Source organism: Sorangium sp. So ce281, assembly GCF_051527395.1.
GTDB classification, from domain to species: Bacteria; Myxococcota_A; Polyangia; order Polyangiales; family Polyangiaceae; genus Sorangium; species Sorangium cellulosum_B.
Genome location: NZ_CP150322.1, coordinates 2647953 through 2763295, shown reverse-complemented (window position 1 = coordinate 2763295; position 115343 = coordinate 2647953). Strand labels below are relative to the sequence as shown.

Here is a 115343-nt window from a genome sequence, read left to right as displayed (position 1 = left end):
GAAGGCGCGGGCGTTCACGCCCTCGTGCATCCGGTAATCGAGCAGGCGCGCGTGGCGCCGCACCGAGGGCCGGAGCCGCGCCGTGTGCAGGTACGCCTCGGTCGCGACCGCGTCCTGCGCGTACGCGAGCTGGTCCGCGCGCGCCGCGATCAGATCCACGAGCACGGACCACATGCCGGCTGGGCTCTGCTCGGCGTCCGCCGCGCCGAGCACGGCGAGCCGATCCAGGAGGAGCCGCCGGAAGCCGTTGAAATCGCGGGTCAGGTAGTCGAGGACGGGCGGGGCGGGCAGCTCGGCCGAGCAGGAAGTGTCGGTCCGGCAATCGAGCGGCGACGGGCAATCGACCTTGAAGTTGACGGTGGCGGCGGAGAGCAGGACGTCGAAGAGGGGGTCGCCGGACACGCGCAGCGTGTAGAGCGAGAAGTCGCCGCGCTCCTCGGTGCACACGGCGAGCCACACCTCCGCGTCGCCCCGCGCGGCGCGCTCCGCGGCGAACGCCCCTAGCTGGGCGCGCTCCGCGGCGGTCAGCTCGGGATCGACCACGGCGGCGATGTCCGCGAGCGGCCAGGCCCAGCGCACGTGCACCTCGGGCTGGCGCACGCCGCCGGTGATGGACAGGTTCGACGCGCGCAGGTCGGTCACGCCGAACGCGCTCGCGAAGCGCACGAACACCACACGCTGGCGGAGCCTCTCGGACACGAGCGGGCGCTGATCCGCGACCAGCACGTGGTGGATCGCGTTGAGCCACGCCGCGCGCGCGGCGGCCGAGAAGGGCGGATCCTGCGCGACGTGGAGGGACGCGAGGCGCGCCTCGAATCCGCTCGGCGGGGTCGTGCTCCCCGGGCTCGCCCGGAGATCGACCGACACCGTCGCCGGCAGCGCCGCCTCCGTGTGCACGATCAGCCAGCGCCCGGGCAGCCCCGGTTGCGCGTCGATGGCCGCGGCGAGCGCGCCGAACCAGTCGAGCTCGTCCTGCTGCAGCGCGCCGTCGAGCGCCTGGACCGTCCCGAGGTCCGGGGCCGTCACCATCCAGCGCACGGTGGCGCCCGCGAGGAGCACCTCGGCCTGCGTGAGCGCCGCGACGCCGCGCGGGGTCACGAACCGGAGCAGCGCCACGCGCCCGGCGATGCGCGAGGGCAGGCCGCTCGCGGGGAGCGGGAGATCGGCCGGGTTGCGCGACGGATCCTGGCCCGGGATCACGAGGCGCTCGAGCCCGTTGTCCGGGAGGGAATAACCGGCCTCGAGGGCGCGGCGGCGGCCTTCGAAGGCGCTCATGTCACACCTCGCCCCGGACGACGACCGTGCGCGCCTCGGCGCTCACGCGCACGCGGTACCGGACGGACACGGTCAGCATCGCCTCCTCGGCGGCCACATCGACGCTCTCCACGAGCAGGCGATCGCCCAGCCATGTCTGGAGCGCGCCCTGCACCAGGTGCTGCGTCGTGGCCGCGAGCTGCTCGCCGGCCGGCGCGAACACGAGCTGCCCGACGCCGCTGCCGAGCGTGGGCCGCATGACCCGCTCGCCGGGCGCGACGAACAGGAGCTGCTCGATGAGCTCGCGCACCTCGTCGTCGGCCGAGACGGTGGCCGTGCGGCCGGTCTGGTCGATCCGATAGGGGAACGAGAGCGCCCTCATAACGCCGTCACCCGCGGCGAGACGGCCGCGACGATCGCCGGCCCCTGCGGCGCCTGGGTGGCGGCCTGGCATAGCGAGGAGCTCGACTGCAGCAGGACCGGCGTGCCGCCCGCGCGCACGCGCAGCGAGGGCACGAGCCAGCGCACCTGCACGCAGGGAGACGGCGTGGGCCCCGGGAGCTGGAACGGGCAGCCGCCCACCGTGAACGTGTCCGCCTGCGTGAGCATCGGCTGGCCGCTGAGGGTCACGCGGACCTGCGACGGAACGGCCTGCGCGGGCACGCCGTGCGGACACTGGATCTGCGCGCCCTGGTGCAGCACCGGAGAGCCCATCAGATCACCTCCAGCGCGCCGTTGTTGAGGCTCACGCGGGCCGGATCGAGCTTCACGCTCGCCGCGCCGCAGGAGATCTCGATGCCCTGCGCGTTGAGCACGATCTTCACCGGCACGCCGACGACCGGCGGCCCCACCTCGATCGTGACCCCGCCCGCGCCCGGCAGATCGTCGAGCTTGAGCGTCGCGCCCGCGGTCTTGAGGATCTTCGTGGTCGGCAGGCCGGGCAGCGCCGGCGTGCGCCCGACGTTCCAGAAACCGCCGACCCAGATCGGTTTGTCGCGATTGCCGGCCTCGAACTCGATCCACACGTTGGCGCCGATCGGCGGGACCAACCACAGGCCCTCTCCATCGCCGGCGTAGGGCGCGCACGGCATGGCCCACGCGAGGATGCTCTCGCCGAGCACGGCCGGGCAGCTGATCTGGACGCGGCCGATCTGCATCGGATCGAAGTTGTTGATCACGGTGCCGCGGTATTTGCCGAAGTAAGTGCTCATGGGATGACCGCCGGGACCGTGGCCCCCAGGCCCTCGCGCGAGAGCTGAAAGCTCTGTTTGTATTCGCCACGCTTGATCGAGTGCGAGACGCTCTTGACGTAATACAAGCCATCGAAGCTGTATCCCACGCCTCGGACGCCGACAAGCTGCCGCGCGTAGAGCACCCCGCCGTAACGGGCCGTGTCCAGCTCACCCGACGCCGTGACCGATTTCACCGTGGAGGCCGTGGTCTCGGACGAGGCCTGGAGCAGGGCGCGGACGTAGTTCGCGCGCGCGGTCGCCTCGAGGAACTTGGTCTTCATGATGGGCGCGTTGACGTAGAGCGAAGGCATCGCCGCGAGCGGCGGCGTCAGCAGCGGCACGCCGAACACGGGGAGCGGCGGGACCGTGGCCGCGGGGTTGTCGTCCTGCACCAGCCCGATCACCTGCGTCGATTGCGTGCCGTCATGCTGGAAGGAGATGCTGGTGACGTTGTTCGCCGATCCCATGCCGGTGGTCAGCGCGCGCTGCGGAAGAAACGCCGGGATGCGAGGACCGAAATACGCGATGCTCTGCCCCGGCAAGGGGCCTGGCAGGACGAAGAACACGCAGCTGTGCTGCTGCGCCTTCTGCGTGAGGATGGCCCAGGCGGTGCCCTGCGGGTGCGGCAGCTCGCGCGTCGGATCCGGCGGCACGTCCGTCGGCGGGGGCAGCACCATGGGCGTGAGGCCGAGCGCGGCATAGGGCCCGAGCAACGTGTAGGCGAGCGCTGTGTCGTTGCCCGGGAACGGCATGCGCACCTCGAGCTGATCGAGGAGCACCCCGAGGTCCTCGCCGGTGACCGTGATGGATCCGCTGCCCGGCTTGTCGCCCGGGTTGAGCTGCTGGTGCGTGATGATCCCGTCCATCAGGACCTGCGGGATCGCGTTCACCGTGACGACGAGGACGATGCGCGTCCCGACCTTCACGCGCTGGCTGAGCAGGATCGGATAGTCGAGGAGGCCGGTGACCGCATCGCGGAGCGCGCGGAACACGATCTGGAACGTCGATCGCCCCTCGTCGCTGTGGCTGACGGACACGGTGTCGAGCAACGCGGCGAGATCCGGCGCGGGCAGCGGAACCGCGGGACCGCAGAGCAGCGTCAGGACCGCGCCCGGGAGCATCCCGAACCCTTTACGGTCGCGGCACGGGCACGCGCAGGTGCGCGCCCGGCTCGGCGGTGAGCGTGGCGGGATCGAGGGCCTCGTTGGCGTCGGCGACCCGCCACCACGCCTCGGCGGAGCCCAGCGTCCGGGCGGCGATGAGGTCGAGGCGCTCGCCGCCCTGCACCCTCACCTCGGCGAGGATCTCGAACGCGTCGACCGGCGCGAGGAACCTGCGCGGGAGATAGCGGATCTCGCGCCCCGTGGCGTCGACCCAGAGGAGCGGGGCCTGGCTGGCAGCGGCGTAACGGCTGGTGGGATCGACCATGGGTTACCTCACGAGGCGCTGAGCGCGCTGGCTGTGCTCGTCACCGAGGCGAGGCCGGCCATGACCTCCTTCGCGACCTGGTGGGCGAGGAACAGGGCGTGCCCCGGGTGCATGGGACCGAGATCGTCGGTGGAAAGCACGCGCAGCCCCAGCGACACGCGCGCGCGAATCGGGTTGAGCTGAGGATCGTGCGCCTCCTCGACAATGGAGAACTGCTTGACGCTGACCGGGAGCACGCGCTTCGGCCCCCAGATGAACAGAATGAGCGGCCCCTGCGGCGGCACGACCTCGATGCTGCCGAACGCCGCGAGCACCGTGTTGGCGATGATGCGCGCCGAGGGCGGGTACACGAGCTTCTCCAGCGCCGCGAGCTGCGGGTGGATGCCGAGCGATACGGCGAGCGGGTCCTGCGTCTCCAGGCCGTCGGTCGCGTCGAGCTCGACCTCGACGTTGATGGTCTCGACCGGCGCGCCCGTGTAGCTCGTGGCCGCGGGCCCGCCGTCCGCGCCGCGCGCCTCGAGCTGGCGCGTGAGCGTGTGCGGGTTGTACTGGAAGAGCACGACCGTCGGCTGCCCGCCGAGCGGATCGATGGCCACGAGCGCCCCTTTCAACGTGCGTGGCGTGCCGGGGAAAGCGGACACGGAAGCTCCTCCGGGGACGGAGTAGACCATGGACAGAGGGGCGGGGTAAAGGGCGGCGTCTCCGGCGGCGGCCGAGGTGCGTGGAGCGCGAAAGGGAGCAGCGTCAGCTCCCTGGGGCGCTCCCGAGCCATTGATGCAATCGCTCGCGGGTCTGCTCCGCTAGGCCGTCCTCATCGATCCGTACCGCCAGCCCGGCAGGACGCGGCACCGCTAGCAAGCTCTCCAGGTCATCGTCTTGGAAGTCGTTGCCAGCCAGGTCGATCTCCTGGAGCCGACCGAACATCGAGCTTTCGGCGAGATGCCGCAGACCTCGCCCAGTAAGACCGGTTGTGGCCAGGCCGAGAGAACGGAGCGCGGGAAGCAGGGCCGGATCGAGCAGCTCCGGCAAGGTCTGCTCGATCCCCTCGATGCCTGACAGTCTCAGGGACTGGAGCCCCGCCGGTCGGCCAGCACGAAGCAGATCATGGACGTCGCTGCCCGTGACGAGGTTGGGACCGAGGTCGAGGTGCGTCAATCCCTCGATGAACCCGTCGTCCGCGAGAAACCGCATCTGCTCGAGAGAAGCCTCGTTGCCGCCGATGCCCAACACACGCAAGCCACCGGGGACGGCCAGTCGGTGAACCGCCGGGGAGAGAGCCGAGGAAAGGCCATTCATGCCGAGCTCCAGGCTCCATAGGTCCTGCGATCCATGGCCCCGTGGCAAGAACGGCCGAGACGCAGGGCCGAGCTCAAGCCTGAGAAGATTCAATCGATGCATTCGATCGATCACGCCGGCTTGGAGGCTGTGCACGAATGCTTGTCTGGCCCTCCTCGGCGGGTGCGCCGCGGAGAGGTCGAGCCCGCGCAGCTCGGCCAGGAACCGGAGCGTCAGGGTCAAGTCCGCAGGTTCCCCGAGGTTGAGCATCCGGAAATCGCAGTCCGGGTGCATCGCTTTGGACCACCCGCAGTCAGGGGACAGGCCGAGGACCTCGGGTGCGCCCGCGACGAGGCAGCGGACCAGGTTCGCGGGACGCCCGCGCAGACCGGACCGGCAGCCCAGTGTCCACCAGATGCCGCCAGGATCCCAGGGATCGAGGCTGCGCGCCACGCGCAGGCGGGCAGGCCAGACGGCGAGCGGCTCCTGCAGCCCGCGCACGACCGCTGGGACCGATCGAGCAGGCAACCCAGCGAGCCAGTTGCCGATCTCACCCCAAGCTCGCTCGCTGAGCGACGCGATGGCGGCCGCGTCGGGGGTCGGTGTCAAGCGGGTCGATGTGCGCATGCTGCTTCGCCTGTGTCTTGGGGTACATGGTCCATCGCGACCACGTGGTCGGGTGAGTCCTTACCGCAGGGAGGCCTGTCATCTAGGTCTCGGGGTACATGGTCAAAATGTACCAGCCCCCGGAGTTCGCGGCCTGCGTGGCCTTGACGACGACGAGGACCCGCCCCGAGAGCGTGTACGGCTCCGTCAACGGGCGCATCCGGGCGGACGCGCCCGAAGCCGCTCGATCTGCTTCAAAGAGCGGACGGCGGCCCACAGCAGGGGTGGCTCTACGGGGACCGTAAGTCACATAAGTCGGCATGTCCTGATCTTGATGGGGAGCCGCGCGGCGGCGGCGATATGCGACGACGTCTCCGCGGGGTACGTGGATGTGGAACCGATTCGGTTCGTAGGAGGATGCGAACCGATCGCGCAGGTATCGCACCCACGCACCGTTCATGTAGTTCCTGGCACGCTGGGCAGCTCGATTCGCGGCCGCTCGATCCCGGAACCCGGACGCCACGCGCCCTCCGTCGAGGCCGGCGCCCCGGAAAGGGCCCGGTCCGGCGGTGGCCGGGGGCGGCGCTCGCCCCGGGACCACCTCAAACGCCGCGCGCAGCGCGATATCCCGTTCGTCCTGCACGCCGAAGCCGTCGCCCAGCACGTGGTTCGCGATGGTGTGGCCGCCCGACCGCTCGTCCAGATCGAGGTCGGCGCTCCGCGGATGTGTCGCGTTGTTGGCATCACAGATCAGACCAACCACGTTCTCGTTCGATGTTTCCGTCGTCGCGTCCAAGATGCGCTGGCGGAGCCATCGACTGCGTTGATTGACCATGTTGGTCCGGAGCGCCCCGGACTTGAAACGTGGCATCGCGGTGGAGTCGGTTTTGTAGGAATCGTCCCAGTGGTAGGATTCGGGCGGATAGCTATGCGTCCTCAGGGCACCCTCCCACCGCATACGCTTGGCCCCTGGAGACGTACGTACGCGCCATGGCGGCGGGGGAGCGACTCTGAAATACGATGGGCGAACCTGTTGGGGCGACAGGGAGGCAGATGCGGTCAACGAGGGCGTGTGGTTCCATGTCATCAGCTCCCAAGGGCCAAACTCGCTAGGGGAAAGATGGGTGACGGCAGGGTGGTGCAGATCGTAGGTGGCGAAGGTGTTGGACTCACCCGGGGCCTCGACGGTGAACGTTCCTCCCAGCGTGTTCGGCTCGATCTTGTAATGATATCGTAGCGCATGATGCCTGTTGTCAGGGTCGAACCTCGCCTCCTGGACGTCGAGGCTCATCCCCTGAAGAAGGGCTGGCCGAGGCGCCCTTTCAAGACGTGACAGGAGCGGTGTCAGGGAGCGGTGCAACGCGCGCAGCGACTGGTCCCGGCCGTGGAATTGACGCGCCTCTTGATCCGCCTCGCGCTCCAGATGATCCACCGCGCGCCGGTGCCGCCGCGTCTGATCCGGCGCCGCGGAGTACCACGGTTGCCGCCGCTCGTTGCGGCCGAACCACGCGCGGCCCCGGCTGACGGTCGCGCGCCTTCCGCGCCGGCGGCCGCTCACACGGAGCGTCCACATATGGGTTCCAAGATGCCGCGTCGCCACTCGGATGGAGATCCCGCGCGCGGCGGAACGCGCGGCGCTGCGCGCGGTCCGCAAGATCTGGGTGCGAGGCACGACGCGCGTACGTGCCAGCCCGGTCACCGCACGCCACGCAGCCGTGGCAGCCAGACGTACGCGAACCGCGATCCCGCCGCGATCACGACGCCTGCGGCGCCGTCCTCTTCGACCGCGGCCACGCCCTCGACCTCTTCCACGGCCGCGCCCTCGACCTCTCCCGCGCCCTCGACCTCTCCCGCGGCCGCGCCCTGCACCGCGTCCGCGACCGCGTCCTGCACCGCGTCCGCGTCCCGCGCCTGTACGCCGCGGCCCCGTCCCTCGACGCGGCCCTGTTCCCCTGCGCGGCCCCGTCCCTCGACGCGGCCCCGTTCCCCTGCGCGGTCCGGCGCCCCTTCGCGGCCCCGCCCCTCTTCGCGGCCCCGTCCCCCTTCTCGGCGCTCCCGCTCTACGCGGTCCTCCGGGCCGCGGCCCACGCGGCCGCGGTGTGGGCGCGCGCGGCCGCGGCGTGGGCACGTGCGGCCGGGGCGCGTGCGGGCCGCGGCCGAGGAAGCGGCGCAGGGTGCGCTGCATCCATTGAACCACGTTGTCGAGCCACCCCATCACGCGTGAGAGCAACCCCTGCGCCGAGCGGCGAAGCCGGTTGATCATCTCGAACAACGGCTGTACCGCGCGCCGCAATCGAGACACCACGCTCGCAAGGCGCGCCACGCCGCGGCTTCCCTGAAGGATCGCCTTCGCCGCCGTGACGGCCGTGCTGCCGCCGCCCGTGAAGATGGCCAGCACGACCTCCACGATGACCATGCCGGCGATCGTGCCCATGGCCTCGCCGATCTGGTACGCGGCGCCGCGCGCGTTGAGCGCATCGAGGAGCGACCGCGCAGCGCTCTGCGCGAGCGAGCGCACGAGGCCGCGCGACGCCGCACGTATACCGTCGAGCAGACCGCGCACGTCCTCGCGCGTGAAGCCCTCGGTCGCGAGCTGGCGGAAGAACTCCCCGACCGATGGGAGATCGGGCGCCGCGGGCGCTTCCTCACCTGGTCCCTCCGCGCCGGTCTCCCCTTCCCCGCCGGTCGCCCCCTCGGCGCCTTCCTCCCGCTCGCCGGAGGTCTCGCCGTCGCTCTCCTCTTCTTCGGACGCGGGTTCGCCGGGGATCTCCTCCGGAGGTGCGGCCGCGGCCGCGTCAACCGTGGCGGGGAGCTGTCCTGCGACCGACGCCGGCGGCGCGAGGCGCTCCCCAGGTGACCGCGCCGCGCCAAGAGGCGGCGTCGCGACGCGGCCGCCGGCCGCTGCGGCCGCGGGCCTCCCCGGCGGCGTGCGGACCTGGGGCGGCGCCTCGGACGCGCCGGTCGCCGCGCCCTCGTCGGCCTCGTCGCCGCCCAGCTCGCCACCTTCCTCCTCGCCGGCTTCGGCCTCGTCGACGTCCTCGCTCTCGTCGTCCTCGTCCTGGCCGTCCTGTTCGCTCTCCTCTTCCTCGTCGGTGCTCGGACCGACCGCCCCCTCCGCTTCCTCGGCCCGCTCTGCGGGGCTCTCGGGCTCTGCGCGGGCACGCGCCGCCTCCTCGGCCGTGGCCGAGGGCGCGGCGGGCTGCGGCGTCGCCTCGGCGGATCGCTCCGGGCCCGCACCGCCGGCGCCCGCCCCTCCAGCTGCAGCGCCGTCCGCAGGCAACGAGTCTTCCTGCCGCGCTGGCTCGCCCGGCGTTCGCTCCTCGGCCGCGCGCAGACCCGGTGGATCGCGCGCGCGGCGCAGCGCGGTCCCGCCCTCGTCGATGGCCTCTTCGGGGCCCTCGCCCCCGCCCTCCGGAGCGGACTCCTCACCGGCCGCGCCGCCGGGGCTCACCCCGTCCTCTTCGGTCGTGCCGGTGGCGAGACCCACCGCCCACTGGACCAGGCGGACCGGCAGCATGACGAGCCACGCGACCGCTTGAACGAGGAAGACGATCGTGCCGCCCGTGCTCTCCCACACGCCCTTGAGCAGGCCTACCGCGAAGCCGGCGGCGAGCTCCGCGTTGCCCGCGAAGATGCTGGCGAACAGGTCGATCGCGCGCACCTTCTGCTCGTCGGGCGAGGCGCGGATGGTCTCCAGGAACGAGAGCGCACCGTTGTACACGGCCGCCAGGAGAAAATCGGCCGGCTCGGGCAAGAAGCGCAGCAGTCGTATGCAGACGTCGAGGAAGAAGTTGAGGAGCGGCGCCTTGAAGCACTGCGGGACGATGTAGAGCCACACCGCGCCCGCGAAGAACGTGATGAACGAGAGCGGCGGCGCCGCCAGCGCCATGACGATGCCGACGGCGATGTCCGCGAGCGTGCGGAGCCAGCTCAGGAGATCGCCGACGGCGTCCGCGATCTTGCGCCAGAAGAAGACCGCGCAGTCGGCGAGCAGGCGCAGGCCAGCCACGATGGGCGCGAAGACCGCCTGCACGACCCCCACGAGGGCGTCGAGCAGGGCAATACCCGCTTCCCACGACAAAAGGCTCTCCAGCGCGCCGAGCACGCCGTCGGCGAACGCCGCGGCGACATCGACGACCCGGCGCAGGACGCCGCTCACCGCCTGCAATACGCCCTGGAGCGCGCCGATCACGGTGTTGCGGAAGAACTCCGCAGCGGTCGCGAGCGCGGACGCAATGCCGTCGCCGATGCGGCCGACGAAGTCGGTGAGCGCGCGCCACGCCTCCGGGAGGCGGCCGAAGAAATCGATGATCGCGCCGATGGGGCTGTTCTCGCGGAGCCAGCGCCACGCAGTGCGAATGCCATCAACGAGCGGCCGGACGGCCTCGACCACGCTGTCCCACACGCTCTGGATGCCGTTCCGGAGCGCGGTGAGCGGATCGATGTTCGGGTCGATGCCGAGGAACTCCGCGACGTGCCGCCACACGGTCCGGCCCACGTCACCGAGCACCTCCATCACGCTGCCGGCCGCGCTCTCGACGGCCTGCCAGGCGCGGTAGATGGGCTGGGCGAACCGCTGGAGGAAGCCAAGGAAGCTCTCGACCGAGCTCACCTGCTCCTCGGCCGCCTGATCGCGGCTCTGCTGCAGGCGCGACTGGATCGAGCGCGCGGCCGGGCTCGCGAGCAGGCCGTCGAACCAGCCGAGCGCCCGCTGGAGCAAGGCCTCGAACGCCGCGCAGGATCGCTCCTCGGCCGCCTCGGCGCCCTCCTCGCTGCACACGTTCTGCTCGTGCAGGTCCTGGAGCCACTGGGTGAGGCTCCCGATGCCGGTGCTCTCGACCGCGGACTCCAGCCATGTGTTCACGCGATCGGCCGCCCGCTCTGCGAGCCCGTCCAGCCCTTCGTCGACCAGATCCGCGAGGCTTGGAAAGACGCGCCTCAGGATCGCCATGAGAGGGCCGCTCTCGAGGGCCTCGTCGAGGAAGTCGACGGCGCCGAGCAGGCCCTGCTCCAGCGCGTCGAGCGAGCGATCGATACGCTCCTCGAGCCCGTCGATGTGCGTGTCGATCGAGCGGTGCAGGTCCTCCGCGGTCTGATCGACGCGAGCCTGCACGTCATCGAGGAAGCGGTGCGCGTCGTCGCGCCACTCGCGCGCGATCTCGCCGAGCTCGCCTGGAAGGTTGTCCGCGATCACGTCGAGCGCGCGCCTCGTGGTCTGGATCGTGGCGGTGATCGCGCGGTGGCCGGCCTCGACGATCGCGTGCGCCGCCGAGCGCGCGGCCTCGAGGAAGGCGTGGACCGCGCGGCGGAGCGCGGCGATGAAATCCCGGATCCACGTCCGGAGCCGGTCGAGCTGCTGGCGGAACCAGTCGATGCCGCGCTGCCACCAGCTCCTGTCGTGCCCCTCGCGGGTCTTGTTGCTCGCGCGGTCGCGCCCCTCCCGGAAGCGGCGGCTCGCCTCGGTGCGCGCGGTGCGCATGCGCCGGCTTGCGCGCCCGTCCGCGTCGGTGCGCACGCGGCGGATGTGCGCTCCGCGCGTGCGCACGAGCGTCTCGCTCTCGGTGCGGCGGCTGCGCACGTGCCGGTCCGTCTCGTCGCGCCACCGGCCCCGCCGCGTGTCGACGCCCGAGCGCGCGTCCGCGGCTTGCCGATCGCGCTGAGCGCACGCCCGCGCGCACATCTGCTCGACGGTGCGCTCGCTCTGGTGCACGTGCCCGTCGACCTGCCGGCGCGTATCGGCCTGCATCTCGGTCGTGGCGCGGAACTGCTGCATGTCCTCGTCGCGCGCGACGAGCACCTGATCGAGCGGCATCTGGCCGGCGTTCGCGTCGGTCGCGACCCGATCGAGCCGCTCGCGGGGCAGCCCCTCTTCGAGCCGCACGTCGGGGATCTGGAGCTGCTCCAGCTGGCTGTCGTGGCCCACGGTGGGATCGCTCGCCGGAGCGAGCCGCCCTTCGCCGAAGTCTTCTCTGGTGCGATCCCGGGCGGTCGCTTCGCTGGCGCGGACCTCGCCGTCGAGCTCGCGCTGCCGCGCGTCGATCTGACCGGGATCCGCGTCCCCGGTGAGGGAGACCTGCGGTGTCTCCGGCGCCTCCGGCGCCTCTTCGGCCGCGACGCTCCGCTCGATCTCGCGCACCTCGCGGGCCTGCTCCGCCTCGGTCGAGCGCGCTCCGTCCGCGGACGGCGGCCCTCGCGCGACCTGCGCGTCCAGCTCTCGCGTCGCGTCCCGGAGGTGGCTCTCCTCGTCCACGCTCTCGGCCTCCGCGGCCGCCGCCGGCGCTTCGTTCGTGACGCGGGGTACCTCGACCGGTGGGCCGCGCGCGAACGGGTGCTGGCCCGGCTGCACGCCGCTGCGCGGGCACACGGACACCTCGTGCTCGCCCGCGGTGGCGCTCGCACCGTCCCAGGTCTCCTGTCCCGCGCGCAGGGACTCGCGTATCTCGGCCTGGCGATCCGGACCTGGCTCGAGCGCGGATTCGCGCTGCGCTCCGGGCCCTTCACGGTCCGTGGCGCCGCCTTCGCCCTCGGCCGGCTCCTGGGCCGGCGCCTGCTGGGCACCGGGCGCAGGCGGCTCACGCGCCTCGTTCTGCGGAGGCGCCTCCCTGCGGGCACGGGGGCGCCGCTGGGCCGTGCCGCCTCCGCCGCCACGCGCGGCTCCCTGCGGCTGCGCCCGAGCGCGCGGCGCTTCTCGCGCTGCCGGCGGATCGTCCACCTCGATCTCGTCCGCGCCCTCCGCGCCTTCCGCAGCTGCCTGCGGCCGGACGGGCGCTCGACCGGCCTTGCGCAGCGCCACGAAGCCGCGCCGCATATCCAGCGACGCCAGCAGATCGCTCGGGACCTCCGCGCCCTGTGCCGCGTGCGCGGCCGCAGCGTCCGCGCGCGCCTCGGCCTCGTGGCTCTCGCCGAGCACACCGGGCCACTGATCCTGCTCGAGCCCACCGCCGCCTTGCAGCGCGTGCGCGACCTCGTGCGCGACGGTCTCGAGCGGCGCGTCCGGTCCCGGCAGGAGGATCTGCTCGCCGCGCGTCGCCGCCTCGGCCCCGAGGGAGTCGAGCAGGGTCCGGGCCTCCGGGCCCGCGAACACCTGCAGGTGATCCAGATCGCGGCCGAACAGCGCGGAGAGCTCCTCGCGATGCGGCAGCGCGATCTCGGGCGCGGCCGTGACCTGCGACCAGCTCTCGGCGAGCGGGGAGACCTGCGGGACCGCGGCGCCGGGGTCGAGGTCCAGATGATCCAGCAGGCTGTCCTGCTCGGACAGCCCGCGATCGGGACCGGCCGACCGCGCTCGCGGGCCATCGCGACGTTTGTCACGCCGCGCGTCGCGCGTGTGCCTCGCCGCGTGGGTCCTCATCGCCAGCCCTCATAGAGAGCGCGGGCCACGGCGCGCCCGAGCTCCAGCGGGACCGCCGCGGCCCCGGGATCGAGGACGAGCTCCGGGACCACGGCCCGGCCCGCGAGCAGGCCCGCCGGTACCCCCTCGGTCGCGAGCAGCCGGGCGAGCTCGCCCTCGAGGCCCCGCGCCACGTCGAAGCGCCCCGCGGGGTCGAGGCCGGCGAGCTCCAGCTCGCCGATGTGCAGCTCCACCGCCTGCGGCCTCATGATAGCCACCCGCGGATCTCGGTGGGCGTGAGCGGCTGCCCCAGCTTCGTGTATTCGAGGCGTGTGGCCTCGAGCAGGTGCTGCATGCCCACGGGCCGGTCCTGGGCCGCCGCGAGGTACGCCGCGTTGCGCGCGATGTTCTTGATGTTGCCGCCGGCCACGGCGAGGCGCGCGAGCGTGCGCGGATCCACGCCGTCGATCGGCGTTTGCGGAGGGAAGATCGCTCGCCAGATCCGCTCGCGCTGGGAGACGTCCGGGAACGGGAACTCCACCACGAACTGGATCCTCCGCAGGAACGCGTCGTCGATGTTCTTGCGGAGATTGGTCGTGAGGATCGCGAGGCCCTGGTAGCTCTCCATGCGCTGGAGCAGGTAGCTTACCTCGATGTTGGCGTGCCGATCGTGGCTGTCCTTGACCTCGGTGCGCTTGCCGAAGAGCGCATCCGCCTCGTCGAACAGCAGGATCGCGCCGCCCTCCTCGGCCGCGTCGAACACGCGGCGCAGGTTCTTCTCGGTCTCCCCGATGTACTTGCTCACCACCGAGGACAGATCGATCCGGTAGAGATCCAGCTCGAGCGCGCCGGCGAGCACCTCCGCCGCCATCGTCTTGCCGGTACCGCTCGGTCCCGAGAAGATCGCCGCGGTGCCGCTGCCGCGCTCCCCCTGGCGGGAGAAGCCCCACTGGTGGAACACGCGCGCGCGGTGGCGCACCTGCGCCTCGATCGCGCGCAGGGTCCGGACCTCCTCGGGCGGGAGGATCAGCCGATCCCAGTCCGCGTCCGGCTCGATGCGCTGCGCGAGATCGTCGAGGCGCGCGCGGGAGAGCAGCCGACACGCGCGCCACACCGCGCGGCCCGGCGCCTCGCCGTCCGGGCGGTGCGCGAGGCTCGTCGCGGCCGAGGCGATGCCGTCGGGGCTCAGCTGAAAGCGCGCGGCGAGCCCCGCGATGTCGAGATCGTCCGCGCCCGCGGCGCCGTTCAGCGCCCGTTGCCAGAGGTCCTTGACCTCCTCGTGGGGCAAGCGCGGCAGCGACGCGCTGAAGACGCGACGCCCCTTCGGCCGTACGACCTCAGGCCCGCAGAGCAGGAGCGGGTCCGGCGCTCGGGTCGCGAAATCGACGGCGGCGCGGGCGTGCGCCGGATCGCCGGCGCTCGCGACGTCGAGCAGCACCAGCGCGCCGCAGAGGCGCGCGTCGCGCGCGCACGTCCAGAGCAGGTCGACGCGCTCCTCGGGCGGGTCGGGCAGCGCCCACGCCGGCAGCTCCCACAGCGCTCGGCCTTGCTCGGCCGCAACCGCGGCGAAGAGCGGCCGCGCCTCCTCGGCGCTCGCGACCACGAGCTGCACGTGCGGCGCGTCGGGACCGCGCAGGGTCTTGTCGATGGTGCTGGCCACGGCCAGGCGGGAAGGCGGGAGCGCGCAGCCTGGTGTCACGTCCCGGAGCCGCGCCTCCAGGCGTTCGTCGCGCCCCGGCGCGCCCAGCAGGAAGTGCAGCACGGGCTCAGGCAACGTGACGGAGCGCCCCGTGAACACGTCGCCCTCTCCCAGGCGCACGAGGCGGAAGCGGCAGAGCGGCCCGTTCGGCGAGAACGCGTCCCAGCGCGCGCCCGGGAGCCGAGCGATGCAGAGCGCGATCGTCAGCGCGTGGCGCGCCGGATCCCCGAGCGCGGCGCCGCAGCTCTTGCCGAGGCCCGGCACGAGCTCGACCGCAGCAGCGCACGCGATCACCGCGAGATCGAACGCGGAGAGGCGGAAGCGATCGCGCAGCGCCGCGAGCGGCGAGCCGGCCGGCGGCTCGGGCAGCGCGGGCGGAGGGCCGGTGTTGCTCGCGCGCTCGATGCACGCGCGCGCGGCGGCGAGCGAGGCCGAGAGCGAGCTGGATGGGCCGACCGCCGCCTGCGCTGGCTTCATGGCACGGTCAGCGTGGGGCCGGCGTACACGCCGGCGGTCATCGTGGGCAGGCTGTCCGCGCCGTCGATCGACACGCGCACGCGCCACGTCCCGTTCGGCAGATCGGCCACGTCGAACACGACGTCGGCGGCGTCGATCGTGAACTTGCGGCTGCTGCGCCGCTCCGGCCCCGTGGTCGATTCCAGCACGAGCTCCACGGACTGATCGGCCGAAGGGAGCGGCGTGACGGCGACCCGCACGCGCCGGTGCGAGAGCGCGACGACGGACGACGACATCGCGCCGAGCGTGGGCCGTACCATCAAGGCGAGCGGGTTCGACGCGCCGCCGGGGCGCAGCCCCGGCCCGGCCGCGCCCGGCACGTGCACCTGGTGTTCGACCACCACCGCGTGCACGCCGGGGAGCAGCCCGGTCACGGTCGACAGGCTCACGCGCAGCGCGCCGCCGTGCAGATCCGCGGCGCCGACGCCCACGCTCGCCGCGCCGATGAAGACACGCGAGACCTCGCCGAGCAGGCCGGTTCCCTCGATCACCAGCTCGTCGTTCACGCCGGCCACGGGCTGCCGGCTCGACGCCTCGTACAGACGGGTCAGCGCGGGCGTGATGGCGGGCCGCACCGCGAGCCCGGTGGTGGCCACCGGCAGCGCTGCCCTGGGCTCGACCGCCCCGTCGAGCAGGACCGCGGTGGCCTCCCACGCCATCGACAGCGCGAAGAAGCTCTGGTTGTAGAGCCCCCAGACGCGCGAGAGCTCCTCCGTGTCCAGGTTGAGCGGCGCGAGCTTGACGCGCTCGATCTGACGCCCGAGGTCGGACGAGAGCAGGTAGTGGCCCGCGCCGAGCGTGCCGAGGTACGTCGTGATCTCGTCGGGCGTCAGCACTGGCCGCGCATGCAGGTCGGCGAGCACCAGGCCCGCGAGCCGCTCCGCTTCGAAGAGCGCCGCGTCGCCGACGAACGAGAACAGGTAGCGCAGGCTGAGCGCGAGCACGGGGCGCTGGCTCGGCTCGCCGCTGGAGCGCCGCGTGGGCAGATCGAGGTTCCGCAGCGCGGGGTTCGGCGCGAGGTGGTAGAGCGACAGGTATACGCCCGGCGACGGGTCGGTCTTGGGGTGATCGGACGCGGCGTCGTAGCCGGTGAGCCCGACGCTGTTGATCAGGGCCTGCACGCGGTTCACGAGTGTCCCTGTGACCGTGGCGATGGCGAGGGAGTTGCTCATCGACGCTCTCCGCGGCGCTGCCCTGCCGTGTACGCCTCCAGGCTGAGCGCCGGGGGAGCAGGACGGGTGACCTCGGTCCGCGACGCCACGGGCGGCGCCTGCACGCGAACCACGATGCGACCGATCGAGACATGGACCGGAGGCGGCGGGGCCGCGGGCCCCGTCGGCGCAGCGGCCTCCTCTTGGAGCGCGCGCCTGCTGGGTCCGGGTGGGAGCGGCACGGGCGCCGGCCGAGGCGACGGCGCGAGCTCCGGGCGCGCACCCCGCGGCGGCGGAGCAGGCGCAGCCACGATCGGAGGCACCTTCACGGGCGCCGTGGCGCGCTCCACCACGCGCTCGGTGCGCCGCTCCGTGACGTGCTGCTCCGTCTCATGGACCTCACGGAGCCACCGCTCTTCGCGCACGATGCGCGGCTCCTCTTCACGCGCGGGCAGCAGAGGAGCGATCCCCGCCCGCTCCCGCCCGTCGTGCTCGGCGCGCACGACGTGCTGCTCGATCACGCGCTCGACCCGCGGCGCCCGCGGCTCGGAGGGCGCGGGCACCGGCGCCGGGGCGGCGGGGCTCCCGCGCAGCCGCACGTCCATCGAGCGCGGCTCCGCGGGCGCTGCCGCCACGGCCAGCTCCTCCCGGCCGGCCGAGCGCGCGGCGCGTGGGAGCGTCGGCTCGCTCGGAGGACGCTCGATCGCGATCCCCGGCGCTGCACGGCGTACCCCCTCGTCGTTCTGCACCCCGAGCCCGCCGTCCGGGAACACGTTCACGAACGGCACGCGCGGCGGCTCCACGACCGCCACGGTCTCTCGCGCGCGCCCCGCGAGCGACTCCAGGAAGTTCACGCCGCACCTGCAAGCCGGAGATAGGCCAGACGCCGCGGCCGCGACATCTCGAGGATCGCGAGCTCGGACCAGCAGTACGCGCGCGCCAGAGCGTCGACCTCGGCCAGCAGGCGCTGCGCTTCGGACTCGATCTCGCGCCAGAGGTAGGCCACCACGTCGAACACGGTCGTCCACGCCGCGCCGCACGCCGCGCACGACAGATCGAAGCGCACGTCCGCCTGGGGGTCGAGCCGCGCCATCTCGGCCGCCACGAGCTCGGCCGCCTCCGCCGGCACGGCCGCGGGGTCGCCCGCGGCGGCGTGCTCCGCGGTCACGCACCGCTCGAGCAGCGCCAGCACCGGATCCGCCGCGCAGGCGCTCGCCAGGAGGTCGCGGCTCGTGGCGGACCGCACGCGCAGGCGAAGATCCCCGAACGTCACGACCCCCTCGGCGGCGGCGGGGGCCGGCACGCGAAGCGCCGGGAGCTGGACGGGGAACTCCAGGGTCTCTTGGCAGATCGGGCAACGCACCACGCAGGGCGCGACAGGACCGAAGCTCCGTGCGCGCAGCTCCAGGAGCAGCGCATCACGCTGCCCGATGGAGAGATCGGCCATCTCGTCGCGCGCCACGCCCGGCAGGGCCAGCGCGAGCAGCGTGAGGGCCCGCTCCACGCTGCCCTGAGAGAGGCCTTCTTCCCAGGCGGCGAGCACCGCGGCCGGTCGCAGCGGCAGGAGCTCAGCCATCGGACAGCGTCGGCTCGGTCGGCTCGACCACCGAGACGTCGCGCTCCCACCCCTCGTGCTCCAGCTTGAGGGACTGGATCGCGATCGCGTTGGCGCTCGCGTCGAGCTCCGGCAATGCCTGGTACTCCGAGACCCAGCACCGGTAGACCTTGTACGCAAGCACGACCTGGCCGGCCTCGTTGTAGACCTCGATGAGGAGGTCCTTGCGGAAGTCCGCGAGCGACACCTCCGCGCCGAGGCCCGCGCCCAGACGCCAGACCTTCGCGGCCCACTGCTCGAAGGCCGGATCGTGCGTGACGCCACGCTCGAGCGTGATCGCTTCCCACTTGGTCTGCCCCGGCGACTTGTGCGCGCTCGAGGGGTCGCCTCCGCTGCGGTGCTCCACCACGTCCGTCGTGCGCTTGAGCGCGCTCACCTTGCTCACGCCCGCCACGTACCTGCCATCCCACTTCACGCGAAACTTGAAGTTCTTGTACGGGTCGAAGCGCTGCGTGTTGACCGTGAAGGCAGGCATCATCTCCTCCTATGTGCTCTGACCGGCGATTTGCTGCAGCTTGATGACGACGAACTCGGCGGGCTTCACTGGCGCGAACCCGATGATCACATTGACGATCCCGGCGTCGATGTCGGCCTGGGTCGTGGTGTCGGCGTTGCACCTCACGAAATAGGCTTCCGAAGGCGTGCGACCGGCGAATGCGCCCTGGCGGAAGAGCTGGTGCATGAAAGCCCCGATGTTGAGCCGGAGCTGCGACCAGAGCGGCTCGTCGTTGCCCTCGAACACGGCCCAGCGGGTGCCGCGCAGCAGCGTCTGCTGGAGGTAGCTTGCGAGGCGCCGCACGGGCACGTATTTCCACTCCGACGCGGCGCGGTCCTGGCCCACGAGCGTGCGCGCGCCCCACGCCACGCGGCCCGCCCCCGCGAACGCGCGCAGGCAGTTGACGCCCTCGCGGTTGAGCGTGCCCTGCTCGCCGTCCGTGAGGCCTCGCGACAGATCGAGCACGCCGGCCAGCGTGGCCTCGAGGCCCGCGGGCGCCTTCCACACGCCGCGCGTCCCGTCGGTGCGCGCGAACACGCCAGCGATCACGCCGCTCGGCGGGAACGTGCGCAGCCTGTTTTCCTGGAGCGGATCCGCCACGCGGACGTTCGGAAAGTACTGCGCGCCATGCGGCGACTGCAGGTTGCTCATCCACCCCGCGGCGTTCGCGAGGTCCTGGCTCACGGCGTCGAAGGTCGACCACGACGGCGGCGGATCGATCACGGCGAACGCGCCGCGCGCGCGGCACCACGGCAGCGCCTTGCCGCTCCAGAACCCGGCGCGATCCGGCTCGTCGATCACCGTCGCGTCCTCTGCGGGAAACGGGACGCAGAGCAGGTTCACCACGTCGATCTCGTCGAGCGCATACAGCCCGGTGCGGTCCGCCTCGCTGCCCTCGTAGGCGCTGATGTCCGGCGGCGTGCCGTCCGAGCCGCCCCCGAGGGTCGCGCTGGAAGCCACGGCGGGAACGGCGGTCGGCGCGGCCGTCAGCCGGAGCAGGGCAGAGCGGCTCTCGAGCACATCGCCGACGTACGTGAGCGCCCCGGGGGTGGGGACGAGGCCGTAGTAGATCTCGCCCTCCAGCTCGCGTCCGGTCACGTCGATGAGCTGCGCTTGCAGGGTGAACGTGGAGCCGGTGGGCGTGATCGTGACGTGGACGTGATCGCCCCACGTCCCCGGGTTGGCCGCGGCGAACGAGAGCGCGCCCGGGATCGGCAAGCGCACGGTGTTCCCCGTGCCGTCCACGCCCGTCGTGACGCCCGGGCGCGCAGCCGGGGGTGGGCTCGACAGCTGCGCCAGCGCGATCGGCGGGGCTGTGCCCGTCACGGCGCCGGCGATGGCAGCGGTGGGGTTGCTCGCGAGGCTCAGCGGGATCGTCACCCGGTAGGCCACGGCTCCCGCGTCCTCCAGGGCGGCGCCCGCGGCGTCCACCGCGGTGATCTGCAGCGAGTAGTCGTTCGCCGTGCCTCCGTGCGTCACGGCCACGCGCAGGTGGTGAAAGTCCGGCAGCGCGGTGGCCGCGGCCGTCGCCGTGAGCACCATGTCGCCGGGCACCGCGCCCGTCGATGCGGACGCGTCCGTGTGGACGCGCACGATGAGCGCCTCGCGCCCGCCGTTCTGAAAGAAGTGGCTGACCACGTGGCCCAGATCGCTCTGGTTCCACAGGCCGCCGAAGGTGCGATCGAACTCGCCGAAGCTCGTCACCCGCGTCGCCCGGTTCATGGGTCCGCGGCGCGCCCGTCCGATGAACGCGGTGACCGAGGTGGAGACGCCGATGATCGTGCGCACTCCGCTCGGGATCTCTTCGATATAGACGCCGGGGGCTGTCAGGTTCGCGGGCATGTCCTACCTCCGCTCAGGCGATCGCCCGGGTGATCTGCTGGAACTGCAGGATGACGAACTCGGCGGGCTTCAGCGGCGCGAAGCCCACGATAACGTTGACGATGCCGCGATCCTGGTCGGCGGGGGTCGTCGTCTCGGCGTCGCACTTGACGAAATAGGCCTCCTGTGAGCGCGCTCCCTTGAACGCGCCGCGACGGAAGAGCTGGTGCATGAACGCCCCGATCGAGAGCCGGAGCTGCGACCAGAGCGGCGCGTCGTTCGGCTCGAAGACGGCCCAGCGCGTCCCCTCCTTGAGGCTCTGCTCGATGTGGAGCGCGAGGCGCCGCACGGAGAGGTACTTCCACTCCGAGGCGAGCACGTCCGCGCCCTGCGCCGTGCGCGCGCCCCACACCACCGAGCCTGCGACACCGAGGGGGCGCAGCGCGTTCACGCCCGCGGGATTCAGCGCGCCGCACTGCGCGTCGGTGAGGGCCAGCCGGGCGCCGGGATCGGAGAGGCTGACAGAAAAGCCGTCGACGCCGCGCAGGCCCGCGTCCTGCCCGGCCGGCGCCTTCCACAGGCCACGCTCCCCGTCAGTGCGTGCGATGACGCCGGCGACCGCACCGCACGGCGCGAAGCTCGCCGGCCGGCCGGCGGCGAGCGGGTCGGGCATCACGAGCAAAGGGAAATAGAACGCTGCGTTCTTGCTCGTCAGGCTCGTGAGCCCGGTGCGCGCGGCAGCCGCCGCCGCTGTGGTCCATGAGGCCGGCGGATCCACAAGCAGCATCGTGAAGCGCTTGTCGCAGTAGCTCGCCGCCGCGGTCCACACGCCGGTGAACTGCGGGACGGTTCGCGCGGGCGGCGGCAGGCACAGCAGGTTCACCGTGTCGATCGCGTCGAGCGCGTAGATCCCTCGGCGGCTCGACTGGAAGCTCAGATCCCCGGGGTTGTCGTAGTCCGTGGCCGCGAGCGCGCTCCCGTCGCCGACGCTCGAGAAGGGAGCGTTGGCAACGTTGGTTGGCCGCTGCGTGGCGTCGGTCTTCACGCGCACCAGACTGGACTGCTGCTCGAGCACCCGCTTCACGTACCGCGGGCTGCTGCTGGACACCGATACGTTGATAAATGTCTCGGTGGCTCGATCGCGGCTCGTGTCGCTCGGCGCAGCGGGATCCACCTCGCGCACCGTGAGCGTGAAGACCTGCGTCGCTTCCGCCGGGAGGAAGGAGCCCGCCGCCGGGTCGGTCACCGTCACTCGGAGGTTGCTGCCCCAGGCCCCCTCGCTCGCTGCCTCGAGCGTCAGGTTCGGCGACGCGCCGGTCGCAAGGTCGGCGGAGCTCCTGTTCGCCCCCGGCGCCAGCCGCACGATCACGGCTTCGGTCCCGCCATTCTGGAAGTAGTGGTAGACGGCGTAGGTCATCGGGCTGTCCGCCCAGAGCCCGCCGAACTTGCGAGCGAAGTCGTCGAAGGAGAAGCACCGCGTCGCGACCTCCTTGGGGCCTCGCAATGCGCGCCCCACGAAGGCGGTCACGGACGTCGATCCTCCGACGATTGCCCGCACACCGGCTGGGATTTCCTGAATCTGCACGCCAGGGAACGGCAACGGTACGGGCATGGGTCGCGCCTCCATCGCCTGCCCAGCGATCTCTCTTTAGGCAAGCGAGGCTCCACTATATCATCACCGCCCGCCGCGACGGTTACGATCGAGGATACGCCGAGCTTCAAGGCCTGCTGGACGATACCGCGTAGACCCGACACCCGCCGGGTCTACGCGGCGCAGCGACGTCAGTTCCGCAGCCTGGTGCGCGGCGCAATGCTCGCTCGTGCTCCCCGAACGTCCGCGCCGGGTCGTCCTCTATGTTCGCGGCGCTCGCGCGAGCGCCTTTCGCCATCCGCGCTGAGGACACCTCGCCAGGCGATCGCCAGGGCGCGCGAGCTCTCCGATCATGCTCTGCCGACCAGCGCTCCGTTCGTGGTCGCCTGACGGCGCCGGCTCGTGACCGGGGGGCGCCTCCCATCACCTGTCCCCTACGCGCTGTGAGGTCCTGATCCAGACTCCCTGTGGCGTCGTCGGCCTGGCGCTTGCGACGCGGGAAGCGCAGGGCATGGAGCGCGACCTGCGCACGGCCGCCGAGCGGATGCGCGACACGGCCGTGAAGACCCTGACACCCCCAAAGGGTGGGAGGCCCAGGAGATCGCTCGATATCATCGGCTCCTCGACGGTCACATCGACACCATCGTCGCTGAGGCGACGTAGCTCCGCGAGCGGACGGTCCCGTCGCACAGCGGGATCCTGGACAGCTTGTGCGCGTGGAGCGCGGATTGGACGCGAGATCTCGCCCAATCCGCTGGATCGACCTCCACTGCGCCGGAGACGCTCTTGATGAACGAGCTCCCGATGATGCCGAGCCTCACGCGAAGCCTGGAGCTCTTCGCCAGCGCGCCAGGACTGGCTCGCTGAGATGCTCCGAAAGAGCGCCGCGGCGGGCCGAGGGTACCGCGCCGTACCGAAACGCAGGCTCGGCAAGCAGACGATCAAGAACACGCTCAACCTGCTCCGCTGCTGCCTGGAAGCAGCCGTCGAGCACGAGCTCATCCGTGAGAACCCGGCGCAGGAGCGCCACGCCACTGGAGGGAGCAACCGCTACCACGGGCATCATGGGCAGATCGATCTGCCCACAGTCTGCCCACGACCTCTGGGCCAGTTCTCGTAAGTGCCCGAAATCCTTCGGCACCCCCGGCAAGAATTGAACTTGCGACCTTCGGTTTAGGAAACCGCTGCTCTATCCACTGAGCTACGGGGGCAGGGGCAACAGCCGCTACGGGCGCCGGACCCTGGCACACCTCGCCTCACGCATCAAGCCAGATCCCGAGCCACGCCCTCGTCCAGCCCGCTCTTGCGCCGCGCCCCACCGGCCCGCGCTCCTCCGCCGGCCGCCCGCCCGCGCTCTTCCGCCTTCCGCCGCGCGCCTCGATCACTTCCACACCTCGCTCCAGAGCGCCGCCCCGATCGCCAGCGCGCCCGCGCCCCGCATCAGCCCTGCCCGCAGCGCCGCCACGGCGCGCTCGCGGTCCCCCCGCACCACCCGGGCGATCTGCTGCGCCCCCCGGTAGGCATGGGTCGGCCTCACCACCTCGACCTGCACCTCGTCCCCGAGGCCGAGATCGATCCTCTCCCCCGTCCCCTTCCCCCCGGCCCGCGCAGCGCTGCTCGCTGCGCCGTCGTCTCCCGCCCTCGTCGCCCCCGTCGCCCCCGTCGCCCCCGCCTCGATCTCCGCTGCGATCCGCTCCGCGACCTCGTCCCCCGCCCCGCTCCGCTCCCGCGGCAGCTTCAGCACCCTCGCGATCTCCAGCGCGTCCAGCGCGCACAGCCCCGCCACCACGGCGAACCCCATCGCCGCCACGAGGCGCCCCAGGTCGGGCGCCGCCGCCCCCGGCAGCCCCGACCCCAGCTGGAGCGCGACCGCGATCACCGCCGCCGTCGCCGCCCACACCGCCCGCCGATCCGAGAGCGCCACGATCGAGCCGGCGCGCGCTCGCCCGACGCGGTTCGCCGCGATCAGCACCACCGCGAGCGCCGGAACGAACGGCAGCGCGAACACCGCGCCGAACGCCGCGCCGATGATCATCCCCGCCGGCCCCACCACGAGCCCGATGGTCATCCCGTTCACGACGCCGGCCACCACGATGGCCCACAGCGCCAGCACGCCCGCCACGAACGGCCCTCGCCGGGTCCACTTCCCCGGCGCGTCGACCCACGGCGCGCCGTCCACCAGCGCATCGCCCGCGCCGAACGCCATCGATCCATCGCCCCAGACGCCTCCGATCCGCGGCGTCAGGTAATGACCCAGCAACGCCGCGACGATCGGGGTCACACCCGCGAGCAGGAAGCGGGGCACGAGCTCGTCCATCTCGAGGACGTCGGCCGTGATCCAGCCGCCCACGAGCCCGATCGCCCCGCAGGGAAACACGAGCGGCACGGGCGCATCAGGCGACATGGAATCGGACGTTGAACGCGGCATCTTGAAACCCTCCGGCTCGTTCGTTCCCCTTCGACGCGCAGGCCCTCGAGCAGCTTCCAGGTCCCTGGCGCGCCGCCCGACCTTCCATCATCTCACCACGGCGCTCCACGCGCACTGCACACGGTCCGCGCCATCATCAGCCCGGCCCCGCTTGCGGGTGCGGGTAGTGGCTGAGCGCCACCAGGTTCCCGTCGGGATCGCGCGCGTACATCGTGTAGGCGCTCTCCCGCTCGACGCCCACGCCGCCCGCGGCCAGCCGACGGCGCCACGCCTCCCGCTCGGACGGCGCGATCCCCAGGGCGACGCAGTGCCAGCCTGGCGCCTCGTCCGCGCGCATCGGCCCGGCGGCGCCCGCCCGCTCCACGGCCAGAAAGGCGCCGCCCCCGAGCTCCAGCCACACCGACCGAGGCGCTCCGGCCTCGTCCGTCCAGCGCCGCACCACCGGCAATCCGAGGACGCCCGCGTAGAACGCCTCGGCCCGCACCAGGTCGCGCACGACCACGGCCAGGTGATGGACCGACAGCGACGCGACCGTCCCGCTCATACTGCGCCCTCATTTCAGCGCCTTTCATGCGGCGACGCACCTGAAAAACCACGCGGACGCCGCGCGGCCGACGCCTCGCCGACGCCGGGCGCTCGATCGGCCGGCGTCGGGCGCTCGACGCGCTCGATCACCGGTGCGACCTGTCTTGCCCCGGCAAGGCGCCTCGTCTATGGTCCCGCTCGCGGACGCGCTCTGCCCGGGGAGTCGCACAGTCCGGTAGTGCACGAGCTTTGGGTGCTCGTTGTCGCGGGTTCAAATCCCGCCTCCCCGACCCTCTCCGACGCTCCTTGCCCCTCGCGAGCCCGGCGGCCCCGGCCCTGCGGCTCAGCTGGCTCGCCGCTCGCGTCGGCATCGCTTCCGCCATCGCCCCCGCCGCGCATCGAACTTGGCCTCCTCGGGTCCGCTGCGCATAGTCCCGCCGATGTCGACGCCCGTAAGACTCCTGCTCGGCGCATGTCTCTCCCTGTCCGTCGTCGCAGGGTGCGGCGGGCCGCAGACGGCCGCCCCGGCAGCGGCTCCGGCGCCGCGCGCGCAGAGCGCGGCGCCGCCCAAGCAGGCGGCGCCCGCCGGGCAGCTCGCCCGCGCCGACGTCGACCGGGTGCTGATGCAGGGACCGCCCTGGATCCTGCGGCGCGTGCCGGTCGAGGAGGTCGTCCGGGCGGGCGCGTTCATCGGCTGGAAGATCCTCGCGCTGCCCGCGGACTGGAGCAGCATCGAGCTCAAGACCGGCGACGTCGTCACCCAGGTCAACGGCACGACCCTGGAGCGCCCGGACGACCTGTTCGCGGCCTATCGCGCCCTGGCCAGCGCCAGCGAGCTCAAGATCACGTACGAGCGCGAGGGCGCCGCGCGCGAGCTCGTCGTGCCCATCTTCGGGGCCCCGACCAAGGAGACCGTCGAGGCCTTCGCGAGCGACAGCCCCCCGCGCCGCGCGACGACCGCCCGGCCGCGGGGAACGACGGTGATCGAGGAAGACGACGGCGGCGCGCCGCTCGAAGGCAGCGCGCCGTGAAGCGCGCACCGGCGCCGCGCGCATCGCACGGCGCCGCGCCTCACATGTCGAAGGCCAGCCCCAGGACCCACGTCGAGGTGCCGACGTGCATCTGCGGGCGCGAGCCTAGCCCGTCGAGGTTCGCGAACATCCACTCGCCGAACAGGTACGTGTGGTTGATGCCCGTCGTCTCATCGAGCTGGGAGGCCGAGCGGCGGTCCAGCCAGTTGAGCGCGAGCATCCCGCCGAACGCGAGGTGCGTGCCCCACGTGACGCCCTCGCCCCGGACGCCATCGGGCTTCGGCGTGCCGGGGCCCGACGTCGTGGTCCATAACCCCATCCCCAGGCCGACCTTCGCGTAAGGCACGATCGGGACGCCCGTCTTGCGCATCAGCTCGTCGGCGCGGAGGACGGCCGACAGGTGCATCGGCATGATGGTGAGCGAGGTCTCCTCTGCCTCGGCCCTGTCGTCGCTGCCCGCCACGAAGGCCTTCGCCGACGCCGACGTGTACCCCCAGCCGAGCCCTGGGCCGATCGCCCCGACGTACGGGATCCGGAGCGGCAGCCAGTCGACCTCGACCCCGAAATAGAAATTCTGGCCGTCGCCGAAGGTCTTCCCGTAGGGGCCCGCGCCGGAGAACTCCTCGTCGACCTCGGGAGAGTACGGGGCGAAGCGGAGCTCGAACGCGAAGCTCTGAGGAGACGCATAGCGCTCCTCTCGCTGGATCCTCGAGCGATCGTGCTGCCGCCAGTCGCCCGTCCCGTAGCTCGTTTGCGCGCCGGCCACGGAGGCGGCGAGGAGCGCCGCGCCGCCGGCGAGGCAGGCGACCAGCTGATGACGGAGATGACAGCTCATTCGCTCTCCTGCGTGAAGGAACACGCGCGCGCGTGCGCGTGGCGTCGACGACGACGACGACGGCTCCTGCGCAACAACCCGAGCGCCGCGCCGGCCGCGACGGCGGCGAGCGGCGCAGCAGCCCACCGGCCCGCCCCCACCGGCCCTTCGATGCTGCAAAAGCCCCCACCGGCTTGCCCGCCGGCGTCCCGGTACTGCTCGAAGAACCCGTCGACGTCGGTCGCGGTCGCACAGGAGATCGCCGACAGCGGCCCGGCATTGCCCACCTGGTCATAGGCCGCGACGCCGACGGCATACGATCTACCGTTGACGATGTTCTCCGTGGCCTCGCCGCGGCTGGCCCTCCCCACGCTGCCGCACTGGTACTTGGCGTCCGGGATCTCCCCCGAAACCAGGAGCGACGACTGACAACCGGCGCTGCCGCCGCCTGTCGCGCCGCCTCCGGCTCCCCCTGCGCGGTCGCCGCCTCCGGTGCTGGATCCCCCCGCGCCGTCGCCGCCTCCGGCTGCCCCGCCGCCGGTGCTGGATCCCCCCGCGCCATCGCCTCCTCCGGCTGCCCCTGCCCCGCTCGAAGCTGCGGCGGACTGCCCCCCATCATCGCAGTAGAGGTAGTAGCCCTGCACGTCCTCGTCCTCGTTCTGCGTATAGTCGACGAGGAGGCGACCATCCCCGGGGTGCGCCGCCACGCCGGTCGGCGGCTTCGGGCCCTGGAGGTCCATCTTGCTGGTATCCCACTTGGCGTGATCCGGGTTGTCCTGGTCCGAGGAGACGAGCCGCAGGAAATAGATGTTCAGCGGGACCGCGCCGGTGCTGGCCCTCGTGCTGTCGCAGCCCTCCGCGCCGAGGGCCTCCGCGATCGCCTTGGCCGACACCTTGACGACCATCGTGTCATCCAGGTTCGACTCGGCCGACACCTGCTTGCACCGCGTGCCGGTGTCGCGGTTCGAATACGCAAGGCAGTCCAGCGACTCGCTGACCCAGACGGCGAGCGTATCGCTGGTCGAGAAGCCGCTCAGCGTGAGCGTGAACTCGAGATCGTTGTTCGTCAGGCAGTCCTCGCGGCTGATCCAGAGCGGGTACTGCGCGTCTGGCCGCTGCAGCTCGGTGCGCCTCACGTCGGTGCTGATGGTCACCGTCGCGCCGGCCTGTCGCGCGCCTCCGGCGAGCGCCGCCGCCGCGAGGGCCACCGCGCACAGCCGGGGGAGGTGCCGCCGCCCTCGCGGCCGGGGCCGCACGAGATACCTTGTCGTGTCCATGGGCGCGTCCTTTCAGCACAGCTCGTACCACGCCGCAAATGCCTCGCACAGCCCTTCGAACGGCGCGGAAAACGGTCGTGCGCCCGCGTGCGCCCACGCCGGATGCCGCGTCGAACGCGCCCTCGAAGGCCCCGCGGTCCCGTCGGAGGCGTCCTTGGAGGCGTCCTCGACGCCCCACCTCGGAGGCTCGGAGGCGCGCCGCATGACGAGCTGGCCATGGTCGCCGTGCGTTCCTGACAAGTTGGCATCGACGCCGCGGAGCAGCGGGGTGAGCGGACCGCCGCGCAGCGCCATGGGCCGGCGGACGAGCTGCGTGGCCCGAAACACGCGCTCTTCGAGAGAGCTCGGCTAGCGTGAGGCCCGTGGATTCGACCGACGCCGCTCCCCCGCAGCCGGGCTCGAAGGCAGGGCCGAGCGCGAAAGAGCGCGCCGCGCCGCCGGAGACGGCGCGCGCTGGGCAGCCCGGCCAGCCCAGCGCGCGCCCGGAAGGCGCGCCCGCGTCCCCCGCGTCCGGCGCCACCCCGTCGGTGCGCCCGACCTCGAGCCGGCCCAGCCGGCTGCAGCCGAGCGGCGCCGCCCCTGACGCCGACACCGCCGTCCTCGGCGTCCCCCTCACCCGCGTCGAGCTGCACCGGACCGCGCTGCTCTTCTGCCTGCTCTTCCTCGCCGCCCTCGTCTTCGTCGTCGGCCGCTCCGCGCGGGACGCGCTCTTCCTCACCAGGTTCCCCGTCACCTGGATCGCGCCGATGTGGATCGTCTACGGCGTCGCCTCCGCCGTCGCCGCGCTCGCGTACGACCGCGTCGCCCGCCACCTGCCGCGCGCCCAGCTGTGCGTCGCCTTCGCCCTCTTCGGCGCCGCCACGTTCGCGCTGCTGCGCGTCCTCATCGGCCAGGAGGCGCGCGCCGCGATCCTGGTCTTCTACATCTGGTCCGAGATCATCGCGAACTTCACCGCCGTCCTCGTCTGGGCCGTCGCCCAGGACCTGCACGACCCGCGCAGCGCCAAGCGCCTCTTCGGCCTGATCGGCAGCGGGCGCGTCGTCGGCACCGTCGCCTGCGGCTTCGCGACGGGCGCCGTCGTCCGGTGGATCGGCACCGAGAACCTCCTGTTCGTGCTCATCGCGGCGCTCCTCGCCATGGCCGCGCTCACGACCGCGCTCGCGCGGCGCTACCCGCTCGGGCGCCCCCCGTCCGGCGACGAAGAGCTCCTCCAGGCCCGCCTTCCGCGCATGGACGTGTGGCGATCGCGCTACGCCCTCACCGTCGCGCTGCTGACCTTCCTCCTCTTCACGGTCCTCACGATCGGCGACTACCAGTTCAAGGCGATCGCCCTCACGGCCTACCCCCACGTCGACGACCTCACCCGGTTCATGGGGTTCCTCTACGGCGCCATGGGCGTGGTCGGCCTCCTCGTACAGCTCGTCGCGACCCCCCGGGTCCTCCGGCGCCACGGCGTGCTCGGCGGGCTGCTCGCCATGCCGGCCGCGTTCACCGCGAGCACCGTCGCGCTGCTCGCGGCGCCGTCGCTCGCCTGGGGCGCGATCCTCAAGCTGAGCGACAACGCGCTGCAGCTCACGATCTACGACGCGACGATGCAGCTCTTGTTCTTCCCGTTCCCGCCGGCGCTGCGGGAGCGGGCGCGGACGCTCGTCTCCACGATCGCCAAGCCCCTCGGCTACGGGCTCGGCGCGCTGATCCTGCTCGCCGTGGCGCCCACGGCCGCGACGGGCGCCGCGCTCGTCGAGGAGGCCGCGTGGATCGGCGTCTACTCGCTCCCGCTCTGCGCCGCGTCCATCGCCCTCCTGCCGCTCGTGCGGCGCGGCTACTTCGACGCCATGCGCCGGACCTTGATGCGCCGCCAGATCGAGCCGGACAGCGTCGCGTACGGCCCCCAGACGCGCGCGATCCTCAAGGAGGCGCTCTACAGCCGCGCCATGGTGCAGGTGCTCTTCGCGGTCGACCAGCTCCAGCAGCTCGACCCGACCCTCGTGCGCGAGGCCGTGCCCGCGCTCGCGCGCCACGGATCGGCCAGGGTGCGCGCACTCGCGGTGCGCCTCGCGGCCGAGCTCGAGCACGAGGAGGGGGCGAGCATCGCGCGCGCGGCGATCCACGACCGGAACACCGACGTCCGCGTCGCCGCCGTCGCCGCGCTCGCCGCGCTGCTGCGGGAGGACGCCCACGACGAGCTGCTCGCGCTCGCGCGGGAGGGCGCCGCCGCGGACGCGACCGGCGGCGAGGCGCTCCGGGCCGCCGCGATCGCCGCGCTCCTGCGCTACTGCGGCCTCGACGGCATGCTGGAGGGCGCGCCGCGGCTGCGCGCGCTGCTCGACAGCCCGTCGCCCCGCGATCGCGTCGCCGCCGCCAGGATCCTCGGCCTGGTCGGCCACGCGTCGCTCCAGCGCGCGCTCGCGCGGCTCATCGGCGATCCCGACCCCGCCGTGCGGCGCGCGGCCGTGCGCTCCTCGTCGAGCGTCGCCGACCCGCGCCTGCTCCCCCTGCTCGCGGACGCGCTCGCCGAGCGCGCCCTCGCGCCGGCCGCGGCCCGGGCCATCGAGGCGCTCGGCGACGACGCCATCCCCGAGCTCGCGGCGCGCCTCGGCGACGACGGCACCCCGCGGGCCGTGCGGCTCGCGATCCCGCGGGTGCTCGCGCGGCTCTGCAGCCACGACGCGCTCGACGTGCTGCTCGCCCGGATCGACCACCCCAACGAGGCCCTCCGCCAGAAGGTGCTCGCGTCGGCGTCGCGCCTGCGCCTCGCGCTGCGCGCGCCGCCGGCGCCGCTCCGCGTGATCCGCGCCCGCATCGACGACGAGACCGTGGAGCACGTCCGCACGCGCGAGGCGTACATCGCGGTGCGCCCCCGCGTCGCCGGCGCGCTGCTCGACCAGCACCTGCTCCGCCGGCTGCGGAAGGGGCTCATCCGCGTGCTCCGGCTGTGCGAGCTCGCCTACCCGCGCGAGGTCGTCGCCCTCGTGCGCACCCACGTCTTCGGCCCGGATCCCGCGCTGCGGGCCAACGCGTTCGAGGTGCTGGAGTCGCTCCTCGACCGCCCGCTGCGCGAGCGCCTCGTCTCCCTCGTCGAGCGGCTGCTCGAGCTGTCCGCGGCGTTCCCCCGGAGGCCCCTGCCGCCGGAGGCCGAGGTCATCTCCTGGATCCGCCACGAGATCGTGCGCGGCGACCCGTACAGCGCCGCGCTCGCGCTCGATGCGGTCGCCCGGAACTCCATCGCCGGCGCCGCCGGGGACGCGCTCGCCGCGACCTACGATCCGGACCCGCTGGTCCGCGAGGCGGCCGCCATCGCGGTCGCCGTCACGTCGCCGCCGGGCGCCCGCGAGCGGCTGGACGCGCTGCGGGCCGATGAGGATCCCGCGGTGGCCCGTTACGCACGATACTGGGCGGTCACCGGCGGCACCGGCATCGACCCCGAGGACGAGATGTACACGACGATCGAGAAGGTCCTGTTCCTCCAGCGTGTTCCGCTCTTCTCCCGCGTGGCCGGCGACGATCTGGTGGCGCTGGCGCGCGGCTCGCTCGTGGTGTCGCTGGCCCGGGGCGACTTCATCTTCCGCCAGGGCGAGCCAGGCGGCGCGCTCTACTCGATCATCTCGGGCGAGGTGAGCCTCACGCTGGATGGCCGCGAGATCGCGCGCCTCGGCGCGAACGACGTGTTCGGCGAGATGTCGCTCTTCGACAGCGAGCCGAGGGCCTCGACCGCGGTGGTGACCGAGGACGCGGAGCTGCTCCGGGTCTCCGCCGAGGATTTCCACGAGGCGGTGCGGGAGACGGCCGAGATCGCGGACGCCGTGATCCGGGTGCTGAACCGGCGCCTGCGCGAGGCCGACCGCAAGCTGGCCGACGCGCACACGCGGCTGTCGCTCCTTCCGAGCCCGCCGGCGCTGCCCGGGAGAGCGCCGCCTCCGGGGGACGAGACGCCGGCGCTCGGCGACAGCGATCTCGATTGAGGAGCGCCGACGCCTCAACCTGGGTCGGGCGCCTGGGCCTCAACCTGGGTCGGGCGCCCGGGCCTCAACCTCGGTCGGGCGCCCGAGCCTCAACCTCGGTCGGGTGCCCGGGCCTCAACCTCGGTCGGGTGCCCGGGCCTCAACCTCGGTCGGGCGCCGATGCCTCAACCTCGGTCGGGCGCCGATGCCTCAACCTCGGTCGGGCGCCCGCGCCTCAACCTCGCCGATGCCTCAACCTCGGTCGGGTGCCCGGGCCTCAACCTCGGTCGGGCGCCGATGCCTCAACCTCGGTCGGGCACGCCAGCGCGGCGCTCCGGATGGTGGCCTGCAATGTGCAACATCGGGCGCGCAGGGACGTCTGAAGAGATCTGAGGGCACCCGAGGCCAGCCCGACCTCTCCCTGGCACCCCCCTCCAGAAGGACCCATCATGCTGCCGATGCCTTTCCCGCTGTCCGCTTCCCCCTCGCGCCCTGCCCCCGCGGCGCCGGGCATCCCCGGGGCCCGGCTCCGCCGGCTCGGCGGCGCCCTGCCGCTGCTCGTCGCGCTCCTCGCCGCGCCCGCGAGCGCCGCCGCCCAGCCCGCCGGGCCCCCGTCGGTCCAGGTCGACGTCCGCGTGAACGCCGAGCTCGAGGCGGACGAGTACGAAGACACCGACCCGAGCGCCCTGGTCGAGTTCCAGCAGCCGCTCGCCGCGTACGGCACCTGGATCGACACCCCGGGCTACGGCACGGTCTGGGTGCCCTCCGCGGTCGTGGTCGGCCCGGATTTCGCGCCCTACCAGACCGCGGGCCACTGGGCGCTGACCGACGACGGCGAGTGGCTCTGGGTCAGCGACTACGCGTGGGGCCACATCCCCTTCCACTATGGCCGCTGGGTCTGGATCTCCGCCCACGGCTGGGCCTGGATCCCGGGGCGCACGTACGCCCCGGCGTGGGTCGTCTGGCGCGTCGGTGACGCCGGCTACGTCGGCTGGGCCCCGATGCCGCCCACCTACACCTGGAGCGGCGGCGTCGCGGTCTCGCTGTGGACCGTTCCCCCGGCGGCGTACGTCTTCTGCCCGACGACGCACGTGTTCCATCGCCACGTCCACACGCACGTCGTCCGCGATCGCGAGGTCGTCCGGCGCATCGCCGCGCACTCGCACACCTACAGGCCGGCGCGGCCGACCGCGAGCAGGCCCGGGCGCGCCGACGTCCGACCGCGCCGCGATGGGGACGCGGGCCGCTCGAGCCCGCCCCACGGCATCCGTCCTGCCGGCTACCGCCCGGCGTCGCCGTCGCTCGCGGAGGCCGGCGTCCCCTCCTCGGCCGCGCCGAGGCACCGCGACAGGCCGGATCCTCGCGCCCTCGCTTACGCGCGCAGGAGCACGACCCCGAGCGCGCGCCTCGCGCCCCCTCCGGCGCGCCGTCCGGCGTCGCCCGCGCGCGACGATCGTCGCGCGGCGCCCGCGCTGCGCACACCGCTGCACCTGCGGGGGACGCCCGGCGGCGACGCTCCGGCCCCGGTCGCCAGGCCCGGCCTCCCGGCGCGGGGTGTCTCCGACGCGGGCGCGCCGCCCCGCACCGGCGCGAGCCGATCGCACCGGCCCTCCCGGCCGGCGGTCACGCCGCCGTCGCCCGTCCCCGCCCCGGAGCCGCCGGCGGCGAGGGCGCCGCGCGCCGCCGGCACGCCGGCCGCCACGCGTGCCCTCCCGCACCGATCGCCGTCGCCCACGGCGCCGCGGCCGCTGCCGCAGACGACGCCGGCGCCGCAGCCGATCGCGAAGCCTCACGCGCGCCCGAGCGCGCCCCCGGCACCGGCGCGCCCCAGGATCCACCTCCCGGCAGGCCCGGCTCCGGGGAAGACGGCGCCGCCGTCCGGTCGCCCGCGGTCGAGGTAGCGCTTGGCCCACGTCTTGCGACGTCCACGAGCAGGAGCAGATCCAATGACTCTTTCCGCTGACTTTGTGAAGCGTCGTTCACTGGGACTGTGGTCGTTCCTTCTCATCCTCGTCGCTGCGCCCCTCGCCTCGGCCGGCTGCATCATCGTCGACGAGGACGGCGACCGCGATGGCCATCGCGCCCACGACGACTGGGACGACGACGACGGCAGCGTTCCCCCGCCGCCCGCGGACGACGTGCGGCGCGTCGCCATCGACACGGACGCCACCCTGAGCACCGAGCCGGGCGAGGGCGTCGGCATCTTCGTCGAGTACACGGAGGGCGGGACGTGGACGCTCTGGACGACCTGCGACACCAACACCTCCAAGGTCGTCTGCAGCTTCGATCTCTATGCCTCGGTCGACACGGCGTCCGAGCTCATCGACCTGGCGGGGATCGAGATCGAGAAGACGGACGCGACGCGCCTCATCGACATCGGCGTCGCGTACTTCCACGCCGAGACCGGCTCGGACATCGACGCGATGACGTTTGCCACCACCCCGGGCGCCGTGGTCCGGCTGGAGGCCTACCTCGACGGGGCGGAGGAGCCCCGCTTCGTCTACTGGTTCGGCGACGGCGTCCTGCACGAGGGCGCGCCCAGCAGCCCGATCGACTTCGAGCCGACCGCGCCCTGAGGGCGCGATCCTGCCGCCCGCTCCCCCCGCTGCCCGCGCGGCGGGAGGAGCGCCCGGCCAGGGCGCGCGCCGCTCAGGGCTCTCTCTTCGGCTGGATCGGCTGCCCCTCGACGTCCCACGCCTCCGGCTCGCCGAGGCCGATCCCCTGGAGCTGCGGCAGGATCTCCTGCCGCGGTCCCACCACCACGACGGTCGCCGTCTTCGGATCCACGGCCCTCGCGAGCTCCGCGAGGCTCGCCAGCGTCGCGCCCTGCCGCGCCTTGCTCGCGTCGCCGTCGAACGTCTCCGGCAGCTTCAGCCGCGCCAGCGTCCCGAGGCGCTGGGCGGTGCGGTTCACGGTCTCGTAGGCGGAGACGAGATCCGCGCGGTCCTGCGCCTGCACCTTCGCCAGCTCGTCCCGGGTCAGCCCGGAGTCGGCCATCTTGGCGAGCTCGGCGAGCATCTCCTTCAGGGCGGGTCCGGTCGCCTCGGTGACGACGGACGCCCGCGCCACGAACGCGCCCGGCAGCCTCGTCTCGGTGAACGCCGAGCCGGCGCCGTAGGACCAGCCGTGATCCTCGCGCAGGTTCTGGTTCAGGCGCGACGTGAACGAGCCGCCGAGCGCGGAGTTGATCAGCTGGAGCAGCGGCCGCCGGGGATCGCTCGCCGCGACCCCCTCCCGCACGGCCGCGATCACCGACTGCGGCGCCCCCGGGCGGTCGACGAGCACCAGCCGCGGCGGCTTCCACGCCGGCGCGGCCGCCGCGCCCTGCGCTGCGGCCGCGGCGCTCGCCGCCGCGCCCTTCGCGCCCGGCGCGGCGCCCTTCGCCGACCAGGTCCCGAGATCGCGCGAGAGCGCCTGCTGCAGCTCGTCCCGGGTGATGTCGCCGACCACGGTGATCACCGCGCGGTCCGGGCGCCACGCCGCCTTGTAGAACGCCTTCACGGCCGGGAGGCCGATCGACTTCGCGTCCGCGACCAGGCCGTCGACGGGGTGCCCGTACGGCGTGCCCGGCCCGTAGAGCGCGGCCATCGAGACCAGCCCCGAGACCCGCGTCGCGTCGTCGCCGCGCTTCCTCAGGTCGTTCTGCCAGAGCTCGCTGACGCGCTTCCACTCCTTCGCCTCGAACCGCGGGCGCGCGACGACGTCGGCGAGCAGCGAGAACGCCTTGCCGAAGTTCTTCTTCAGCACGGAGAGCGTCGCGACGCTGCCGTCGGCGCGCGCCCCGACCGAGAGCGTCGCGCCGAGGTCGTTGATCGCGCTGGACAGCTCCACCGCGCTCCGCGTCCCCGCGCCCTCGTCGAGCATGTCCGCGGTGATGTGCGCGAGCCCCGCCGCGCCCTTCGGATCGTCCGCCGATCCCGACGCGACGCCGATGGACACGGACACGATCGGCAGCGTGTGGCGCTCGAGCAGCCACACCTTCGCGCCGTTCGGCCCGTCGAGCACCACCGGCGCCGGCGGCGTGAACGGCTGCGGCGTCGGCAGCTCCGGCTTGGGCCCGAGCGGGTCCGCGGGCTTCGCGGCCGCCGGCGGGGCGCTCGGCCGCGGCGCCTCCGCCCGGGCGGCGGACTGCGCCGGGGTCCTCGGCTCGCAGCCGAGGGCCGCGGCGACCAGCGCGATCATCGCGCCTGCGTGTCTCGCTCTCATTTCGTCACCGCCTTCTTCGCCTCTTCGCTGCCCTTCGGCACGACCCGCAGGATCACGCGGGCGTTCGGGTCCAGGGTGCTCTTCGCGTACGCCTGCAGCGACTCCGCGGTCGCGTCGCGGTAGCGCTTCAGATCCTGCTCCACGAACCCGGGCTGGCCCTTCGACGTCTCGTACCGGTTGAGCATCGAGGCCCGGCCGGCGACCGACTCGAGCGCCGTCACGAAGGCGGTCTCGTACTGGTTCTTGGCCCGATCGAGCTCCTCGCGGCTCAGCTTCGCGTCCCGCACCTTGGCGAGCTCGGCGTCGATGGCGGCCTCGACCTTCTCGAGCGGCACGCCCGGCCGCGCGATGGCCTCGACGGTGAACGTCGAGCCGAGATCGCCGGAGTTCTGCACGGCGCTCACCTCCTGGGCGAGCTGCTTGTCGTAGACGAGGGCCTTGTAGAGGCGGCTCGCCTTCCCCTGCTCGAGCGCCGTGGCGAGGAGGTCGAGCTCGGCGTCGCCCGGCGCGAAGTGCGCGGGGCTGTGCCAGGCCATGATCACCTTGGGGAGGTTCACGTTGTCCTCGATCGTCCTGCGCACGACGCCGCTCAGCTTCACCGGCGAGGGCGCGGTCGCCGCGGGGACGGGCCGCTCCGGGATGCCGCCGAAGAGCCGCTCGATGAGCTCGCGCGTCTTCTGCGCATCGAAGTCGCCGGCCACGACGAGGGAGACGTTGTTCGGCACGTACCACCGCCGGAAGAACGTCGTCACGTCGTCGACGGTCGCGGCCTGGAGGTCCTCGTGCGAGCCGATCACGGGGTGGTGGTAGGGGTGTCCCTGCGGGTACATCAGCGAGGGCATGAGGAGGTCGACCTTGCCGTAGGGCTCGTTCTCGCTCGTCTGGCGGCGCTCGTTCCGCACGACGTCGCGCTGCGCGTTGAGCTTCGGGAGGTCCATGCTGTCCGCGAGCGACGAGAACCGATCGGCCTCGAGCCAGAGCAGGAGCGGCAGCGCGTGGGCCGGCGCCACCTCGTGGTAGGCGGTCCGGTCCTCGCTGGTCCACGCGTTGTTCCAGCCGCCCTCGGCCTCCATCCAGGCGTCGAACTGCTTCGTCGGGACGCGGCGCGTGCCCATGAACATGAGGTGCTCGAACAGGTGCGCGAAGCCGGTGCGCCCCGGCTCCTCGAACCGCGAGCCGACCTTGACCATGAGGTTCAGGGCGACCATCGGCAGGGCGTGGTCCTCGTGGAGGATCACGGTGAGGCCGTTCTTGAGGGTGTACTTGGTGAACGGGATGTCGAGCTTCGGCGCCTGGGAGGCCGCGGACTGAGGCGGCGAGGACGTGGCCTCGGGCGGCGCTGCTGGTGCGGGCTTCGGCCCGGACAGAGAGAGGGCCGCGGCCACGGCGACCAGGATCGGCCCGGTGGAGCGCGGGAGCGGCGGGTGACGCGCGCGGGTCTGCATGAGCCCGAGGGTTGCGCCGGTCGCGGGCGGGGCGCAAGCGGGCGGGAGCATGGATTCCGGAGACGCGCCCCGCCAACGAGTGCGGTTGTCAAGTTGTCACGGAAGAGGGACGCACCGCAGAACGGAAGGAGCGCGCGGCGCGGACGGGACGGCGCAGCTCACGAGGGCTGAGCGCCGGCCGAGCTCGCGGACGCCGCGGGCGGAGGCGGAGGCGCTGCGCCGGATCGGCTGTCCACCGCCTTGCCCGCTGCGGCCTTGCGGGCCTTTTCCCGCCGGGTTGCAGCGCGGCGGCGCCGCTCGTAGGCGCTCGTGGCCTCCCGGACGATCTCCGGATGGCGGCGGAAGACGTGCGCCGCCGTCTTCCGGATGGCGCCGACGCGCTCGACCATGAGGTGCAGGAGCTGATTGCGGATCGCGGTCGCGGCGGCCGAGGTGTCGCCGTCCGGGATCGTCGCCAGCGCTCGCCGTTGCAGGTCTTCCGCGAGCTTCCTGGCCTCGACGATGAGGCGGACATCGAACTCCTCGTCGGCCTCGACCAGGCGTTCCTCGAGCGACGCCGCGAGCCCCGCGTAGTCGCGGAGCGCCTGGGAGAGGGCGCTGGAGCGCTGGCCGTCCTGCGCGTGAAACTCCTTGATGCGCGCGAGCTGCGCGTCGGCGGGCTCGTCGACGTCGTCGTCGAGCAGGAACTCGAGGGCCGACTCGAGCTCATCGACAACGAACCTGGCGCGCTCTCCGAAGTCGGCCACGGCGGGGTCGACGATGAGGAGCAGCCGGGTCTGCGCCTCCTGCACGGCGTGGACGATGGAGAGCAGATCGTCGCTGCTCGAAGCGGGCAGTCGGCTCTTGACGCGCTTGAGGCCCGGGCGATCGCCGTCGGGCTCCCAGTACTTCTTCACGAACGCCGCGGCGGCGACCGCCTCGCGCACGGCGACGTCGTACGGCAGGCTCAGCGGGTTATCGGTCCGCCCCTGCTCGGCGGCGGCCTTGACCCAGCGATCGTAGTCCTTCCCTTGCTTTGCCATGATGATTGCTCGACCCCTCCTCCTGCGTCCGACGCCCCCTCCGGGCGCGGCGCGGAGACGCGAAGATGAGTCCGCTCGAAGCGCTGTCCAGAGCAGACGCACGATCCGGACGCGAGCGGCAAGCGCCGGAGCGAGAGAGTGGAGGTGGGATGTCCTGATGGCCGGCCAGCGTGTCCTGATGGCCGGCCAGCGTGTCCTGATGGCCGGGTGGCATGTCCGGATGACCGGCCAGCGTGTCCTGATGGCCGGGTGGCATGTCCTGATGGCCGGCCAGCGTGTCCTGATGACCGGGCCGGGCGCAGCTCAGACAAGTGATGGGCTAGAGCGACAAACGGATTGAAACCACGAGAGAAAGCAGGAATTTCACAGGGAGGCGGGGAGGCGGGGAGCGAGAGACGGCAAGAGCGAGAGATTCATTTTTTTCTTCCTCCCCGACTCCTTGCCTCCCTGTGAAAATTCTCCAGGTTTCAACGTGATCGGCATTCTAGAACGTCGACTCGGACCCGCACCCCTCGCTTCGGGTCCAACGACGCGAGCCGCGACCGCCGATGGCGACGCGCCCATAGCCCGCTGTGAAGAACCCTGCGCGCCTGGGTAATGGATTGCTCCCCATGCAGCGGTCGCCGCGCTGACCGCTTCGCACCTCGCCCTCGCGAAGAAGTCGGTACATTCTAAATTCTCGGAATTTTCGGACACGCGCGCGCGCTCCGGCACCGTGTCTCGCAGGGCACGACACGTGCTTTGTCGCCTCGCGGCGCCCGCGAAGCGCCTGATGAATCGCTCGCGTACAGCGCGGGCGGCTTTGCCGCCGTGGAGCTCCTTTGCCTCGTGAGGGTGCTTTGAGACGACGTCCGCCTTGGATTCACGCGTTGCTCGCCTCCCTGTCTGCGGCGATGCTCTGGTCCGCGCCTGCTCGCCCCGGCGAGCCGCCGCAGCTCTCCTGGGACAAGCCGGTTCGCTGCATCCGGTCGCCGGACGGCGGCGCGGTGCGCGTTCAATGCGAGCCAGGCCCGGACGGCGAGCGCTGCCTCGTCGCGCCCGATCACCTGGCCCACGACGGCGGCGCGCTCGACAAGGTGCAGCCGTGCAACGTGGTTGAAGACGCCTCGGCTTACCGGAGCCTGGCCGCGCGCGGGGCCCGCCTCGTCGCCGCGATCCCCGAGGCGCCGCCGGGCTACGCGCGCTCGGCCGAGGGCAAGGCATTTCAGGTCAAGTTCGATCTGCTGAACCGGCTTTACCTGGGCGCGTCCTGGCTGCCCACGTTCCATGGCGAGAACGGGCTCCCCGTGCCCACGAGCTTCCCCCTGGGCCGCGGGAGGGCCGAGGCCGGTATCCACGTGAGCGTGCTCTCGACGCGCTCCCGCGCCCGCCATGACCTGCGCATCCTCGAGGGGACAGCCACGTTCGACGATCTCGAGCTCTCCGGGGTGCTCCTCACCTACGATTACCAGCACCTGCACCGGCGGCCGGCCCACTGGCTCAGCACCTTCGTCGGCGAGCCGCGGGTTTACCCGATCTCGCCGCGGATGGGCTGGGGCTTCCGGGTGGTGTCGGTGAACGACCGCCCTCCCGCGCGCCGCGACACGCTCGACGTGGAGTTCGGCGAGGTGCATCTCGCGTGGAATCCGTGGCAGTCGAGCGACATGTACAGCCACATCCGGATCGAGCTGGGCGCCGATCTGGGGGAGTACTGGGAGCGCCGATCGGAGATCGACGACGGCCTGGACACCGGCGCTCTGTACGTCGGCCCGACGAGCGCCATTAAAACGCGCTTCAGCCTCGGCGAGGGCGGCCTCCACGCGCTCTCGACCGCGTTCGCCTACCGGCGCCCGAGCATCGCGGCCGGGAGCGGGACCGGAGCGGCGATGAACCGCCTCGAGGCCACCATCGCCTACGAGGGCATCCTCCTCGCGATCAACGATCAGCCCATCTCGCTGCGGCTCGCCGCGATGGGGGTGAGCCGCAACGACCTCGACAGCGACGTTCGCGACGTGGAGGTCAAGGCGGCCGCGGGCCTGCGGGTGTCGTTCTGGGCTCCCCCACGGGTGTTCGAGCCGATGCCCGTCTTCGAGGACCCGTGACGGCTCGGCGCCTCGCCGCGCTGCTCGTCATGGCGGCGGCCGCGGCGCTCCCCCCGCGCGCCGGCCGCGCCGAGCCGGCGCGCGAGGAGAGCGAGCACGCGGGCGGCGGCGATACCGCCGTTTCCGAGGAGGGCCGGCGCTTCCGCGTGCGCTTCGACCCGGCGAGCCGGGTGTGGCTCGGCGTCGCGTCCGCGCTGCACCGGGGCGCGGGCGGGGCGATCGAGGTCGAGCCCGAGATCGACGCGGGCCTGTCCTACCGCGCCCGCAGCGTGACGGGCTCCGGGCCTGGCCGCGTGGTCTGGCAGGCGGATCACCGCGTCCTCGCCGGCCGGGTGTCTCCGGCGGGGCAGGCGCTCGACGGCGTGCCCGCGCTCGACGCGGCGCTGTACGGCGCGTCGTTCTTGCGGCACGACGAGTCGCCGCGGGTGGTCTTGCCGGTGTCGCCGCCGATCGCGGTCCCCTTCCCCTTCGACATCGGCGTGGAAGCCGAGGTGGGCCGGGTGAGCATCCCCTCGATCCCGCGGCGCCAGGGCGACGGATCGCCGGCGCCGCTGGTCCGGCTCGGCGTGGCGCGCGCCACGGCGATGCTCGATCCATGGCGCACGGGCGAGGCGGGACGCAGCTTCGAGATCGGGCTCGGGGTCCGTTACGACATCGACGCGTACGCCGAGTCCCCCTCCCCCCGGGCCGCGCCCGCGCGCCGCACGCTCGGTGAGCCCAGGGTGGTCCACCGGATCGCGCCCATGACCGCGGCCTCGCTGCGGCTGCGTCTCCAGAGCGGGGACGGGCTGACGGTCTTCGACGGTCGAGGCGACGTCGTCCCGCACTGGACGAGCGAAGAGCGCTGGCGAGTCCTCGTGCGCTCGGCCGCGCACGTCGAGAGGATCCTGGCCGCGATCGACGATCAACCCATCGCCGCGGTGCTCGAGGGCGAGTACCGGCTGCTGCCGCCCGCCCTGGAGGTGCAGGCGGTCCACGATCTGCGCGTGAGCCTCGGGCTCGCGTTCACGCTGGCGCTACGCTAAGGCGGCGACCGGGTTGAAACCGCCTGACGACCGCGCCTCGCCCCCGCGCTCGTCCCCCGCGGCGCGCCGCGGGCGATCCTCTGCAGCTCACCGCCGCACACCGCGCTCCGGATGAACCATGGCGCTCGCGCTCGTCGTGGGGTTCCTGCTCGGCTATCTCGGATCGATCCCTGCGGCGGGGCCGCTGGCCGTCTTGCTGGTGGCCGCGGCGCTCGCGGGGCAGCCCCGGCGCGTCTTGCTGCTCGCCATCGGGGGAGCCTTCGCCGAGGGGCTCTGGGCGCTCGCCGCGGCGCGCGGGCTCGGGTGGGTCCTCGAGGCGCACCCCGCGATCGATCGCGCCCTGCGGACGGGCGGCGCGGCTCTCGTCGTGGCGATGGGCCTCGCCCTGGCGCTCGCGCCTCGACGCGCCGCGGAGGCGCCCTCCTCGGGGCGAGCGACATCGGCGCTCCTGACCGGGTTCGTGCTCGTCGCGCTCAACCCGTCGTTTCTGGCGTCGTGGATCGCGTCGTGCGCCGTGCTCCGCGCGTACCCGGCCCTCGCGCCCGCGGTCGCGCCGGCCCACGCGGCGGTGCGCCGGCGCTGGGACCGCATCGACTGGACGCGCCCGATCCCGCCCGGAGCGCTGGTGATCCCCGAGGCGCACTACATGGACGTCGCGGGCCTCGGGCTCACCGAGCGCCAGCGCGTCGCGATCAACCGGCTGTTCACGTGCTTCACGTGCGAGCTGTTCATCCACTTCGAGGGCTACGTGATCCGGTACCTCGAGCGGTCGGCCCACCGCGCGCCGTACCTGTCCGCGCCCGTCGTCGCCCGCTTCGTCGCCGAGGAGCGCACGCACGCGGAGATGTTCCGCCGGCTCCTGCACAGGCTCCGGCCCGATCTCTACCCGACCGACGGCGACCAGACCACGCTGCTGCCGCGCCCGGGCGCGTTCCCCTACGCCGACACCGTCGCCGACTGGCTCATCGCCAAGAAGCGCGCGCGGCCCGACGTGACCGTCGTCGTGCTCCTGGACAGCAACACGCCCGCGAACCCCGCACTGACGCGCCGCCGCGGCGCGCTGGTGCGGAGGCGCCTCGCGGACGCGGGCGTCCTCGTGCTGAACGCCTGCCTGTTCGGCGCGCGGTTCGACCGGCGCCGCCGGCTGCTGCCCCGGATGAACTTCCACCTCGACCACGCGCGCGTGCGCGTGCCGATCGAGGACTGGGTCGAGCGCCAGAACCGCTGGCAGGTGGGTGGTGGCCTAATTTGCCCCGGAGTGATTCACATGAAGGCGGTAAGGCGGGAAGAACATTGATCTTTTCTTCCCGCCTTACCGCCTTCATGTTCAAATTAGGCCACCACCCACCATTCCGCAGGCGATCGGTGACGAGGGCCGCGCCGCGCTCCACGCGCTCGTGTCCGACGCCGCGCGCGCCGCGCTCGGGCCCGACGATCTCGGGACCGAGGGCGCCTCCCCGACGCCCACGCTCGCGCCGGTGCCGGGGTACGCCGGCGGCCTGCGCGTCCCCCTCCCGCCGCCCGGCGCGCTCACCGCCGCGGGCGACGAGACGTGCGCGCTCGTCGAGCACGAGGCGATCCGCGCGCGCCTCGCGGACCTGTTCGACGGCGCGGAGGCGGGCGACGAGCTCCTCGTCGCGACCACGTACCTCTCGGACCTGCCGGTGCTCGAGACGCTCGAGCGCGCGGCGGCGCGCGGCGCCCGGGTGCGCGTGCTGATCGACTCCATCGACGCGCTCCCGCTGCCGCCCGCGGCGGCGTGGCTCCTCCGCAGCCTGGTCAACCACCACGGGATCACCCGCGCGATCGAGGCCGAGGCGCGGTGGCCGGACCGCTTCGCGGCGCGTGCCCCGCGGCCGGGGGGCGTGGGCGCGCTCGGCGCTCCTGGGCGCGTTCGAGCTGCTCGGCCTCCGGCCCTGACGCGCTCAGCGGAGCATGCCGATCACCAGGGCGGCGATCGTCGCGTCCGCGACGACGTGCGCGAGCACGGGCGCAAGGAGCCCGCGGGAGCGCTGTCGCAAGAGGCCCAGCATCACGGCCCAGCTGCCCGCCAGGAAGACGCCCAGCAGGCCCCGCGGGAACCCGTGCGCGTGCTGCGCGCCGAACGAGGCGGCCTGCAGGACCACCGCGACGCGCGCGCCCCACGCCGCCGCGAGGCTCGGCTGGAGCACGCCGCGCCAGATCACCTCCTCCAGCATGGCGTTCAGCACGGCGAAGACCGCGCCTCCCGCGATGAGCACCGGCGTCGACACCTGGAGCAGCTCCGACCCGGTGATGTCGCGGAGGTCGGGCCGGGCGAGCGCGAGCCACCCGACGAGCGCGACCGGCGTGACGCCGCCGACGAGCGCCGTCCAGCGCTTCGGGAGCCCGCCGACCGCGCGCCAGCCCTCGGGCGGGCGCAGCGCGGGCGCGAGCCGCGCGAGGCCGCCGTAGGCCGCGAGCGCCAGGATCATGGCGAGCTGCCAGACGACGCCGAGGCGCATCGCCACCACGATGCACGCCACGAGCGCCGCGACGGCGCGCGCCGGCCCCTGCGCCGCGCGGGCCGCGAGCAGCGCCACCAGGGCCGCGACCACGGCGACGGCGAGCGTCGCGCGCGGGAACGCGGGCGCGTCGAGCGCGGCCTGGAGCGCCAGGAGGCCGAGGGAGACCAGGCTCAGCGCGCGGTCGGCGCGCGCCGCCGGCTCGGAGAGGGCGGACGAGGGCTCTTGCATCGGGATCGCGCGGACGAGTCCAATCTACCTGGTTCCACTCGCCAGAAGGCCGGCCAGGGATCCGGAGGGAGAATTCAACGCAAAGGCGCAAAGGCGCAAAGGCGCAAGAAAGACAAATGTCCTGCATTTTTGCGTCTTTGCGCCTTGGCGCCTTGGCGTTGAGCTCTCTCTCTCCGCTCGCGACGCAGATCCCTCGTGGGATTCCGACCCGCGGGAACTAGTCGCGCGGCACCAGGCGCGACAGGACGACCCCCGGGATCGACGCCGCGAACGCGATCGCGAAGAACGCCGTGAACCCCGCGCTGGCGGCCAGGTAGCCGCTCGCGCTGCCGGCGAACGTCGCGGAGACCGACATGAGCGCCGAGCCGATCGCGAAGTGCGACGACTTGTACCCGTCCACGCAGCGTCGCATCAGGAACACCGCGAGCACCGCCGTCCCGACGCCGGCGGCGAGCTGCTCGAGCGTGACGAGCGCGACGACCCACGGGAGCGCCGGCCGCGCCCACGCGAGCGCCACGTACAGCAGGATCGCCAGGCTCTGCACGAGCGCGATCGGGAAGATGGTCCGCGCGAGCCCCCACCGCTTGATGAGCACCCCGCCGAGGATCGAGCCGGCGATCGAGGCGACCGTCCCGACGCCGCCCACGTTGCCTCGCGCCGCCGTGTCGAGGCCGAGGCTCTTCAGCAGCGGCGACGACATCGCGAACATCAGCGCGTCCCCTGCCCGGTAGCAGAGGATGAACGCCAGGCTCGACGCGATCTGCGGCTGCCGCAGGTACACACGGAACGGCTCGATGTAGCGCCGCAGCCCGGTCGCTCCGGGCGCGGCGCCGGCTCCGGGCGTCGCGGCCGGGCGCGGCAGCCCCGCGGCGTGCGCGATCGCGAGCAGCGCGAGCCCGCCTGCCGCGACGGCGAACGCCGCGCCAAAGGACGCCCAGCCCGCGAACGCGACCAGCAGCGCGCCCGCGAGCAGCGCGAGCCGGTACGCGCCGACCCGCAGCCCGGAGAACGCCGCCTGCGCGTCCTTGTCGAGCGCCTGCAGGTAGAAGCCGTCGACCGCGATGTCGTGCGTCGCCGCGGCGACCGCGACCGCCCCGAACAGCGCCGCCACGAGCCATATCGCGCCGCTGTCCGCCGCCGCGGCGAGCCCGAGGACGATCGCGGCGAGGGCGATCTCGACCGCCACGAGCCAGCGCCGCGGGCTGCCGTGGAGGTCGACCAGCGGGCTCCAGAGGAACTTGAGGTTCCACGGGAGCCCGTAGAGCGACGTCAGCCCGATGATCTCCAGGCTCGCCCCCGCCGCCGTGAAGAACTCCCCCGCCACCTTGTGCGCGATCGCGTAGGGCAGGCCCTCGGCAAAGTAGGTCGACGAGATCCACAGGCCCCGGCTCGCCCCTCCCGCCGCCGCGTCGGGCGCCGCCGCCGCGCCGGGCGCCTCCGAGGAGGCGCCACGCCTCGGCGCCTCCGCTCCCGGCTCGGGCAGCGCCGCGCGCGCCGGGGCCGCGGGCTCGACGGGCTTGTGGGATGTCACGGCAGCCTCCACGCCTTCTCCGGACCCTTACACGATGCGCCCCGGCACGGAGCAAGTTCCACGACGCCCGACCGTGGAAGCAAACACGACGCCGTGAGGCCGCGAGGCCGTGAGGCGGCGAGGACGCAGCGGACGCCATCGCGAGCGACGCTGTGGTATCGGTCCGGCATCTGGTTTAAACGGTGAACTGCATGCGACGGGCTCACGCTCCCTCGGTGTCCCCCTGCCGTCACGGCGGCGACGCCGATCGTGGCGCTTCGTGCCGCTCCGGCCGTGCGGCCGCGCTCGCGCGCGCCGACCTCGCGCCGATCCGGCCGGCGCCTTGCTCACCTCCTGTCTTTCCGAGGGAGCCAGCGTGAACGAGTACACCCGGCGCGAGGAGGTCCGCGCCACCTTCATCGCCTCGGCCATCCTCGTCCTGTGCATCGCCGTGGCGGTCCTCCGGCTCGTCACCGTGGAGGGCAGGCTCGTCCCCGACCCGGGCGCGCGGCGCCAGGCCGAGGAGTCCGAGGCCCGCGTCGCGCCCGCGCGGGCGTGCGCCCTCGCCGGCGAGAAGCTGATCGTCGAGATCGACCTGTTCAAGGCCGCCGCGAAATCGGCGCGCATGCCCGACCCGGGCGCGGCGCCCCCCGCGCCGCCGCCGCCGCCGGCGACGACCACGAAGGGGCGCGCGCCCCGCAACGCGCCGCCGCCGCCGAAGCCCAAGGAGCCGGACAAGCAGGGCGCGTGGGCCTCCGCCCAGCCGCTCTACAAGCAGGTCAAGACCCTCGCGGGCTGCCGCGAGGCGACCGAGGCGCTCCTGGGGGCCCGGGTGAACGCCATCCCCGCCTGGGAGGCCATCACCAAGGCGGCCGCGATCACGCCGCCAGGCGCCGCGGAGGCCGAGCAGTTCGAGGCGGCGAAGCAGCTGCTCTCGCTCGTCGCCGACATCCCGGCCGACAAGGTCGCGCAGGCCACGAAGGACGCCGAGGCGGCGTTCAAGGCGAACGCGGAGCGCGACCGGGATCGCGCGGTCACCGCGATGGTCCGCGAGCCGCTGCCTCAGGGCGTCTTCTCGCGGCGCGTGGCCGTGAGCGTCGGCGTCGGGCTGACGGTCTGCGCCCTCTTCATCAGCTACCTGGGCGTGCGGGCCGCCTCGATGCGCCGCCTCGCGACGCTGCTCCCGCTGCGCGACGCGGTCCGCAGCGGGCGCCCGGGCATGCAGGCCGCGGAGATCCTGAAGACCGCCGCGGCGCACAACAGCGGCGAGCCCGGCCTCGTGATCGGCGCCGCCATCGGCGGGTTCTCCGCGGCCCTCCTCGCCCCGAGGGACGCCGACCTGTTCGTCGCGGGCGTCATGGCGGGCCTCCTCATCGGCCTCGGCGCGCAGTGGGCCTTCCGCCTCGCCCTCGGCGCGGGCCGCTGGCGCGCCCGCACCACGGAGCTCGCCGAGGTCGAGAAGCCGGCCATCCCCATCGTGCTCGTCCTGAGCGGCGTGAAGCCCGGCCTCGAGCTCGAGTTCATCCAGTTCCTCCGCTCGCTGCCACCCGGCGACGCCGCCGCGGCGGTCGAGAAGCTCGCCTCCCAGGCCGAGGAGCGCATCCTCGCCGCCGCCGACGCGGGCGCCGCCCTCACCCACGGGAAGCCGCCGCCAGGGTGACGCCGCCGGGGTGACGCCGGCCGGCGCAGGGGGCGCGCCTGCCCCTGCACGACCACGGAGCTCCCGCGGGGTGTCCCCGCGAACACAGCGCGGCGGCGCCCCTGCACCGAGCGCTCGATCCGCACGCCGTTCCATGGAATGGAGGCGCTCCCGACATGAGACACCCCCTGCAGGCCCGCCGGCCGTCCGGGCGATGGGCGCTCCTCTCGCTGCTCGCCGCCACCTGGTGGCTCGCCGCGCCGCCTGCAGCGGCGCAGGACACGGCCGCTCCGAACGCCGCGCCGCAGGCCGACAACGCTCCGCCCGCGACGCACGCCGCCTCGCTGCAGGCCGATGGCCCTCCGGCCGCGGCGCAGGCCGACAGCCTTCCGGCGGAGGGCGGCACGCCCCCGACGGACGGAGCCGCCGGGGCCGGCGCGCCGTCGGGCGGTGCCGGCGGCGCGGGCGGCGCGACCTCGGACGCGCGCGATCCGGCCGAGCGCAGCGCAGCGCGGCGCGACAGGCCCGGGGCGACGAGCCGCCGCGCCACCCCCTCGAAGAAGCGCCGCGGCGACATCAACCCGTGCATGACGCCCGATCCGGGCTGGGGCGTCTACGACCGGTGGTCCCGCGCGCCCTCGATCGGGCAGATGATCATGCCCCACCGGGGCGGGGTCACGAAGCGCGGCGGCTTCGACGTCATCATCCACTTCCACGGCCACGAGGCGCTCCGGAAGGAGTTCGTGAAGACCGCCGCGGGCGCCGTCCTCGTCGGCATCGATCTGGGCATCGGCTCGGGCGCGTACTCGAGCGCGTTCTCGGCGCCGTACGTCTTCGAGAACCTGCTCGACAGCATCGAGCGCGCCGTCGCGAAGAAGACCGGCAAGAAGAAGGCCTACATCCGCAAGCTCGGCCTCTCGTCGTGGAGCGCGGGCTACGGCGCCGTCGAGCAGATCCTGCGGCAGCCGGCCGGCAAGCGGGTCGACGCCCTCGTCCTGCTCGACTCGCTCCACGCCGGGTACGCCGACGAGCGGCAGCACAAGCTCAAGGTCGCGCAGATCGAGCCGTTCATCGCGTTCGCGAGGCGCGCCGCGGCGGGCGAGGCGTTCATGTTCATGAGCCACTCCTCCATCCTGCCGCCCGGCTACGCGTCGACGGCGGAGACGGCGAGCTTCATCGTGCGGCAGCTGCGGGGCAAGCTGAGGGGCTCCTCCCGCGCCGACGTGCTCGGCCTCGACATGATCCGGCGCTTCGACCGCGGCGACTTCCACGTCCGCGGGTACACCGGCGACGACAAGCCCGATCACTGCGCCCACCTCGGCCTGATGGCGGACGTCGTGCGGGTCCACCTCAACCCGCGGTGGAAGTCGCCGCGAGGCCGGCGCTAGATGGGCGGCATCGGCGTCATCATCAACCCCCGCTCGCGCCAGAACCTGAGCGATCCCCGCGCGGCGGTCCGGCTCGCGCGCGCGCTCGGCGATCACGGCGTCGTCCGCACCGCGCGCTCCCGCGAGGACCTCGCCCGGATCGCGGAGGACTTCCGGAAGCTCGACATCGACGTGCTCGGCATCTCGGGGGGCGACGGCACGAACCACGTCACCATCACCGGCTTCCTCGACGTCTACGAGGACGAGCCGCTGCCGCCGATCGCCTTCCTGCGCGGCGGGACGATGAACACCGTGGCCAACGCCGTGGGCGTCCCCCGCGGGCGCCCCGACGGCCTGCTCGCGGGGCTCATCGCCCGCTACACCGACCGCGGCCGGCACCCGCTGCGCTGGGTCGAGCGCCACGTGATGCAGATCGGCGCCCACTACGGCTTCATCTTCGGCACCGGCTGCGTCCACGGCTTCATCGCCGAGTACAACCGCAGCGAGGAGCGGAACGCGCTCTGGGCCGCGAAGGTCCTCGCCAGCGCGAGCGCCGCCGTGCTCCTCAAGACCGCCACCCAGGTCGCCGCGCGCTGGGAGGGCCGCGTCCACTTCGAGGACGGCTCGGCGTTCCCGGACCGCGACTACCTCGCCGTCGCCGCCGGCACGGTGGACCAGATCGGCCTCGGGTTCCGCCCGTTCCACCGCCACGACGAGCGCCCGGAGAGCTTCCACATGCTGGGCATCCACACCTCCGCGCTGGGCTTCGTCAGGAAGCTGCCCGACATCTGGCGAGCGCGGCCGATGGGCGAGGCGCACACGTTCGAGAAGATCGCCCGGCGCGCGGTGCTCGAGGCCAGGTCGGGCGTGGTCCACTACGTCTGCGATGGCGACGTGCACGAGCACGCGGGCCCGCTCACCGTGCGCATCGGCCCGCGGGTGAAGATCCTCGTGGAGCACAAGGCCGGCCATCGCCCCGCCCGCGCCCGGCGCACGTCGCACGATGTGTGCACCCGCGGCGAGCGCGCGCATCCCTGCGGAATCGTACGCTGATCATGCATGGATCATGCGCTGACCATGCGCCGGCGGCGCGCCGGCGCGCGGGCAGGCAGCGACGTACGGGTGCGCGAGACCATGGCTGTGAGAGGCCAGCAAAGTTAGACTGCGGTCGCTCCATGCCGCCGCGCTCCTCCTCCGCGCCCGCCTCGACCCCGCGGCCCGAGGGCGCGAGCCGCTCGTTCGCCTCTTCGGCGGCGTTCCCGCGCGCCAGCGCTCCGGACTCGCTCGACCCGGAGCTGCTCGATCCGTCCCTCGTGACACCGCCTCCGGAGGCCGGCGCGCCGTCGCCCGCTCCGGGACGGGCGGCGCGGCGCATCTACCGCGAGGGAGACGTGATCGGCGGCAAATACCGCCTGCGCTACGTCCTCGGCGAGGGCGGCATGGGCATGGTGTGGCTGGCCCACAACGACGTCCTCAACATCGACGTCGCCATCAAGTTCATCCGGCGCGAGGTCAGCTCGACCGAGGCGACGGTGCGGCTCCACCAGGAGGCGCGCGCCGCCGCGCGGATCGATCACCCCTCGATCGTCCGCGTGATCGACTTCGGGGAGTCCGAGCACCGCGACCCGTACATCGTGATGGAGGTGCTCCGGGGAGAGCAGCTGGTCGAGGCGATCGAGCGCAGGAAGCGCTTCTCCCCCGCGGCGGCCCTCCGCATCCTCCTGCCCATCGCGAGCGCCGTCGCCGCGGCGCACGACCGCAGGATCGTCCACCGCGATCTCAAGCCCGAGAACATCTTCCTCGTGAAGAACGATCGCGGCGACATCACCCCGAAGATCGTCGATTTCGGCATCGCCAAGGTGTGGAGCGAGACGGCGAGCGGCGAGATGACCAAGGCGGGCACGGTGCTCGGCAGCCCCGATTACATGTCGCCCGAGCAGGCGCGCGGCATCACCGACGTCGACGGGCAGACCGACGTCTGGGCGTTCGCCGTGGTGCTCTACGAGACGATCACCGGCCAGAAGCCGTTTCAGGGCGGCAACTACCACGACCTCGTGGCGGCGATCCTCGTGAAGGATCCGACGCCGATCACCGCGCTCGGCGTGGGCGACGAGGCGCTGTGGGCCATCATCGCGCGCGGCCTCGGGAAGGAGCGCTTCAACAGGTGGCGGACCATGCGCGAGATGGGCGTCGCCCTCGCGCGGTGGGCGGCCGACAACGGCGTCGTGGAGGACGTGACCGGGACCTCGCTCGCCGTGCACTGGCTGAGCGACGGCGAGCAGCGGCCCCTCTCCGAGCGGCCGGCGGTGCGGGCGCAGCAGCGGCGCATCTCCGAGCGGCCGGCGGCGCGGGCGCGGAGGAGCGGCGAGGACCACCAGGAGGTCGCTGTACATCCTGTCCACCAGGAGGCCGCGCGCCAGACCGCGGATCGGCGGCGCGCCGCCGTCGTCGCGGCGGCGGGGCTGGCGACGCTCGTGATCCTCGGCGCCGCGCTGTTCTCCCTGCGCGCCATGACCGCGCGGGACGGCAGCGCCGAGCCCGCGCCCGCGGCGCCGCCCGCGGCGTCGCAGGGCCAGCCGCAGGCCGCCGCCGCACCATCGACCGAGCAGGGCCCCGCGCCCGAGAGCCGCCCCGAGCCGGCCCGCACGGCCGAGCCGCAGCCCTCGGCCGGCGCGGCCCGCGTCGGACCGGCGGAGAGCCCCACCGCGAGCGCCAGCGCGCGGGAGCCCGCGCCGGCGCCCCGGAGCGCCGGCTCGCGACGGACCGCGCCCTCACGGGCAGGCGCGAAGACCTCTGGTGCTGCCTTGCCGGTCCCGGCCCGGCCGAACTTCTAGCGTCGCGATGTCTTCCAAGGAAAGCCCCGCGCGCGAGGCGCGACATCGAAGGCCCACGACCGGCGCGCGCTGGCCGCTGCTGCTCGCGCTGGCCGTGCTCACCGGCGCCTGCTCGCTGCTCGCGGAGAGCGCCCTCTCCGACAAACCTCCCGAGGGCGGCCAGGGCGCGAGCTCGACGGGCGGCGGCTGCGCGCCCGACTGCCCGGACGGCGCCTGCTGCGGCGGTACGTGCGTCGCGCTGGACATGGACCGGGAGCACTGCGGCGCCTGCGGCAACGCGTGCGGTGACGGGGAGTCGTGCTGCGGCGGGTCGTGCACCAACGTGCTGAACGATCCGTCGCACTGCGGCGCGTGCGGCGTGCCGTGCCCGCACACCCTCTGCGTGGGCGGCCACTGCTCGTCCGAGTGCGTCTTCGGCTTCGACAACTGCGACGGGAACGTCGTCACCAACGGCTGCGAGGTCGATCTCAAGAGCGATCCCGAGCGCTGCGGCGGCTGCTCGCTCCGTTGCCCCGCAGGCGCGATCTGCGACGGGGGGCAGTGCGCGTGCGCGCCGTCGCTCCTCGACTGCGACAACCTCCACGACACGGGGTGCGAGATCGACGGCTCCTCGGATCCCGCGAACTGCGGCGCCTGCGGCGTCACCTGCGGGCCGAACATGGAGTGCCGGGCCGGCGTGTGCGGGTGCGCGCCGGGGCACGCCGACTGCAACGGCTCGCCCGACGACGGCTGCGAGGCCACGCTCGGGACAGAGGCGGACTGCCGGGCCTGCGGGGATGCCTGCGCGAGCGGCATGATCTGCGATGGCCGCGGCGGCTGCGCCTGCGCGAGCGGGCGCCTCGACTGCGACGGCGCGCCCGGCTGTGAGGCGATCGCCATCGACCCGACGACCTGCGGCGCGTGCGACGTGCGGTGCGCGCCGGAGGCGGCCTACTGCGACGGCGCGGCGTGCGCGGCCGGCTGCGCCGCCGGCCTCACCGCGTGCGACTCCTCGTGCGTCGACACGCAGGTCAGCCCGTTCCACTGCGGCGCGTGCGGAATCGCCGCGGGGCCGCACCAGCGCTGCGACCGAGGCGCGCTGGTGTGCGACGAGGGCTTCGCGGACTGCGACCCGGTCGCCCCGGGCTGCGAGTCCGATCTCACCAGGGATCCGCGGCACTGCGGCGCGTGCGGCACCGCCTGCAAGCCGGGCGCCGTGTGCGCCTCCGGCGCGTGCGCGTGCGGGGCGCTCACGCCGCGCGACTGCGGCGCGGCGTGCCGCGCCTGCTGCTCGGACGAGGACTGCTCGGACGGCGACGGCTGCACCGCCGACGTGTGCGAGGACGGCGGCGCGAGGTGCAAGAGCACGGGCTGCGCCGGCGGAGAGCAGTGCTGCAGCCTCGTCGCGTGCCGCCAGTGCTGCACCAGCGCGGACTGCAGCGGGGGCGAGATCTGCTCCGGCGGCACCTGCATCCCGCCCTGCGGAGGCGGCCTCGTGGCCTGCGAGGGCGCGTGCGTCAGCCTGGGCTCGGCCGAGCACTGCGGCGCGTGCGGGAACGCCTGCCTGAGCGGGCGCGAGTGTCGCGCCGGCGAGTGCACGCCCGCGTGGGCCCCGATGACGAGGACCGGCGCGCCCGCGCCGCGGCAGATGGCCGCGGCGACCTGGATCGGGAACGCGCTCTTCCTGTGGGGCGGCCGCACGTTGGTCGGGGACGTGGGCGACGGGGCGCTCTACGATCCGGCGCGCGACACGTGGTCGGCGCTGGGCAACGAGGGCGCCCCCTCGCCTCGCGTGCTCGCGACCGCGGCGTGGACGGGCTCCCGGGTGCTCGTCTGGGGCGGCGGCTCGTTCGGGAGCCCGCTCGGGCTGTCCACCGGCGGCGTGTACGACCCGGCGGCGCGGACCTGGCGCGCGATGAGCACCACCAACGCCCCCGCGGCGCGGCGGATGCCGATCGGCGTGTGGACCGGCACGCGCCTCCTGATCTGGGGCGGCTCCTCGGGCGGCGCCCCGGTCGCCGGCGGCGGGCTCTACAACCCGGTCGCCGACGCATGGACGCCGGCCTCCAGCGCCGGCGCGGCCCCGGCGCGCGAAGGCGTCGCGTGGGCCTGGTCGGGCACGGAGCTCTACCTGTTCGGCGGGGAGGCCGACCAGGCGATCACGAACGAGGGGTACGCCTACAACCCCACCACCGACGTCTGGCGGTCGCTGCCCAGCGCCGACGCGCCGAGCCCGAGGACCGAAGCGTTCGCGGTCTGGATGGGCGATCGGCTCCTCGTCTGGGGCGGGCAGGACCAGGCGGGCGTCGCCCGCAAGGGCGGCGCGATCTACGATCCGGCGGCCGACGCGTGGCGCGGGATCGACGACAAGGGGGCCCCCTCGGAGCGCAGCCGCGTCGAGCGGCGCACCGGCTGGACCGGGTGGACCGGCGCGCGCGCCCTCGTCGCCGGCGGGCGGAGCGGCGTGACGCTCAGGCGAGACGGGAAGCTCTACGATCCGATGACGATGGCGTGGGGAGCGAACATGTCGGCCGCGAGCAAGCAGCACGCCTACGGCGTGGGCGTGTGGACGGGGACCGAGCTCATCTTGTGGTCCGGGCTCGAGGGGTTCTCGCTGGTGCCCGACGGGGAGCGGTTCAGGCCGTGACGCCGCGGCGGACGCGCGCGCCCTCGGGCGTCCTGGCGCTCCTCGTCGCGGCCGCGATGCTCGCCGCGCCCGCGCCCGCCGCGGCCCAGAGCGCGGCCGACGTCGCCGTCGCGCGCGAGATCTTCATCGAGGCCTCCGAGCTCGCCAGGCAGGGCCGCTGGGAGCAAGCGCGGGAGCGGTACGAGCGCTCGCTCGCGATCAAGCGCGCGCCGATCACCCTCTACAGCCTCGGGGTGGCCCAGCAGCAGACGGGGCAGCTCGTCGAGGCGCTCGAGAACTTCCGCGCGTTCCTGGTCGAGCCGTCCGCGCCTGCGACAAAAGGGTACGAGAAGCTCGCGCGGCAGGCGATCCAGGAGCTCGAGCACAAGGTCGCGGCGCTCGAGCTGCGGCTCTCCCCGGGCGACGCCGTCGGCCTCGAGGTGAAGATCGACGGCGTCGTGGTGCCCGCGGCGGCGCTCGATCGCCCGCGCCCGGTCAACCCCGGGGATCACACGGTGACCGCGAGCGCGCCCGGCTACCGCGACGCCGAGCGGAGCGTCGCAGCGGCGCCGGGGAGCCGCGCCGTCGTCGTGCTGAGCCTCGAGCACGAGGTCGTCGCGCCGGCAGCGCCCGCCGGGCCGAGGGTGTCCTCGACGAGCGCTCCGGCGAGCGTCGCGCCGACCAGACCGGTCCTGCGCGGCGCCGCGCCGGGCTCCGCGCCCGACGCTGCGTCGAGCCGCGTGGTGCCGATCGTGCTGCTCGCCGGCGGTCTGACCACCGTGGCGGCCGGCGCGGCCATCGGGCTGCTCGGGGTCGCGAGCGCGTCCGACGCACCGACGCGGGACGGGGACGCCGCCGACGCCGCGCGCGCCCAGGCGCTCGCGGGCGACATCGTCGCTGGCGCCGGCCTCCTCGCGGCGGGCGTCGGCGTGCTCGTGATGGTCTTCGACCGCGATCCCGCCGGCGCCCCGCGCAAGCAGCCCCCGCCGCGCGCCGTCCTCGACCCGTTCCGCCTCACCGTGCGCTTCTGACCTCCGACGCGGGAGCTAGGCCTTCGGCATCTCCCTGCGGTCGAGGTTCACCACCACGAACGCGCCGTAATTCAGGACCGTGAGCGAGTCCTCGTCCACGATGAGCACGCGGACGCACTGGGGCGGAGATGGCGCGAGCAGGTCGACGTACGGATCGAACGGCGCCTCGTCCACGGGCGGCAGCACGGCGTGCAGGAACTCGTGGAGCCGCGCGCGGTGGTCGACGAGGACGCTCGCGCCCGGCGCCTCCGCGCTGCCCCGCGCGTCGATCCGGAAAAACGCCCGGCGCGCCGCCGGGGACACGACGAGGATCGCCGCGTCCGTCACCTCGATCTCGCTGGACGTGCACAGCCGCTCGACGCGACGGCTCACGGCCTCCTCCACCGTCTGGAACAGCCGCAGCCGCCGGCGCTGCCCTTCCGTGAGGCCCGGCTCCTCGATGTAGGCCTCGAGGCTGCACCCGCGCATGTTCCGCTCGCACCCGTACGTCATGCGTCTGCACCGTGGCTCGGTCTGCTCACCCGCCTCTGGCAGCCGGGTCGGACAGCCGTCACGCCTCCCCGCACGGGCGCTCATGCACGGGATTAGCCAACACCCCCGGCAGCGCGGCGCCGCTCCAGGGTTGGTCGCGGCTGCCATGGTTTCCATGGCTCGCAGGCAGCGACCGGGACGCACACATGCGTCCTGGAAGGCAGCGCGGCCGCGCGGCGGGAGATGCAGGCGCGAACGCCCGCACCTTAGTGCACAGCCCCCAGGGCGATACGCTCACACCGCCCGATGCGCGAGAGCCGCTCGTGTGCCCCGGGCGGCAAGGCGTGGCCCTGGCGAGAGCTGCCGTGCCCTCGCCAGCGGACCGGCGCTACGGCGCTGCCGGCGATGCGAACTTCGCGGAGAGCTCGACCTGGGCCACGCTGCGCTGGGCGGCCTGCTGGGCGGTGGCGCCGGGCGGCACCAGCAATGCCTGGAGCCGCTGCGAGGCGTCGGCCACGCCGGGCACGAAGCTCGACGGCGACCAGGTGAGCGTGCCCTTGCCCGAGGAGTCGAGCCGGTCGATGGTCATCGTGATCTCCCCGTTCGGGCTCGGCAGCTTGAGGTCGGCCCCTTCCGCGTACTGGCGCGTGTCCACGCTGAGCGAGACGACGCCTCCCTCCACCTTCTCGATCTTGAAGACCCGGTACCGCAGCACCGGCAGCTGCGCGCCCGACGCCACCACGCGATCGGTGACCATCCAGTAGGCGCCTGCGCCGACGGGCTTGTCCGGGAGCGGCGGCGTGAGGAGCGTGATGGCCTCCCCGAGCGCGCCGATCAGCGGCTGGAGCCCTGGATCGGCGTCCTTGGAGAGCTCGAACCGGACGTTGCCGACCGCGTTCGCCGGCGAGAGCTCGTACCGCAGCGCGCTCCCCTTCAGCTTCGCGAGCGCGTCCGCGAGCTGCTTCGGCGGGCCGCCGATCGACATCGAGGCGAGCGTCGCCGACGTGATCTTCGCGATCACGCTCGTCGGAGCCGCGCTCGCCGCGGGCGCGGCCGCGCCCTCCTTGGGCGCGTCCGCCGGCTTCTCCGCCTTGAAGCTCACGCCGAGCTCCAGGTTCGGCAGCCCCTGCGGCCCGCCCATGCGCAGCCCGAGCGTGATGTCGAGCTTTTGCTCGGATTTCGGGTCGATCTTCGGGGCGAGCCTGGCCCGCGGCTCGCTGCCGTCGCCGATGACCTCGATCTTGTAAGGCACGTCCTTCGGCAGCGCGGCGGCCGCTCCGGACGCCGAGAACACGCCGTTCTCCGGCGGCCCGTCCGCCGCGCCGCCCGCCGCCGGCCCCTTCTTCTCGGTGCTGCCCGACGCCGCCTCCGCGAGCTCCGCGCCCAGCTTGCCGCCGACGACGGGCAGCGCCGGGCCGGCGTCGAGCGCGCCGGCGTCGGCGGGGACCTGCGCCTTGCTCTTTTCCCCCTCGCAGCCCGCGAGCCCCGAGAGGGCGACCGCCGCGAGCGTCGAAGCCATGACCCAGCGCCACCGAGTGTGCATGACGGCCGGGTGTAGTCAAAACGGGCGCCATCTTCCAGCGCTCCGTTGCGTCGCGCGTCGCGCGTCGCGCGTCGCGCCGGACGGCTCCGGTCGGGGCGGGGCCCCGCTTCAGGCCCGCCGCGCGGCCTTGAGCCCGCCGATGTGCTCCAGGAGCTCGAGGGGCCGGAACGGCTTGGCGTAGTAGGCGGTCGCGCCGAGCTTCAAGGCGCGGGCGCGCGCCTCGTGATCGTCGAGGGCGCTGATCACGAGGATCGGCAGGCTCGCGGTGCCCGGGTGCGCGCGGAGGCGCTCGCAGACCTCGAAGCCATCCATGCTCCCGGGCAGCATCAGGTCGAGCAGCAGCACGTCGAAGGGCTCGGTCAGGGCGCGCTCCACCGCCTCGCGGCCGGTGCCCACGCCGATCACCTCGTGGCCGCTCGCTCCGACCAGCGCCTCGATCATGCGCCGGATCGCGTCCTGATCTTCGCAGAGGAGGATTCGCATGGTCGCGAGCACGGGGAGCGTCTCACCCGCCCCATCGCGCGGTCAAGCGGGAACGCTACGCGCGGCGCTGGTTGGCGGACGCAGCGCGAGCTCGATGCCGACGCGGGCCCCGCCGCCCTCGCGGCGCTCGGCGAACGCGCGGCCCCCGTGCGCCTCGGCGATGCGCTTGCACAGCGCCAGGCCGAGGCCGAGCGAGCCGCGCTCGGCGCCGCTCTCGCCGCCCTGCGCCCGCTCGCGCCGGAAGAACGGCTCGAAGATGCGCGTCGCCTCCCCGTCCACGAAACCGGGCCCGCGATCCTCGACCTCGAAGACGACGCAGCGCTGGCCGCCGGGACGGACCCGCAGCCGATCGACCCCGCCAGCGTGCGCGCGCGCGTTCTCCAGCAAGTTGGCGAGGGCGCGCGCCAGCAGCGTCGCGTCCGCCTGGAACGCCGGCGTCCCCTCGACGACCTCCAGCAGCGTCGGATCCAGCCCTGCGCGCTCCAGGGCCCGGATCCCGGCCTCGGCCGGGTCGAGGCGGGTCACGGTGAGGGCCGCGAAATCGAGGCGCGAGCTGGCCAGGAGGTCGCCGACGAGCGCGTCGATCTCCATGACCTCGCGGTCGAGGTCGTCGAGCACGCTGTCGCTCGGTCCGTTGCCATCGCGGGCCATCTCCGTCAGGAGGCGGATGCGGGCGAGCGGCGTGCGGAGCTCGTGCGACACGGCGGCGAGGAGCTCCCTCTGGTCGGCGATCTGGCGCTCGATGCGCGCGGCCATGTCGTTGACCGCCTCGGCGACGATGCCGACCTCGCCCTGCTGCCCGTGGCAGTCGAGCCGGACGCGGCTCGACAGCTTGCCGGCCCCGATCTCGTGCGCGACGTGGGCCAGATCGACGAGCGGGCGGGCGAGGCGGCGCGCGATGAGGCCCGAGGCCCCCCACATGACGATGGCCACGGCGAGCAGCGGCAAGGCGAACCGGAGCGACCCGCCGGAGCGGCCGCGCGCGGCGCAGAGGAGCACGGTGCCGAGCGGCCCCCCTTCGTCGCGGACCGGGGAGACCAGCGTCTGCGCCCTGCAGGGCTGGCCGTACCTGGCGAGCCGCCGCCCGGCCGCGTCGACGAGCTCCAGGTCAATCTCGAGATCCTCGGCGAACGTGCGGGCGAGGGCGTCGCGGGCCGCGGGATCGGCCCATACGCGCCCGAACTCGTGGGCCACAAACGACTGGGCGCGGGCGTGCTCGCGCCGCCAGCCGGAGTTGCCGACGCGATCGATGGCCCCGATCGTGGCGACCGCGGCGAGCGCGGTGATCAGGATGGTCGCGCCGAACCACATGAAGATCCGGCGGTGCAGCCGCGCGCTCAGGAAGCGGCCGATCGAGACCTTGCGCCCGTTCTCGTAGAGCCAGGACCGGTACCTCCTCCTCACGCGCGGTCCTTGGCGAGCACGTAGCCGACGCCGCGCACCGTCTTGATGAGCCTCGGCGACCTCGGATCGTCGGACAGCTTCTGCCGCAGGTGCGAGATGTGCACGTCGACCGTCCGCCCGCCGACGTTGACGTCGCCGCGGCCGGCCTCCTCGAGGAGCGCCTCCCGGGCGACGACGCGGCCGGCGCGCCGCGCGAGGGCGACGAGGATGTCGAACTCGATGCCGGTGAGATCGGTCGGCTTGCCCGAGACGGTGACGACGCGGCCGGGCACGTCGATGGCGATGTCGCCGGCCACGATCCGCTCGCCGGCGGCGTCGGGCGTGGCCCGCCGGAGCACCGCGCGGAGGCGCGCGAGCAGCTCGCGCGGGCTGAAGGGCTTCGCGATGTAGTCGTCGGCGCCGATCTCGAGGCCGACCACGCGATCGGCCTCGTCGCCGCGGGCGGTGAGCATGAGGATCGGCATCGAGCTCTTCTGCCGGATGCGGCGCACGACCTCGATGCCGTCCATGCCCGGCATCATCACGTCGAGCAGGACGGCGTCGAAGGTGCCCGCGGCGAGCGCCAAGAGGCCGCGCGCGCCGTCGCACGCGACGGTCACCGCGAACCCGTTCTGCTCGAGGTAGCTCGCGAGCAAGGCGTGGAGCCGTGTGTCGTCGTCGATGAGCAGGAGCCGCAGCGCCATGGAAGGACCCGGGGGGCAGGAGCGGCGGCGACCGGCCGCCGCTCACCCGTTGTATAGCTCAGGGGCCCGCGCCGGTGTCGGCGTCGGCCGCCGCGGGCGCGGCGCCCCGCGGCCAGGAGCGCTCGGCCTCGCGCGCGGCGTCCACGCAGATGGACGCGACGTGGCGCTGGAAGGCGTCGCGGCGGGCCTCCGCCCGGCAGCGCAGCGAGGAGAAGCCGGAGGCGTAACCGGCGACGGTGCCGAGCGCGAGCAGCGCGATGGTGATCTGGCGTCGCATCATGGTCTCGCCCTCCTTCACGCCCACCGGCCGTGGGTCCTGTAGGGATCGTCGCCGCGCCACCCGGCCCTGCCGGACCCCATGTCGCGGAACGCGGCCGGCCCGATCTCGATGAGATCGGCGAGCTGCTCGCGCTGGCGGTCCTCGAGCACGGCGTGGACCTTCCCGAGCGCGCCGACCGCGGCCCTGCGCAGCGACTCGATGGCCGTGTCGTGGCGCGCGAAGAGCTCGCCGAGGCGCGTCTCGTCGAAGCTCGGGCTCCGCATCGCCGCCGCGACGTCCGCGCGCGTGCTGCGGATCTCGCTCCGCTGCGCCTCAGCGGCGGAGCGGAGCTCGTCGATGGCCGCGACGATGACCTTCTCCTGCGTCGGCGTGGTGCCGAGCCGATCGAAGAGGAAGGACAGGAAGAAGCGACGGCGGAAGCCGTGCCCCCCGAAGCCGCGCCGCCCGAAGAAGCGCGGCCCAGCGCCCCAGGGCGCACCGCAGTCGTACCTGCAGCCGCGCTTCAACGTCATGACGAGGCCTATCAGACAGGCCGTTCCAACCACGAATCCCAACATGGTGCGTACCCTCCGTGAGCGTCTCCGCCGTCGATCGGTGCACGGGGCATGTGCGCGCCGCTTCGGTTCGTCCGAACGCGGGCGCCGCCCCGGGCAGCAAGGACCGGAGCCGCAGGCGCGCGGCTCCGGGACACCTCGAAGCTGCGCAGCGCGTGTGAAGGATGTTCAGGAGCGCGTGTGAAGAAACATGAAGACCGCCGCGGGCAGCGCGGCGCGGCGCGGCGCCATGACGGAGCGGCGCGCCATCCGCTCGCGGACGGCGCTCCGCGCTCCGGCGGCCCCTACTTCACCGACTCGACGTCGCCGATGTCGTCGAGGTCGTCCTTGGGTTTCCCGTCGCCGGAGGTCGCCCACGGATTCGTGCGCTCGCTCTCGGGTACGCCGCCGTCTCCGTCGTCGTCGTCGTCCTCCTCTTCGAGGTCGTCGAGCGACTCGACCTTGGCCCCGTCCGGCGAGGCGCTCGGCGCAGGCGGCGTCGACGCGCGCGGCGCGGGCGGCGTCGATGCGCGCGGCGCCGGAGGCACGGACGGCGTCGACGGGCGCGCCGCCGGAGGGGGCGGCGTCGATGCACGCGCCGGCGAGGCGCCAGGGTCGCTCGGGAGCCTGCCGCGCGACGACTCCCCCCCCAGCGGTGAGACCGCCGCCGCGGCGCCCGCCGCTGCGAGCGGCCTCGCGGCGATCGCGCTCGGCGGCGTGATGCTGCCGGTGGCCTTCGGCCCCGCGGGGGAGCCGGCCGGCGGGCTGCTCACCGACGCCGCGAGGCCTCCCGGCGGCGAGCCGACCGCCCCGGAGGGCGCGGCGCTCGCGGCGGCCTTGCCGGCCTGGGCCGCGTCGGGCGCGCCGCCGGACGGGCCGGAGGCAGGCGCCGACACGGGCGCGCCGCCGGACGACACAGGCGCTGACGCCGCCGGCGCCGACACGGGCCCGCCGGACGCCGACGGCGTCGGCTTCGACACGGGAGCGGAGACCCCCGGCGCCGACGCAGGCGCAGCCCCGGCCGGCGGAGCGGCAGCGGGCGCGCCGCCGCGGCCGGACGAGAGCTCCACCGGCGCCGCCGCCTTCGGCGTGGCGGCCCGCGGCCCGTCGAAGCGCATCGCCTTCTGCGCGAGCTGCACCACGGGGAGGATGTCGCGCGGCGGGATGTTCGCGGCGATGACGTCCGGCCCGGCGATCGCGAGCTCGCCGTCGGCGTGGAACGGCACGCCCGGGCGCTCGCGCTCCTGCTTGAGCCGCGCGTTGTCGATGGCGACGCGGATCTCGAGCGGGATGCGGGTCTGCCACAGCCGGCCGTCGATCGCCGTTCGCACGTCCCACGGCGTCAGGATCGGCGTCCTGCCGATGCCCTCGAACGGGCTGCGATCCGCGAGCAGCGCCTTGAGCAGCCAGGCGACGATCTCCTGGAGCTGCGGCGTGTCCTGATCCCACGGCATCGAGTCCCGGAAGAACTGCCAGTAGCCGCCGGCCGGGCCGTACACCGCGAGATCGCGCGGGTCGAACGCGTCCTCGAACGCGCGCGGGGTGATGTCGCCCTCGTCGATGACAGAGTCGATGAGCGCGCCCTGGAAGTCGGGCGTCTTGCGGCGGGCGGCCTTCGGCGAGAGGCCGGTGAGGGACGTCGTGATCTGCTGGCGCACGTCGCTGCGCTCGCGGAACCAGCCCATCCGCTCGACCGCGCCGAACTGCTCGCGCAGCTTGATCGGCGTCCACCACGGCAGATCGAGCTCGCGCAGCCGCGCGATCAGCTCGGCCACGAGCTGCAACGCCGGCTCGCTCGCGAGGTGCACGCGCGCCTCTCTCCTCAGCGTCTCGTCGTCCTTGCTATCGGGATCCCGGTGCTGCAGCGATCGCTCCGCCATCGTTCCTCCGTGCTCCCCCGGCCGCACTGCTGAATACCAGAACCGGATCCGCGGCGGACAGCCAGCCCACGCGCGGCCGCGAAGAGCGATCCGCGCGCCGCGCTGCGCTGCGCTCGACGCGACACGGCGCGCGCCTTCCGGGGACCGTCAGGATGTCGTTCTGCAATGGCACGCGAACGGCCCGTCCGCGTGGCCGAGCCAAGCGCCCGGGATCACCCGACCGCGTCGCGCGCCGCCTTCGACCTCGGCGCCGCGTCGATCCGGGCTAGGCTCTCGCCGCCATGCAAGAGGACGGGGGAGGCAGCGCGCCCGAGCGCGCCGCGCGAGGGATCGAGCGGTGGGAGCGCGCCGGGCGCGGGCTCTCGCCATGGGCGCGGCGCGTCGCGTGGGCCGCCGCCGAGGCGATGCTCTGCGACGAGGACGAGCGCGGGGAGCTCGCCCCGCCGGGCGCCGAGGTGTGCGAGCGCGCGGTCGCGGCGCTGGATCTCGCGCTCGGCCAGGGCAGCCTCGAGACCCGGCGCAGCTTCGCGCTGCTGGCCGCTTGCCTCGAGCTGCTGCCGCCCTTCGTGATCGGCGCCTTCGGCCGGATGAGCCGGCTCTCGCTCGGCCGGCGGCTCGCGTACCTGGAGGCGCTCGAGTCGAGCCGCTCCGGGCTCCTCGCGATGCTGCTCCTCGCCTTCAAGGTGCCGATGTGCATCGCCGCCTTCGAGGAGGGCGCGGAGCTCGCGCTGACGGGCTTCGACCGCGAGAGCACCGCGGCGCGGCGCAGGCTGCCCGGGCTCGGCGCCGGGGGCGGCGCGTGAACGGCGGCGTCGCGTCGAGCGAGCCGATCGTCAGCGGGCGCGACCTGCCCGCGGGGTTCGACGAGCCGTGCGACGTCGTCGTGGTCGGCTCCGGCGCCGGCGGCGCGGTCGTCGCCGCGCTGCTCGCCGAGGCGGGGCGGCGCGTGATCGTGCTGGAGGAGGGCCCCTACGTTCGCCCTGACGACTACCAGCGCTGGAAGCCCAGCGAGTCGGTGCGGCGGCTGTTCCGCGAGGCCGGCCTGTTCACGGCGTTCGGCGTGGGCCAGACGCCGATGATCTCGCTCACCCTGGGGCGCGCCGTCGGCGGATCGTCGGTGGTGACCGGCGGGGTGTGCTTCCGCATCCCGGGCAGCGTCCACGCGCGGTGGACCCGCGACCTCGGCCTCGACGAGCTGTCGGAGCGCGCCCTCGAGGCGGCGTACGAGAGCGTCGAGCATCGGCTGCAGGTCCGCGAGGTCCCCGAGGCGCTGCGCTCCGCCTCGACGGCGCGGCTCGTCGAGGGGGCGAGCCGGCTCGGCATCCCGATGCGCCCGCTCCGCCGCAACACCGGCGACGCGTGCGAGGGCAACGGCCGGTGCAACTTCACCTGCCCCGCCGGGGCGAAGCGCTCGGTCGACGTCGCCTACCTGCCGTCGGCGACCGCGCATGGCGCGCGCGTGGTCGCCGACGCGCTGGTCGAGCGCATCGCCGTGAAGCGCGGGCGCGCCGTCGGCGTCGAGGGGAGGCTGCTCGGCGGCGAGCCGGGGGCCCCGCCGCGCCGGTTCCGGGTGCGCGCGAAGGCCGTCGTCGCCGCGTGCGGCACGCTGCACACGCCGCTGCTCCTCCGCACGACGGGCGCGTTCGGGGCGAGCTCCGGGCTCGGCGACGGCGTGACGCTGCACCCCGCGGTGCGCGTGGTCGCCCGGTTCGACGACGCGCTGAACGGCTGGGACGGCGCGCTCCAGAGCGTCTACTCCGACCACTTCGACGCCGAGGGGATCAAGCTCGTCGGCGTCTACTCGGCGGTGAACGTGCTCGCGGCGGGCCTCCCAGGCGTCGGGCCCGCGCTGCGGCGCCGGGCCGCCGCGCTGTCGCGCTGCGCCGTCTTCGGCGCCATGATCCACGACGAGGGCGGCGGCCGCGTCCGCCCCGGCCCCGGCCGGGAGCCGCTCGTCTCGTACGCGATGGCGCCGCGCGACCTCGCGCGGCTCCGCCGGTCCATCACGATCCTCAGCGAGATGGCGCTCGCCGCCGGCGCGCGCGAGGTCTACACCGCGCTGCTCGGCGCGCCGCCGGTCACGTCGATGGACGCCGCGCGCGCGGCCGAGCGCGCGGCGTCCATCGACGCGCGCCGCATCGAGTGCATGGCGTTCCACCCGCTCGGGAGCGCGCGGGCGGCGAACGATCCGCGGCGCGGGATCGTCGATCAGAGCGGCGAGTGCTTCGCGCTGCCGGGGCTCTTCGTCGCCGACGGCTCGATCCTCCCCACGAGCATCGGCGTGAACTCGCAGGTGCCGATCATGGCGATGGCGACGCGCGTCGCGTGGCGGATGGCCGAGCGGTTCCCGCGGCTCGCGGCGGCGAGCCCCGCGTAGCGGGCGCGGCTCCGCGTAGCGGGCGCGGCTCCGCGTAGCGGGCGCGGCGCCACGCGGTGCTACAACGTCGGCCGACGCCGACAGCCGAGGTTCCAGGATGCAAGCGACGATCGATCTCCGCTCCGACACCGTCACCCGACCGACCGCGGCCATGCGCGCCGCCATGGCCGCGGCCGAGGTCGGCGACGACGTGTACCGGGAGGACCCCACCGTGCGGGCGCTCGAGGAGCGCGTCGCGGAGCTCACGGGCAAGGAGGCGGCGCTCTTCGTGCCGAGCGGCACGATGGGCAACCAGATCGCGCTCCTCTGCCACACGCAGCGCGGCGACGAGGTGATCGCGGGCGAGGGCGCGCACTGCGCGTTCTACGAGAGCGGCGCCGCGCCCGCCTGGAGCGGCGTGCAGTTCGTCTTCGCCGGGCGCGGCGGCCTGTTCAAGGCGGCCGACGTCGAGGACGCGATCAAGCCGCCGCAGTACTACCTCCCGCGCACGCGCCTCGTCGCGATCGAGAACACCCACAACCGCGCGGGCGGCCGGGTCTTCCCGCAGGAGGACGTGCTCGCCATCGCGTCGGTCGCGCGCGCGCACGGGCTCGCGCTGCACCTCGACGGGGCGCGCCTCTGGAACGCGGCGGTCGCCGCCGGTCGGACGCCCGCCGAGCTCGCCGCGCCGTTCGACACGGTGAGCGTCTGCTTCTCGAAGGGCCTCGGCGCGCCCGTCGGCTCCGCGCTGTGCGGCAGCGCCGACGTGGTCCGCGCCGCGCTTCGCTTCCGGAAGATGCTCGGTGGCGGCATGCGGCAGGCCGGCGTGCTCGCGGCCGCCGCCCTGTACGCCCTCGCGCACCACCAAGGCCGCATCGCCGAGGACCACGAGGCCGCGCGCGCCATCGCGCGGGCGATGCGCGCGGCGGCCCTCCGCGCGGCGGCGCCGTCCGCGACGATCGAGGAGCCCGAGACGAACATCCTCTACATCGAGACGCCCGGCGTCCCGGCGGAGCGGCTCGTCGAGGCCGCTCGGCGGCGCGGCGTGCTCGTGGGGGCGACGGGCCGGAGCGCCGTCCGCGCCGTGACCCACCTCGATCTCGCGCCGGAGCAGGTCGCGCCCGCGGCGAGCGCCCTCGCCGAGGCGCTCGCCGAGGTGCTGGCGCTGCCGCGCGATCGCGGCGCCGAGGGCGCGCGCGCATGAGCCGCCGCCCCACGAACGCCCCCGCGCCGGCGCTCGCCGTCGCGATCGCGATCGCCGCGCTGCTCGGCCCCGCGTGCGCGCCGGTGCGCGGCGACGCCTACCTCACCGCGATGACCGCCGGCGAGCGCGCCTACCACGCGGGGCGCTACCGCGAGGCGGCCCGCTCGTTCGACGACGCCGCGTCGCAGGCGCTGCGCGTGAAGGACCGCGACGAGGCGCGCCTCATGCAGGCGCGCTCGTTCGAGCGCGCGGAGTCCTGGGGCGAGGCGCGCGCGTCGTACGAGCGGCTGCTCGCCGACTCGCCGCGCGGGCCGCGCTCGGAGCGCGCGGAGTTCGAGCTCGCCGATCTCGCGATCGAGCACGGCGACGCGGACGCGGGCTACGCGATGCTGCTGGCGGCGACGCTGCGCCGCCCGTCGCACGGGCTCGCGCGCAACGCGCTGAAGCGGCTCATCCAGCACGAAGAAGACCGCGCCGGCGCGGCGGGCGCGCTCGCGTGGCTGCGGCAGCACGGCCCCGCGCTCCGCGGGACGGAGCTCGATCAGGACGTCGCCTACCACACCGCGCTCCTCCTGGAGCGGAGCGGCGATCGCGAGGCCGCGCTGCGCGCGCTCGTCGCCGCCGCGCGCGCGCACCCGTACCCCGTCGGCAGCTTGACGGACGACGCCCTGTTCCACGCGGCGGAGCTCGCCGCGTCCCTCGGGCGCCCCGAGGAGGCCATCGGCTACCTGAGGGAGATGCTCTCCGCGCGCGAGCCGGCCGTCACCGGCAGCTACGACCGCGGGAAGTTCGACGACGCGCAGCTCGAGATCGCGCGCCTCTACCGCGACGCGCTCGGCGATCGCGCGGCCGCGCGCCGCGAGCTGCGCAAGCTCTATACGGACCACCCCGCGTCCATCCTGCGCGACGACGCGCTCTGGGCCGAGGCGAAGCTGTGGCGCGAGGAGGGCCGGAGCAAGGAGGCGTGCGCCACCGCAGCCCAGATCGTCCGGGAGCTCCCCGAATCGCGCTACGCGCGCTGCGCGCACGCGCTATGTCCGTCGCTCCCGGTGGCGCCTCGCCCGTGCGCGGACTACATCCTCCGCGAGCTCGACGAACGGAAGGACCCCTGACACGGGGACGCCGCGCGGCGCGTGGCCGCGGCGGCGCGCCGACCGCGCTCAGTCGTCCTCGTCCTCGGGCTCCAGCTCGGCGTCGTCGTCCTCGTCCTCGTCCTCGTCGTCGGCGAGGTCGTCGTCGTCGGCCTCGTCGAGGTCGTCGTCGTCCTCGCGCGGCTCGTACTTCAGATCGATGCCGATGTCGCCGAGCTGGGTCTCGAGGAGCTCGAAGAGCTCGTCCACGTCGTCGCCCCCCCACTCGTCGAGCACGTCGGTCAAGAACTCAAAAAAATCGCCGCTGTCCAGACGACGCTCGATCTCTTCGACCTGCTCCTCCGAGAACGCCTCGAGGACGTCCTCGCGCAGCGCTTCGGTGTCGCCTTCCTCAACGGCATCCGCCGCAGAGAGGCGGATCTGCTTTACGGCACGCTTGTCGAGGTGAATCTCCATGAAGGTGGCTTCGTTTAGGCGACCCTCGCAGCTGCCGTCAAGCGGCGTATGGTGTCGAGCTTCAAGAGACCGCTCGCCTCCCCCTCCCGTCGCGTCTTTTCGTGGGGGCGCGGCGGGCACGCAGCGGCGCGGACGCGCCCCAGGCGGCCGCGCGCGCCCACGTCGGAGGTCGGCGCCGGCGCGCCCCAGCGCCCGCGCCGCGGAGGAGCGTTGCCGGCGGCAGATCTCTCGCGTATCTCAAACAACTCGTGCGTTTGCGATCTCCGCCCGGCGCGCTCTGGGCCGCGACCACCGCGGCCGGCGCCCTGCTGTCCTTGACAGCGCGGGCCGCGCCTCCGCACCCCCAGGCCGAGGGCGCCGTCCACGGCGCCGCGCCGGGCGCTCCCGCCGACGGCCGGACGGGCGGAGGCCCCGGCGAAGGGGCCGAGGGCGGCCGCGCCACGTCCGCCGGGAGCGCTCGGCTCGACGCGGCGGGGGAAGAGGCCGCCGCCGAGCCGCAGCCATCGCCCGCCGTCAAGCCGCACGTCGAGCTCGCCTCCCGGCCGCCGCCGCTGCACGTCGAGTACGTGCAGTACGGCGTCGCCCTCGTGGCCGAGATGAGCCTCGATCCTGGCGCTGCCTGCCCGCGCTCCGGGCCCTTCTACGCGTGCATCCTGGGCAGCGGAGGCGGGCTCGCGATCCGCGGCGGATACCGGTCGCCGGGCCCCTGGTACTTCGGCGGCGCGTACCAGTTCATCAAGATGGACTCGAGCAACCTCTACCGGCTTGGAATCTTCCAGCAGCTCCGGGCCGAGATGAGGTACCTGCCGGACATCGGCTACCGGGCGGCTCCCTACTTTTCCGCCGGGATCGGCGGCGTCGCCTACGGGAACGAGTGGGGCGTCGAGACGGGCGGCGCGCTCATCTTCGGCGGCGTCGGGGTCGAGCTGGAGGTCTCGCGCCGCGCTGTGCTCGGCGTCAGCTGCGTGTACCGGCCGGTGCTGCTCGCTGGCTGGAGGGACACGGCCAACTACGACCGGGCCACCGCCATCGCGCAATTCGTCGGCTTCGAGCTCCTTCTCGAAGTGCGGACCGAGGTCGGCCGGCGCTGAGCGGTTCCCCTGTCCGCTCGAGAGAACGCACCGGCTACTTGACTCGACCGTCGCTCCGCGGTCCCCTCGGCAGCGTGATCTGCGATGTGTGCGGCCGCGACAACGCTGGCGATCTGACGTTCTGTCAGGATTGCGGTCGACGGCTGAAGGCTCGAGAGGCGCGGGTCGTCCCGCCGACGCCGCCGAGCGGCTTGCCGCAGGTGTCGCTCCCGGCCCTGCCGGCGGCCGCGCAGGCCGAGACGCCGCCGGCGAACGACGCCCGCGCGGCCGCCAGGGCGCCGGGGCCTCGCGGCGCGCCGGGGCGCCTTCGCCCGGAGGCCCCCGTGTTCTCCTTCAGCCCGCTCAGCTCGGCGAGGACGGAACCAGCGATGCCGGCGGTGCACGGCCGCGCCGAGGGCGCCTCGCGCCCGGCGCGCGAGGGCGCCGCGACGCCGGCTGCTGGCGCGCTGGACAGCGCGATCCAGATGGTGCCAGCCCTGCAAGGGGCGAGGGCCACCGAGCGGGGTGACGCGCCCGCGACGCCCGCGACGCCCTCGATCACCGACGCGATCCTGGGGCTCTCCTGCGCGAACTGCAACGGGGAGAACCCTCCGGGCTACCGCTTCTGCGTGACGTGCGGCGCGGCGCTGAACAGGAGAGATGGCGGAGCGCCGGCGGGCGCCCCGCTGCCGACGAGCCAGGTGTCGAAGCGCGCCAGGGGAGAGCGCGGCGAGCCAGGCGCCGCGCTCTCCTCTGGCGCGCCGTACATGGCGCCCCCGCCCCACGAGGAGATCGGGACGACCGCGCGAGGTCTCCACGACGTCACGCCCGCCGCGCCTCGGCACGCGCCGCCCGCGGAGGCCGCGCCGCCGCCAGCGGCGCGCGACGAGCGCTCCGGCGCCGGAGACGCGCATCAACGGGTCGGCGCGCCGGCCAGGCCGGCTCCGCCCCCGCTGCCCCCGGTCGCCCTGCCCCCGGCGCGGCTGCCCCCGCCCGCGGCCAGCGGGAGCAACGCGGACAAGATCGTCGGCTCGCCGGTGGTCGACATCGCGTCGTCGCAGCGGGCCCCCGCCCCGCCGGTCGAGTGCGCGCGCTGTCGCGGTCAGTGCCTGGCGGGCACGCGGTTCTGCAAGTATTGCGGTGCGCCCCTCGAGGGTGAGCGGCCCGCCTCCGAACACCCGCAGCCCGCGCCCGCGCTCGCCCCCGTCCCGGACGCCCGGCGCGACCCGCAGCGGCCCCCGCAGAAGGCCGAGCCCGCCGGGCCGATCTCGACCGAGGCGAGCAACGCGCCGCCAGCTTCCCAGCGGCCGCTCGCGCCGCTGCGCGCGTCCCTCTCGGTTCGCCCGCCGGCGTGGGTCCCAGCTGACACCCAGCCGACCCGAGCGCTCGAGGGCAAGCTCATCGTGATCGTCGAAGACGGGACCGAGGGGAAGAGCTTCCCCCTCGCGGGCCCGCAGATCGACATCGGCCGAACCGAGGGGGACATCCTCCTCGAGGACGACCAGTACGTCTCGCCGCGGCACGCGCGGCTCATCCCGCAGGAAGGGTCCTGGGTTCTCCGTGACCTGGGCAGCGTCAACCGCATTTACCTCCGCATCCGGAAGACGCACCCCCTCCGAGATGGCGACTTGCTCCTCCTGGGCCTCGAGGTGTTACAGTTTCAGACCGTGAACGACGGCGAGCGAGGCCTCGGCCATGCCATCCAGCATGGAACGTTGCTGTTTGGCTCGCCCGCCATCCACCGCCGGGCGAGACTCTGCCAGCGGACGGTGGAGGGCGTGACGCGGGACGTGTACCACCTCTACCGGGATGAGACGGTGATCGGACGGGAGACGGGAGACATCGTATTCACGGCCGATCCGTTCCTCTCGCGACGCCACGCCGCCATCCGGAGGAACCCGGCCACGGGGGAGTTCTCGCTCAGCGACCTGGACTCGTCGAACGGGACCTACGTCGCCATCCGCGAGGACGTCAGCCTCCTCGATCGCGATTTCGTGCGCATCGGGCAGCACCTGTTCCGCGTGGATCTCCACCGATGAGCGACCAGACCGTCCGCGAAACGCCGACCGAGGCGCTGGAAGTCGAGGGGCTCCCCGGCGCGACGTCCGCAGGAACCGACTCGAGCAGCCACGCCGGCAAGGCGCTTCGTGACTCCCCGCACGGCGCCGCGTCGCTCGAGTCCGGCAAGGCGGGGTCTGTGGAAGCAGGCAAGCCCGTGAACTGGAAGCCCCCGCCGCCCAAGACGCGCCCGGCCGCGAACGCCGCGCAGAAGGCTGGCATCTCCGTGAAGCCCGTGAAGGCGCCCAGCACATCGAGCCCGGAGAAGGTCGGGCGGAAGCTCCCTCCGCCGCCGCGGGTGCGGCTCACCGCCGGCGGATCGCGCGAGGAGGACGCGGATGGAAGCGCCGCACGGTCGGACGACCCCGGAGACGCTGTGACCCCCGATGCGCCGCCGGCCGCCGCTCAGGCGCACGCCTCCCTCGCGGCCGCGTCGTACGACGGCGCGCTCGACGAGACCCCTGCCGCGGAGGCCCACGGCGGCGCTGCCGGGCGCTTCGCGGGCGAGGCGCCGGGGGGTGGCGAGCCGGACGAGGGCGGGCAGCGCCCCGACGGCATGGACGGCGCGGCGACGCCGCCCGACGAGCCGCGTCGCCCCGAGGTCGTGCTGCGGCTGTTCGGCCGGACCGACGTGGGCCAGGTCCGCGAGCACAACGAGGACAACTTCATCGTCGCGGATCTCACGAAGGCGAGCCGCGGCCTGATGGAGATGGATCGCTACCAGGTCGTCGGCGAGCGGGGCGCCCTGCTCGGCGTGTGCGACGGCATGGGCGGCGCCGCGGCCGGCGAGGTCGCGAGCCAGCTCGCGGTCGACATCATCTACCAGCGGATGAGCGTTGCCGGTCCCCCGGAGAACCACGACGAGCTCGCGGCGCGGCTGGTGCAGGCGATCGAGGCGGCGGGCCTCCGGATCTTCAGCGAGGCGAAGCTCGATCGGACCCGGCGGGGGATGGGGACCACCTCGACCATCGCCGCGCTGATGGACGATCACCTGTTCCTCGGCCAGGTCGGCGACAGCCGCGCGTACGTCCTCCGCGGCGATCGGCTCGTGCAGGTGACGCGCGACCAGTCGCTCGTGAACCAGCTCATCGAGGCGGGCCAGCTCACCGAGGAGGAGGCCGAGACCTTCGAGCACAACAACATCATCCTCCAGGCGCTCGGCACCGCGGACTCGGTGCAGGTCGACCTCACCTTCGTGGAGCTCAAGCGGGGCGACACGCTGATGCTCTGTTCCGACGGGCTCTCGGGCATGGTGCGGAACGAGGAGATCCGCGAGGTGCTGCGGAGCGTCGACGATCCGATCGAGGCCTGCAAGGTGCTGACGGATCGGGCCAACCAGGCCGGCGGGCACGACAACATCACGGTCGTGGTCGCGAAGTTCGACGGCGACGGGCTCGCCTTGCCGGAGCTCGAGGACATCGAGGACCTCCGCTACCAGAAGTACGCGCTGCCCGAGCACCTCCTGGCCCAGAACGCCGCCGCGTCCGAGCCGGCGCGCAAGGTGAAGGAGCTCGACGAGAAGAAGATCTCGCAGCGCCCCCCCTCGCCGAAATCGTGGCTGAGCAGCGCAGACGGCGACATGGACGACGACGGGGACGACTACGACCACGTCGCCTCGCCCCTGCCGGCCGGCGACGCGCTGGACGAGCGCAACGCCCGCGCGCCCGTCCAGGGCGACGAGCCGATCATGATCCCGACCGACGGCGCGCCGCAGTGGCTGGTGATCTTGATGATCGTGAGCGCCGTCGCGTGCGTTACCATCGCCGGCTACTACCTGCTTCGTTAGGGTACGCGTAGCGCACGTGCGCGCGCCCCCCACCGCGATGCTGCGCAGCAACGACAAGCGCGGCCGGCAGACTCCGGCCGCCCCGCAGGAAGAGTGGCCCCCCGGGCGCCCGGACGCGGACGGCCGCGTCGACGTCGAGACCGCGCAGCGCATCGTCAAGGATGCCGTCGTGCAGGCGATGCGGCGCGAGGAGAAGGCGCTCGCGCTCGTGCGCGCCAAGGCGGACGAGGCGAGGCGCAAGGTGTCGCGCCACAACCTGATCCTCGGGCTGGGCGTCGCCGCGGCGCTCGTCACCGTGGCCGTGGCGTTCGTGGTCACGTACCGGTCGCGCCAGGCGGCCGACGCGCTGGCGCGCGAGGTCGGCCTCGGGATCGCGCCCGCGGCGCGCCCGTCGGGCGCGATCCCAGAGCAGGTGCTCTCGGGGCGCGCCATCTTCGAGCAGAACAGGCTGGCGCTCTACGTGATGGGCTACAAGGTGGACAACCGCATCGGCGGTTGCTGCTCGGCGTTCGCCATCGCGCCCGATCTGCTCGCGACGAACGCGCACTGCGTCCGCGACTGCCGCGCCCGCGGCGGCACCTCGATCGTCACGCAGAACGACTCGATGGGGAAGATCCGCTTCCCCATCGTCGCGATGTCGGCCCACCCGGCGTACAAGCCGGGGCAGGCGGGCGCCGGCTCGCCGGACGTCGCCCTGCTCCGGATCGCCGGCAAGGCGACGCGCACGGTGAAGCTCGCGAACGACGCCGAGCTGCGGGCCATCGGGCCGGGCGACGACGCCTACGTCATCGGCTTCCCCGGTCGCCTGATGGACCCGCTGAGCCCCTCGGCGACGTTCCTGCAGGGCCGCATCGGGCGCGTGACCGGCATCGACGAGGAGGCGACGACGCCGGACCGCGCCGTCCTGATCCAGCACGACGCCGTCACGCGCGGGGGCAACAGCGGGAGCCCCATCTTCAACCAGTACGGGCACGTCATCGGCGTCCACGCGGCGCACATCGACGACGAGGACGATGTCACGATCGACGGCCGGAAGGCGACGGTGACGCAGAGCTCGCCGTTCCGCATCGGGATGCGGATCGATCTGCTGAAGGGGGTCCCCGCGCCGTGATGCTGCGCGTCGTACACACCTTCGGGCGCAACGCCGGTTCTGTGGAGATCCATGACCGGCGCGCGGTGCGCTTCGGTCGAGCGCCGGACAACGACGTCGTCTTCGACCCGAACCACGATCGCGACGCGAGCAGCCACCACGCCGAGGCGCGCCTCGAGGCGGCTGGCTGGGTGCTCTACGACCTCGACAGCCGCAACGGGACCTACGCGGGCGGGCAGCGGATCAAGCGGCACCCGATCGCGTCGGGCGACGAGATCACGTTCGGCGCCAAGGGCCCGCGGGTGCGGCTGGAGCTCGTCGAGCGCCGCACGTCGGGTCCGCCGCAGGCGCACGCTGTGGCGCATCACCCCTCGCCTGCCGCGGCTTACCCTGCGCCAGCGACGGGCCATCCCGCGCCCGCTGCGTACCCCATGCCTGCAGCGGGCTACTCCGCGCCCGCTGCGTACCCCGCGCCCGCTGCGTACCCCGCGCCCGCTGCGTACCCCGCGCCCGCTGCGTACCCCGCGCCCGCTGCGTACCCCGCGCCCGCTGCGTACCCCGCGCCCGCTGCGTACCCCGCGCCCGCTGTCGCCCCCCCTGGGCACGTCCCGGCCGCGCCGCCGGCCGGAGCTCGGCGGGTCGGCGAGCGGACGATCGCCATGATGATCTCCTCCGCCGTCGCGGCCGCCACGGGGCGCGCGAAGCCCCGCGGCACCGTCGAGATCAACGCCATGCTCCACAAGGAGGTGCACGCCGCGACGGCAGGCCAGCGCCGCACGACCTACATCCTCGCCGCGCTCCTCGCGATCGCGCTCGCCAGCCTCGCCGCGCTCATCGTCTACAACCGCTCCTCCCACGACGAGATCAGCCAGCTGCGGGAGGAGCTCGCGGGCCTCTCGCCGGAGGACCCCCGGCGCAAGGAGATCGAGCGCCGCCTCGGGACGCTCCACCCCTCGAACGCCAACTTCGGGCGCAACCTCCACGACCGCTCCAGGAAGGGGATCTTCATGCTCGCCGCCGGGCGCGAGGGGTTCTGCACGGCGTTTGCGGTGCGGCCCACCGTCCTCGTGACGAACGCCCACTGCATCTCCGCGGCCAAGCGCCGCGGCGGCACGATCGCGGCGCTCGAGAACGAGGGGCGGGGCCAGATAAGCTTCGCCGTGACCGGCATGCGGACGCACCCGCAGTACCGCGACAGCGCGGATCAGCTCACCCCGGACATCGGCACCGTGACGATCGCCGGGCGCGCCGCCGCCGTGCTCGAGCTCGCGACGCGGGAAGAGCTCGCCGCGGCCGGCGCCGGCGACGACGTGTACCTGATCGGCTTCCCGGAGCGGCTCACGGACACCGCGAACCCCGTCGCCACGTTCCTCGCCGCCAACATCGGCCGGATCACGGGCGCGAACGGCCGGCCCGCGCCCGCGGCGGAGGCCTGGCTGATCCAGCACGACGCCCGCAGCACGAGCGGCATGAGCGGGAGCCCCATCTTCAACGGCCAGGGCAAGGTCATCGGCATCAACGCCGGCGGGTACCTCGAGGGCAACGACGAGACGATCTCTGGCCAGAAGATGGAGGTGGTAAAGGCCTCCCCCTACAAGTTCGGGATGCGCATCGACCTGCTCGACGCCATCCTGCGCTGACTCCCGGCCGAGAGAGATGCTCCGCCACGCGCTCCGCAGGCTCCTCTGGACGCTGCCGACCCTCGTCGGCGTCTCGCTGCTGACCTTCTTCGTGCTCTCCTTCGTCCCCGATCCGACGGACGACCCGCTCCTCGCCAGCTCGCTCTCCAGCGCGGAGCTCGCGCGGCTCCGCCGGGAGCGCTTCCTCGACCTGCCGCGCTTCATCAACCTGGAGCCGCGCGACGTGCGCCTGCGCGCCCTCGCGGCCACGCAGGCCATCGCGGCCGGCGGCGACGACGCGGCGGCCGCCGCCGACGAGCTGCGGCGCCTCGGCGGCGCCGCGCTGCCGCACATCCTGCCGCTCGACGCGCTCGCGCCCGAGCCGCGCACCCGCGTCGCGCTCGCGCTCGCGCCCGTCGCGGCGCGGATGGGCCTGCCGCGGGCCGACGACGCCGCGGACCCGGCGCACGCGGTCGCGTTCTGGACGCGCTTCTGGGACGACCGCGGCATCGAGTTCCGGAGCGCGTCGGTCCGGAGCGCCGTGCGGCGCCTGGTCCGCTACGGCTCCGCGTCGCGCGCCGCCGAGCTGCTGGAGCTCGACACGTTCGCCCTGCAGGCGGTGATCGCCGCGCTGCAGCCGCCGCGCGACGCCGCGACGCTCGAGCAGGCGCGCGCCCTCGCCGACGTCGCGGCCCACATCGCGGAGATCGACGACCGGATCGCCCCCGGCGACGACCTCGCGGAGGCCCGCGCGTGCGTCACGCGGTGGAAGTCGTTCTGGAACGTGTACCGCAGCGACTTCGAGGTGTTCTCCGGCCCGGCGCAGCTCGCGGCGACCGTGCTCGAGACCCGCTACGGCAAATGGGCGCTCGGCGCGGTCACCCACCGGCTCGGCGTCGCGGCGACCGGAGAGCCGGTGCTCGACGAGCTCGCCCGGCGCGCGCCCGTCACCCTCGCGCTCGTCTTCGGGGCGATCGCGCTCGCCTACGCCGTGGCGATCCCGCTCGGCGCGCTCAGCGCGGCCTCGCAGGGCCGGCGGAGCGACTCCGCGATCGCGGCCGCCGTGCTCACCGCCGCCGTCCTCCCGACCGCCGTCGTGGCCGTGGCCGCCGCGCTCCTCTCGGGCGGCGCGCGGTCGCTGCTCCTGCCGACGAGCGTCATCGCGCTCTCGCTCGTCGCCGCGCCGACGCGGCAACAGCGCGCCGCGCTCGTCGCGGTCCTCGCGCAGGACTTCGTCCGGGCCGCGCGGGCGCGCGGCGCCGGCGCCGCGCGCGCCATCGCCGTCCACGGGCTCCGCAACGCCGTGCTCCCGGTCGTGACGCTCGCCATGCTCGAGCCGCCGATGGCGCTCGGCGGCGCCTTCGTCGTCGAGCGCGTCTTCGAGCTCCACGGGCTCGGCGAGCTCACGCTCCTCGCCGTGCAGGCGCGCGACGTGAGCTGGCTCATGGCCATCTCGATCGGCGCCGCGGCCATCGCCGCGCTCGGCGTGATCGCGACCGATCTCGCCTATGTGCTCGTCGATCCGCGGCTCGGCCCGGCGGTGCTCTCGCAGAGGAGCGAGGCGTGACCCACGCGACCGCGTTCCTCCGCCGGATGGTGGGCAGCAAGCGCGTCGCCATCGGCGCCGTGCTGCTCGGCGTCCTCGCCCTGCTCGCCATCTTCGCCGAGCTCCTCGCCGCCCCCGCGCCCATCGCCTGCTTCAGGCCGGGCCGCGCGGAGATCCTGCCCGCGGTCACCGAGGGCGCCGCGCTCGAGTCGCTCACCGAGGCCGAGCTCAGGGTGCGCTTCGAGGGCTTCGCGATCTGGCCGCCCATCCGCTACGGCCCGGAGCAGCGCACCGACGCCGGCCCGAACGCGTCGCCGTCCCTCGACCACCCGCTCGGCACGGACTTCGAGAGCCGCGATCTCGCCGCGCGGCTGATCTACGGCGCGCGCACGGCGCTCGGCCTGTCGCTCAGCGCGGTGCTCGTGGGCATGTTCCTCGGCGTCGTGCTCGGCGGGCTCGCGGGCACGCTGCGCGGCGTCTGGAACGACGGCCTCGTCCGCCTCGTCGAGACGGTCGACACCTTCCCGGCGATCCTCGTCGTGGCCATCGTGCGGGCGATCGAGCGCGAGCCCTCCGCGCTGTCGCTGGTGCTCGCGGTCGCCTTCGTCCGCTGGGCGGAGATCGCGCGCCTCGTGCGCGCCGAGGTGCTGCGCGCGTCGAGCGAGGAGTACGTGACGGCCGCGCGCGCGCTCGGCAGCACCCGGCTGCGCGTCTTCTACCGCCACATCCTCCCGAACGCGCTCGGCCCCGTGATCGTGAGCTCGGTGCTCGGCGTGGCGTCCGTCGTCCTGCTCGAGGCGGCGATCTCGTTCCTCGGGATGGGCGCGCCCGCGCGCGTCGCCTCGTGGGGGGAGACGCTCGGCCAGGCCGCGCGGCACCCGAGCGAGATCCGGCTGCTCGTCTTCCCCTTCGTGCTGCTCCTGGCGACGGTCGGCGGCTCTTACCTCATCGCCGACGCCCTGCGCGACTCCATCGATACACGCACCGTGCGCGCGCGCGTCCCGCGCTGACGGGCGGGGCGCGGGGGCCGCACGTCCGCGGACAGCCGCCGGACGTGCAGCGCTCTCGCGCGCCGAAATTGCGCTGAAATCGCGTTCATCTCCGTGATCTCGGCGGCGGAGCCCTCGCGCCGCTCGATCTCGCAGGAAAGGCCCGCTATGAATTCGCCCGCCATGGCCGTTCCCGAGATCAACGAGCAGGAGTTCGAGCGCGAGGTGCTCCGCAGCGAGTTGCCCGTGCTCATCGATTTCACCGCCACCTGGTGCGGACCGTGCAAGACGGTCGCGCCGGAGGTCGACGCCATCGCGCGCGAGCTCGAAGGCAAGGCCAAGGTGGTCAAGGTCGACATCGACCGGTCGAAGCGCATCGCCACCACGCTGCGCATCCAGGCCGTCCCGACGTTCATGGTCTTTCATCGAGGCCGCCCGGTGGCCGCCGAGCAGGGCGTCCTCAACCGGAAGCAGCTCCGCGAGCTGCTCGATCCGTTCCTCCCGCGCGCCGAGGGCGCCATCCGGGCGGCCGAGCTGGCGCAGCTGATCCGGGAGGGCCAGGTGGTCCCCGTGGACACGCGCGAGAGCCCCGCCTACGGCCGCGCCCACATCCCGGGCGCGGTGCACATCCCGATCGAGGAGATCGAGGGCCGGCTCGCCGAGCTCCACATGCTGGCCGGCGCGCCCGTCCTCTATTGTCGCTCCGGCGACAGGTCGAAGGACGTCGCCGCGAAGCTCGCCGAGGAGGGCGTGCCCGTCGCGTTCCTCGAGGGCGGCTTCCTCTCGTGGGAGGCCGAGGCGCTCCCGATCCAGCGCCCCGACTGACCGCTGCCGCAGAGGGGGACGCGGCGCCGCTCGGCGAGCTCGGCGCCGCGCGGCAGCCCCCTGCGCGGCGCGGCGTCACCCCTTCACCCCTTGGCGGCCGACAGCGCCGCCGACACGACCTCGCGCACCGGCACGCCGTGCGTCCTCGCCGCCGCGGCGCAATCGTCGAACTCCGGCTTGATCTGCGGCGGCCCGAACGGCCCCTCGCTGATCTTCACCCGGATGGCTCCGTACGCCGTTTGCACCGTGGTGATCCGCCGCGGCCGCTCGGTGCGCGCGACCGGGATCTTCCGTAGCCCGATGCTGGTCGTCTCGCGGAGCAGCGCCGTCGCGACGGCGTCGGCCTGGGGGGCGGCCGCGAGCGCCGCGATCGTCAGGGCGGGGCGCCCTTTCTTCATGGTGATCGGCGCCGCCCAGGCGTCGAGCGCGCCCGCCGCGAACAGCGCCTCGATCGCGTGCCCTGCCACCTCGCCCGTCAGATCGTCGACGTTCGCCTCGACGATCACGTGCGACGCGCTGCCGGGGCTCTCGTCTCCACCGCCCGTGCGCGTCCCGAGCACGACCCGCAGCAGGTTGGGGCGGTCCGGCAGCTCGCGCTGACCGGCGCCGAAGCCGATCCGATCGGGGGCGAACGTCGGCCAGCGCTCGAACCGGGTCGCCAGCGTGGCGATGATGGCCGCGCCCGTGGGCGTGACCAGCTCGGCGTCGAGCTCGACGCCGTAGGTCGGGACGCCGCGGAGGCACGCGACCGCCGCGGGCGGCGGCAGCGGGAGGATCCCGTGCCGCGCCTTCACGAACCCGCGCCCCATGGGCAGCGGCGATCCGACGACCTCCGCCCCGATGTGCACGATCGCCGCGGCGGAGCCCACGATGTCGACGATCGCGTCGACGGCGCCGACCTCGTGGAAGTGCACGTCTTCCAGGCGGATCCGGTGCACGGCGGCCTCCGCCTCGCCGAGGCGCCGGAAGATCCGGCGTGCCAGCGCGGCGACGGGCGGATCGAGCGGCGCGGCGGCGAGCATGGCGTCGATGGATCCGTAGGTGCGCTCCGGCTGCGGCGCCTCGACGTGCACGTCGAACGAGGTCGCCACGATGCCGCTCCGATGGGCGTGCCCGCGGTGCAGGTGGAACCCATCGAGCGGCAGCGCGGCGACAGCGCGCTCGATGACGAGGAGGGGCACCCCGAGATCGAGCAGCGCGGCGATGGTCATGTCGCCCGCGATCCCGCTGAAGGCGTCGAAGAACAGGACCTTGCCCGTGCCCGCGCCCTCCTCGAGGAGCGGCGCGCGCGGATGGTCGTGCGCGTGCCCGTGATCGTGATGGCCCTCGTGCGCGTGCCCGTGGTCGTGATGGGCCCCGTGCGCGTGCCCGTGGTCGTGATGGGCCCCGTGCGCGTGATCGTGGTCGTGATGGGCCCCGTGCGCGTGATCGTGATGCCCCCCGTGGTGGTGCTCGTCCCCGTGCGCGTGGTCGTGATCGTGCCCGTGTCCCATCTCTCGCCTTCTCCGTTCCCCGGGCGCCTTCGCAAGCGCGGCGCTCCCGCGGTCGCGCTCGCTCCGCGCTACTCCTTCGGCAACATGCGATGCGCCACCATCGCCGCGCCGAAGCCGCTGTCGATGTTGACCACGGCGACCCCGGAGGCGCACGACGTGAGCATGGCGAAGAGCGCGGTGAAGCCGCCCAGGGCAGTGCCGTAGCCGACCGACGTCGGCACCGCGATCACCGGCGCCGCCACGAGCCCGCCGACCACGCTGGGCAGCGCGCCTTCCATGCCCGCGACCACGATCACGGCCGACGCCTTGCGCAGCTCCTCGACGCGGTGGAGGAAGCGGTGCAGCCCCGCGACCCCCACGTCGTACAGCCGCTTCGCCTCGAGGCCCACGGCGCGCAGCGTCTCGATGGCCTCCTCGGCGACCGGCAGGTCGCTCGTGCCCGCGGTCACGACGGCGACCGCCCCGGCGGCGCGCCTCGGCGGCGGCGCGACCTCGATGCTGCCGGTCCGCGCGAGGGGCACATAACGGAACGCGGGCAGGAGCGCCGAGACCGCCGCGCCCTTCGCGGCGTCGACCCGGGTCACGAGCACGTTCTGCCCCGCCCCCGAGATCTCCCCGGCGATCAGGGCGATCTGCTCGGGAGTCTTCCCTTCGCCGAAGATCACCTCGGGGACGCCCTGCCTGAGCGCGCGGTGGTGATCGACGGTCGCGACGCCCAGGTCCCGGAAAGGCAGCCCTCGGAGCGCATCGAGCGCCTCCTCCACGGCAAGCTCGCCGGTCCGAACGCGCTCAAGCATCTCCCGGACGAGGCGCGGCTCCATGTGCGCAGCCGCTTAGCGCGGCGGCGTTCCCAGAGCAAACGTTCCGCCCAGCCTGGCCAGCCGCGCCCGGAGGAGCCCTGGTGAGGGCCGCTCGAGCCGCCCTGGTCAGGAAAAGGTCCAGGCACTTTGCTCAGGAGGGGGCGACAGGACTACTTTCGGCGCCGCGTGCCCGCCTTCGTCGCTCCCCTCGTCGGCTTTGCTCTCGGTGCGCTGCTCGCCTGGTTCAGCGCAGCAGCCCCTCACCGCCTGGGCGCGCTGCGCGCGTCGGAGCCTCGGCTGGCGCCGGGCGCGCGCGCTCGGCCGCTCGCGCTCGTCTCCTTGTTCGCCTGCCTCGTCTTCGCGCCGGTCTGCGCGTACTTCCTCGTGTTCGCCCCGGACTGGAGCTTCGCGTACCTCCTCGACACGCGCCGCATCCCGTCCGCCGTCGACCTCGTGCTCGTCCTCGTCAATGCCGCCTCGGTGCCCGCCGGGTTCGCGGCCGCGAATCGCTCCGCCGGGAGCGCCGGCGGCAGGTGGACCGCGCAGCGCGCGGTCCGCGCGCTCGCCGTCCTCGCCGGCGCGCCGCTGTCGATCGCCCTGGTCGCCGTCCTGGCCCTGTCCCGGCGGCTCGCGCTCGACGGCACCTACCGGCAGGTCGAGGGCGACTTCGGCGTCCACCCGGTCGCCGGCGGTCCGCTCGGTTATGCGCTCCTCTGGATGTACACCATGCTGGCCGGCGGCTTCGCGGTCACCGTGAGCGCCCTGCTCCGGCGCGAGCCCCGGGGCGGCGCGCCGAGGGCCGAGCCCTCCCCCGGCGCGCGCCCCCGCGCCGTCCCGAGTGAGCCAGCGCCTGAGGTCGTTCCGCCCCGGCCCGCCTCGACACCCCCTCAGCGGCGGCTCGGCGTCGGCGGCGGCGGGCGCTCCAACGGCAGCGGCGGGCGCTCCAACCGGCCGGGCTGAGACGCCTCTCCGCGCGCACGGGGATGCGCGCGGAGAGGCGCCCGCGTCACCGCGTTGACGGAGCCAGCCCGCTCCACCACCCTGTCGCCCCATGTCCGAACGAGCCCGCGTGGAGCAGCAGGTCGAGGAACTCATGGAGCTCGCCGAGCAGGTCGTGACGCGCGCCAGGAAGGGCGGCGCCGACGTCGCGGAGGCGATCGCCCGCTCCGGCTCCGAGCTCACCACCAAGGTGCGCCTCGGCGAGCCCGAGCTCGTCGAGGAGGCCGTCCACAAGGGCCTCGGCATGCGGATCATCAAGAAGCAGCGCGTCGCGCTGACCTCGACGTCCGACCTCACGCCCCGCGGCATCGATCGCTTCGTGGCGGACGCGCTCGAGCTCGCCGACATCTCCCAGGAGGACGCGTTCGCCGGCCCCGCCGATCCGGAGCTCATCGCCAAGGGGCCGTTCCCCGCGCTCGATCTCTACGATCCCTCGGGCGGCGAGGTCACGGCCGCGCAGGCGATCGACATCGCGCGCCGAGGCGAGCAGGCCGCGCGCGACGCCGACCCGCGGATCACGAACAGCGAGGGCGCGACGTTCTCGCGGAGCGCGGGCGCCTTCGCCCTCGTCCTTTCCGGCGGGTTCCGCGGCGGCTTCGCCGGCTCGTACGCGCAGCTCGTGGTCTCCCCGATCGCCGACGACAGCGGCGACAAGAAGCGCCGCGGCTTCTACTTCACCGGCCGGCGCCACCTGGCCGACCTGGACGCCCCGGACGCCGTGGGCCGCGAGGCGGCGCGCCGGACGCTGCGCAAGCTCGGCGCCCGCAAGGTGGCGACCTGCGAGGCGCCCGTCGTCTTCGACCCGGACGTCGCCCGGTCGATGCTCGGGTTGCTCGGCTCCTGCATCATGGGCAGCTCGATCTGGCGCAAGTCGAGCTACCTCGTCGGCCGCGAGGGGACCCGCATCGCCAGCGATCTCATCACGGTCGTCGACGACCCGCTGATCCCGCGCGCGCCCGGCTCGCGCCCGTTCGACGGCGAGGGCCTCCTCGCCCGGCGCAACGTCGTGGTCGAGCAAGGCATCCTGAAGACGTACCTCTGCGACAGCTACAGCGGCCGGAAGCTCAAGCGCCCGCCGACCGCCAGCGCCTCGCGCGGCGCCGGCGGCGGCGTCGGGCCGTCCACGTCGAACTTCCTCCTCCAGCCCACCGCCACGCCGGCGGCGGAGATCGTGCGTTCCACGCCGCGCGGGCTGTACGTCACCGAGATGATGGGCTTCGGCTTCAACGCCGTGACCGGCGACTTCTCCCGGGGTGCGTCCGGCTTCTGGATCGAGAATGGGGAGCTCGCTTATCCCGTGAGCGAGGTGACCATCTCACTGAACCTTGACGAGCTCCTGCAGCGGATCGACGCCGTCGGGGACGACCTGGATCTCCGGACATCGACGTGCTCACCGACGTTCCGGGTCTCCTCCATGACCATCGCTGGAAGCTGAAGCGCCTCCGTCCGAGGAGCCGTGCTCCTCGGGCGCGTCTTTCTCCAGGAGACTCCGAAGCGGACTCGACAGCGGGGTTGCGAGCGACCCATCAACCGGCCCCGGGTTGTGCTGCAGGAGGGGGTTCTGACCCCGGCGGCTCGCTCCGCAGTGCTGCGGCTCCTGGCGGAGCCTCCTCGGGCGCGACCGGCCGTCCCAGCCCAGCCTCTTCTGCTGGGCGTAGGACGGCCGGGGCCCTGGCTCAGCGCGAGGACCCGCCTACGACGAGGCTCCGCGGCGGCTCTTCCGACGCCGGACCGCTCGCCGCCTGGAGGGGCGCCGCCGCCTGCGCGGCCGCTTCGGGCATGAGGAAGCCCTTCAGCTGCTGCGCGTCGCTCCGGCCGATCCGGCCGACGAACGACGGCAGGCTGATCGGCTCATCCGATAAGGCGACGAAGGTCCCCTGAGAGTTCGCTCGGTGGAGCGCCTCGAAGAGGGAGGGGACGTCCACGTCGCTGGACACCGCCCGTACATCGACGATGTACACGTCCGCGGGGTCCGCCCCCGCGAAGATCAGCGCGTCATACGGGTGGCTCGCGTGCCGGATGGGCACGCCTTCCCCGAGGGCTCGCGCCACGTGGGCCATCGTATCCTTGGTGCCGATGGCCATCATCGACTTGGAGGTCGCCTTGGCGAGCTCCCGGGGCACCGAATAGCCCCATGCACGGAGGAACTCGGCCACGTCCGCAGCCTTGAAGCGCAAGTGTCTCCCCGGCGTACGGAAATGGGCAATCCTCCCCCGATCTACCCAGTTGTGGATTGTCTTCAAGTCGACCTCGCACAAGGCTGCGAGGTCCGATGCCGTCAACAGCTTTTCACGAACACCAGCCATCGCCGAACTCCACGCGAAAGGCACCTGCCGCACAGCTCGCGTTCACAGCGCGGCAGCGTCTCCTCAGGTGGCGGCCCCCCCACCCGTCTGTCTACTCGATTGAAACCTAGCTCTCATAGACGGGTCCGTCACCCGCTTTGCTCGAATTTTCTCGGCCCCATGGCGAATTCGCCCCGCGCGGAGGCAAACTCCCCATCCTTCAGGGGATCTCCTGGTTCATTATGTTCACGCGACCGGGCGTCGGCCAGCTGGTCGTGAAGGAGCCAGCCGAGCCGTCTGGAGCGCGCGGAGCGACGCGGGCCAAGCTCATTCCCGGCTTTGGCACGGGCGCGGCGGGCGACCTGGACAAGACAGCACCTCCTCGATCCTTCAATTTGAGCGGTTCTCCCGAGTTCGACAGCCCGTGGCTGCCAAGTTTGGGGACGCGGAGAAGAAGCGTCTCGGGAGGAGGCGGAGGGTCGAGCTCATCGTCAGAAACGTAGTCCTCGTTGACGACCAGAGCGTACACGCCGGGCATGAGCGAAATAGGGGGCAATTCGGTTTCACCACCCACATCGGCGAGTACAACCCCTGTGAGCTCAGCAGGGACGTCACCGTCATTGTAGAGCTCGACCCACTCCTGCCCTGGCTCTGGCCCGACGGGGTTCGCCAGCACCTCGCTGATGATCACATGGGGCATGGGCGCGAGCGTCATGGCCGAGAACGCCCGGCGCTCCACGACCCCGGCGTTGTCGACGGTCGCAATGGCGAGCTCCACGGGGCTCAAGGGCGGCAGGGGAGCGAGGACGAACGGCTCGCCCGGCGGTACCGCGAAGACTTCGTCGAACCCCGCGCCCGCGATCGCCCAGAGCAGCGGCGCATCCGCCGAACGAACGAGGATCCGATCGTCGGTGACCCGAGCACAGCCCGGCCCGAGCGCGAGCTCGTCCGGCGCACACGCCGCCGCGATGGCGGGAAGCGGGTCCGATTCCAGCACAAACGGACGCGGATCGAGGCTCACTGCCGTCGGCTCGCCCGGGAGCGCGACAGGAGGTCCCACGAGGCGCACGCCGTCGGCCTCGGGCGGCGCCGTGGCGGTTGGCGCCCCTTCGAAGCGCAGGCAGCGCGCGCCGATGTCGTCGACAGCGCCGCGGCGCAGCTCGCCCGCCGGTCCGCCAGGCGCGAGTGTCGCCGCGGCGAGCACCTCCGGGAGGGGTGCGTCGCCGCACCACACCCCCAGACCGAGGGTCGCGCCGGCGTCGGGCGGCGGCCAGAGCCGTGGGAGCACGGGCGGCGAGCCCTCCGTGGCGATCTGGATGTGGTGCGAGAACACAGGGCTGCTGCTCGCGATGGCGTAGGTCTCCCCGGGCGCGAGCGGGGCGAGCGGCGCCACGGTCAGCGAGAGGTCGCCAGGGGGTGTCCCGTTCAGCCAGGCGATCGAGGGGACGACGCGCTCCGAGAGCGCCATCGACAGCTCGCCTCGCTCTATCTGCCGGAGGTGCGCCGCGCTGAGCTTGCCGCGGACGACCAGCGCACGGGCGGGATCGACGCTCTCGAGCGCGGCGCCGGGGAGGAGCACGCGCGCCCGCAGCACGGGAGGCGCGGCGTCCAGCGGCGCGGCGGGCTCGATCTGGAGCTCGGGGCCCGGGTCTGCGGGGACGGCGACCTCGGCGTCCTCTTCGTCACCGCCTTCATCGAGTTGCGGGGGGACGACGAGCTCCGGCGCGCAGGAGAGGGGTGAGGCCACGAGCGGCGTGAGCGCGAGCGCAAGCGGCAGCGCGCGGAGCGCGCGGGGAGTCCACGAGGGGCGAATCGGGCAGCGATGGGTCATGACGCGGAGTTCGGCGGGAGCTCGCTGCCGGTTGCTCGGCGTCGCTTTCTTTTTTCGAGGCCGCTACCCTCGCCCCGCATGGCCCCCGAGGACATCAAGAAGCTCCGGCAGGAGCTCGGCTGCACGGCCCGCGAGCTCGCCGGAGCGCTGGGCATCGAGCAGGAGACCGTGCTCGCGTGGGAGCACGGAGATCTCTTTCCCACGAAGCGCTTCGTGGGAATGATGGAGGAGCTGCGACGAAAAGGTCCGGAGGCGATCCCCCGCAAGAAGAGGAGGCAGGTCGCCGCCTCGCCGCTCCAGGTGCTCGCCGATCCCGAGCTCTGGCGGCTCTTCCGCAAGCTCCTCGCCCACCCCGAGCTGAGGAGCGCCGCAACGAAGCTGGCCGAGGCCTATCCGGATCCGACGGATGCTCCACCGCCGTGAGCGACGGGGCGACGCGCTGGACGTTCAGACAAGGCGGAACGTTCAGTCCTCGTCTTCGTCCTCATCCTCGTCTTCGTCGTCCTCGTCTTCGTCGTCCTCGTCTTCGTCGTCCTCGTCTTCGTCGTCCTCGTCCTCGTCCTCGTCGTCCTCGTCGTCCTCGTCGTCCTCTTCGTCCTCTTCGTCGTCCTCGTCCTCGTCCTCGTCCTCGTCCTCGTCCTCGTCCTCGTCCTCGTCCTCGTCTTCGTCGTCCTCGTCGTCTTCGTCGCGCGGTTCCTCCGCGACGTCGTTGGCGTGCTGGAAGGCGTTCTTTTCAGCAGGCTCACCAAGCCCTGCGTCCGCTCCCACGACAGAGATCTCCTCAGACATTTCGTCTTCCCTTGCTTCCATCGCGACCTCTCCCTCCCCCGGCGCAGCAGACGACGCGCCGACGTCTTCCGATAGGTTCTCGCCCGCACTGGCGACGCTCGTCCGGAGCGATCCCTCCGCGCCGGCGAAGCTCTCCTGTCCCGGTGTCACCACCCCCGTCTCGGGCGGCTCTTCGCCGAGCTCACGCTCATAGGCACGGCGCGACTCCTCGGTCAGCTCGGTGAACTCGCGCAGGGTGGGCAGCTCGCCGAGCGCCTTCAGGCCGAAGAACTCGAGGAACTGCGCCGTCGTGCCGTACAGCATCGGGCGCCCAGGCTCGTCCTTCTTGCCCAGGATCCTCACGAGGTCACGCTCCAGGAGCGACTTGAGCGCCGCGCCGGAGTCCACACCGCGGATCTCGTCGATCTCGGGCCTCGTGATCGGTTGCCGGTACGCGACGATCGCGAGCGTCTCGGTCTGGGCGCGAGACATCTTGACCGGCTTCTGCTCTGTCACCTCGCGAACGAAGGGCGCAAATGCGGGGCTCGTTCGAAAGACGTACCCTCCGGCGACCTCGTCCAGACGAAATCCTCGTCCGTCGTACTCCGCGACGAGCTCGGCCAGCAACTCTCGCACGACGCGGTGCTCTGCGTTCGCCGAACGCGCGAGATCGCGGGCCGGCACCGGTCGCTCCGCCACGAAGATGAGCGCTTCCAGCACTCCCTTCAGGTGCTTGCGCGCGACGGCAGAGAGCCCGGGCACCGTGGTTGCGCTCCGGACAGGAACGTCGGCGCGGCGCGCCGGATGACCGAGCTGGCCCCATGCGCCGGCGCGGAAGCGGGCGACCGGATCTTGCCGTGTCCCTTTCGGCGCGCGCGGCTCCTTCTTCCCGCCCCTCGACCGCTTCGTTCCGCCGAGCCACGCGTGCGCCGCCGCCCTCAGCCGCGCCGGCGTGGCCTGCGCGCTCGCCTTCGCCGGCGTGCCCTGCCCTGCCGTCTTCGGCGCGCGCGGCTCCTTCTTCCCGCCCCTCGGCCGCTTCGTTCCGCCGAGCCACGCGTGCGCCGCCGCCCTCAGCCGCGCCGGCGTGGCCTGCGCGCTCGCCTTCGCCGGCGTGCCCTGCCCTGCCGTCTTCGGCGCGCGCGGCTCCTTCTTCCCGCCCCTCGGCCGCTTCGCTTCGGCGAGCCATGCGTGCGCCGCCGCCCTCAGCCGCGCCGACGCGCCCTGTCCTGTCGTCGTCTTCGCTATGCGCCGCCGCTTCGCCGCGGCATCAGCCACCGTCACGGCCACTCCCTGCGTCTACTTCATCCACCTCTGTCGGCGGCGCTGCGAAGTCCTCTGCTGTCGAGCGCGCGTCCGGGCCCACAACCGCATCGCGCTCCGCCTCTTCCGGAGCCGGACCGGCATCGGCTTCCACAGCGTCCACCGCCGGCTCGCTCCCGGCGACGTCGTGCGCACGGCTCGCCTCCTCCGCCGTCCCGGGAAGCGCCGTCCCCGAGGCTTCGCCGCTCGATTCCTCGGCCGGCTCGGCCAGCTCCGGACCCGTCGGTTCGCCCACGGGTTCGATCAGCTCCGACCACGCCGGTTCGCTGCTCGACTCCTCCGCTGCCTCCGCGGGCTCCGGTTCTGCCTCCGCGACGCCGACGTCCTCCACCGGCTCCACGGGTTCGATCAGCTCCGACCACGCCGGTTCGCTGCTCGACTCCTCCGCTGCCTCCGCGGGCTCCGGTTCTGCCTCCGCGACGCCGACGTCCTCCACCGGCTCGACCTCCGGTGCGCCGCTCGGCGCCCCCGCGAGCTCCGCTTCCGACGGTCCTCCGTGCGTCTGCTCGACCGGCTCGACGAGCTCCGGCCCAGCCGGCTCGCTCCGCCCCACCTCGACCTCGCCCTCGGCGGCAGCAGGCGGCACGCCCGCCTCCTCGCTCCCCGCTGTCTCGATCCGCTCCGCCACCGGCGCGCCATCCTCGAATCCGTCATCTGCGACCGGCGCGCCATCGGCGACCGCGAGCTGGATGTGAATCGGCGCCAGCGAGTCCGTCTGATGGACCCGGATGAGCCTCAGCTTGCACATCTCGAGCACGGCCAGGAACGTGATGACGACCTCGAAGCGCGGGATCACTCCCCCCTTCGAGACGCTGTCGAGCAGCAGATCCTCGAACCGCATGGCGCGCCGCGCCGAGAGCTTCTCCGTGAGCTCGACGATGCGATCCGTGATGCTGATGCGATCGAAGACGACCTCATGATCAATCTGGACGTTCGTCCGCTTCAGCACGCGCTCGAACGCGTCCAGCAGGCTGAAGATCGCCGTCGGCGCGAACGGAGCCGGGCCCTTCGGCACCTCGATCTCGCTCATGCCGCGCGTGAACACGTCGCGCCCGAGCGTCCCGCGCTCGGCCAGGTCGGCCGCGGCGACCTTGTACTTCTGGTACTCCAAGAGCCGCCGGACGAGCTCCTCCCGCGGATCCTCCTCCTCACCCGGCATCCCGTCGTCGTCCTGCCCCGCAGGCACGCTCGGCAGGAGCATCTTCGACTTGATGTGCGTCAGCGTCGCCGCCATCACGAGGTACTCGCTCGCGAGGTCGATCGAGAGCGAGCGCATGATCTTCAGGTACTCGAGGTATTTTTCCGTGACGAAGCTCACGGGGATGTCGAGGATGTCGAGCTCGTGCTGCTGGATGAGGTGCAGCAGCAGGTCGAGCGGCCCCTCGAACGTGGGGAGCGTGACGACGTACTCACCCTCGCGCGGCCCTGCATCGGCCGCCGGCGAGGCGACCTCCCGGGGCGGCGAGGCGGCCTCCCGGGCCAGCGAGGCGGCGGCCTGGCGCGCGGCGGGCGCAGGGGCGGCGCCCGCGTTGCCGCGCCCTTTCCCGCTGCGCGCCCGTGCTGCACCCGCCTTGGAGCCGCTCACGCCGCGACCGTAGTCGCAAGGCGCCGGTCGGTCCACGCCCGAGCGCCCTCGGGCGCAGCGGCGCGCCGAAACGCCGCTCCGTCCGAGAATTTATGGCGGGAGCGGTGCTAGGATCAGCGCCGTCGATGGAGCCGTCCCCCGCGAAGAGCTGCCCCTCGTGCGGCGAGCGCTACGACGCGGGCGTCCTCTACTGCCCGCGCGACGGCACCCCGCTCGCGAGCTCGCGCAAGAGCCCCACGTTCGGCGCCGCGGAGCGCGACCCGTACGTGGGCATCACGCTCGGGGGGCAGATCCAGACCCGCCACCTCATCGGCATCGGCTCGATGGGCCGCGTCTACCGCGCTTTCCAGGCCGGGATCGAGCGTGACGTGGCCGTCAAGATCCTCCACCGCGAGCTCAGCAGCAACGCCGAGCTCGTGAGCCGCTTCCACCGCGAGGCCAAGATCTCGAGCCGGCTCGTCCACCCGAACGTCGTCCAGGTCCTCATGACCGGGAGCGTCCCCCCCACGGCCGACCCCCGGATCGGCGGGGAGCTCTACCTCGTCATGGAGCACCTCGACGGCATCTCGCTGCTCTCCGCGCTCGCCGCGGCAGGGGCAGGCGGCGAGAGCGAGGCGCTGCCGCTCCCGAGGGCGCTCCACATCGCCCTCCAGGTGTGCGACGCGGTCGGCGAGGCGCACGCCCAGGGCATCGTCCACCGGGATCTCAAGCCCGAGAACATCATGCTCGTCCGCCGCGGCGAGGACCCGGATTACGTGAAGGTGCTCGACTTCGGCATCGCCCGCCTCGACTGGGCCGACAAAGCGATGACCACCCAGGCGGGGCTCATCTTCGGCACCGCCAAGTACATCTCGCCCGAAGGCGCCGAAGGGCAGCGGGTCGGGCCGCCGGCGGACGTCTACTCCATCGCGACGATGCTGTACCAGTGCCTCGCGGGGCGCGCCCCGTTCGAGGGCGACTCGCCCGTCGCGCTCCTGGTCCAGCACACGCACGCCCCGCCGGCGGACCTGCGCAGCATCGCGCGCTCCAGCTACGTGCCCGAGCCCATCGCGCGGATCGTGATGCAGAACCTCGCCAAGAAGCCGTCGGAGCGGGCCCCCGACGCGCGCGCCCTCGGCCGCGACCTCGCCCTCGCCGTCCGGGCGAGCGGGCTCGACCCCGATGAGATCGCCGCCCAGCCCGGGCTCCTCCGCGCCAGCGCGGTCATGAAGCTGGCCTCGAAGTCGCGCACCAAATCGCTCGACCTCTCCCCCGCGCTCGCCGCCCAGATCGGCGGCATCGCCGCGCCGACGCTCGAGAGCGCCCACATCGGCGACCTCGATCCCCGCCTCCCGGGGGGCGAGGCAGCGCGCTACAGCGACCCCGCGTCGCACCGCCGCGAGAGCGACCCCGCGTCGCACCGCCGCGAGGAGGAGCGCTCCTCCTCCAGCGGCGTCGAGCGCGCTTCGTTCAGCTCGATGAGCTCGGCGCCCTCCTGGACCACGCCGCTCGCAGCGCCGTCCCAGGCCGAGCGGCCTTCGAGCGGCGCGCGATCCGGCGGCGCGTTCGCCGAACCGGGGGAGCGGTTCGACGCCGGAGCGCGCGCCTCGTGGAGCGCCGCTCGCCACGGCGGCGCAGCGGACGAGCCCGCGCGCACGGCGATCGGCCTCGGCATCGATCCCATGCGGGACGCCGCGCCCGTCCCGTCGACCATGCAAGGCGTCGAGTCCGCGGCGCGGCCGCTCCCCCGTCGGGCGATGATCGCGCGCGCGACCGCCCTGCTCGCGTGCGCCAGCGCGGTGGGGTTCGTCGTGTTCCTCGGCGGGCGGCACCTCGGCGCCTTCGGGGGGCCGGCCGCGCGCGACACCCTCGAAGCACACATCGAGCGCGCGCGCGACTGCATGGGCAGGCACGCCTGGGACACCCCGCCCCGCGAGAACGTCAAGGAGATCGTCTCGCAGGCGCTCGCGCGCTGGCCGGGAGACGCGCGCCTCGCCGAGCTCCGCCGCGAGTCGTCCGAGCGCATCGTCGCCGACGCCCTCGGGCGGAAATACGCGGGCGACAGGGCCGGCGCCATCCGGCTGGCGAAGCTCGCGCTCGAACTGCAGCCGGCGCTCACCACCGCCCAGCACCTCGTCGCCGAGCTCTCCGGCGGCCCGCCGGGCGCCGCCCCGGCGCCGCCGCCTCAGGTCGCTCCACAGAGCTCGGGCCCGCAGGCCGCAGGCCCCGAACGCAGGCCTGCGCCGCGCCGCCCCGCGCCGGCCGAGGTCCGCGGCGCGCCCCAGGGCCAGCCGCCGGCGCCCGCCCCCCGGGGCGCGCCGGCCCCGTCTCCGACGCCGGGCGGCGCGGGTACGCCCGACAGCACAGGCGCCGCCTCGCCGCCGGCCAGCGCCGCGCCTGCGCCGGTCCTTCCGCCCTCGCCGCCGCCGCTGCCCACGGACGCCGCCTCGCCGTTCCCCTCGTCGACGGGTCCTTGGTTATAATCCGGAGAAGGTGAGTCCAGCCGGCCGGTACCCGACGTCGCAAGCGCCCGCCAACGCCCGCGCCGGGCAGGGCGGCCGGGCAGCGCTGGCGGGGCGTGGCAGCGCGCGAGCGACGAGCGCGCGCTCGCGCGGCGCCGCGTGCGCCGCCGCGCTCGCCGCGCTGCTGATCTCCGCCCCCGGCCGGGCCGACGAGAGCAGGGCCGCCCGCCGCGCCGTCGCCGCGCGCGAGCGCGGTTTCCCCTACACCATGGTGGAGGTGAGCAGCGGCGTGATGACGCTCCCGGGCGCCGACGTCTGCCCCGTCTCGCTGGCTCCGGGCGCCTGCGAGCAGGGCGAGACGAGCGTCTCCCTCGGCATCCACAACCTCTACCGCTTTCGCGACATCGGCTTCGGCGCGGGCATCTTCTGGGCAGCGACGCTGACCTCCGACGCCGCGCGCGGCGCGCCCGGCCTCGAGCGCGATCACGCGCGCAGCTACTTCATGCTCGACGGGCTGTTTCGCTACTACGCCCTCCGCGTCCGCAGCTCGGAGTGGTGGGCCGGCGTGACGATCGGCGGCGTCGTCGTCAACGACTCGTGGTCGGTCGAGGCCGATCGCAACCCGTACTCGGACACGGCGTATGTCGGGCCCAGGGCCGCGACGCTCGGCACCGAAGGTGTCGCCGCGGGGCTCGCGATCGGCGGCGACTGGGCCTTCGCCGACAACTGGAGCGTCGGGAGCCACATCCGCTACTCGAGCTGGTTCCTCCCCGAGCAGCGCAAGGTCTCCCCGACCGGCGATCTCGCCTCGCTCTCCCAGCGCGTCGACATGTTCAACATCGGCGTCCTGATCGCGTACCGCCTCGCCCTCTGACGCCGCGCCGTGCGCCGCCTGCGGCGCATCACGCCCTGACGCCGCGCTCCGCTCGGCGGGCGGCAGTTGACGCGACATCGCCAGGTCGGTACGCCTGCCCGGCCGTTTCCATCCTGCGAGGAGCCCCCGATGCCGCTGAATCTCTCGAAGGTCGGCTACACGACCCAGCCCAGCGCGTTCACCTTCAACTGGAAGACCCTGGCCACCTACGCGCTCGGGATCGGCGCCAAGCGCGAGGAGCTCGAGTACCTGTACGAGGGCACGCCGGGGGGCATGAAGGTCTACCCCACGTTCGGCGTGATCCCCTCCCAGGGGACCGTGTTCGAGGCGCTCGAGGTGGCCGGGGCCGAGCTGGCGCTGATCGTCCACGGAGGGCAGACGCTCCGGGTGCACCGCCCGATCCCGACGAGCGGGACGCTGTTCACGACCGCCACGCTGGCGGGCATCTACGACCTCAAGAAGTTCGCGCAGGTGATCGTCGAGACGAAGACCACGCTCGACGGCGAGCCGCTCTTCGACACGGTGTGGTCGATCATCGTGCGCGGCGTCGGCGGCTTCGGCGGGCCGCGCCCGCCGCACGCCGAGTCGGAGGCCCCCGTGCCGAAGGACCGCGAGCCCGACTGGGTCGTCGAGCAGGCGACGGCGCCCGAGCAGGCGCTGCTGTACCGGCTCTCGGGCGACGAGAACCCGCTGCACGCCGATCCGGAGGTCGCGGCGAAGGCGAGCTTCACGCAGGGCCCCATCCTGCACGGCCTCTGCACGTACGGCTTCGCGGCGCGCGCGATCATCCAGAAGGCCGCGGGCGGCGACGCGAGCCGGCTGCGGGCGTACGGCGCGCAGTTCCGCAAGCCGGTGTGGCCGGGCGACACCCTCATCACGCGGGGCTGGGCGCTGGCCGGCGGCAAGGTCGCGGTGGTCACCTCTGTCAAGGATCGCCCCGATCCGGTGCTCACGAGCGCGTGGGCGGAGATCGGCTGACGGCCGGCGTGGTCGCGTGCTAAGGGCCGAGGCCCGGATCAGGGAAGCGTTATGAGCAAGACGAGCGAGAAGGACAGGGCCAAGGACGACGAGGACCTCGACGACGAGGCCGGGTCGACCGACGAAGGCAACGACGACGACGAGGAGGAAGAGGCGAAGGCCACCGCGGCCCGCGGCCGTGGACACGGCCACGCGCACGACGACGACGACGCGGAGGACGACGGCGCCGAGCCGGAAGATCCGTACTGGTGGGCGCCGCACGCCGTGCTCAGCGCGCTCGTGCTGATCGGGCTCCTCGGCTTCGTCGGCATCTTCAACAAGACGCCGCTCGCCCGCCTCGCGGCCCCCGTTGCCCCGGAGCCCGACGAGCACGAGCACGCCATCGCCGCCGCTCCGCCGCCCGCTCCCACGCCCCGCCCGGCGCAGTCGGCGCAGGCGCCGAGGGAGATGTTCGGCGCGAAGCACCTGCTCGTCATGTACAAGGGGAGCCGCCGAGCGCCCCCGAACGTCGAGCGCACGAAGGACGAAGCCAAGGCCCGCGCGACCGAGGCCATGACGAAGGCCAAGGCCGATCCGAGCAAGTTCGCGGACGTCGTGAAGGAGTACTCGGACGAGCCGGGCGCGGACAAGCGCGGCGGCGACCTCGGCAAGTTCCCGAAGGGCGCGATGGTCCCGGAGTTCCAGGCGGGCCTCGAGAAGATCAAGGTCGGCCAGGTGAGCGACCTCGTCGAGACCGCGTTCGGCTACCACGTCATCCTCCGCACGCAGTGAGCGCGCGGCGCCGCCGGGGCCGCGGCGCCGCAGCGTCGCGAGCCCCGGGCGGCTCGACCCCTCCCGCTGCGGTCAGCGCGCGGGCGCGGTGACGAGCTTCTTCAGCCTCGCCGTCTTCTCTTCCTTGGTCAGCGTCAGCTTGGCGTGCTCGTCGGCCGTCATGCCGTTGCGGAGCACGCGGGCCTCGTCGCCGACGCCGTAGACGGTCTTGTCGGCGCGCGCGAACACCCACTCGGTCGCGGAGCCCTCGCCGTCCTTGTTCATGAGGCGCACCGAGCCGTCGCCGATGCCCTTCTCCCTGGCCGCGCCCGGCAGCTTCGCCAGCGTCGACACCACGTCCTTGGCCTGGTCGACGTCGTCGCGCACGACCGCGACCACCCGGTAGCGCTTGTCGACCTCCTTGTAGTAGCCGAACGCCCCGGGCCCGGCGCCATCCACCCCGAGCACGTCCTTGGTCTCGTAGCGGATCCCGAGCGGGATCATGTTGTCCTTGGGCAGCGCCGCCGCGGCAGGCGGCAGCGACGGCTCGCCGGGCAGCTTCGCGCCCATCTCCTTCACGAGCCCAGGCAGGACCTTCTCGCTCGACGACTTGAGCGCCGCCTCGGCCAGCGCCTCGTCGTTGTAGGTGATCTCGGCGAGGTACTGCCCGCGCCAGAGGTACGCGTTCCCGACCCCCATCGCGGCCGCGCCGCCCCCCTCGATCGCGCGGGGCGTCGCCTCGTCGGCGGGGTCGCCGTCGCCCACGGTGCGCTTCGTGAACATCCCGTAAGCACCCTCCGTGGATCCGAATTTCGAGAGGTGGACGTCGACGGTCGCGGAGCCGCCCTCGCCGCTCACGTACCGCGCCTCGACCACCCGCCGCACGCCGAATCCCTTGTAGATCTCGCACTCTCCGTCGAACATGTCGCAGATGCTGTCGAGCGGCAGGGGCGCCGATTCCCCGAACGTCTTCTCCCCGCCGTTCGGGTCGAGGCAGAACCCGCCCGTCGTGCGCGGGAAGAACGGCGCGCTCGCCGCGTCGCCGATCGTCCCCCCGCCGCCGGCGCAGGCGGCCGGCTTCGCGGCCGGCGGAGGCGGCGGCGGCGCGCCGAGGGGCTCTTCCTTCTTGCTGCAGCCCGAAGACAGCGCGGCAACGAGCGCGCCGGCGAGCAGCGCGCAGCTCCGCGCCCGGGAGCGCGACGGCTCCCCGGGGCACGCGCGCGTCGCGCGGGTCGCGCGCGTCGCAGCTGACACGCTGTGGTCCAATGGGCCTCTCGGTGAACACCTTTCGGGCGGGAATCGCATGGCCTGTTCGCCTTGCACCTTTTTTCATAGCGCCGCAATCGTTAGCGCCCGCGGCGAATCGCTTTGAGAGATTCACCATGAAGTTCAATGACTTAGCGGCCACCACCGAGGGCATGCGGCTTGCCTTTGCCGATCCTTTGGTGCGCCCTCCCTCCTGTTCGCGACCTCCTCCTCGTGATTCCGATCGACCGCGGGCCTGCGCTCCGGGGCAGCGCGCGCTGCGCCGCCGTGGCGCGCGCGGCTTCACCCTGCCGGAGCTGCTCGCGGTGGTGGTCCTCATCGGCATCCTGGCCGCCGCGGCGTCGCCGAGCTTCGTGAGCGGCATGCGCGATCGCCGCGTGAACCGCACCGCGATGGAGATCAGCGGGATCTACCGGCTCGCGCGCTACCAGGCGATCGGGCGCGGGGCGGCGGTCCTCGTGCGGTGGACCGCCTCGACAGGCGCGTTCCAGGTGCGGCAGGCGCACATCGACAACATCGCCGCCGGCTCTCTGATCGCGACGAGCTGCCTCAGCGTCGCCGACTGGATGAACCCGGCCCAGACCGAGTCGGTCACGACGCTCCAGACCATGGGCATCGACCTGGCGGCGATGCAGCTGCTCGATCCCGCCGGCGTGGCGCGCGACAACGCCGACGTCTGCTTCACGCCGCGGGGGCGGACGTTCGTCCGCTACGACGCCGCCGGGGCGTTCGCGCCGCTGCTCGGCGCGCTCCGGGTGAACGTGACCAACACAAGGACCGGCCTCCTGCGCTCGGTCTTCGTCCCGCCGAACGGCGTCGCGAGGCTCGGGCTGTGAGCGCGGCGCGTGCGAGGAGGGCGGCGAGCCGTGGCTACACGCTCATCGAGGTCATGGCGGCGCTCGGCGTGCTCGCGATCGGCGCCACCGGGGTGCTCGCGCTGCAGAAGGCGACGCTCATCAGCAACACGAACGCGCGCAACCTCACGATCGCCAACAGCATCGCCATGACCTGGGCAGAGCGGCTGCGGGTGGACGCGCTCCAGTGGAACGATCCCATGCGGGTGCCCGACATCAGCAGCGACACGGACTGGCTCGCGCTCAGCGCCACCGCCCCGTTCACGAAGGTGACCCCCACGGAGATCATCGCGCTCGGGTCGCCGAGCGCCGACGTGCTCGGGGCCGACATCTACCCGGGCGACACGTCGGCGTCCGCGTTCTGCACGCACGTGCGCTTCCGCCAGTTCACCGATCCCGTGTCGGGCACGCCGATCTGGGACAGCCTCCTCCGCGCCGAGATCCGCGTCGTCTGGGAGCGCAGCGGGAACCCGATCGACTGCACGATCACCCCGTTCGACGTCGACACGGACCCGGGGCGCTTCGGCGCGGTCTACCTGACGACAGGCGTGCTCCGGAACACGAGCGAGGACAGGCGATGACGACGAGCCGACGCACCACCCGCCCGCGCGCGCGCGCCTCAGGACAGCGAGGCTTCACGCTCGTGGAGCTGCTCGTGGCGATGGCGGCCGGCCTCGTCGTGTCGCTGGCGGCCTTCCTGCTCTCGAAGAACGCGACGCGCTTCTTCCAGAACGAGGCGAGGGCCTCCGCCTCGCACCTCGCGGCGACGATCGGGCTGAACCGGCTCACCGCGGACCTGCAGCGCGCGGCCTACCTCTCGTCGCCCAACATCCTCCAGGACCCGGAGGTCTGCCAGGTCCCGGCCTCGCCGGTCGGCCTGGCGCGCCTCGCCGGGATCTCGATCCTCGGTCGAGGGTCGGAGCTCGCCCACGGGGCGGAGCTCAACCAGAGCATCGCCAACGGGCTGCACCCCGACTCCATCATCATCGGCGGCAGCTTGAACAGCACCGAGCTGTTCGAGTTCAGGAAGATCAGCGATGAGTCGGGCGACTGGGTCGTCGAGCTCAACCCGAACAGCTCCGCCGTGCAGCGCACGCTCGCGCGCGAGCAGGGCGGCGGGCAGAGCCTGACCCAGATCTTCGCGCCTCGCCGCTTCCTGCGCATCATGGTCCGCGGTCAGGAGAAGTTCCTGTACGGCGTCATCGATCAGGTCAACGTGGTCGGCGATCCGCCCATCCAGATCTCCATCCTGCTGAAGGCGGATCCCGGCCTGCCGACGCTGGTCGGGCTCGCCGATTGCGGCGTGACCCCCGGCGGCTCCACCGGCGACGGAGGATGGGTGAACGCCGTCTCCCGCGTCCGCTACGACATCCGGAGCGCCGCCGGCACGGCCTACGGCCCTCTCGTCGCGCCCGTCACGCCGGCGCTCACCGGCGACAACGGCCGCACCGAGCTCGTGCGGGTCGAGCTCGACGAGAACGATGAGGAGCTCCCGGGCACGCTCGAGCTCATCGCGGAGTACGCCGTCGATCTGAAGTTCGGGATCTCCGTCGCGCAGGAGAGCACCGTCCCTGGAGTGACCAACCCGCAGATCACGCGGTATCCCATCATGGCGACCGACAACGCGCTCGTGTACAGCACCGCCGCCGCGCTCGATGCTGGACCGCCCGGCACGCCGCAGCGCGTGCGGTCGGTCCAGGTCCGGCTCTCGACCCGAACCCGGGCGCCCGATCGCGACGTCGCCCTCACCTTCCCCGGGAGTTCCGATGGTATGGGCCCCGATGGCCGCAGGTTCAGGTTCCTGATCCCCGGTGTCGTCGCCGGCGCCGACATGTACATGGACACCGCGCCCTCCGGATCGCCGCCGGTCTACGCCCGGATGCGCACCCTCTACGCCGACATCGCGCTCCCCAACCAGGCCTACGTCCCATGGTGAACACAAGCATCGCCCGGTCCCGACGGCGCTCCCGCGAGCGGGGCGCCGCCGTCTTCATCGTCGTGCTGGTCATCACGATGCTCACCGCGATCGGCCTGTTCGCGGCCCACGCGGCCACGCTGTCGACCATCGCCAGCGGCCACGAGCGCCGGATGACGCAGACCCACTATCTCACCGAGTACGCGATGCAGCTCGCGATCGCCGAGATCGAGCAGAAGGGAGGCCTGGAGATGATCCCCAGGTCGACGAGCTGCTCGGTCATCACCAACGAGTGCTGGCCGCTCCTGCCGCACACGTTCGACGCGGCAGAAGAGCTCCTGGAGCCGCCCGCGGCCGGCCCGCCGGAGACGCCCGGGAGCCTTGGTCGCGCCGACGTCCAGTGGATCGCCAAGGTGGAGATCACTGATAAGATAAGGCCTGCGATAGGGAACCGCGCCGGCAGCGACATGGGCGGCCCGAACCCGGTGAGCGTCGATTACTGCACGGTCACCATGAGCGCGCGGCTCATCGCCTGGCCCGGCGGCTCTGTCATCGCGACGGCGGGCAGCCAGGAATCCATGTCCGTCGTTGCCGATATCCTTTGCTCGAAGTGACGAACCGGAGCGCACGATGCGAAACCTGACGAAGGTCCTTGTCACCATGAGCTCCGCGGCGACGCTCGGTCTCGTCGCGGGGCGCGCGCGCGCGCAGGCCATGGATGTGGAGCCGCCGCTGCCCAACGTGCTCTTGCTCGTCGACACGTCGGGCTCGATGGAGAAGACGGTGGCGGGCGGGGAGCCGGACTGCAACCCGGGCACTCCCCCCGCCTCCGAGGCCCTGAAGAGCCGCTGGACGAAGCTCGTCGAGGCGCTCACGGGCCCGATCCAGGACTTCAGCTGCGTCGCGCAGCCCCGCACGAGCACCGCGTTCGTCAACGAGTTCAGCCTCGGGGGAGAGCCGCCCTACGACAGGAACTACTACATCCCGTTCCATCGCATGATCTCGGGCCACTGCACGAAGGGCCCGGGGGCGACCTACGATCTGGTGGGAGAGCATCGCTGGGACAACGCGGCCACTCCTTGCACGACGCCGTTCACGCAGCTCAACGCCGGCCTGCTCGACGTCTACCAGGACCGGATCCGGTTCGGGCTCATGACGTTCGACACGCTCCCCGACGCGAGCACCGGGCTCCTCTCCGGCGCTCCCGATCCCGTGGGCGGCATCGAGGGGATGTGGAGCTACTTCCTCGGGTTCGGGACCGGCACAGGATACCCGGCGCGGGGCAACCCGCCCGCCTGCGCTCCCGCGGACATGGAGGTCGGCGCCAGGAACCCGTCCGCGCCGCTCTGGGAAGGGCCGCTCATCCCCTTTCCGACCTACACGGCGGACACCACCGAGGTCCGCAGCGTGAACGAGAGCATCCAGAACGCGCTCATCGCGATGCGCCCCTACGGCGCGACGCCGCTCGCCGGGATGCTGTCGGACGCGCGCGACTACATCCTCAACGACGCCTCGACCTGGAAGAGTCGGCCGCTCGGGCCGCGCGACGATCCGTTCATCAGCGGCGGCTGCCGCAAGACCTCGATCGTGCTCATCTCCGACGGCGAGCCGAACCTCGACCTGCGCCCGACCTGCACACAGGACGCCGGCCCCGGCCCCGAATTGACGGGCTGTCCCTACGAGGAGCCGCAGGTCCTCGCCCAGTCGCTCAACTCCCACACCAACCCGAACCGGCGCGTGCCGACCTATACCGTCGGGTTCGGCCTCTCCACGGAGGCGGGTACCGACTGCTCGACGATCTCCTCGGCCGATTTCCTGGCCGGCGGGCGCTGCGACGGCGCGTCCGGCGCGCTCAAGGCGTGCTGCACGCTGTCGCGCATCGCCATCGAGGGCGGGACCGACCGCGGCTACTTCCCGAACGACGCCAACGAGCTCTCCGCGGTGATGTCGCGGATCTTCGCGCAGATCGCCGCGAACTCGACGAGCCGCACCCTCCCCGTCTTCGCCAACGCGACAACGACCGCGAACAACGGCAGCACCGACGAGGGGGTCGCCTACCAGTTCGCCTCCTCGTTCAGCCCGCCGCCGGACGGCTCGCTCTGGAGCGGCAACCTCGAGCGCAAGCGCTTCGTCTGCGAGGCCGTGAGCGGCGTCATGACGACGCAGCTGAAGGACATCGACCCCGGCAAGGGCGATGACTTCGCGGCCAACGTCAACTCGAACACCGGGCAGCCGCGGCAGTTCTTCACCGTGATCGGCGAGCTGGACACCACCGCGCAGCGCATCTGGTCGCGCCGGAGCATCCGCCCCGCCGACGTCGCCACGGACGGGCTGGGCAGCTACGCGGGCACGATGACCAACGGCGGCGCGCTCGCGCAGGCGACGGCGTTCGCGACCGCTCTCTCCAGCGCGTCCCGCGCGCTCGATCTCGATCCCAGCGCGCCCGTCCCGCCGCAGTGCTCGGGCGGGCTGCAGGCGACCAACGCCGCGGACTGCGCCCGGCGCCTCATCGAGTGGGAGGTCGGCGCGCCGATGCCCTCGGGCGTCGCCTCCCGCGAGGGCAACGTGCTCGGCAGCATCTATCACTCCACGCCGGTCGTCGTGGGGCCGCCGAACGACTACATCCCCGACGAGTCCTACCGGGCCTTCGCGGAGAGCCCCGCTCAGAAGACCCGGCCGCTCGTGCTCTACACGGCGACGACCGACGGGCAGCTGCACGCCTTCCAGGTGGCCGCGGCAGACGCAGACGACGATCTCAAGGTGGACAAGGTCGCGAACAACGAGCTCTGGTCGTTCCTGCCGCCCCACGTGCTCCCCCGGCTGCTCGCGACGTTCAACCAGCAATCGCTGCTGCTCGACGGCGCGCCCGTCGTGAAGAACGTCGTCTTCGAACGCACGTCGGCGCAGGTGAGCAGCGCCAACGCGACCTGGAAGACGGTGCTCGTCGCCAGCGGCGGCGCGGGCGGCAGCTTCTACTACGCGCTCGACGTGACGAACCCGAAGGCGCCGCAGTTCCTCTGGCAGCTCTCCACGGACGATAGCGGCACCCCGCTGTTCGGCGACGCGACGCCGACGCCGGCGATCGGCATGGTGGAGATGCAGGACGAAGGCGAGATCAAGGAGATCGCGGTCGCCATCCTGCCCGGCGGCTCCGCCCCGCTCGACACGAGCCAGCCCGCGTGCAACCGGCAGAACGCGACGCCACCGCTCTTCCACCCGACGGGCACCCTGGAGGTCCGCGACTCGGTCCGGTGCTGGGGCAGCGCGGGCACGGGCGGCCCCGTCGGCCCGTCGCGCTCGCTCACGATCGTCCGGCTCGACACGGGCGAGATCCTCCGCACGTTCCGGGGCCGCGTCGACGAGGCCCCGGGCGGGATCGCCTTGCGGACCACGCGGGTCGACTTCGACTCGCCGATCACCGGCGTCCCCGTGCCGTTCCCGGCGGGCGTCGGCGAGGTCGCCGAGCGCATCTACGTCGGCGACGCCGACGGGACGCTCTGGCGCGTCAGCCTGACGAGCACCAACCCGGAGCTCTGGACCGTGGACCTCGCCTGGGATGCGTACTCGTTCCCGACCGACAGCGCGGCGAAAAGCCAGCCGATCCAGACGACGCCGATCGTGAGCACCGATCCGCTCGGCAACAAGGTCGTCCTGTTCTCCACCGGCGATCAGGAGGCGTTCACGGCGAGCGGCGCCATCGAGACGCGGGTCTGGTCGATCACCGAGCGACCGCACAACACAAGCCTCCGCTTCAGCGAGAACTGGGTCGTCCCCTTCACGGGCGGCCAGCGCGTGACCGGGCCCATCTCCCTCTTCAACGGCTGCGCGTACTTCGCGACGTTCACGCCCGTCGCGCCCGGGACCTACGCGTGCGCCGACGGGCGCGGCTCGATCTGGGGCGTCGACTACCTGCTCGGCAACACGGACTCGCCCGCGCTCCCGAACGCCTGCCTCGTCGTCGATCCGCTCGCGCCTCCGGAGCGCTTCGAGGATCAGTCGCCGGGCACGATCGTCTTCGGCGTGGCCGTGACTCAGAAGCCGACCTGCGTGGATACGGAGAACTACACCGATGATCCGTACTTCGGCCCGCAGACGATCGTCCGGCACTCCACCCCGCCCGAGTACCAGCTCGTGTTCCACACCGGCGCCGCGGGCGACGCGGACGCCCAGGGGGGCGCGACGCGAACGAGCACGAGGACGCTGCAGCGGCCGCGCAAGGTCGTTAAGATCGACTCGTGGGCCACCCTCATCGAATGACGCGCGCCAGCCTGTCGCGCGCCGCCGGCGCGCTCGCCGCGCTCGTCGCGTGCGCCTCGGCCGCGCCCGCCTGCCGCAGCGACGCCGGCGCGCCGGCGCCGGCGCCGCAGGCGAGCGAGGCCGCGACCCCGAAGCCGCCGGTCGACCAGGCGCTGCCGGGCGAGCTCGCCGAGGGGACCGAGCAGGCGTTCGGCCTGCCCATCCCGCGCCGCATGAAGGTGCGCGCGCGCTTCTCCGACGCCGTCTTCGCCGTCGGGGAAATTCCTGCCGAGCGGGTGGCGAACTACGTGCGCACGCGCGTCCTCGCCGGAAATGTCGAGACCGGGCCTGCGAAGACGATCTTCTCGCGCGCCACGGTGAAGAGCGCGCCGCAGCGGATGATCCGGATCGAGGTCGTCTCGCGCGCGCACACCTCGGAGCTCGTCGTCCGCGACGAGACCCGGCCGCCCGCGGAGCAGGGCCTGTCGGTCGAGGAGCGCTGGCGCCGCAGCGGGCTCACGCCGACCGGCGAGGTGATCGATCCCACCCGCCTCGAGTGAGCGCGGCGGCGGCGGCCTCGACCTCCCGCGCCGCGGGGGCCGCTGCGCCAGCCGGCGCCAGTCGACATCTCCGACCTTTCGAAGTAGATCGCGGCCGTGTCGACCAAGCCGCTCCCCACCGCTCCGCTCCGAAGGACGCCGCTCTACGACGAGCACATCAAGCTCGGCGGCCGCATGGTCCCGTTCGCCGGCTGGGAGATGCCGGTCCAGTACAAAGGCGTCACCGAAGAGCACAAGGCGGTGCGCACCGCCGCCGGGCTCTTCGACGTCTCGCACATGGGCGAGATCATCCTGAGCGGCGAGCACGCCGGACAGGTGGTCGACCACCTCGTCACGAACGACGTGAAGAAGCTGGAAGACGGCCACGCGCTCTACACGTGCGCCTGCAACGAGGCCGGAACGATCCTCGACGATCTCATCGTGTACCGGATCGACGCGCGGCAGTGGCTCATCGTCTGCAACGCGTCGAACCGCGACAAGATCTCCGCCCACATCCGGGGCGCGGCGCAAGGCCACTGCAGCTTCGAGGACGCGTCGGATCGCACGGCGATGATGGCGCTCCAGGGGCCGAAGGCGCTCGACATCGTGGCGCTCGCGGGCGGCGACGGCCCCGCGCTGCGCGAGCTCGCGCCGTTCCACTTCCGCGACGCGACGCTCGCCAACGTGCGCTGCACCGTGGCCCGCACCGGCTACACCGGCGAGGACGGCATCGAGATCTTCTGCTCGCCGTCCGACGCGCAGCGGCTCTGGCGCGCGCTGGCCGAGCTCGGCGGTCCGCTCGGCCTCGAGGCGACGGGCCTCGGCGCGCGCGACACGCTCCGCCTGGAGGCGCGCCTGTCGCTGTACGGCAACGACATCGACGAGACCACGAACCCCATCGAGGCGGGCCTCGGCTGGGTGGTGAAGCTCGACAAGGGCGATTTCGTGGGCCGCGCCGCGCTCCAGCGCATCAAGGACGAGGGCCCCGCGCGCAAGCTGGTCGGCTTCGAGATGACGGGGCGCGGCATCGCGCGCCACGGCTACCCGCTGCTCGACGTGAGCGGCGCGAAGGTCGGCGTCTGCACGAGCGGCAGCCCGGGGCCGACCGTTGGCAAGAACATCGGGCTCGGCTACCTGCCGACGCCGATGGCAGCGGTAGGGACCGCCTTCCAGGTGGACTGCCGCGGGCGCACGGTCGAGGCGGTCGTGGTCAAGACCCCGTTCTACAAGCGGGCCTGACCCGCGCCGAGGCGCGCCGAGGCGGGCCGATCCGAGCGACCGCGCGCGGCGACCAGAGATCCAGGTTGGCAAAGGGAGAAGAAGTTACATGGCGAGCGACAATGTCCGAACGGACCGGCGGTACACGAAGGATCACGAGTGGGCCAAGCAGGAGAACGATCACATCGTGATCGGGATCACCGCCTTCGCGGTCGAGCAGCTCGGCGACATCACGCTGGTCAACCTCGACGTGAAGCCGGGCGACACGATCACCGCGGGCACGGCGTTCGGCACGATCGAGAGCGTCAAGACGCTGAGCGATCTGTTCGCGCCGGTGAGCGGCAAGATCCAGCGCGTGAACGCCGATCTCGAGAACCGCCCCGAGCTCGTCAACGAGGACTGCTACGGCGCGGCGTGGATGATCGAGGTCGTGCCCTCGGACCAGGGCGAGCTCGGCACGCTCATGGATCCTGACGCCTACGGCGAGCTCCTGAAGACCGCGGCGCACTGATCGCCGCGCCCCTCCGCGTTCCGCATCACCCTTCCCGCTTTCCGCTGCACAAGACCATGCGCTACCTGCCCCACACGCCCGAGGAAATCAGCGAGATGCTGCAGGCCGTCGGCCTGTCGTCGCTCGAGGAGCTCTACAGCGCGATCCCGAAGGAGGCGCGCCTCACGCGCCCGCTCTCGATGGAGCCTTCGCTCGACGAGGCCTCGCTCATGCGGCACCTCGAGGAGCTCGCCGAGAAGAACCGCGCAGCGCGCATGCTCTCGTTCCTGGGGGCCGGCGCCTACGAGCACCATTTCCCGCCGGCCGCCGATCAGCTGCTGCTCCGCAGCGAGTTCTACACCGCGTACACGCCGTACCAGCCCGAGGTCTCCCAGGGCACGCTCCAGGTGATCTTCGAGTTCCAGACGATCGTGAGCGAGATCCTCGGGCTGCCGATCGCCAACGCGTCGATGTACGACGGCGCGAGCGCGCTCGCGGAGGCCGTGCTGATGGCCCGCCGGCTGACGGGGCGCGAGCGCACGGTCCTGTCCGGGGGCGTGCACCCCGACTATGTCGGCACGGTCGAGACGTACGTGCACGGCATCGGGTCCGGCAAGGCGTCGCTGGTCGGGGTCGACGTCGGCCGCGACGGCACGGCGGACGTCGAGGCGCTGACGCGGGCGATCGACGAGACGACCGCCTGCGTGGTGGTCGGCTATCCGAATTTCTTCGGCGTCGTGGGCGACATCCGGAAGGTGGCCGAGGTGTGCCACCAGAAGGGCGCGCTGCTGATCACGGTCACCCTGGACCCGTACGCGCTCGCGCTGCTCGAGTCGCCGGGCGCGCTCGGCGCCGACATCGCGGTGGCGGAGGGCCAGCCGCTCGGGCTGCCGCCGCAGTACGGCGGCCCCAACGTCGGGCTGTTCGCGTGCCGGAACGACCGCAAGTACCTCCAGCAGGTGCCCGGCCGGCTGGTCGGCGAGACGGTCGACAAACACGGGACCCGCGGGTACGTGCTGACGCTCGCGACGCGCGAGCAGCACATCCGCCGCGAGCGGGCGACGAGCAACATCTGCACGAACAGCGGCCTCTGCGCGACGGCGGTCACGATGCGGATGTGCATGCTCGGCAAGCGCGGGTTCGTGGAGGCGGCGAAGCAGTGCCTCGCGAAGGCGGAGCACCTGAAGCGGGAGATCGCGCGGCTCGACGGGTACTCGCTGCCGATGTCGGCACCGACGTTCCACGAGTTCGTCGTGAAGGTCCGCGGCGGGGACGCGGGGAAGCTCACGCGGGCGCTGGCCGAGCAGGGGATCATCGCGGGGCTCGATCTCGGGCGGATCGACGCGCAGCGGCGGGACGAGCTGCTCGTCGCCGTGACCGAGCGGCACAGCCGCGCGGATCTCGATCGGCTGGTGGCGGGGCTCGCGGGCTTCACGGGCTGAAGCGGCAGGCGGGGCGGGTCGGGGAGCGCCGAGCTGCCCCGCCCCGGCCGAGCCCGGAACGCACCGGCGTCGCTGCGTTCAGAGCACGTCGGCCGCAGGCGGCGCCGCGGGGCCCGGCTTGACCTTCGCCTTCATCTTGCGGTGCGCCACGCCGAGCCGGACCAGGAAGTCGCGCCGGGGGCGGGAGCGCCTCATCGGGCCGATGCGCCGGGGATCCGCCCGGCTTGCTCCACTCGGTCAGCAGCTCGAGCACCGGCTTCGCCGTCGCGATCTCGTCGACCCCGGCGCCGACGCACGCGCCCCCGCGATCGCCGACGACGACGTCACGAACGGGGACGTGCCGTGACCGAGGCGATGGCTCGGAGGCGGCGCGCCTGCGGATGCACTGAAATCGTGCTGGGGAGCGGGCGGATCTGGCGGCCTTTGTGGCGGGGTCGCGCTGTCTGTTATCGGCTGTAATTGCTATTTACTCGTCGCTCTGGTCCCTTCGCGCCCGCGGAGGAAAGCAATGACGCCGGGGATGGGTGAAGCGGAGAGCGCTCGCGTGCTGCGCTCTGGTGCTCCTCGTAGGGGGGGCATGTAGCTCCGGATCGTCGGTCGAGATCTCGTCGCTCTGGAGCTCCGGTGCGCCCGACGGCGGGATCAGGCGCGCGCGTGGATGCGGCCCCAAGACACCCGGATTCGCTTCGCATGACAAAACGTGGAGTTCAGTTTTTTTGAATGTGGAGCTCCCAGGTGGCTCCTAAGGTGCGCCATCAGTCCTGCTCAGCGCAATACCGTTCAGTGTAAAAATCAATAACAAGGCGCAGGGCGACAGCGCTTGGTTGGTAATGCTTTGCGGTTCAACGCGTCCGCCATCCAGCGGTGACGCGCAGCAGTTCTCTTCTCTCTTCTTCAATAAGGAGATATTGAGTGAGACATCACGAGCCATCATCCCTTCGACCACTAGGATCCATCAGGGTCTTACGCAACGCTTGGCGGAAGTACTCCCTGCTGATGGGGGGGTGTCCTGTTCAGCGCAACTGCGACCGGCTCCGCGTGCAGCTCGAGCTCACCGGAGGAGGAGCTGCACGGCACCGCGAAGCTCGCGGCGGGCACCGAGGACCCGACGTGCGTGACAATCCAGCGCGGTACGCTCGGCGCGGTTGAGGACGCGACGATCTGGGAGACGTACCCGACCTGGACCGACTCGACCGTGCTGCTCCGCACGGGCACGCTGGCCGGCTTCGGCGTGCGGCACGCCGTCCTCCGCTTCGACCTCTCGCCGCTGCCCCCTGCGGCGCAGGTCGTCTCCGCGACGCTGCGCCTCCGGCAGATCTACCGGGACGATACCAGCACCAGCAGCATCAACATCCACCGGATCCTCTCGCCGTGGACCGAGCCGACAGTGACCTGGCAGAGCCTGGCGAACGGTACCGATTTCAACCCGGCGATCGCGGCGTCATTTCAGTCGCTTCCCGGCGCCGGCATGCGTTCGGCCGATCTGACCGCGCTCACCGCGGCGTGGCTTGCGGGGACCACCCCGAATCACGGCGTGTTGCTGGAAGAGGCGCCGGTCCTCACCACCTCCTTCCGGAGCAGCGAGGAACCGAATGCGGCCGAGCGGCCGAGCCTCGAGGTCTGTTACACGACCGCGCCGACTTGCACCGGCACGCTCGACGACGGCGACGCGTGCACGACCGATACCTGTGACCCGGTGCTGGGTATTCTGCATACGCCCATCTCGACCGACGACAGCGACCCGAGCACGATCGACACGTGCGACCCGGCGACGGGCGTGGTGACGCACGTCGCCTGTCCGGCGCTGGACCCGACCGTGGCCACGCGGCTCATCGACGCCGTGGGCTGCATCTACCAGGGGCCGAACGCGCCGCAGACGGGTGTGACGGCGACGATCGCCCCGGCCTCTGTGGCGGTCGTCAAGGGCAAGGTCGCGACGCGAGCGGGCGTTCCGATCTCGGGCGTGAAGGTGAGCGTGCTGCACCATGACGCGGGAGACGCGGAGAGCTACGGGCAGGTCCTCACGCGCGCGGACGGGGCCTTCGAGCTGGTCGTGCGGGGAGGTCAGCCGCTCACGATGAAGTACGAGAAGGCCGGCTATCTGCCGGTGCAGCGGCAGGTTGGCACCCAGTGGCAGCGCTGGTCCGAGGCGCCCGACATCGTGCTGATCGAGAGCGACCCGGTGGTGACCCCCGTCGCGCTGGGCAGCGCGGCCGGAGCGCAGGTCGCACGCGGGAGCGTCCAGACGGACGAGAGCGGCACGCGCCAGGCGACGCTGCTCTTCCCTTCGGGCACGACGGGGACGATGACCGTGCCGGATCCGAACGGCCCGCCGGGTGCGACGATGACCGTGGCGCTGCCGGCGGAGGTGCACGTGCGCGCGACCGAGTACACGGTCGGCCCGAACGGCCCGAAGGCGATGCCGGGGACCCTGCCGCCGACCAGCGGGTACACGTACGCGGTGGAGCTCGGGCTGGATGAGGCCGTGGCCGCCGGGGCGACGAAGGTCGAGTTCAATCAGCCGATCCCGTTTTATGTCGAGAACTTCCTCGATTTCCCGGTCGGGATGCACGTGCCGCTCGGCTATTACGATGCCGAGAAAGGGGCGTGGGTGCCGGCGAACGACGGGCGCGTCATCGAGATCCTCGCTGTGAGCGGCGGGGTAGCGTCGGTCGACATCGACGGTGACGGCGCGGCCGACGACGCGAGCAAGCTCGGCGCGCTCGGGATCAGCGCCGAGGAGCTCGAGCAACTCGGCGCGCAGTATGCGGCCGGGACGAGCCTCTGGCGATCCCTGGTCACGCACTTCACCCCGTGGGACTGCAACTGGCCGTTCGGTCCGCCCCCTGGCGCTGGGCCGCCCCCCGGTCCTGACGACGACGACGACGACGACGGCGACGGGGGCGGCGACGGCGACGGCGACGGCGACGGTGACGGTGACGATGACGGCTCGGACCTGGACGACCCCAGCTGCGAGTCCGGATCCATCATCGAATGCGAGAGCCAGAGGCTCGGGGAGCGCTTGCCTGTCGTCGGGACGCCGTTCAACCTTCACTACAAGAGCGATCGAGCCGAGGGACTCAACCGGTCGGCGTATCGGCTCGCGATCCCCCTGACGACGTCGGCTGTACCCCCCAACCTCGAGCGCATCGACTTCAAGGTGACCGTGGCTGGGAGGACATTCGATTTCAGCGTCGACTGCCCCTGCTCGCCGAACCAGGGATACACATTCGACTGGGACGGGAACGACGCGTTCGGGCGCATAGTCCCCGGAACGCAGCCGGTCACGGTGGACATCGAGTACGTTTACCGCGGGGTCTACTTTGTGCCCGCCGCGCAGGGGGCGATGTCGAGCGGCTCCGGCTCCGGCTCCGGCTCCGGCGGCTCCGGCTCCGGCTCCGGCTCCGGCGGCGGCGGAGGTCCCCGGTCCTTCGCGGCTCCTTCCAACGTGGTCATCACGGGAAGCAGGACGCGGGAGGAGGTCTCCCTGGGCCGACGCTGGGAGAGCACGCTCGGCGGCTGGAAGAATGGCGCGGCTGCGCTCGGCGGCTTCAGCTTGAGCCCCCACCACTTCTATGAGCCGAGCACGTCCACGCTCTACCTTGGCGATGGCTCCCGTCGCACGGCCCGCAACATGATCTCCATGGTCCGGCGCATCGCCGGCGACCCATCTCCTCCTACGATAAGCCCCCCCACCGCCGAGGGCGCCCGCGCCGACTCGGTGCAGGTTACGCACCCCTTCGGAATCGCGGTTGGACCGGACGGCAGTATCTATTATTCCGAGGCGCCCCGCATTCGAAGAGTTGCGCCTGACGGATACGTTACCACGATCGCCGGTGTGTATGGTCAATCAGCGTACAATGGCGATGATCAGCCTGCTACGCAGGCCCACTTGACGGACCCCAGGCAACTCGCGATGGGGCCCGACGGTAGCATCTATCTCGTCGATACCCGCCGCATCCGCAAGATCTCGCCAGATGGGATCATCACCACCGTCGCTGGCAATGGCTCTTCTTCCGGCACGATACCGCCCGACGGCGCGCTTGCCACCTCCGGTCCGCTGGATAACAACGCCGCTAATGCGCGTGGCATCGCCGTGTCCAGTGACGGAAATCTGTACATCGCCCTCAACAGGGAAGTCCGCAGGGTGGCACCTGACGGGACCATCGTGACGGTTGCAGGTACGTTGGACCCCCAAGCTGGGGGGCTATGCCGGCGACGGCGACGGCGGCCCCGCTGTCCAGGCCCGGTTTGCTGCGATCCGGGGCATGGCGGTCGGACCGGATGGATCGATCTACATCTCGGATGCAACTGGGGGGGAGAGGTCGTCAACCGGATCCGGCGGGTCGATCGCAACGGGATCATTACCGCGATCGCGGGCAACGGCGGGACGACTATCTCGAACGACGGCTTGCAGGCCGTGTCGGTCTCAATCGGTGTTCCTGGCTCGTTGGCCGTTGGACCGGACGGTAGCGTGTATTTCGCGGCAGACCACTCCAGCAACGTGTCCAACCCGAACAAGCTCATCCGGCGCATCACGCCCGCTGGGGTTCTCACCACGGTCGTTGGAAACCGAGCTCCTCGTTCTGCGCAGTGCTCCATCTCGCCGTGTGGTATCGGCGGCCCATCGACCGCGGCGTGGCTCCGGAATGGTACGACGACGTTGGCCCTCGCCCCGGATGGCGGCCTGATGTACACGGACTCCGCTGTCAGCAACGGCAACCCCTATCGTACCATCATCGGCCGGTACGACATGGTGCTCCCCGGGATCATTGCGGCCGACATCGCCATCGCGAGCGACGATGGGACCGAGGTGTACATCTTCGACCCGCAGGGGAGGCACCTCGCCACCCGTGACGCGCTCCTCGGCACGGTGCTCTACCAGTTCGGCTACGATGCCGCCGGGCGGGTGCTCACGATCACCGATGTCGACCAGCAGGTCACGACCATCGAGCGCGACGCGGACGGTGACCCGACGGCTATCGTCGCGCCCACCTTGCAGAGCACCTCGCTCACGCTCGATGCCGAGGGCTACCTCTGGAAGGTCACGAATCCCGCGAACGAGACGGCCACGCTCTTGTATTACCCGAACAGCGGCCTGCTCCAGTCCCTGGAGGACCCGCTCGGCCAGCTGCACGAGTTCGAGTTCAACGCGAAGGGGCGCCTCATCAGGGACGAGGATCCGGCGGGCGGCTACAAGCAGCTCACCCGGACCGAGACGCCCGACGGCCACCGTGTCACGGTCACGACTGCGATGGGGTTGACCCGTGCGTACGAGGTTGCGACGCTCCCGGACGGCAGCAAGCAACGCATCCGCACCGGGTCGGACGGGCTCTCGACCGTGGAGCAGATCAGCACGAACGGAGCCAAGACGACCACGGCGACGGACGGTACCGTGACCTCCGTCGAGGTGAAGGGGGACCCGCGCTTCGGCATGCAGGCCCCCATTCTCAGCAGCGAGACGATCACGACGCCTCTCGGAAGGACGCGGCTGGTCACTGGAGCGCGCTCCGTGACGCTGTCGGACCCAAACGACTCGCTGAGCGTCACGTCGATGACCGATACGTTCACGATCAACGGGCGTCCGTTCACGCAGCTGTTCAACAAGGCCACAAACACCGTTGCCTCCACGCTGCCGTCAGGGCGGAGCATGACGACCACGCTGACGCCACAGGGGTGGATCGGACGCATCGCGCTGCCCGGAATCTCCCCGATCGATTTCGTGTACTATCCAGATGGCCGGCTGCATACCATGTCCCAGGGGTCGAAGACCTGGACTTACACCTACCAAGACGGTTGGCTGGCGAGCGTGACGGATCCGCTGCTTCACACGGAACAGTTCGTCCATGATGCGGTCGGTCGGCCAACGCAGAGAACGAGGGCCGACGAGGAGATCATCGAGAGGAGCTACTATCCTGGCGGACGTGCTCATACGGTCACTCCCCCGGATCGGCCGGCGCACACGTTCAGCTACACCCCGGCAGATCTGCTGGACGAGTACGTCGCTCCCGACGCCGGATCCGGCCCCAGGACGACCTCCTGGTCCTACGATCTGGATGGCCTGCTCACGGGCTCGACCCGTCCCAGCGAGGCAGCCAGCGTCTACACGCGGGAACCGGCGACCGGGCGACTCAGCCAGATAACGTTGCCCCTCGGCATGGGGAATATCAGCATCGCGTACAATCCGACGACTGGCAAAATCGACAGCATCGCCGGGCCATCCGGCATCTCGGTCGCCTACGGTCACGACGGCATGCTGACGACCAGCCGGACGTGGACAGGCGCCGGGTTCGGGAGCGGCGCGAGCACGGTGAGCTGGGCTTACGACAACGACTTCCGCATCAGCAGCGAGACGGTCAACGGCGGCGCGACGACGAGCTTCGGTTATGACGTCGACGGCTTCGTCAACCAGGCCGGCGGTCTCACGCTGACTTACCATCCGCAGAACGGGTTGTACACCGGGAGCAGCATCGGCGTCGTCAGCGACACCGTGACACCCAACGCCGATGGCGGCATACAGGCGTACGTGGCGCGGGTCGGTGGCACTGCGCTCTATCAGGTGACCGATACCCCGGATGCTCTGGGCCGCATCGTCCAAAGGACGGAGTCGATCCAGGGAGCGACCCACTCCTACGAATATGAGTACGATCTCGCCGGGCGGCTCACCGACGTGTTCCGAGATGGTGTGCTCACCGCCCACTACAACTACGATGCGAACGGCAACCGCCTCGCGCGCACGTCGCCCGCAGGGACGGAGAGCGGCACCTACGACGACCAGGATCGGGTCCTTACCTACGGGGCCAGGACATACGCGATGAACGCCGCGGGCGACCGGACGAGCGTGACCGACTCGGCGACGGGGGAAACGACGACGTTCACCTACGACGCCCGTGGCAACCTGCGGTACGCCGAGCTGCCGGATGCTACCGAGATCGACTACCTCGTCGATGGCGAAGGGCATCGCATCTGGAAGCAGAGGAACGGCGTCAACGTCCAAGGCTTCCTGTACCGGAGCGACCTTCAGGTGGCGGCGGAGCTCGACGGTGCGGGCGGCATTGTGGCGCGCTTCATCTACGCGCAAGCGGGGAACGTGCCGGATCTGATGATCAAGGGAGGCGTGACGTACCGCATCCTGACAGACCACCTCGGCAGCCCGCGGCTCGTGGTGGACGTCGCGACGGGCACGGTGGCGCAGCGGATGGACTACGACGAGTTCGGACGCGTGCTCCTCGACACCAACCCGGGCTTCACGCCGTTCGGCTTCGCGGGCGGCCTCTACGACCGCGACACGGGGCTTGTACGCCTGGGGGCGCGGGACTACGATCCGCACACTGGGCAGTGGACGGCGAAGGATCCGATCCTTCTTGCGGGTGGGATCAACGTGTACGAGTACTGCGGGAACGATCCGGTCAACTACATCGACTCGACGGGAACGGAGAAGTGGCGCGTTGCACGCCGCATCGGCCAGGCGGCCCTGCAATACGGTCGGCGGATAACACGCGGGGAGGCGAAGCAACTCGTAAAGGTGGGCAAAGACGTTGCCACGACCTCAACTCGTGCAGCGCGAAAATTGGCAAAAGACGTCAGCAAAGAGAGTGGTGGCAACGGGAAGGCGGTCTGCGAGGGCCCTCACGGTCCCAAGCAGAAGCCGCATGCCCATCCACAGGACACCGGGCCGCGCGATCGACTCCCGGGGCATATTTTCGTCGACCCGAAGTTGCCTGCCGTCATGCCCATGGGGCCGACTGGCGATGACGGTTCGCCCGCAGAAGATAGCTGGCTCGACCTCGTGCTTGATCTCATCCCGGGCCCTATCATGTTTTTCCCTTCTTCGAGTCCACCTTATACGTGAACTTTGGAGGCAAGCGTGCGTCCGCGACAACCGAAGGACCCCCGTCAAACTCACACCTGGCATCTCGATGAGCCAAGAGGAGAGACGTATCGACAGCTCTTGCGGTTTGCGGTTGGACGGGTTGAACACGCGACGCTGCGCCCCCTTGGCGCGATCAACCCGCGGTGCATGCACGCGATCAACAAGCTGTTGCCTCATCAGATTGGTGGCCCTGCGGTGAACGCGGAGATCTCTGACAGTGAATCGCGTAGAAAGCGGTACATCTATCGATTCGATTCCGATTTGGCAAAGAAGCTGACCGAGCTGGCCGAAGGCATATTCGATTGGGAATGGCCTGATCGGCCGACGGATCTCGTGCTCCTGAGAGGTACTGACGATTGGCTTGCGTCGGTAGCTCACGAGCAGCTGTGCTCCATGACGATGACCAAAGACGAGTTTGCGCTCCTGTGCTCCGCGGTGCCGTCGCTGCGGGTTCAGAGCGGCCCAGGTCATCGAGGCGGCCATCGCTGAGCAACGGTGCAGCTCCGTTTC

89 protein-coding genes and 2 tRNA genes (1 of these 91 only partly in view) are annotated in these 115343 nt (G+C 72.7%); 45 read left to right on the top strand and 46 right to left on the bottom strand.

Annotation, left to right across the window (positions count from 1 at the left end):
• The 18 genes from WMF27_RS10620 to WMF27_RS10535 form a co-directional block, all read right to left on the bottom strand.
• Positions 1–1275: the 5' portion of a putative baseplate assembly protein gene (locus tag WMF27_RS10620; RefSeq protein WP_437768976.1), read on the bottom strand. Its footprint begins 1707 nt before the window's first position; only the first 1275 of its 2982 coding nucleotides appear in the window; its start codon is at positions 1273–1275; its stop codon lies off the left edge, out of view.
• Position 1276: 1 nt separating this feature from the next.
• On the bottom strand, positions 1277–1636 hold the full coding sequence (locus tag WMF27_RS10615) for a GPW/gp25 family protein (RefSeq protein WP_437768977.1): 360 nt from the start codon (positions 1634–1636) through the stop codon (positions 1277–1279).
• The gene (locus tag WMF27_RS10610) at positions 1633–1968 is read right to left on the bottom strand and encodes a hypothetical protein (RefSeq protein ID WP_437768978.1); all 336 of its coding nucleotides are present in this window, start codon (positions 1966–1968) and stop codon (positions 1633–1635) included. Before WMF27_RS10610 ends, WMF27_RS10615 begins: the two co-directional genes overlap by 4 nt.
• On the bottom strand, positions 1968–2465 hold the full coding sequence (locus WMF27_RS10605) for a phage baseplate assembly protein V (RefSeq protein ID WP_437768979.1): 498 nt from the start codon (positions 2463–2465) through the stop codon (positions 1968–1970). Before WMF27_RS10605 ends, WMF27_RS10610 begins: the two co-directional genes overlap by 1 nt.
• The gene (locus WMF27_RS10600) at positions 2462–3607 is read right to left on the bottom strand and encodes a hypothetical protein (RefSeq protein ID WP_437768980.1); all 1146 of its coding nucleotides are present in this window, start codon (positions 3605–3607) and stop codon (positions 2462–2464) included. The genes WMF27_RS10605 and WMF27_RS10600 overlap by 4 nt, the downstream gene beginning before the upstream one ends.
• A gap of 10 nt (positions 3608–3617) precedes the next feature.
• Complete coding sequence (locus WMF27_RS10595) at positions 3618–3914, bottom strand: hypothetical protein (RefSeq protein WP_437768981.1); 297 nt, start codon at positions 3912–3914, stop codon at positions 3618–3620.
• Between the two features lie 8 nt (positions 3915–3922).
• The gene (locus WMF27_RS10590; protein ID WP_437768982.1) at positions 3923–4555 is read right to left on the bottom strand and encodes a hypothetical protein; all 633 of its coding nucleotides are present in this window, start codon (positions 4553–4555) and stop codon (positions 3923–3925) included.
• 103 nt (positions 4556–4658) lie between these two features.
• Positions 4659–5816, bottom strand: a complete 1158-nt coding sequence (locus tag WMF27_RS10585) for a hypothetical protein (protein WP_437768983.1) — start codon at positions 5814–5816, stop codon at positions 4659–4661.
• An 82-nt stretch (positions 5817–5898) separates the two neighbouring features.
• On the bottom strand, positions 5899–13146 hold the full coding sequence (locus WMF27_RS10580) for an eCIS core domain-containing protein (protein ID WP_437768984.1): 7248 nt from the start codon (positions 13144–13146) through the stop codon (positions 5899–5901).
• A complete protein-coding gene (locus WMF27_RS10575; protein ID WP_437944126.1) occupies positions 13143–13403 on the bottom strand; it encodes a hypothetical protein in 261 nt (86 codons plus the stop codon). Before WMF27_RS10575 ends, WMF27_RS10580 begins: the two co-directional genes overlap by 4 nt.
• The gene (locus WMF27_RS10570; RefSeq protein WP_437944125.1) at positions 13391–15301 is read right to left on the bottom strand and encodes an ATP-binding protein; all 1911 of its coding nucleotides are present in this window, start codon (positions 15299–15301) and stop codon (positions 13391–13393) included. Before WMF27_RS10570 ends, WMF27_RS10575 begins: the two co-directional genes overlap by 13 nt.
• Entirely contained in the window at positions 15298–16512 is a 1215-nt protein-coding gene (locus WMF27_RS10565; protein WP_437768987.1) for a DUF4255 domain-containing protein, read from the bottom strand. The genes WMF27_RS10570 and WMF27_RS10565 overlap by 4 nt, the downstream gene beginning before the upstream one ends.
• Positions 16509–17345 carry a hypothetical protein gene (locus WMF27_RS10560; protein WP_437768988.1) on the bottom strand — a complete coding sequence of 279 codons (837 nt, stop codon included), beginning with the start codon at positions 17343–17345 and terminating at the stop codon, positions 16509–16511. Before WMF27_RS10560 ends, WMF27_RS10565 begins: the two co-directional genes overlap by 4 nt.
• Positions 17342–18067, bottom strand: coding sequence for a phage baseplate protein (locus WMF27_RS10555; RefSeq protein WP_437768989.1), 726 nt, complete (start codon positions 18065–18067; stop codon positions 17342–17344). Before WMF27_RS10555 ends, WMF27_RS10560 begins: the two co-directional genes overlap by 4 nt.
• Positions 18060–18581 (bottom strand): phage tail protein, encoded by a 522-nt coding sequence (locus WMF27_RS10550; RefSeq protein ID WP_437769871.1) that lies wholly within the window; start codon positions 18579–18581, stop codon positions 18060–18062. The genes WMF27_RS10555 and WMF27_RS10550 overlap by 8 nt, the downstream gene beginning before the upstream one ends.
• A 9-nt stretch (positions 18582–18590) precedes the next feature.
• Positions 18591–20444 (bottom strand): phage tail sheath family protein, encoded by a 1854-nt coding sequence (locus WMF27_RS10545; RefSeq protein ID WP_437768990.1) that lies wholly within the window; start codon positions 20442–20444, stop codon positions 18591–18593.
• Positions 20445–20457: 13 nt separating this feature from the next.
• Positions 20458–22035, bottom strand: a complete 1578-nt coding sequence (locus WMF27_RS10540; protein WP_437944124.1) for a phage tail sheath family protein — start codon at positions 22033–22035, stop codon at positions 20458–20460.
• Between the two features lie 608 nt (positions 22036–22643).
• Positions 22644–22835: a hypothetical protein gene (locus WMF27_RS10535; protein ID WP_437768992.1), complete on the bottom strand. Its 192-nt coding sequence runs from the start codon at positions 22833–22835 to the stop codon at positions 22644–22646.
• Between the two features lie 47 nt (positions 22836–22882).
• Here WMF27_RS10535 and WMF27_RS10530 point away from each other — a divergent pair, with 47 nt between their 5' ends.
• The gene (locus tag WMF27_RS10530; RefSeq protein ID WP_437944123.1) at positions 22883–23134 is read left to right on the top strand and encodes a hypothetical protein; all 252 of its coding nucleotides are present in this window, start codon (positions 22883–22885) and stop codon (positions 23132–23134) included.
• Positions 23135–23152: 18 nt separating this feature from the next.
• Here the strand turns inward: WMF27_RS10530 and WMF27_RS10525 are convergent.
• The 3 genes from WMF27_RS10525 to WMF27_RS10515 all read right to left on the bottom strand — a co-directional run bounded on the left by WMF27_RS10525 (position 23153) and on the right by WMF27_RS10515 (position 24986).
• A tRNA-Arg gene (locus WMF27_RS10525) sits at positions 23153–23225 on the bottom strand.
• A gap of 170 nt (positions 23226–23395) precedes the next feature.
• Positions 23396–24418: a hypothetical protein gene (locus WMF27_RS10520; protein ID WP_437944122.1), complete on the bottom strand. Its 1023-nt coding sequence runs from the start codon at positions 24416–24418 to the stop codon at positions 23396–23398.
• 160 nt (positions 24419–24578) lie between these two features.
• Complete coding sequence (locus WMF27_RS10515; RefSeq protein WP_437944121.1) at positions 24579–24986, bottom strand: VOC family protein; 408 nt, start codon at positions 24984–24986, stop codon at positions 24579–24581.
• Positions 24987–25183: 197 nt separating this feature from the next.
• Here WMF27_RS10515 and WMF27_RS10510 point away from each other — a divergent pair.
• Together WMF27_RS10510 and WMF27_RS10505 are read left to right on the top strand one after the other, a co-directional pair.
• A tRNA-Pro gene (locus WMF27_RS10510) sits at positions 25184–25257 on the top strand.
• Between the two features lie 150 nt (positions 25258–25407).
• On the top strand, positions 25408–25998 hold the full coding sequence (locus WMF27_RS10505; RefSeq protein WP_437769043.1) for a serine protease: 591 nt from the start codon (positions 25408–25410) through the stop codon (positions 25996–25998).
• A gap of 40 nt (positions 25999–26038) precedes the next feature.
• Here WMF27_RS10505 and WMF27_RS10500 read toward each other — a convergent pair whose 3' ends face one another.
• Positions 26039–26833 (bottom strand): MXAN_2562 family outer membrane beta-barrel protein, encoded by a 795-nt coding sequence (locus tag WMF27_RS10500; protein ID WP_437769044.1) that lies wholly within the window; start codon positions 26831–26833, stop codon positions 26039–26041.
• Positions 26830–28089, bottom strand: coding sequence for a hypothetical protein (locus tag WMF27_RS10495; protein WP_437769045.1), 1260 nt, complete (start codon positions 28087–28089; stop codon positions 26830–26832). The genes WMF27_RS10500 and WMF27_RS10495 overlap by 4 nt, the downstream gene beginning before the upstream one ends.
• Before the next feature lie 362 nt (positions 28090–28451).
• On the opposite strand from WMF27_RS10495, the gene WMF27_RS10490 reads away from it, so the two are divergent.
• The 3 genes from WMF27_RS10490 to WMF27_RS10480 all read left to right on the top strand — a co-directional run bounded on the left by WMF27_RS10490 (position 28452) and on the right by WMF27_RS10480 (position 34606).
• A complete protein-coding gene (locus WMF27_RS10490) occupies positions 28452–32051 on the top strand; it encodes a HEAT repeat domain-containing protein (RefSeq protein ID WP_437769046.1) in 3600 nt (1199 codons plus the stop codon).
• A 428-nt stretch (positions 32052–32479) separates the two neighbouring features.
• A complete protein-coding gene (locus WMF27_RS10485; protein WP_437769047.1) occupies positions 32480–33931 on the top strand; it encodes a DUF6600 domain-containing protein in 1452 nt (483 codons plus the stop codon).
• Positions 33932–33997: 66 nt separating this feature from the next.
• Positions 33998–34606 (top strand): hypothetical protein, encoded by a 609-nt coding sequence (locus tag WMF27_RS10480; protein ID WP_437769048.1) that lies wholly within the window; start codon positions 33998–34000, stop codon positions 34604–34606.
• 73 nt (positions 34607–34679) lie between these two features.
• Here WMF27_RS10480 and WMF27_RS10475 read toward each other — a convergent pair whose 3' ends face one another.
• The 3 genes from WMF27_RS10475 to WMF27_RS10465 all read right to left on the bottom strand — a co-directional run bounded on the left by WMF27_RS10475 (position 34680) and on the right by WMF27_RS10465 (position 38703).
• Complete coding sequence (locus WMF27_RS10475; RefSeq protein WP_437769049.1) at positions 34680–36236, bottom strand: M16 family metallopeptidase; 1557 nt, start codon at positions 36234–36236, stop codon at positions 34680–34682.
• Positions 36233–37681 (bottom strand): M16 family metallopeptidase, encoded by a 1449-nt coding sequence (locus WMF27_RS10470; protein WP_437769050.1) that lies wholly within the window; start codon positions 37679–37681, stop codon positions 36233–36235. Before WMF27_RS10470 ends, WMF27_RS10475 begins: the two co-directional genes overlap by 4 nt.
• A gap of 158 nt (positions 37682–37839) precedes the next feature.
• On the bottom strand, positions 37840–38703 hold the full coding sequence (locus WMF27_RS10465) for a hypothetical protein (protein WP_437769051.1): 864 nt from the start codon (positions 38701–38703) through the stop codon (positions 37840–37842).
• An 869-nt stretch (positions 38704–39572) separates the two neighbouring features.
• Between WMF27_RS10465 and WMF27_RS10460 the strand changes: the two genes are divergently transcribed.
• From WMF27_RS10460 to WMF27_RS10450, 3 genes are all read left to right on the top strand, one after another.
• Complete coding sequence (locus tag WMF27_RS10460; RefSeq protein ID WP_437769052.1) at positions 39573–40784, top strand: hypothetical protein; 1212 nt, start codon at positions 39573–39575, stop codon at positions 40782–40784.
• The gene (locus WMF27_RS10455; RefSeq protein WP_437769053.1) at positions 40781–41809 is read left to right on the top strand and encodes a hypothetical protein; all 1029 of its coding nucleotides are present in this window, start codon (positions 40781–40783) and stop codon (positions 41807–41809) included. Before WMF27_RS10460 ends, WMF27_RS10455 begins: the two co-directional genes overlap by 4 nt.
• Before the next feature lie 118 nt (positions 41810–41927).
• On the top strand, positions 41928–43106 hold the full coding sequence (locus WMF27_RS10450; RefSeq protein ID WP_437769054.1) for a LysE family transporter: 1179 nt from the start codon (positions 41928–41930) through the stop codon (positions 43104–43106).
• A gap of 30 nt (positions 43107–43136) precedes the next feature.
• Here the strand turns inward: WMF27_RS10450 and WMF27_RS10445 are convergent, their stop codons facing one another.
• The 3 genes from WMF27_RS10445 to WMF27_RS10435 all read right to left on the bottom strand — a co-directional run bounded on the left by WMF27_RS10445 (position 43137) and on the right by WMF27_RS10435 (position 46054).
• Positions 43137–43538, bottom strand: a complete 402-nt coding sequence (locus WMF27_RS10445) for a hypothetical protein (RefSeq protein ID WP_437769055.1) — start codon at positions 43536–43538, stop codon at positions 43137–43139.
• A gap of 196 nt (positions 43539–43734) precedes the next feature.
• A complete protein-coding gene (locus tag WMF27_RS10440) occupies positions 43735–44523 on the bottom strand; it encodes a CPBP family intramembrane glutamic endopeptidase (RefSeq protein WP_437944120.1) in 789 nt (262 codons plus the stop codon).
• 217 nt (positions 44524–44740) lie between these two features.
• Positions 44741–46054 (bottom strand): MFS transporter, encoded by a 1314-nt coding sequence (locus WMF27_RS10435; RefSeq protein ID WP_437944119.1) that lies wholly within the window; start codon positions 46052–46054, stop codon positions 44741–44743.
• A gap of 355 nt (positions 46055–46409) precedes the next feature.
• On the opposite strand from WMF27_RS10435, the gene WMF27_RS10430 reads away from it, so the two are divergent.
• From WMF27_RS10430 to WMF27_RS10405, 6 genes are all read left to right on the top strand, one after another.
• Positions 46410–47693, top strand: coding sequence for a hypothetical protein (locus WMF27_RS10430; RefSeq protein ID WP_437944118.1), 1284 nt, complete (start codon positions 46410–46412; stop codon positions 47691–47693).
• Positions 47694–47848: 155 nt separating this feature from the next.
• On the top strand, positions 47849–49060 hold the full coding sequence (locus tag WMF27_RS10425) for a hypothetical protein (RefSeq protein ID WP_437944117.1): 1212 nt from the start codon (positions 47849–47851) through the stop codon (positions 49058–49060).
• Positions 49061–50092, top strand: coding sequence for a diacylglycerol/lipid kinase family protein (locus tag WMF27_RS10420; protein ID WP_437769060.1), 1032 nt, complete (start codon positions 49061–49063; stop codon positions 50090–50092).
• Between the two features lie 122 nt (positions 50093–50214).
• Positions 50215–51873, top strand: a complete 1659-nt coding sequence (locus tag WMF27_RS10415; RefSeq protein ID WP_437944116.1) for a protein kinase domain-containing protein — start codon at positions 50215–50217, stop codon at positions 51871–51873.
• Between the two features lie 7 nt (positions 51874–51880).
• The gene (locus WMF27_RS10410) at positions 51881–54499 is read left to right on the top strand and encodes a Kelch repeat-containing protein (protein ID WP_437944115.1); all 2619 of its coding nucleotides are present in this window, start codon (positions 51881–51883) and stop codon (positions 54497–54499) included.
• Positions 54496–55509 carry a hypothetical protein gene (locus tag WMF27_RS10405; RefSeq protein ID WP_437769063.1) on the top strand — a complete coding sequence of 338 codons (1014 nt, stop codon included), beginning with the start codon at positions 54496–54498 and terminating at the stop codon, positions 55507–55509. Before WMF27_RS10410 ends, WMF27_RS10405 begins: the two co-directional genes overlap by 4 nt.
• 15 nt (positions 55510–55524) lie before the next feature.
• On the opposite strand, the gene WMF27_RS10400 is transcribed toward WMF27_RS10405, so the two are convergent.
• The 8 genes from WMF27_RS10400 to WMF27_RS10365 all read right to left on the bottom strand — a co-directional run bounded on the left by WMF27_RS10400 (position 55525) and on the right by WMF27_RS10365 (position 62786).
• Positions 55525–56001: a hypothetical protein gene (locus WMF27_RS10400; RefSeq protein WP_437299106.1), complete on the bottom strand. Its 477-nt coding sequence runs from the start codon at positions 55999–56001 to the stop codon at positions 55525–55527.
• 367 nt (positions 56002–56368) lie between these two features.
• Positions 56369–57499: a hypothetical protein gene (locus tag WMF27_RS10395; RefSeq protein ID WP_437769064.1), complete on the bottom strand. Its 1131-nt coding sequence runs from the start codon at positions 57497–57499 to the stop codon at positions 56369–56371.
• A gap of 132 nt (positions 57500–57631) precedes the next feature.
• Positions 57632–58006, bottom strand: coding sequence for a response regulator (locus tag WMF27_RS10390; protein ID WP_437769065.1), 375 nt, complete (start codon positions 58004–58006; stop codon positions 57632–57634).
• Between the two features lie 42 nt (positions 58007–58048).
• Entirely contained in the window at positions 58049–59410 is a 1362-nt protein-coding gene (locus WMF27_RS10385; protein ID WP_437769066.1) for a HAMP domain-containing sensor histidine kinase, read from the bottom strand.
• Positions 59407–60093, bottom strand: coding sequence for a response regulator (locus WMF27_RS10380; protein ID WP_437769067.1), 687 nt, complete (start codon positions 60091–60093; stop codon positions 59407–59409). Before WMF27_RS10380 ends, WMF27_RS10385 begins: the two co-directional genes overlap by 4 nt.
• 58 nt (positions 60094–60151) lie before the next feature.
• Positions 60152–60373, bottom strand: coding sequence for a hypothetical protein (locus tag WMF27_RS10375; protein ID WP_437769068.1), 222 nt, complete (start codon positions 60371–60373; stop codon positions 60152–60154).
• Between the two features lie 14 nt (positions 60374–60387).
• A complete protein-coding gene (locus WMF27_RS10370) occupies positions 60388–60930 on the bottom strand; it encodes a Spy/CpxP family protein refolding chaperone (RefSeq protein WP_437769069.1) in 543 nt (180 codons plus the stop codon).
• Between the two features lie 281 nt (positions 60931–61211).
• Entirely contained in the window at positions 61212–62786 is a 1575-nt protein-coding gene (locus WMF27_RS10365) for a hypothetical protein (RefSeq protein WP_437769070.1), read from the bottom strand.
• Positions 62787–63067: 281 nt separating this feature from the next.
• Between WMF27_RS10365 and WMF27_RS10360 the strand changes: the two genes are divergently transcribed.
• The 4 genes from WMF27_RS10360 (at position 63068) to WMF27_RS10345 (ending at position 67458) form a co-directional block, all read left to right on the top strand.
• Entirely contained in the window at positions 63068–63589 is a 522-nt protein-coding gene (locus WMF27_RS10360) for a hypothetical protein (protein ID WP_437769071.1), read from the top strand.
• Positions 63586–65163 carry a GMC family oxidoreductase N-terminal domain-containing protein gene (locus WMF27_RS10355; protein WP_437769072.1) on the top strand — a complete coding sequence of 526 codons (1578 nt, stop codon included), beginning with the start codon at positions 63586–63588 and terminating at the stop codon, positions 65161–65163. The genes WMF27_RS10360 and WMF27_RS10355 overlap by 4 nt, the downstream gene beginning before the upstream one ends.
• 97 nt (positions 65164–65260) lie before the next feature.
• A complete protein-coding gene (ltaE, locus tag WMF27_RS10350) occupies positions 65261–66346 on the top strand; it encodes a low-specificity L-threonine aldolase (protein ID WP_437769073.1) in 1086 nt (361 codons plus the stop codon).
• Complete coding sequence (locus tag WMF27_RS10345; RefSeq protein ID WP_437769074.1) at positions 66343–67458, top strand: tetratricopeptide repeat protein; 1116 nt, start codon at positions 66343–66345, stop codon at positions 67456–67458. The genes ltaE and WMF27_RS10345 overlap by 4 nt, the downstream gene beginning before the upstream one ends.
• 48 nt (positions 67459–67506) lie before the next feature.
• On the opposite strand, the gene WMF27_RS10340 is transcribed toward WMF27_RS10345, so the two are convergent.
• Positions 67507–68013 (bottom strand): hypothetical protein, encoded by a 507-nt coding sequence (locus tag WMF27_RS10340; RefSeq protein ID WP_437769075.1) that lies wholly within the window; start codon positions 68011–68013, stop codon positions 67507–67509.
• Positions 68014–68141: 128 nt separating this feature from the next.
• On the opposite strand from WMF27_RS10340, the gene WMF27_RS10335 reads away from it, so the two are divergent.
• The 8 genes from WMF27_RS10335 (at position 68142) to trxA (ending at position 78876) form a co-directional block, all read left to right on the top strand.
• The gene (locus WMF27_RS10335) at positions 68142–68984 is read left to right on the top strand and encodes a hypothetical protein (protein WP_437769076.1); all 843 of its coding nucleotides are present in this window, start codon (positions 68142–68144) and stop codon (positions 68982–68984) included.
• 74 nt (positions 68985–69058) lie between these two features.
• A complete protein-coding gene (locus WMF27_RS10330) occupies positions 69059–71002 on the top strand; it encodes an FHA domain-containing protein (protein WP_437769077.1) in 1944 nt (647 codons plus the stop codon).
• The gene (locus WMF27_RS10325) at positions 70999–72807 is read left to right on the top strand and encodes a Stp1/IreP family PP2C-type Ser/Thr phosphatase (protein WP_437769078.1); all 1809 of its coding nucleotides are present in this window, start codon (positions 70999–71001) and stop codon (positions 72805–72807) included. The genes WMF27_RS10330 and WMF27_RS10325 overlap by 4 nt, the downstream gene beginning before the upstream one ends.
• Positions 72808–72823: 16 nt before the next feature.
• Entirely contained in the window at positions 72824–73918 is a 1095-nt protein-coding gene (locus WMF27_RS10320) for a S1 family peptidase (RefSeq protein WP_437769079.1), read from the top strand.
• A complete protein-coding gene (locus WMF27_RS10315) occupies positions 73918–75537 on the top strand; it encodes a trypsin-like peptidase domain-containing protein (RefSeq protein WP_437769872.1) in 1620 nt (539 codons plus the stop codon). Before WMF27_RS10320 ends, WMF27_RS10315 begins: the two co-directional genes overlap by 1 nt.
• 16 nt (positions 75538–75553) lie before the next feature.
• The gene (locus tag WMF27_RS10310; protein WP_437769080.1) at positions 75554–77083 is read left to right on the top strand and encodes an ABC transporter permease subunit; all 1530 of its coding nucleotides are present in this window, start codon (positions 75554–75556) and stop codon (positions 77081–77083) included.
• Positions 77080–78072, top strand: a complete 993-nt coding sequence (locus tag WMF27_RS10305; RefSeq protein ID WP_437769081.1) for an ABC transporter permease — start codon at positions 77080–77082, stop codon at positions 78070–78072. Before WMF27_RS10310 ends, WMF27_RS10305 begins: the two co-directional genes overlap by 4 nt.
• A 162-nt stretch (positions 78073–78234) precedes the next feature.
• Complete coding sequence (trxA, locus tag WMF27_RS10300) at positions 78235–78876, top strand: thioredoxin (protein ID WP_437745484.1); 642 nt, start codon at positions 78235–78237, stop codon at positions 78874–78876.
• 83 nt (positions 78877–78959) lie between these two features.
• Here trxA and larC read toward each other — a convergent pair whose 3' ends face one another.
• Complete coding sequence (larC, locus tag WMF27_RS10295; protein WP_437769082.1) at positions 78960–80369, bottom strand: nickel pincer cofactor biosynthesis protein LarC; 1410 nt, start codon at positions 80367–80369, stop codon at positions 78960–78962.
• A 68-nt stretch (positions 80370–80437) separates the two neighbouring features.
• Positions 80438–81190, bottom strand: coding sequence for a nickel pincer cofactor biosynthesis protein LarB (gene larB / locus WMF27_RS10290; RefSeq protein WP_437769083.1), 753 nt, complete (start codon positions 81188–81190; stop codon positions 80438–80440).
• A 165-nt stretch (positions 81191–81355) separates the two neighbouring features.
• Between larB and WMF27_RS10285 the strand changes: the two genes are divergently transcribed.
• Positions 81356–82129: a hypothetical protein gene (locus WMF27_RS10285; protein WP_437769084.1), complete on the top strand. Its 774-nt coding sequence runs from the start codon at positions 81356–81358 to the stop codon at positions 82127–82129.
• Positions 82130–82220: 91 nt separating this feature from the next.
• Complete coding sequence (locus tag WMF27_RS10280; protein WP_437769085.1) at positions 82221–83603, top strand: TldD/PmbA family protein; 1383 nt, start codon at positions 82221–82223, stop codon at positions 83601–83603.
• Positions 83604–83844: 241 nt separating this feature from the next.
• On the opposite strand, the gene WMF27_RS10275 is transcribed toward WMF27_RS10280, so the two are convergent.
• Together WMF27_RS10275 and WMF27_RS10270 are read right to left on the bottom strand one after the other, a co-directional pair.
• Positions 83845–84474, bottom strand: a complete 630-nt coding sequence (locus WMF27_RS10275) for a helix-turn-helix domain-containing protein (RefSeq protein WP_437769086.1) — start codon at positions 84472–84474, stop codon at positions 83845–83847.
• A gap of 199 nt (positions 84475–84673) precedes the next feature.
• Positions 84674–86284: a lamin tail domain-containing protein gene (locus WMF27_RS10270; protein ID WP_437769087.1), complete on the bottom strand. Its 1611-nt coding sequence runs from the start codon at positions 86282–86284 to the stop codon at positions 84674–84676.
• A 78-nt stretch (positions 86285–86362) separates the two neighbouring features.
• On the opposite strand from WMF27_RS10270, the gene WMF27_RS10265 reads away from it, so the two are divergent.
• Positions 86363–86707 carry a helix-turn-helix domain-containing protein gene (locus WMF27_RS10265; RefSeq protein ID WP_044964518.1) on the top strand — a complete coding sequence of 115 codons (345 nt, stop codon included), beginning with the start codon at positions 86363–86365 and terminating at the stop codon, positions 86705–86707.
• A 42-nt stretch (positions 86708–86749) separates the two neighbouring features.
• Here the strand turns inward: WMF27_RS10265 and scpB are convergent, their stop codons facing one another.
• Positions 86750–88333 carry an SMC-Scp complex subunit ScpB gene (gene scpB, locus WMF27_RS10260; protein ID WP_437769088.1) on the bottom strand — a complete coding sequence of 528 codons (1584 nt, stop codon included), beginning with the start codon at positions 88331–88333 and terminating at the stop codon, positions 86750–86752.
• Positions 88320–89957 carry a segregation/condensation protein A gene (locus WMF27_RS10255; RefSeq protein ID WP_437769089.1) on the bottom strand — a complete coding sequence of 546 codons (1638 nt, stop codon included), beginning with the start codon at positions 89955–89957 and terminating at the stop codon, positions 88320–88322. The genes scpB and WMF27_RS10255 overlap by 14 nt, the downstream gene beginning before the upstream one ends.
• A 125-nt stretch (positions 89958–90082) precedes the next feature.
• On the opposite strand from WMF27_RS10255, the gene WMF27_RS10250 reads away from it, so the two are divergent.
• From WMF27_RS10250 to WMF27_RS10235, 4 genes are all read left to right on the top strand, one after another.
• Positions 90083–92419: a serine/threonine-protein kinase gene (locus WMF27_RS10250; protein WP_437769090.1), complete on the top strand. Its 2337-nt coding sequence runs from the start codon at positions 90083–90085 to the stop codon at positions 92417–92419.
• Between the two features lie 10 nt (positions 92420–92429).
• Complete coding sequence (locus WMF27_RS10245) at positions 92430–93272, top strand: hypothetical protein (RefSeq protein WP_437769091.1); 843 nt, start codon at positions 92430–92432, stop codon at positions 93270–93272.
• A 129-nt stretch (positions 93273–93401) separates the two neighbouring features.
• Complete coding sequence (locus WMF27_RS10240) at positions 93402–94250, top strand: MaoC/PaaZ C-terminal domain-containing protein (protein ID WP_437769092.1); 849 nt, start codon at positions 93402–93404, stop codon at positions 94248–94250.
• 51 nt (positions 94251–94301) lie between these two features.
• Positions 94302–95021, top strand: a complete 720-nt coding sequence (locus WMF27_RS10235; protein ID WP_437769093.1) for a peptidylprolyl isomerase — start codon at positions 94302–94304, stop codon at positions 95019–95021.
• Positions 95022–95093: 72 nt separating this feature from the next.
• On the opposite strand, the gene WMF27_RS10230 is transcribed toward WMF27_RS10235, so the two are convergent.
• Entirely contained in the window at positions 95094–96254 is a 1161-nt protein-coding gene (locus tag WMF27_RS10230; RefSeq protein WP_437769094.1) for a DUF6599 family protein, read from the bottom strand.
• Positions 96255–96265: 11 nt separating this feature from the next.
• Between WMF27_RS10230 and WMF27_RS10225 the strand changes: the two genes are divergently transcribed.
• From WMF27_RS10225 to gcvPA, 9 genes are all read left to right on the top strand, one after another.
• A complete protein-coding gene (locus WMF27_RS10225; RefSeq protein ID WP_437944114.1) occupies positions 96266–97102 on the top strand; it encodes a pilus assembly FimT family protein in 837 nt (278 codons plus the stop codon).
• Positions 97099–97701, top strand: a complete 603-nt coding sequence (locus WMF27_RS10220) for a type IV pilus modification PilV family protein (RefSeq protein ID WP_437769095.1) — start codon at positions 97099–97101, stop codon at positions 97699–97701. Before WMF27_RS10225 ends, WMF27_RS10220 begins: the two co-directional genes overlap by 4 nt.
• Entirely contained in the window at positions 97698–99056 is a 1359-nt protein-coding gene (locus tag WMF27_RS10215; RefSeq protein WP_437769096.1) for a PilW family protein, read from the top strand. The genes WMF27_RS10220 and WMF27_RS10215 overlap by 4 nt, the downstream gene beginning before the upstream one ends.
• The gene (locus tag WMF27_RS10210) at positions 99050–99649 is read left to right on the top strand and encodes a hypothetical protein (protein ID WP_437769097.1); all 600 of its coding nucleotides are present in this window, start codon (positions 99050–99052) and stop codon (positions 99647–99649) included. The genes WMF27_RS10215 and WMF27_RS10210 overlap by 7 nt, the downstream gene beginning before the upstream one ends.
• 16 nt (positions 99650–99665) lie before the next feature.
• On the top strand, positions 99666–103292 hold the full coding sequence (locus WMF27_RS10205; RefSeq protein WP_437769098.1) for a hypothetical protein: 3627 nt from the start codon (positions 99666–99668) through the stop codon (positions 103290–103292).
• A complete protein-coding gene (locus WMF27_RS10200; RefSeq protein WP_437769099.1) occupies positions 103289–103831 on the top strand; it encodes a hypothetical protein in 543 nt (180 codons plus the stop codon). Before WMF27_RS10205 ends, WMF27_RS10200 begins: the two co-directional genes overlap by 4 nt.
• Before the next feature lie 96 nt (positions 103832–103927).
• Positions 103928–105049: a glycine cleavage system aminomethyltransferase GcvT gene (gcvT, locus tag WMF27_RS10195; RefSeq protein WP_437769100.1), complete on the top strand. Its 1122-nt coding sequence runs from the start codon at positions 103928–103930 to the stop codon at positions 105047–105049.
• Positions 105050–105137: 88 nt separating this feature from the next.
• On the top strand, positions 105138–105539 hold the full coding sequence (gcvH, locus tag WMF27_RS10190) for a glycine cleavage system protein GcvH (protein ID WP_437769101.1): 402 nt from the start codon (positions 105138–105140) through the stop codon (positions 105537–105539).
• A 56-nt stretch (positions 105540–105595) separates the two neighbouring features.
• Complete coding sequence (gene gcvPA, locus WMF27_RS10185) at positions 105596–106960, top strand: aminomethyl-transferring glycine dehydrogenase subunit GcvPA (protein ID WP_437769102.1); 1365 nt, start codon at positions 105596–105598, stop codon at positions 106958–106960.
• A 742-nt stretch (positions 106961–107702) separates the two neighbouring features.
• Here the strand turns inward: gcvPA and WMF27_RS10180 are convergent.
• A complete protein-coding gene (locus WMF27_RS10180; protein WP_437769103.1) occupies positions 107703–107894 on the bottom strand; it encodes a hypothetical protein in 192 nt (63 codons plus the stop codon).
• Positions 107895–108074: 180 nt separating this feature from the next.
• Here WMF27_RS10180 and WMF27_RS10175 point away from each other — a divergent pair, with 180 nt between their 5' ends.
• Both WMF27_RS10175 and WMF27_RS10170 read left to right on the top strand, forming a co-directional pair.
• Positions 108075–114812 (top strand): DNRLRE domain-containing protein, encoded by a 6738-nt coding sequence (locus tag WMF27_RS10175; protein WP_437769104.1) that lies wholly within the window; start codon positions 108075–108077, stop codon positions 114810–114812.
• 168 nt (positions 114813–114980) lie between these two features.
• The gene (locus tag WMF27_RS10170) at positions 114981–115322 is read left to right on the top strand and encodes a hypothetical protein (RefSeq protein WP_437769105.1); all 342 of its coding nucleotides are present in this window, start codon (positions 114981–114983) and stop codon (positions 115320–115322) included.
• Positions 115323–115343 lie beyond the last annotated feature (21 nt).

Excerpts from the sequence above, each read along its gene's own strand:
- WMF27_RS10615 (WP_437768977.1), bottom strand. The coding sequence starts at position 1,636 with ATGAGGGCGCTCTCGTTCCCCTATCGGATCGACCAGACCGGCCGCACG.
- WMF27_RS10610 (WP_437768978.1), bottom strand. The coding sequence starts at position 1,968 with ATGGGCTCTCCGGTGCTGCACCAGGGCGCGCAGATCCAGTGTCCGCAC.
- WMF27_RS10605 (WP_437768979.1), bottom strand. The coding sequence starts at position 2,465 with ATGAGCACTTACTTCGGCAAATACCGCGGCACCGTGATCAACAACTTC.
- WMF27_RS10600 (WP_437768980.1), bottom strand. The coding sequence starts at position 3,607 with ATGCTCCCGGGCGCGGTCCTGACGCTGCTCTGCGGTCCCGCGGTTCCG.
- WMF27_RS10595 (WP_437768981.1), bottom strand. The coding sequence starts at position 3,914 with ATGGTCGATCCCACCAGCCGTTACGCCGCTGCCAGCCAGGCCCCGCTC.
- WMF27_RS10585 (WP_437768983.1), bottom strand. The coding sequence starts at position 5,816 with ATGCGCACATCGACCCGCTTGACACCGACCCCCGACGCGGCCGCCATC.
- WMF27_RS10580 (WP_437768984.1), bottom strand. The coding sequence starts at position 13,146 with ATGAGGACCCACGCGGCGAGGCACACGCGCGACGCGCGGCGTGACAAA.
- WMF27_RS10570 (WP_437944125.1), bottom strand. The coding sequence starts at position 15,301 with ATGAAGCCAGCGCAGGCGGCGGTCGGCCCATCCAGCTCGCTCTCGGCC.
- WMF27_RS10565 (WP_437768987.1), bottom strand. The coding sequence starts at position 16,512 with ATGAGCAACTCCCTCGCCATCGCCACGGTCACAGGGACACTCGTGAAC.
- WMF27_RS10555 (WP_437768989.1), bottom strand. The coding sequence starts at position 18,067 with ATGGCTGAGCTCCTGCCGCTGCGACCGGCCGCGGTGCTCGCCGCCTGG.
- WMF27_RS10550 (WP_437769871.1), bottom strand. The coding sequence starts at position 18,581 with ATGCCTGCCTTCACGGTCAACACGCAGCGCTTCGACCCGTACAAGAAC.
- WMF27_RS10545 (WP_437768990.1), bottom strand. The coding sequence starts at position 20,444 with ATGCCCGCGAACCTGACAGCCCCCGGCGTCTATATCGAAGAGATCCCG.
- WMF27_RS10540 (WP_437944124.1), bottom strand. The coding sequence starts at position 22,035 with ATGCCCGTACCGTTGCCGTTCCCTGGCGTGCAGATTCAGGAAATCCCA.
- WMF27_RS10530 (WP_437944123.1), top strand. The coding sequence starts at position 22,883 with ATGCTCCGAAAGAGCGCCGCGGCGGGCCGAGGGTACCGCGCCGTACCG.
- WMF27_RS10520 (WP_437944122.1), bottom strand. The coding sequence starts at position 24,418 with ATGTCGCCTGATGCGCCCGTGCCGCTCGTGTTTCCCTGCGGGGCGATC.
- WMF27_RS10515 (WP_437944121.1), bottom strand. The coding sequence starts at position 24,986 with ATGAGCGGGACGGTCGCGTCGCTGTCGGTCCATCACCTGGCCGTGGTC.
- WMF27_RS10505 (WP_437769043.1), top strand. The coding sequence starts at position 25,408 with ATGTCGACGCCCGTAAGACTCCTGCTCGGCGCATGTCTCTCCCTGTCC.
- WMF27_RS10500 (WP_437769044.1), bottom strand. The coding sequence starts at position 26,833 with ATGAGCTGTCATCTCCGTCATCAGCTGGTCGCCTGCCTCGCCGGCGGC.
- WMF27_RS10495 (WP_437769045.1), bottom strand. The coding sequence starts at position 28,089 with ATGGACACGACAAGGTATCTCGTGCGGCCCCGGCCGCGAGGGCGGCGG.
- WMF27_RS10485 (WP_437769047.1), top strand. The coding sequence starts at position 32,480 with ATGCTGCCGATGCCTTTCCCGCTGTCCGCTTCCCCCTCGCGCCCTGCC.
- WMF27_RS10475 (WP_437769049.1), bottom strand. The coding sequence starts at position 36,236 with ATGAGAGCGAGACACGCAGGCGCGATGATCGCGCTGGTCGCCGCGGCC.
- WMF27_RS10470 (WP_437769050.1), bottom strand. The coding sequence starts at position 37,681 with ATGCAGACCCGCGCGCGTCACCCGCCGCTCCCGCGCTCCACCGGGCCG.
- WMF27_RS10465 (WP_437769051.1), bottom strand. The coding sequence starts at position 38,703 with ATGGCAAAGCAAGGGAAGGACTACGATCGCTGGGTCAAGGCCGCCGCC.
- WMF27_RS10450 (WP_437769054.1), top strand. The coding sequence starts at position 41,928 with ATGGCGCTCGCGCTCGTCGTGGGGTTCCTGCTCGGCTATCTCGGATCG.
- WMF27_RS10445 (WP_437769055.1), bottom strand. The coding sequence starts at position 43,538 with ATGGAGTCGATCAGCACGCGCACCCGGGCGCCGCGCGCCGCCGCGCGC.
- WMF27_RS10440 (WP_437944120.1), bottom strand. The coding sequence starts at position 44,523 with ATGCAAGAGCCCTCGTCCGCCCTCTCCGAGCCGGCGGCGCGCGCCGAC.
- WMF27_RS10425 (WP_437944117.1), top strand. The coding sequence starts at position 47,849 with ATGAGACACCCCCTGCAGGCCCGCCGGCCGTCCGGGCGATGGGCGCTC.
- WMF27_RS10420 (WP_437769060.1), top strand. The coding sequence starts at position 49,061 with ATGGGCGGCATCGGCGTCATCATCAACCCCCGCTCGCGCCAGAACCTG.
- WMF27_RS10415 (WP_437944116.1), top strand. The coding sequence starts at position 50,215 with ATGCCGCCGCGCTCCTCCTCCGCGCCCGCCTCGACCCCGCGGCCCGAG.
- WMF27_RS10410 (WP_437944115.1), top strand. The coding sequence starts at position 51,881 with ATGTCTTCCAAGGAAAGCCCCGCGCGCGAGGCGCGACATCGAAGGCCC.
- WMF27_RS10400 (WP_437299106.1), bottom strand. The coding sequence starts at position 56,001 with ATGACGTACGGGTGCGAGCGGAACATGCGCGGGTGCAGCCTCGAGGCC.
- WMF27_RS10395 (WP_437769064.1), bottom strand. The coding sequence starts at position 57,499 with ATGGCTTCGACGCTCGCGGCGGTCGCCCTCTCGGGGCTCGCGGGCTGC.
- WMF27_RS10390 (WP_437769065.1), bottom strand. The coding sequence starts at position 58,006 with ATGCGAATCCTCCTCTGCGAAGATCAGGACGCGATCCGGCGCATGATC.
- WMF27_RS10380 (WP_437769067.1), bottom strand. The coding sequence starts at position 60,093 with ATGGCGCTGCGGCTCCTGCTCATCGACGACGACACACGGCTCCACGCC.
- WMF27_RS10375 (WP_437769068.1), bottom strand. The coding sequence starts at position 60,373 with ATGATGCGACGCCAGATCACCATCGCGCTGCTCGCGCTCGGCACCGTC.
- WMF27_RS10370 (WP_437769069.1), bottom strand. The coding sequence starts at position 60,930 with ATGTTGGGATTCGTGGTTGGAACGGCCTGTCTGATAGGCCTCGTCATG.
- WMF27_RS10365 (WP_437769070.1), bottom strand. The coding sequence starts at position 62,786 with ATGGCGGAGCGATCGCTGCAGCACCGGGATCCCGATAGCAAGGACGAC.
- WMF27_RS10360 (WP_437769071.1), top strand. The coding sequence starts at position 63,068 with ATGCAAGAGGACGGGGGAGGCAGCGCGCCCGAGCGCGCCGCGCGAGGG.
- ltaE (WP_437769073.1), top strand. The coding sequence starts at position 65,261 with ATGCAAGCGACGATCGATCTCCGCTCCGACACCGTCACCCGACCGACC.
- WMF27_RS10345 (WP_437769074.1), top strand. The coding sequence starts at position 66,343 with ATGAGCCGCCGCCCCACGAACGCCCCCGCGCCGGCGCTCGCCGTCGCG.
- WMF27_RS10325 (WP_437769078.1), top strand. The coding sequence starts at position 70,999 with ATGAGCGACCAGACCGTCCGCGAAACGCCGACCGAGGCGCTGGAAGTC.
- WMF27_RS10315 (WP_437769872.1), top strand. The coding sequence starts at position 73,918 with ATGCTGCGCGTCGTACACACCTTCGGGCGCAACGCCGGTTCTGTGGAG.
- WMF27_RS10310 (WP_437769080.1), top strand. The coding sequence starts at position 75,554 with ATGCTCCGCCACGCGCTCCGCAGGCTCCTCTGGACGCTGCCGACCCTC.
- trxA (WP_437745484.1), top strand. The coding sequence starts at position 78,235 with ATGGCCGTTCCCGAGATCAACGAGCAGGAGTTCGAGCGCGAGGTGCTC.
- larC (WP_437769082.1), bottom strand. The coding sequence starts at position 80,369 with ATGGGACACGGGCACGATCACGACCACGCGCACGGGGACGAGCACCAC.
- larB (WP_437769083.1), bottom strand. The coding sequence starts at position 81,190 with ATGGAGCCGCGCCTCGTCCGGGAGATGCTTGAGCGCGTTCGGACCGGC.
- WMF27_RS10280 (WP_437769085.1), top strand. The coding sequence starts at position 82,221 with ATGTCCGAACGAGCCCGCGTGGAGCAGCAGGTCGAGGAACTCATGGAG.
- WMF27_RS10275 (WP_437769086.1), bottom strand. The coding sequence starts at position 84,474 with ATGGCTGGTGTTCGTGAAAAGCTGTTGACGGCATCGGACCTCGCAGCC.
- WMF27_RS10270 (WP_437769087.1), bottom strand. The coding sequence starts at position 86,284 with ATGACCCATCGCTGCCCGATTCGCCCCTCGTGGACTCCCCGCGCGCTC.
- WMF27_RS10265 (WP_044964518.1), top strand. The coding sequence starts at position 86,363 with ATGGCCCCCGAGGACATCAAGAAGCTCCGGCAGGAGCTCGGCTGCACG.
- WMF27_RS10250 (WP_437769090.1), top strand. The coding sequence starts at position 90,083 with ATGGAGCCGTCCCCCGCGAAGAGCTGCCCCTCGTGCGGCGAGCGCTAC.
- WMF27_RS10240 (WP_437769092.1), top strand. The coding sequence starts at position 93,402 with ATGCCGCTGAATCTCTCGAAGGTCGGCTACACGACCCAGCCCAGCGCG.
- WMF27_RS10235 (WP_437769093.1), top strand. The coding sequence starts at position 94,302 with ATGAGCAAGACGAGCGAGAAGGACAGGGCCAAGGACGACGAGGACCTC.
- WMF27_RS10225 (WP_437944114.1), top strand. The coding sequence starts at position 96,266 with ATGGGCCTCTCGGTGAACACCTTTCGGGCGGGAATCGCATGGCCTGTT.
- WMF27_RS10215 (WP_437769096.1), top strand. The coding sequence starts at position 97,698 with ATGACGACGAGCCGACGCACCACCCGCCCGCGCGCGCGCGCCTCAGGA.
- WMF27_RS10210 (WP_437769097.1), top strand. The coding sequence starts at position 99,050 with ATGGTGAACACAAGCATCGCCCGGTCCCGACGGCGCTCCCGCGAGCGG.
- WMF27_RS10205 (WP_437769098.1), top strand. The coding sequence starts at position 99,666 with ATGCGAAACCTGACGAAGGTCCTTGTCACCATGAGCTCCGCGGCGACG.
- WMF27_RS10200 (WP_437769099.1), top strand. The coding sequence starts at position 103,289 with ATGACGCGCGCCAGCCTGTCGCGCGCCGCCGGCGCGCTCGCCGCGCTC.
- gcvH (WP_437769101.1), top strand. The coding sequence starts at position 105,138 with ATGGCGAGCGACAATGTCCGAACGGACCGGCGGTACACGAAGGATCAC.
- gcvPA (WP_437769102.1), top strand. The coding sequence starts at position 105,596 with ATGCGCTACCTGCCCCACACGCCCGAGGAAATCAGCGAGATGCTGCAG.
- WMF27_RS10180 (WP_437769103.1), bottom strand. The coding sequence starts at position 107,894 with ATGATGGCTCGTGATGTCTCACTCAATATCTCCTTATTGAAGAAGAGA.
- WMF27_RS10170 (WP_437769105.1), top strand. The coding sequence starts at position 114,981 with ATGCACGCGATCAACAAGCTGTTGCCTCATCAGATTGGTGGCCCTGCG.